General features: G+C 69.8%; 113 protein-coding genes, 1 tRNA gene and 2 pseudogenes. 62 read left to right on the top strand and 54 right to left on the bottom strand.

Annotation, left to right across the window (positions count from 1 at the left end; genetic code table 11):
- Nucleotides 1-255: 255 nt before the first annotated feature.
- From BM314_RS20380 to BM314_RS20370, 3 genes are all read right to left on the bottom strand, one after another.
- Entirely contained in the window at nt 256-1,368 is a 1,113-nt protein-coding gene (locus tag BM314_RS20380) for a 5-(carboxyamino)imidazole ribonucleotide synthase (RefSeq protein ID WP_091979844.1), read from the bottom strand.
- Nucleotides 1,365-1,865: a 5-(carboxyamino)imidazole ribonucleotide mutase gene (purE, locus tag BM314_RS20375; RefSeq protein ID WP_020092404.1), complete on the bottom strand. Its 501-nt coding sequence runs from the start codon at nt 1,863-1,865 to the stop codon at nt 1,365-1,367. Before purE ends, BM314_RS20380 begins: the two co-directional genes overlap by 4 nt.
- Before the next feature lie 78 nt (nt 1,866-1,943).
- Entirely contained in the window at nt 1,944-2,204 is a 261-nt protein-coding gene (locus BM314_RS20370; protein ID WP_081636461.1) for a YdcH family protein, read from the bottom strand.
- A 131-nt stretch (nt 2,205-2,335) separates the two neighbouring features.
- Here BM314_RS20370 and BM314_RS20365 point away from each other — a divergent pair, with 131 nt between their 5' ends.
- Together BM314_RS20365 and BM314_RS20360 are read left to right on the top strand one after the other, a co-directional pair.
- The gene (locus tag BM314_RS20365; RefSeq protein WP_012318068.1) at nt 2,336-2,518 is read left to right on the top strand and encodes a YdcH family protein; all 183 of its coding nucleotides are present in this window, start codon (nt 2,336-2,338) and stop codon (nt 2,516-2,518) included.
- 205 nt (nt 2,519-2,723) lie between these two features.
- Nucleotides 2,724-4,652, top strand: coding sequence for a propionyl-CoA synthetase (locus tag BM314_RS20360; protein ID WP_091979842.1), 1,929 nt, complete (start codon nt 2,724-2,726; stop codon nt 4,650-4,652).
- A 48-nt stretch (nt 4,653-4,700) separates the two neighbouring features.
- Here the strand turns inward: BM314_RS20360 and BM314_RS20355 are convergent, their stop codons facing one another.
- The gene (locus tag BM314_RS20355; RefSeq protein WP_020092407.1) at nt 4,701-5,174 is read right to left on the bottom strand and encodes a phospholipase A2 family protein; all 474 of its coding nucleotides are present in this window, start codon (nt 5,172-5,174) and stop codon (nt 4,701-4,703) included.
- Nucleotides 5,175-5,361: 187 nt separating this feature from the next.
- Between BM314_RS20355 and BM314_RS20350 the strand changes: the two genes are divergently transcribed.
- On the top strand, nt 5,362-6,480 hold the full coding sequence (locus BM314_RS20350) for an NADH:flavin oxidoreductase/NADH oxidase (protein WP_091927251.1): 1,119 nt from the start codon (nt 5,362-5,364) through the stop codon (nt 6,478-6,480).
- 9 nt (nt 6,481-6,489) lie between these two features.
- Here BM314_RS20350 and BM314_RS20345 read toward each other — a convergent pair whose 3' ends face one another.
- Nucleotides 6,490-7,239: a phosphodiester glycosidase family protein gene (locus tag BM314_RS20345; RefSeq protein WP_091927307.1), complete on the bottom strand. Its 750-nt coding sequence runs from the start codon at nt 7,237-7,239 to the stop codon at nt 6,490-6,492.
- A 223-nt stretch (nt 7,240-7,462) separates the two neighbouring features.
- Between BM314_RS20345 and BM314_RS20340 the strand changes: the two genes are divergently transcribed.
- The 3 genes from BM314_RS20340 to BM314_RS20330 all read left to right on the top strand — a co-directional run bounded on the left by BM314_RS20340 (nt 7,463) and on the right by BM314_RS20330 (nt 10,312).
- On the top strand, nt 7,463-7,996 hold the full coding sequence (locus tag BM314_RS20340; RefSeq protein WP_091927252.1) for a hypothetical protein: 534 nt from the start codon (nt 7,463-7,465) through the stop codon (nt 7,994-7,996).
- 139 nt (nt 7,997-8,135) lie between these two features.
- Nucleotides 8,136-9,440 carry an MFS transporter gene (locus tag BM314_RS20335; RefSeq protein ID WP_026604804.1) on the top strand — a complete coding sequence of 435 codons (1,305 nt, stop codon included), beginning with the start codon at nt 8,136-8,138 and terminating at the stop codon, nt 9,438-9,440.
- Nucleotides 9,441-9,442: 2 nt separating this feature from the next.
- The gene (locus tag BM314_RS20330; protein WP_091979840.1) at nt 9,443-10,312 is read left to right on the top strand and encodes an amidohydrolase family protein; all 870 of its coding nucleotides are present in this window, start codon (nt 9,443-9,445) and stop codon (nt 10,310-10,312) included.
- 102 nt (nt 10,313-10,414) lie between these two features.
- Here BM314_RS20330 and BM314_RS20325 read toward each other — a convergent pair whose 3' ends face one another.
- From BM314_RS20325 to BM314_RS20315, 3 genes are all read right to left on the bottom strand, one after another.
- Complete coding sequence (locus tag BM314_RS20325) at nt 10,415-10,612, bottom strand: hypothetical protein (protein ID WP_091682246.1); 198 nt, start codon at nt 10,610-10,612, stop codon at nt 10,415-10,417.
- Nucleotides 10,613-10,680: 68 nt separating this feature from the next.
- Nucleotides 10,681-12,000, bottom strand: coding sequence for an MFS transporter (locus BM314_RS20320; RefSeq protein WP_091682248.1), 1,320 nt, complete (start codon nt 11,998-12,000; stop codon nt 10,681-10,683).
- A gap of 118 nt (nt 12,001-12,118) precedes the next feature.
- Nucleotides 12,119-12,679: a cupin domain-containing protein gene (locus BM314_RS20315; protein WP_020092415.1), complete on the bottom strand. Its 561-nt coding sequence runs from the start codon at nt 12,677-12,679 to the stop codon at nt 12,119-12,121.
- 165 nt (nt 12,680-12,844) lie between these two features.
- On the opposite strand from BM314_RS20315, the gene BM314_RS20310 reads away from it, so the two are divergent.
- Together BM314_RS20310 and BM314_RS20305 are read left to right on the top strand one after the other, a co-directional pair.
- Nucleotides 12,845-14,179: an omega-aminotransferase AptA gene (locus BM314_RS20310; protein WP_091979838.1), complete on the top strand. Its 1,335-nt coding sequence runs from the start codon at nt 12,845-12,847 to the stop codon at nt 14,177-14,179.
- A gap of 238 nt (nt 14,180-14,417) precedes the next feature.
- Nucleotides 14,418-15,479 (top strand): SDR family oxidoreductase, encoded by a 1,062-nt coding sequence (locus BM314_RS20305; RefSeq protein WP_091979836.1) that lies wholly within the window; start codon nt 14,418-14,420, stop codon nt 15,477-15,479.
- Between the two features lie 113 nt (nt 15,480-15,592).
- Here BM314_RS20305 and BM314_RS20300 read toward each other — a convergent pair whose 3' ends face one another.
- Together BM314_RS20300 and BM314_RS20295 are read right to left on the bottom strand one after the other, a co-directional pair.
- Entirely contained in the window at nt 15,593-16,885 is a 1,293-nt protein-coding gene (locus BM314_RS20300; protein WP_091927257.1) for an ArgE/DapE family deacylase, read from the bottom strand.
- 99 nt (nt 16,886-16,984) lie between these two features.
- Nucleotides 16,985-17,875 (bottom strand): LysR family transcriptional regulator, encoded by an 891-nt coding sequence (locus BM314_RS20295; RefSeq protein WP_091979834.1) that lies wholly within the window; start codon nt 17,873-17,875, stop codon nt 16,985-16,987.
- Nucleotides 17,876-17,991: 116 nt separating this feature from the next.
- Here BM314_RS20295 and BM314_RS20290 point away from each other — a divergent pair, with 116 nt between their 5' ends.
- From BM314_RS20290 to BM314_RS20275, 4 genes are all read left to right on the top strand, one after another.
- Nucleotides 17,992-18,978 (top strand): NAD(P)H-dependent flavin oxidoreductase, encoded by a 987-nt coding sequence (locus BM314_RS20290; protein ID WP_091979832.1) that lies wholly within the window; start codon nt 17,992-17,994, stop codon nt 18,976-18,978.
- A 200-nt stretch (nt 18,979-19,178) separates the two neighbouring features.
- Complete coding sequence (locus tag BM314_RS20285; protein WP_091927260.1) at nt 19,179-19,817, top strand: L,D-transpeptidase; 639 nt, start codon at nt 19,179-19,181, stop codon at nt 19,815-19,817.
- 212 nt (nt 19,818-20,029) lie between these two features.
- Nucleotides 20,030-20,515, top strand: a complete 486-nt coding sequence (locus BM314_RS20280) for an SRPBCC family protein (RefSeq protein ID WP_012318087.1) — start codon at nt 20,030-20,032, stop codon at nt 20,513-20,515.
- 199 nt (nt 20,516-20,714) lie between these two features.
- Entirely contained in the window at nt 20,715-21,059 is a 345-nt protein-coding gene (locus tag BM314_RS20275; RefSeq protein WP_020092423.1) for a hypothetical protein, read from the top strand.
- Between the two features lie 211 nt (nt 21,060-21,270).
- Here the strand turns inward: BM314_RS20275 and fdhE are convergent, their stop codons facing one another.
- The 5 genes from fdhE to BM314_RS20245 form a co-directional block, all read right to left on the bottom strand.
- Nucleotides 21,271-22,266 (bottom strand): formate dehydrogenase accessory protein FdhE, encoded by a 996-nt coding sequence (gene fdhE, locus BM314_RS20270; RefSeq protein WP_091927261.1) that lies wholly within the window; start codon nt 22,264-22,266, stop codon nt 21,271-21,273.
- A 4-nt stretch (nt 22,267-22,270) separates the two neighbouring features.
- Entirely contained in the window at nt 22,271-22,993 is a 723-nt protein-coding gene (locus tag BM314_RS20265) for a formate dehydrogenase subunit gamma (protein WP_020092425.1), read from the bottom strand.
- Nucleotides 22,994-23,142: 149 nt separating this feature from the next.
- The gene (gene fdxH, locus BM314_RS20260) at nt 23,143-24,075 is read right to left on the bottom strand and encodes a formate dehydrogenase subunit beta (RefSeq protein WP_020092426.1); all 933 of its coding nucleotides are present in this window, start codon (nt 24,073-24,075) and stop codon (nt 23,143-23,145) included.
- A 15-nt stretch (nt 24,076-24,090) separates the two neighbouring features.
- Nucleotides 24,091-27,171 (bottom strand): formate dehydrogenase-N subunit alpha, encoded by a 3,081-nt coding sequence (gene fdnG / locus BM314_RS20255; RefSeq protein ID WP_091682269.1) that lies wholly within the window; start codon nt 27,169-27,171, stop codon nt 24,091-24,093.
- Nucleotides 27,172-27,324: 153 nt separating this feature from the next.
- Nucleotides 27,325-27,666 (bottom strand): hypothetical protein, encoded by a 342-nt coding sequence (locus BM314_RS20245; protein WP_091682271.1) that lies wholly within the window; start codon nt 27,664-27,666, stop codon nt 27,325-27,327.
- Between the two features lie 223 nt (nt 27,667-27,889).
- Between BM314_RS20245 and BM314_RS20240 the strand changes: the two genes are divergently transcribed.
- From BM314_RS20240 to BM314_RS20210, 7 genes are all read left to right on the top strand, one after another.
- On the top strand, nt 27,890-28,075 hold the full coding sequence (locus tag BM314_RS20240; RefSeq protein ID WP_042672044.1) for a hypothetical protein: 186 nt from the start codon (nt 27,890-27,892) through the stop codon (nt 28,073-28,075).
- A 412-nt stretch (nt 28,076-28,487) separates the two neighbouring features.
- Nucleotides 28,488-29,498: a sulfate ABC transporter substrate-binding protein gene (locus BM314_RS20235; RefSeq protein WP_091979828.1), complete on the top strand. Its 1,011-nt coding sequence runs from the start codon at nt 28,488-28,490 to the stop codon at nt 29,496-29,498.
- A gap of 11 nt (nt 29,499-29,509) precedes the next feature.
- Nucleotides 29,510-30,364, top strand: a complete 855-nt coding sequence (cysT, locus tag BM314_RS20230) for a sulfate ABC transporter permease subunit CysT (RefSeq protein WP_012318099.1) — start codon at nt 29,510-29,512, stop codon at nt 30,362-30,364.
- Nucleotides 30,357-31,238, top strand: a complete 882-nt coding sequence (cysW, locus tag BM314_RS20225; protein ID WP_091682273.1) for a sulfate ABC transporter permease subunit CysW — start codon at nt 30,357-30,359, stop codon at nt 31,236-31,238. The genes cysT and cysW overlap by 8 nt, the downstream gene beginning before the upstream one ends.
- Nucleotides 31,210-32,280 carry a sulfate/molybdate ABC transporter ATP-binding protein gene (locus BM314_RS20220; protein ID WP_234080988.1) on the top strand — a complete coding sequence of 357 codons (1,071 nt, stop codon included), beginning with the start codon at nt 31,210-31,212 and terminating at the stop codon, nt 32,278-32,280. The genes cysW and BM314_RS20220 overlap by 29 nt, the downstream gene beginning before the upstream one ends.
- A 39-nt stretch (nt 32,281-32,319) precedes the next feature.
- Complete coding sequence (locus BM314_RS20215) at nt 32,320-33,369, top strand: cysteine synthase A (RefSeq protein WP_091979824.1); 1,050 nt, start codon at nt 32,320-32,322, stop codon at nt 33,367-33,369.
- A gap of 121 nt (nt 33,370-33,490) precedes the next feature.
- The gene (locus BM314_RS20210) at nt 33,491-33,646 is read left to right on the top strand and encodes a hypothetical protein (RefSeq protein WP_007563230.1); all 156 of its coding nucleotides are present in this window, start codon (nt 33,491-33,493) and stop codon (nt 33,644-33,646) included.
- A 100-nt stretch (nt 33,647-33,746) separates the two neighbouring features.
- Here the strand turns inward: BM314_RS20210 and BM314_RS20205 are convergent, their stop codons facing one another.
- Nucleotides 33,747-35,216: a serine protease family protein gene (locus BM314_RS20205; protein WP_091979822.1), complete on the bottom strand. Its 1,470-nt coding sequence runs from the start codon at nt 35,214-35,216 to the stop codon at nt 33,747-33,749.
- 224 nt (nt 35,217-35,440) lie between these two features.
- Between BM314_RS20205 and BM314_RS30700 the strand changes: the two genes are divergently transcribed.
- Nucleotides 35,441-35,617 carry a hypothetical protein gene (locus tag BM314_RS30700; RefSeq protein WP_012318104.1) on the top strand — a complete coding sequence of 59 codons (177 nt, stop codon included), beginning with the start codon at nt 35,441-35,443 and terminating at the stop codon, nt 35,615-35,617.
- Nucleotides 35,618-35,650: 33 nt separating this feature from the next.
- On the opposite strand, the gene BM314_RS20195 is transcribed toward BM314_RS30700, so the two are convergent.
- Both BM314_RS20195 and ccrA read right to left on the bottom strand, forming a co-directional pair.
- Nucleotides 35,651-35,950: an alkylphosphonate utilization protein gene (locus tag BM314_RS20195; protein ID WP_020092438.1), complete on the bottom strand. Its 300-nt coding sequence runs from the start codon at nt 35,948-35,950 to the stop codon at nt 35,651-35,653.
- 166 nt (nt 35,951-36,116) lie between these two features.
- A complete protein-coding gene (gene ccrA / locus BM314_RS20190) occupies nt 36,117-37,403 on the bottom strand; it encodes a crotonyl-CoA carboxylase/reductase (protein ID WP_042672037.1) in 1,287 nt (428 codons plus the stop codon).
- 612 nt (nt 37,404-38,015) lie between these two features.
- Between ccrA and BM314_RS20185 the strand changes: the two genes are divergently transcribed.
- The 4 genes from BM314_RS20185 to BM314_RS20170 all read left to right on the top strand — a co-directional run bounded on the left by BM314_RS20185 (nt 38,016) and on the right by BM314_RS20170 (nt 43,939).
- Nucleotides 38,016-40,058, top strand: coding sequence for a protein meaA (locus tag BM314_RS20185; RefSeq protein ID WP_091979820.1), 2,043 nt, complete (start codon nt 38,016-38,018; stop codon nt 40,056-40,058).
- A 110-nt stretch (nt 40,059-40,168) separates the two neighbouring features.
- On the top strand, nt 40,169-41,854 hold the full coding sequence (locus tag BM314_RS20180) for a methyl-accepting chemotaxis protein (protein ID WP_091979817.1): 1,686 nt from the start codon (nt 40,169-40,171) through the stop codon (nt 41,852-41,854).
- 122 nt (nt 41,855-41,976) lie between these two features.
- Complete coding sequence (locus tag BM314_RS20175) at nt 41,977-43,002, top strand: MraY family glycosyltransferase (protein WP_244539991.1); 1,026 nt, start codon at nt 41,977-41,979, stop codon at nt 43,000-43,002.
- Between the two features lie 16 nt (nt 43,003-43,018).
- Entirely contained in the window at nt 43,019-43,939 is a 921-nt protein-coding gene (locus tag BM314_RS20170) for an NAD-dependent epimerase/dehydratase family protein (RefSeq protein ID WP_091979815.1), read from the top strand.
- Nucleotides 43,940-43,952: 13 nt separating this feature from the next.
- Here BM314_RS20170 and BM314_RS20165 read toward each other — a convergent pair whose 3' ends face one another.
- Entirely contained in the window at nt 43,953-44,876 is a 924-nt protein-coding gene (locus BM314_RS20165) for a class I fructose-bisphosphate aldolase (RefSeq protein WP_020092444.1), read from the bottom strand.
- A 214-nt stretch (nt 44,877-45,090) separates the two neighbouring features.
- Between BM314_RS20165 and BM314_RS20160 the strand changes: the two genes are divergently transcribed.
- Nucleotides 45,091-45,615 (top strand): SixA phosphatase family protein, encoded by a 525-nt coding sequence (locus tag BM314_RS20160; protein ID WP_091979813.1) that lies wholly within the window; start codon nt 45,091-45,093, stop codon nt 45,613-45,615.
- A 4-nt stretch (nt 45,616-45,619) separates the two neighbouring features.
- Here the strand turns inward: BM314_RS20160 and BM314_RS20155 are convergent, their stop codons facing one another.
- The gene (locus BM314_RS20155) at nt 45,620-46,654 is read right to left on the bottom strand and encodes an alpha/beta fold hydrolase (RefSeq protein ID WP_056523499.1); all 1,035 of its coding nucleotides are present in this window, start codon (nt 46,652-46,654) and stop codon (nt 45,620-45,622) included.
- 216 nt (nt 46,655-46,870) lie between these two features.
- Between BM314_RS20155 and BM314_RS20150 the strand changes: the two genes are divergently transcribed.
- Nucleotides 46,871-47,353 (top strand): Hsp20 family protein, encoded by a 483-nt coding sequence (locus tag BM314_RS20150; protein ID WP_042673074.1) that lies wholly within the window; start codon nt 46,871-46,873, stop codon nt 47,351-47,353.
- A 172-nt stretch (nt 47,354-47,525) separates the two neighbouring features.
- Nucleotides 47,526-48,524, top strand: coding sequence for a l-ornithine N(alpha)-acyltransferase (locus BM314_RS20145; RefSeq protein WP_091682363.1), 999 nt, complete (start codon nt 47,526-47,528; stop codon nt 48,522-48,524).
- A gap of 134 nt (nt 48,525-48,658) precedes the next feature.
- Here the strand turns inward: BM314_RS20145 and BM314_RS20140 are convergent, their stop codons facing one another.
- Nucleotides 48,659-49,108: a DNA-directed RNA polymerase sigma-70 factor gene (locus tag BM314_RS20140; protein WP_026604809.1), complete on the bottom strand. Its 450-nt coding sequence runs from the start codon at nt 49,106-49,108 to the stop codon at nt 48,659-48,661.
- A 206-nt stretch (nt 49,109-49,314) separates the two neighbouring features.
- On the opposite strand from BM314_RS20140, the pseudogene BM314_RS20135 reads away from it, so the two are divergent.
- The 4 genes and pseudogenes from BM314_RS20135 (at nt 49,315) to BM314_RS20120 (ending at nt 56,902) form a co-directional block, all read left to right on the top strand.
- Nucleotides 49,315-49,735 (top strand): annotated as a pseudogene (locus BM314_RS20135) (Kdo hydroxylase family protein).
- A gap of 16 nt (nt 49,736-49,751) precedes the next feature.
- The gene (locus tag BM314_RS20130; RefSeq protein ID WP_010685588.1) at nt 49,752-50,051 is read left to right on the top strand and encodes an antibiotic biosynthesis monooxygenase family protein; all 300 of its coding nucleotides are present in this window, start codon (nt 49,752-49,754) and stop codon (nt 50,049-50,051) included.
- 126 nt (nt 50,052-50,177) lie between these two features.
- The gene (locus BM314_RS20125; RefSeq protein WP_091979811.1) at nt 50,178-55,484 is read left to right on the top strand and encodes an alpha-2-macroglobulin family protein; all 5,307 of its coding nucleotides are present in this window, start codon (nt 50,178-50,180) and stop codon (nt 55,482-55,484) included.
- A 293-nt stretch (nt 55,485-55,777) separates the two neighbouring features.
- The gene (locus BM314_RS20120) at nt 55,778-56,902 is read left to right on the top strand and encodes a mechanosensitive ion channel family protein (RefSeq protein ID WP_091979809.1); all 1,125 of its coding nucleotides are present in this window, start codon (nt 55,778-55,780) and stop codon (nt 56,900-56,902) included.
- Nucleotides 56,903-57,005: 103 nt separating this feature from the next.
- Here the strand turns inward: BM314_RS20120 and rlmN are convergent, their stop codons facing one another.
- Nucleotides 57,006-58,280, bottom strand: coding sequence for a dual-specificity RNA methyltransferase RlmN (gene rlmN / locus BM314_RS20115; RefSeq protein ID WP_056523509.1), 1,275 nt, complete (start codon nt 58,278-58,280; stop codon nt 57,006-57,008).
- 98 nt (nt 58,281-58,378) lie between these two features.
- Between rlmN and BM314_RS20110 the strand changes: the two genes are divergently transcribed.
- A complete protein-coding gene (locus BM314_RS20110; RefSeq protein ID WP_091979807.1) occupies nt 58,379-59,035 on the top strand; it encodes a class I SAM-dependent methyltransferase in 657 nt (218 codons plus the stop codon).
- 157 nt (nt 59,036-59,192) lie between these two features.
- Here the strand turns inward: BM314_RS20110 and grxD are convergent, their stop codons facing one another.
- The 5 genes from grxD to recQ form a co-directional block, all read right to left on the bottom strand.
- Nucleotides 59,193-59,531: a Grx4 family monothiol glutaredoxin gene (gene grxD, locus BM314_RS20105; protein WP_012318124.1), complete on the bottom strand. Its 339-nt coding sequence runs from the start codon at nt 59,529-59,531 to the stop codon at nt 59,193-59,195.
- A 39-nt stretch (nt 59,532-59,570) separates the two neighbouring features.
- Nucleotides 59,571-60,065 (bottom strand): DUF29 domain-containing protein, encoded by a 495-nt coding sequence (locus BM314_RS20100; RefSeq protein ID WP_091979805.1) that lies wholly within the window; start codon nt 60,063-60,065, stop codon nt 59,571-59,573.
- Between the two features lie 23 nt (nt 60,066-60,088).
- Nucleotides 60,089-60,325, bottom strand: coding sequence for a BolA family protein (locus BM314_RS20095; protein ID WP_007568343.1), 237 nt, complete (start codon nt 60,323-60,325; stop codon nt 60,089-60,091).
- A 26-nt stretch (nt 60,326-60,351) separates the two neighbouring features.
- A complete protein-coding gene (gene purL / locus BM314_RS20090) occupies nt 60,352-62,577 on the bottom strand; it encodes a phosphoribosylformylglycinamidine synthase subunit PurL (RefSeq protein WP_091979803.1) in 2,226 nt (741 codons plus the stop codon).
- 154 nt (nt 62,578-62,731) lie between these two features.
- Nucleotides 62,732-64,573, bottom strand: a complete 1,842-nt coding sequence (gene recQ, locus BM314_RS20085) for a DNA helicase RecQ (protein WP_091927279.1) — start codon at nt 64,571-64,573, stop codon at nt 62,732-62,734.
- 83 nt (nt 64,574-64,656) lie between these two features.
- Here recQ and BM314_RS20080 point away from each other — a divergent pair, with 83 nt between their 5' ends.
- Nucleotides 64,657-64,896: a type II toxin-antitoxin system VapB family antitoxin gene (locus BM314_RS20080; protein ID WP_056523518.1), complete on the top strand. Its 240-nt coding sequence runs from the start codon at nt 64,657-64,659 to the stop codon at nt 64,894-64,896.
- Complete coding sequence (locus tag BM314_RS20075) at nt 64,896-65,297, top strand: type II toxin-antitoxin system VapC family toxin (RefSeq protein ID WP_091979800.1); 402 nt, start codon at nt 64,896-64,898, stop codon at nt 65,295-65,297. The genes BM314_RS20080 and BM314_RS20075 overlap by 1 nt, the downstream gene beginning before the upstream one ends.
- Before the next feature lie 4 nt (nt 65,298-65,301).
- Here BM314_RS20075 and denD read toward each other — a convergent pair whose 3' ends face one another.
- The 5 genes from denD to BM314_RS20050 form a co-directional block, all read right to left on the bottom strand.
- Nucleotides 65,302-66,279: a D-erythronate dehydrogenase gene (gene denD / locus BM314_RS20070; RefSeq protein WP_091979798.1), complete on the bottom strand. Its 978-nt coding sequence runs from the start codon at nt 66,277-66,279 to the stop codon at nt 65,302-65,304.
- A 26-nt stretch (nt 66,280-66,305) separates the two neighbouring features.
- Complete coding sequence (gene otnK / locus BM314_RS20065) at nt 66,306-67,580, bottom strand: 3-oxo-tetronate kinase (RefSeq protein ID WP_091979796.1); 1,275 nt, start codon at nt 67,578-67,580, stop codon at nt 66,306-66,308.
- Nucleotides 67,577-68,359 (bottom strand): 2-oxo-tetronate isomerase, encoded by a 783-nt coding sequence (otnI, locus tag BM314_RS20060; RefSeq protein WP_091979794.1) that lies wholly within the window; start codon nt 68,357-68,359, stop codon nt 67,577-67,579. Before otnI ends, otnK begins: the two co-directional genes overlap by 4 nt.
- 12 nt (nt 68,360-68,371) lie before the next feature.
- On the bottom strand, nt 68,372-69,280 hold the full coding sequence (gene ltnD, locus BM314_RS20055) for an L-threonate dehydrogenase (RefSeq protein ID WP_020092463.1): 909 nt from the start codon (nt 69,278-69,280) through the stop codon (nt 68,372-68,374).
- A gap of 106 nt (nt 69,281-69,386) precedes the next feature.
- Nucleotides 69,387-70,709: an MFS transporter gene (locus BM314_RS20050; protein ID WP_091927285.1), complete on the bottom strand. Its 1,323-nt coding sequence runs from the start codon at nt 70,707-70,709 to the stop codon at nt 69,387-69,389.
- A gap of 306 nt (nt 70,710-71,015) precedes the next feature.
- Here BM314_RS20050 and BM314_RS20045 point away from each other — a divergent pair, with 306 nt between their 5' ends.
- Together BM314_RS20045 and BM314_RS20040 are read left to right on the top strand one after the other, a co-directional pair.
- The gene (locus BM314_RS20045; RefSeq protein WP_091979792.1) at nt 71,016-72,023 is read left to right on the top strand and encodes a LacI family DNA-binding transcriptional regulator; all 1,008 of its coding nucleotides are present in this window, start codon (nt 71,016-71,018) and stop codon (nt 72,021-72,023) included.
- Nucleotides 72,020-72,700, top strand: a complete 681-nt coding sequence (locus tag BM314_RS20040; protein WP_091979790.1) for a 3-oxo-tetronate 4-phosphate decarboxylase — start codon at nt 72,020-72,022, stop codon at nt 72,698-72,700. Before BM314_RS20045 ends, BM314_RS20040 begins: the two co-directional genes overlap by 4 nt.
- Nucleotides 72,701-72,879: 179 nt before the next feature.
- On the opposite strand, the gene glyS is transcribed toward BM314_RS20040, so the two are convergent.
- The 3 genes from glyS to BM314_RS20025 all read right to left on the bottom strand — a co-directional run bounded on the left by glyS (nt 72,880) and on the right by BM314_RS20025 (nt 76,638).
- Entirely contained in the window at nt 72,880-74,979 is a 2,100-nt protein-coding gene (gene glyS / locus BM314_RS20035) for a glycine--tRNA ligase subunit beta (RefSeq protein ID WP_091979787.1), read from the bottom strand.
- A 52-nt stretch (nt 74,980-75,031) separates the two neighbouring features.
- Nucleotides 75,032-75,475, bottom strand: a complete 444-nt coding sequence (locus BM314_RS20030; RefSeq protein ID WP_091979785.1) for a YqhG/Tai3 family protein — start codon at nt 75,473-75,475, stop codon at nt 75,032-75,034.
- A gap of 254 nt (nt 75,476-75,729) precedes the next feature.
- A complete protein-coding gene (locus BM314_RS20025) occupies nt 75,730-76,638 on the bottom strand; it encodes a glycine--tRNA ligase subunit alpha (protein WP_091979783.1) in 909 nt (302 codons plus the stop codon).
- A gap of 176 nt (nt 76,639-76,814) precedes the next feature.
- On the opposite strand from BM314_RS20025, the gene BM314_RS20020 reads away from it, so the two are divergent.
- Together BM314_RS20020 and BM314_RS20015 are read left to right on the top strand one after the other, a co-directional pair.
- Nucleotides 76,815-77,264 (top strand): GNAT family N-acetyltransferase, encoded by a 450-nt coding sequence (locus tag BM314_RS20020; protein WP_091979781.1) that lies wholly within the window; start codon nt 76,815-76,817, stop codon nt 77,262-77,264.
- Nucleotides 77,265-77,413: 149 nt separating this feature from the next.
- Nucleotides 77,414-77,692 (top strand): hypothetical protein, encoded by a 279-nt coding sequence (locus BM314_RS20015; protein ID WP_020092471.1) that lies wholly within the window; start codon nt 77,414-77,416, stop codon nt 77,690-77,692.
- Between the two features lie 15 nt (nt 77,693-77,707).
- On the opposite strand, the gene BM314_RS20010 is transcribed toward BM314_RS20015, so the two are convergent.
- The 4 genes from BM314_RS20010 to BM314_RS19995 form a co-directional block, all read right to left on the bottom strand.
- Complete coding sequence (locus tag BM314_RS20010; protein ID WP_091979779.1) at nt 77,708-79,312, bottom strand: Na+/H+ antiporter; 1,605 nt, start codon at nt 79,310-79,312, stop codon at nt 77,708-77,710.
- 118 nt (nt 79,313-79,430) lie between these two features.
- Nucleotides 79,431-79,943, bottom strand: coding sequence for an MmcB family DNA repair protein (locus BM314_RS20005; protein WP_091979777.1), 513 nt, complete (start codon nt 79,941-79,943; stop codon nt 79,431-79,433).
- A gap of 115 nt (nt 79,944-80,058) precedes the next feature.
- Nucleotides 80,059-80,835 (bottom strand): cobalamin-binding protein, encoded by a 777-nt coding sequence (locus tag BM314_RS20000; RefSeq protein WP_091979775.1) that lies wholly within the window; start codon nt 80,833-80,835, stop codon nt 80,059-80,061.
- 16 nt (nt 80,836-80,851) lie between these two features.
- Complete coding sequence (locus BM314_RS19995) at nt 80,852-81,373, bottom strand: DedA family protein (RefSeq protein WP_056523547.1); 522 nt, start codon at nt 81,371-81,373, stop codon at nt 80,852-80,854.
- 136 nt (nt 81,374-81,509) lie between these two features.
- On the opposite strand from BM314_RS19995, the gene pdxY reads away from it, so the two are divergent.
- The 11 genes from pdxY (at nt 81,510) to BM314_RS19940 (ending at nt 90,038) form a co-directional block, all read left to right on the top strand.
- Nucleotides 81,510-82,358 carry a pyridoxal kinase PdxY gene (gene pdxY / locus BM314_RS19990; protein ID WP_091979773.1) on the top strand — a complete coding sequence of 283 codons (849 nt, stop codon included), beginning with the start codon at nt 81,510-81,512 and terminating at the stop codon, nt 82,356-82,358.
- A gap of 57 nt (nt 82,359-82,415) precedes the next feature.
- A complete protein-coding gene (locus BM314_RS19985) occupies nt 82,416-83,300 on the top strand; it encodes a PhzF family phenazine biosynthesis protein (RefSeq protein ID WP_091979771.1) in 885 nt (294 codons plus the stop codon).
- Entirely contained in the window at nt 83,293-84,027 is a 735-nt protein-coding gene (locus BM314_RS19980; RefSeq protein ID WP_091979769.1) for an NUDIX hydrolase, read from the top strand. Before BM314_RS19985 ends, BM314_RS19980 begins: the two co-directional genes overlap by 8 nt.
- A gap of 180 nt (nt 84,028-84,207) precedes the next feature.
- Nucleotides 84,208-85,191, top strand: coding sequence for an ABC transporter substrate-binding protein (locus BM314_RS19975; RefSeq protein ID WP_091979767.1), 984 nt, complete (start codon nt 84,208-84,210; stop codon nt 85,189-85,191).
- Between the two features lie 124 nt (nt 85,192-85,315).
- Nucleotides 85,316-87,586 carry a glycogen debranching protein GlgX gene (gene glgX, locus BM314_RS19970; RefSeq protein WP_091979765.1) on the top strand — a complete coding sequence of 757 codons (2,271 nt, stop codon included), beginning with the start codon at nt 85,316-85,318 and terminating at the stop codon, nt 87,584-87,586.
- 141 nt (nt 87,587-87,727) lie between these two features.
- A tRNA-Ser gene (locus BM314_RS19965) sits at nt 87,728-87,817 on the top strand.
- A gap of 386 nt (nt 87,818-88,203) precedes the next feature.
- Nucleotides 88,204-88,998, top strand: coding sequence for an ABC transporter permease (locus BM314_RS19960; RefSeq protein WP_091979763.1), 795 nt, complete (start codon nt 88,204-88,206; stop codon nt 88,996-88,998).
- A gap of 122 nt (nt 88,999-89,120) precedes the next feature.
- Nucleotides 89,121-89,309, top strand: coding sequence for a hypothetical protein (locus tag BM314_RS19955; RefSeq protein ID WP_091979761.1), 189 nt, complete (start codon nt 89,121-89,123; stop codon nt 89,307-89,309).
- Nucleotides 89,310-89,317: 8 nt separating this feature from the next.
- A complete protein-coding gene (locus BM314_RS19950; RefSeq protein WP_091979759.1) occupies nt 89,318-89,578 on the top strand; it encodes a hypothetical protein in 261 nt (86 codons plus the stop codon).
- Nucleotides 89,575-89,778, top strand: a complete 204-nt coding sequence (locus BM314_RS19945) for a hypothetical protein (RefSeq protein WP_091979757.1) — start codon at nt 89,575-89,577, stop codon at nt 89,776-89,778. Before BM314_RS19950 ends, BM314_RS19945 begins: the two co-directional genes overlap by 4 nt.
- A 77-nt stretch (nt 89,779-89,855) precedes the next feature.
- The gene (locus BM314_RS19940; protein WP_091979880.1) at nt 89,856-90,038 is read left to right on the top strand and encodes a hypothetical protein; all 183 of its coding nucleotides are present in this window, start codon (nt 89,856-89,858) and stop codon (nt 90,036-90,038) included.
- Between the two features lie 202 nt (nt 90,039-90,240).
- On the opposite strand, the gene BM314_RS19935 is transcribed toward BM314_RS19940, so the two are convergent.
- On the bottom strand, nt 90,241-90,639 hold the full coding sequence (locus tag BM314_RS19935) for a hypothetical protein (RefSeq protein ID WP_244539989.1): 399 nt from the start codon (nt 90,637-90,639) through the stop codon (nt 90,241-90,243).
- A 259-nt stretch (nt 90,640-90,898) separates the two neighbouring features.
- Between BM314_RS19935 and BM314_RS30220 the strand changes: the two genes are divergently transcribed.
- Nucleotides 90,899-91,270: a hypothetical protein gene (locus tag BM314_RS30220; RefSeq protein ID WP_139237850.1), complete on the top strand. Its 372-nt coding sequence runs from the start codon at nt 90,899-90,901 to the stop codon at nt 91,268-91,270.
- On the opposite strand, the gene BM314_RS19930 is transcribed toward BM314_RS30220, so the two are convergent.
- Nucleotides 91,198-91,572 (bottom strand): hypothetical protein, encoded by a 375-nt coding sequence (locus BM314_RS19930; RefSeq protein WP_091979754.1) that lies wholly within the window; start codon nt 91,570-91,572, stop codon nt 91,198-91,200. The genes BM314_RS30220 and BM314_RS19930 overlap by 73 nt on opposite strands.
- Nucleotides 91,573-91,668: 96 nt before the next feature.
- Nucleotides 91,669-92,610, bottom strand: coding sequence for a class I SAM-dependent methyltransferase (locus BM314_RS19925; protein ID WP_091979752.1), 942 nt, complete (start codon nt 92,608-92,610; stop codon nt 91,669-91,671).
- 209 nt (nt 92,611-92,819) lie between these two features.
- Between BM314_RS19925 and BM314_RS30215 the strand changes: the two genes are divergently transcribed.
- Both BM314_RS30215 and BM314_RS19920 read left to right on the top strand, forming a co-directional pair.
- Complete coding sequence (locus BM314_RS30215) at nt 92,820-93,878, top strand: hypothetical protein (protein WP_139237849.1); 1,059 nt, start codon at nt 92,820-92,822, stop codon at nt 93,876-93,878.
- 1,138 nt (nt 93,879-95,016) lie between these two features.
- The gene (locus BM314_RS19920) at nt 95,017-95,766 is read left to right on the top strand and encodes an FkbM family methyltransferase (protein ID WP_170868154.1); all 750 of its coding nucleotides are present in this window, start codon (nt 95,017-95,019) and stop codon (nt 95,764-95,766) included.
- 164 nt (nt 95,767-95,930) lie between these two features.
- Here BM314_RS19920 and BM314_RS19915 read toward each other — a convergent pair whose 3' ends face one another.
- The gene (locus BM314_RS19915; RefSeq protein WP_170868153.1) at nt 95,931-96,881 is read right to left on the bottom strand and encodes an FkbM family methyltransferase; all 951 of its coding nucleotides are present in this window, start codon (nt 96,879-96,881) and stop codon (nt 95,931-95,933) included.
- A gap of 347 nt (nt 96,882-97,228) precedes the next feature.
- Between BM314_RS19915 and BM314_RS30210 the strand changes: the two genes are divergently transcribed.
- Nucleotides 97,229-98,065 (top strand): hypothetical protein, encoded by an 837-nt coding sequence (locus BM314_RS30210; RefSeq protein WP_210187351.1) that lies wholly within the window; start codon nt 97,229-97,231, stop codon nt 98,063-98,065.
- A gap of 169 nt (nt 98,066-98,234) precedes the next feature.
- Nucleotides 98,235-98,912, top strand: a complete 678-nt coding sequence (locus tag BM314_RS31375; RefSeq protein WP_348272739.1) for a hypothetical protein — start codon at nt 98,235-98,237, stop codon at nt 98,910-98,912.
- A 270-nt stretch (nt 98,913-99,182) separates the two neighbouring features.
- Here the strand turns inward: BM314_RS31375 and BM314_RS19905 are convergent, their stop codons facing one another.
- From BM314_RS19905 to BM314_RS30695, 7 genes are read right to left on the bottom strand one after another with little or no spacing between them, the layout of a single operon-like run.
- Entirely contained in the window at nt 99,183-99,773 is a 591-nt protein-coding gene (locus BM314_RS19905) for a hypothetical protein (protein WP_091979746.1), read from the bottom strand.
- Complete coding sequence (locus BM314_RS19900; protein WP_091979744.1) at nt 99,763-100,020, bottom strand: hypothetical protein; 258 nt, start codon at nt 100,018-100,020, stop codon at nt 99,763-99,765. Before BM314_RS19900 ends, BM314_RS19905 begins: the two co-directional genes overlap by 11 nt.
- Entirely contained in the window at nt 100,017-100,370 is a 354-nt protein-coding gene (locus BM314_RS19895; RefSeq protein WP_091979742.1) for a hypothetical protein, read from the bottom strand. Before BM314_RS19895 ends, BM314_RS19900 begins: the two co-directional genes overlap by 4 nt.
- A gap of 3 nt (nt 100,371-100,373) precedes the next feature.
- Nucleotides 100,374-100,565: a hypothetical protein gene (locus BM314_RS19890; RefSeq protein WP_091979740.1), complete on the bottom strand. Its 192-nt coding sequence runs from the start codon at nt 100,563-100,565 to the stop codon at nt 100,374-100,376.
- Nucleotides 100,562-100,936, bottom strand: coding sequence for a ubiquitination-like system serine protease family protein (locus BM314_RS19885; protein WP_091979738.1), 375 nt, complete (start codon nt 100,934-100,936; stop codon nt 100,562-100,564). The genes BM314_RS19890 and BM314_RS19885 overlap by 4 nt, the downstream gene beginning before the upstream one ends.
- Complete coding sequence (locus BM314_RS19880) at nt 100,936-101,181, bottom strand: peptidoglycan-binding protein (protein WP_091979736.1); 246 nt, start codon at nt 101,179-101,181, stop codon at nt 100,936-100,938. Before BM314_RS19880 ends, BM314_RS19885 begins: the two co-directional genes overlap by 1 nt.
- Nucleotides 101,181-101,330 (bottom strand): hypothetical protein, encoded by a 150-nt coding sequence (locus BM314_RS30695; protein ID WP_170868152.1) that lies wholly within the window; start codon nt 101,328-101,330, stop codon nt 101,181-101,183. The genes BM314_RS19880 and BM314_RS30695 overlap by 1 nt, the downstream gene beginning before the upstream one ends.
- A gap of 90 nt (nt 101,331-101,420) precedes the next feature.
- Between BM314_RS30695 and BM314_RS19875 the strand changes: the two are divergent.
- Nucleotides 101,421-102,562: pseudogene (locus BM314_RS19875) on the top strand (IS3 family transposase).
- Between the two features lie 137 nt (nt 102,563-102,699).
- Nucleotides 102,700-103,080 carry an SLOG family protein gene (locus tag BM314_RS30690; RefSeq protein ID WP_091979734.1) on the top strand — a complete coding sequence of 127 codons (381 nt, stop codon included), beginning with the start codon at nt 102,700-102,702 and terminating at the stop codon, nt 103,078-103,080.
- Nucleotides 103,081-103,423: 343 nt separating this feature from the next.
- Here BM314_RS30690 and BM314_RS19860 read toward each other — a convergent pair whose 3' ends face one another.
- Both BM314_RS19860 and BM314_RS30685 read right to left on the bottom strand, forming a co-directional pair.
- Entirely contained in the window at nt 103,424-103,720 is a 297-nt protein-coding gene (locus BM314_RS19860; RefSeq protein ID WP_091979730.1) for a hypothetical protein, read from the bottom strand.
- Between the two features lie 76 nt (nt 103,721-103,796).
- On the bottom strand, nt 103,797-103,973 hold the full coding sequence (locus BM314_RS30685; RefSeq protein ID WP_170868149.1) for a hypothetical protein: 177 nt from the start codon (nt 103,971-103,973) through the stop codon (nt 103,797-103,799).
- Here BM314_RS30685 and BM314_RS30200 point away from each other — a divergent pair.
- The 3 genes from BM314_RS30200 (at nt 103,972) to BM314_RS19840 (ending at nt 106,633) form a co-directional block, all read left to right on the top strand.
- Nucleotides 103,972-104,670: a hypothetical protein gene (locus tag BM314_RS30200; protein WP_139237845.1), complete on the top strand. Its 699-nt coding sequence runs from the start codon at nt 103,972-103,974 to the stop codon at nt 104,668-104,670. The genes BM314_RS30685 and BM314_RS30200 overlap by 2 nt on opposite strands.
- Nucleotides 104,667-105,347, top strand: a complete 681-nt coding sequence (locus tag BM314_RS19850; protein ID WP_091979726.1) for a hypothetical protein — start codon at nt 104,667-104,669, stop codon at nt 105,345-105,347. Before BM314_RS30200 ends, BM314_RS19850 begins: the two co-directional genes overlap by 4 nt.
- Nucleotides 105,348-105,862: 515 nt before the next feature.
- Complete coding sequence (locus BM314_RS19840) at nt 105,863-106,633, top strand: hypothetical protein (protein WP_244539988.1); 771 nt, start codon at nt 105,863-105,865, stop codon at nt 106,631-106,633.
- 62 nt (nt 106,634-106,695) lie between these two features.
- Here BM314_RS19840 and BM314_RS19835 read toward each other — a convergent pair whose 3' ends face one another.
- A complete protein-coding gene (locus BM314_RS19835; RefSeq protein WP_091979720.1) occupies nt 106,696-106,962 on the bottom strand; it encodes a hypothetical protein in 267 nt (88 codons plus the stop codon).
- 240 nt (nt 106,963-107,202) lie between these two features.
- On the opposite strand from BM314_RS19835, the gene BM314_RS19830 reads away from it, so the two are divergent.
- Nucleotides 107,203-107,463 carry a helix-turn-helix domain-containing protein gene (locus tag BM314_RS19830; RefSeq protein WP_348272738.1) on the top strand — a complete coding sequence of 87 codons (261 nt, stop codon included), beginning with the start codon at nt 107,203-107,205 and terminating at the stop codon, nt 107,461-107,463.
- On the opposite strand, the gene BM314_RS19825 is transcribed toward BM314_RS19830, so the two are convergent.
- Complete coding sequence (locus BM314_RS19825; RefSeq protein ID WP_091979716.1) at nt 107,385-108,611, bottom strand: tyrosine-type recombinase/integrase; 1,227 nt, start codon at nt 108,609-108,611, stop codon at nt 107,385-107,387. The two genes, BM314_RS19830 and BM314_RS19825, sit on opposite strands and share 79 nt — an antisense overlap.
- Before the next feature lie 417 nt (nt 108,612-109,028).
- Here BM314_RS19825 and BM314_RS19820 point away from each other — a divergent pair, with 417 nt between their 5' ends.
- Nucleotides 109,029-109,211, top strand: coding sequence for a hypothetical protein (locus BM314_RS19820; RefSeq protein WP_091979714.1), 183 nt, complete (start codon nt 109,029-109,031; stop codon nt 109,209-109,211).
- A gap of 52 nt (nt 109,212-109,263) precedes the next feature.
- Nucleotides 109,264-109,597 (top strand): IS5 family transposase (locus tag BM314_RS19815; protein ID WP_107353641.1); only part of this gene is annotated, 334 nt, incomplete at its 3' end.

Below are 109,597 nucleotides of genomic sequence, written 5' to 3'. Positions count from 1 at the left end.
CGCCGGGCACGCCCGAGTTCGGGGCACCGTCGCGCATCACGGTGAAGGCCGGCTTAAGAAGCGCCGCGTCGTGATCCGGCCCCGCCGGTCCCGGCGGGACCGGAGCGGTGCGGGCGGGCTCGAGCGGCAGCATTCGGAACCGACCACGGTGTCGTGGAAGCGGCGGGATGTGGCGAAGGTATGGCTCGACCGTTCCGCGGGACCGCGAACGGCCTTCCGGCGGTCATGCGGCGACGCGGGTGTGCCCTCGAAGCCTCAGGATCCGGTCGGGCCAGGCCCGAGACGCGTGACGTGGCCCATCTTCCTGCCGGGGCGCGCCTCGCCCTTGCCGTACAGGTGCAGGTGGGCGCCGGGCTCGGCCAGCAGGGCGTGCCAGTCGTCGGCCTGGGCGCCGATCAGGTTGCGCATCTCGACGGGCAGGCCGCCGACCCGGCCCGCATCGCCCAGCGGCCAGCCGCAGACGGCGCGCACGTGCTGGGCGAACTGCGAAGTCAGCGCGCCCTCGCTGGTCCAGTGGCCGGAATTGTGCACCCGGGGCGCGATCTCGTTGACCACGAGCCGCTCCGCCCCGTCCTCGCGGACGAGGAACATCTCGACGGCGAGCACGCCGACATAGTCGAGGGCGTCGGCGATCCGCCGGGCGATCTCGACGGCGGCGCGGCCCGTTTCGGCGGACACGCCGGGCGCCGGCACCCGGGTCAGGGCGAGGATGTGGTCGCGGTGCTCGTTCTCGCAGAGGTCGTAGGCCGCGAAGCTGCCGTCGCGCCCGCGCGCGCCCACCACCGAGACCTCGCGCTCGAACGGCACGAAGCCCTCCAGGATCAGCGGCGCGCCGCCGAACTCGGCGAACAGGGCATTGCGGTCGCCCTCGGCCCGCTCGCGGAGCATGCGCTGCCCCTTGCCGTCGTAGCCGAAGCGGCGGGTCTTGAGCACGGCCGGCAGGCCGATCACCTCGATCGCCCGGTCGAGGTCGTCGGGCGTGTCCACCGCCCGGAACGGCGCCGTCGGAATGCCCAGGCCGTTGATGAACTCCTTCTCGGAGAGCCGGTCCTGCGTGGTCGAGAGCGCGCGCGCGTTCGGGTGCAGGACGGCGTGCCGGGCGAGGACGTCGGCGGTTGCGTGCGGGATGTTCTCGAACTCGTAGGTCACGACGTCGACGCCGCGGGCGAAATCCGCCAGCGCCGCGGCGTCGTCGTAGGCCGCGCAGGTGGTCCGGGCGGCCACGTCGAAGGCGGGGCTGTCCGCGTCGGGCGCGTAGACATGCGCCTTGAGGCCGTAATCGGCCGCCGCGAGCGCGATCATGCGCCCGAGCTGGCCCCCACCGACGATGCCGAGGATGGAGCCGGGGCCGAGGATCTTGTCCGTCACGCGTTCTCTTCCGTCACCGGCCGTTCGGCCACCGAGGCGCTCTGGGCCGCGCGCCACGCCTCCAGGCGCTCCGCCAAGTCCGGGTCGGTCAGCGCCAGGACGGCGGCGGCGAGCAGGGCCGCGTTCACCGCCCCGGCCCGGCCGATCGCCAGGGTCCCCACCGGGATGCCGGCCGGCATCTGGACGATGGAGAGCAGGCTGTCCTGGCCGGAGAGGGCCTTCGACTCCACCGGCACGCCGAAGACCGGCAGGCGGGTCATCGCGGCCGCCATGCCGGGCAGGTGCGCGGCGCCGCCCGCACCGGCGATCACCACCTTGAGGCCGGCTGCGACCGCGCCCTTGGCGAAGGCGACGAGCCGGTCCGGCGTGCGGTGGGCCGACACGATGCGCGCGTCGTAGGGTACGCCGAGCGCGTCGAGCGTCTCGGCGGCATGACGCATGGTCGCCCAGTCGGACTGGCTGCCCATGATGATCGCGACCGGAGGAGGCGACGCCATCGTTGATCCCGGCAAAAGAGGGCGCTTACAGGCGGCGCGGGCCTGCGGCAAGGCGGGGCCGGAGGGCGTCCACCGGCATCAGGCGATGATGTCCGGCGTGAGCGCGTCCTCGATGTGATAGATGCGGTCGCGCAGCGTGAGCTTGCGCTTCTTCAGGCGCTGGATCTGGAGCTGGTCCCCGGCAACGCTGCGCTCCAGCGCCTCGATGGCGCTGTCGAGATCCCGGTGCTCCTCGCGCAGCCGCGCCAGTTCGCCCAGGAGGTCCGACTGCGCACCCTCACCCGCCTCGTCCGCCATCGTCACCTGAGAACCCGAAGACCGTTCGTCGCCCGAGAGCATGCGTCACGCTCCGGCGCCGGACAAGGCGGCGCGGTAAGCAATCATCAGACTTAGCAGCAGAAAACGCTTCGACAGGTCCGGCATCCTGTGCCAATCTCGTTGTGTCGAAACGATGACAGGAGATTCGACTCATGTCGCTGCAGACGCATCTGAACCAACTCGCCCGGAAGCACGAAGCCCTCGAGCGCGAGATTCAGGAAGCGATCCACAGACCTTCGGCGAACGACCTCCACATCGCCGAGCTGAAGCGACGGAAACTCCTCCTCAAGGACGAGATCAACAAGCTTCAGGCGGGCAACGACACGTTGCACTGACGCCTGAGACGTCCAATCCGATAGCGAATTCACGCTGACGACCGCCGCATCGGGAGCCCCGGTGCGGCGGTTTTCTCATGGGGGGCACCGAGCCGCGGCCGTCACGCCCGTGGCCACTCCCTCCCGTGGCCACTCCCGTGCGCGCGAGAATGGGCTACTCTGCGACCCGCCGCCGGAGAGCGGTCCGCGAGGAAACGCCCAACCGATGACGAGAGCCAGCCTGCCGGGCCGCTACCCGGAGATCTACGAATCGGCCTGCCGCGACCCCGAGGCGTTCTGGCTCGGTGCGACGCGGGCCCTCGACTGGGCGCGGGCGCCGGAGCGGGCCTTCGCGCCGGATTCCGGCCCCTACGGACGCTGGTTCCCGGACGGCACCCTGAACGCCTGCCACAACGCGGTGGACCGCCACGCGGACGGGGCCCGGGCGGATCAGGTGGCGATCCGCTACGACTCGCCCGTGACCGGGACCAAGCGCAGCATCACCTACCGGGCGCTGCGCGACGAGGTGGCGGTGCTGGCCGCCGTGCTGGCCGACCTCGGCGTCGGCAAGGGCGACCGGGTGATCCTGTACATGCCGATGGTGCCCGAGGCGCTGTTCGGCATGCTGGCCTGCGCCCGGCTCGGCGCGGTTCACTCGGTGGTGTTCGGCGGCTTCGCGGCCAACGAGCTGGCGGTGCGGATCGAGGACGCGGCGCCGAAGGTGGTGCTCGCCGCCTCCTGCGGGATCGAGCCGAACCGCGTGGTCGCCTACAAGCCGCTCCTCGACGCGGCGATCGCGGCCTCGCGGCACAAGCCGGAGGCCTGCCTGATCCTCCAGCGCCCGCAAGGGCCCGCGACCCTCGTCGCGGACCGGGATCGCGACTGGGGTGAGACCGTGGCGGCCGCCCGGACGGCGGGGCGGAGCGCGGCGTGCGTGCCGGTCGCCGCCACCGACCCGCTCTACGTCCTCTACACCTCCGGCACGACCGGGAAGCCGAAGGGCGTGGTCCGCGATACCGGTGGCTACCTCGTCGCCATGGCCTGGTCGATGCCGAACCTCTACGGCGTCCAGCCCGGCGAGACCTACTTCTGCGCCTCCGACATCGGCTGGGTCGTCGGTCATTCCTACATCGTCTACGCGCCGCTCCTGCACGGCTGCACCACGGTCCTCTACGAGGGAAAACCTGTCGGCACGCCCGATGCCGGTGCCTTCTGGCGGGTGGTCGCCGAGTACGGGGTGGTCTGCCTGTTCACCGCGCCCACGGCCCTGCGGGCGATCAAGAAGGAGGATTCGAAGGGCGCCCGGATCGCCGATCACGACCTCTCGGCCTTCCGCAGCCTGTTCCTGGCGGGCGAGCGCGCTGACCCCGACTCGGTCGCCTGGGCCGAGCGCGTATTGGGCCGACCGGTCGTCGACCACTGGTGGCAGACCGAGACCGGCTGGCCGATCGCCGGCAACCCGATGGGCCTCGGCCTCCTGCCGGTGAAGCACGGCAGCACCTGCGTGCCGATGCCGGGTTACCGGGTCGAAGTCCTGGACGAGGGCGGGAAGCCGGTTCCGGCGGGGACCATGGGCACCATCGCGATCCGCCTGCCCCTGCCGCCCGGCTGCCTGCCGACCCTCTGGGGCTCGGACGACCGTATGCGGTCGAGTTACCTCGCCACCTTCCCGGGCTACTACGACACGTCGGATGCCGGGGTGATCGACGCCGACGGCTACATCACGGTCCTGGGACGGACCGACGACATCATCAACGTCGCGGGCCACCGTCTGTCCACCGGCGGCATGGAGGCGGTGCTGGCGAGCCACCCGGACGTGGCGGAATGCGCGGTCATCGGCATCCGCGACGCGCTGAAGGGAGAGGTGCCCTGCGGGTTCGTGGTGCTGAAGGCCGGCGTCGCCCGGCCGACCGAGACGATCGAGCGGGAACTCGTCGCCAAGGTGCGGGACGAGATCGGCCCGGTGGCGGCCTTCAAGCTGGCGCTGACCGTGCCGCGGCTGCCCAAGACCCGGTCGGGGAAGATCCTGCGGGCCACGATGAAGCGCATCGCCGATCACGAGCCGTGGACGATGCCGGCGACGATCGACGACGCGGCGGCCCTCGACGAGATCGGCGACAGCCTGAAGGACCGGGAGATCGGCGCGGACCGGTAGGGTGCCGGACCGCGCCGCTTGCGCGTTGACGGGCGATCGCGGCCCGCCTCAATCCGCGTCGGCGCCGTCGTCGTCGGTGTCGATATCGACCGTCGGCGCCGGCTGCGTCAGGGCGGGCGCGTAGGTCCCCGCGGTCGGACCCGTGGTGACCGAGGCCGGGACGCGCCGGGCGTTCGGCTCGGACGGGATCAGCGTCGCGGTGGCGGCCACGAGGCCGGCGAGGGACCGGACATCCTGCGGCTGCCGCGGATCGCGCGAGATCAGCGTCGCCTCCTGTTGCAGGCGGAGATTGCAGGCCTCCGAAGGCAGGCCGCCGTTCGGCGTGCAGGCGTCGTGGCGGGCGCAGGCGGCATCGAGGGCGTCGATCGGCGGGAGGGGCGCGTTGTTGCCCGGTCCGCAGTAATTCCCGTGGATCAGCATCTTGGGGCCGCCGAAGGCGGCGGGCTGGGCCTGGGCGGTGCCCGCGAGGGCGGCGCAGCCGGCGGCCAGGGCGAGCGGGACGGCGAGTCTGGTGAGCATCATCTGGACCTCGGGCGATCTCGCCCCCTCAGGCGGTTCGCGTCGATTGCCGCGATGCGGCGACAGGCCAGGAAACGGGCGGCCACATCCGCAAGTTCCCGCAACGCCCGCTCGCAGAGGTGCTCTGCCGCACCGCACTGGCCGGCGCGCCCGTCCTGGGCCAGAGTGAACCCTCCACCAGGAGTTGCCGATGACCGCTCGCCTGTTCGAACCGCTGACGCTCGACGCGCTGACGCTCGAGAACCGCATCCTCGTCGCGCCGATGTGCCAGTACTCGGCGCGGGACGGCGAGGCGACCGACTGGCACATGATGCATCTCGGCCAGCTCGCCATGTCGGGGGCTGGCCTGCTGACCCTGGAGGCCACCGCGGTCTCCCCGGAGGCGCGGATCACCGCCTGGGATCTCGGCCTCTACAACGACGGCTGCGAGCGGGCGCTGGGTCGGGTGCTCGACGCCGTGCGCGAGTACGCGCCGATCCCGGTCTGCATCCAGATCGCCCATGCCGGGCGCAAGGCGTCCAGCGAGGCCCCCTGGGCCGGCGGCCAGCAGATCGCGCCGGAGCACGCCTACGGCTGGCGCACCGAGGCGCCCTCGGCGGTCGCGCACGGGGAGGGCGAGGTCCCGCCCCACGCCCTCGACGCCGCCGACCTGAAGCGCGTCCGCGACCAGTTCGTGGCCACCGCCAAGCGGGCCGTGCGCCTCGGCATCGAGGCCGTCGAGCTGCACGGCGCCCACGGCTACCTGCTGCACCAGTTCCTGTCGCCGATCGCCAACAAGCGGACAGATGAATACGGCGGCAGCCTCGCCAACCGCATGCGCTTCCCCCTGGAGGTCTACGACGCGGTGCGGGATGTCGTCCCCGCCGGCAGCCCGGTCTGGCTGCGGGTCTCGGCCACCGACTGGGTCGAGGACGGCTGGGATCTCGACGAGACGGTGGAGCTGGCCCAGGCCCTCAAGCGGGCCGGATCGCCGGCGCTCCACGTCTCCACGGGCGGCGTCTCGCCCAAGCAGGCGATCAGGCTCGGGCCGGGCTATCAGGTGCCCTACGCCGAGCGGATCAAGGCGGAGACCGGGCTCACCACCATCGCGGTCGGGCTGATCACCGAGGCCCGGCAGGCGGAGACGATCCTGCAGGAGGGCCGGGCGGACGCGATCTCGCTCGCCCGCGCCATGCTGTACGATCCGCGCTGGCCCTGGCACGCCGCCGCCGAGCTCGGCGCCCGGGTGCGCGCGCCCAAGCAGTACTGGCGCTCGCAGCCGCGGGAGTACAAGGACCTGTTCAAGGACACGGCCTTCGGCCAGCGCTGAGGGCGGCCCTCACCGCGGCAGCGCGCCGACCAGCGGCCCGAGAGGGCGGCTGATGTCGGTGCGGCCGAGGTTCGGCGCGTAGAGGCTGGAGACCGAGCCGTCGAGGAACAGGGCGTTCCGGCAGCCGAGATCGTCGCGGAACAGCCGCGCGAAGGCGCCGAAGGTCACCGGGCGCTCGGAGATCGCGAAGATCGCCACGTGCCCGTCGCCGGGCACGCCGACGCCGTTGCGGATCTTCTGGCTCGGCCCGTCGGCGGCGATCTTCGGGTGGATCTGGCCGTCGATCACCAGCATCGGCCCGGACTGCGTGGCGAAATCCGGCCGGATCTTCGCCCGCAGGTAGCGGGACGTGTCGACCACCCCGGCGCGCTCACCCTTCAGCCAGAAGATCCCGTTGGGCTTCAGGTGGAAATTGCCCGGCCCGTCCGCCGTGGAGACGCGCTTCAGCTCGTGCCCGTTCTCGACGTAGAGGCCGACCGGCGCCTGGTCCTTGTCGTACATGCCGGCGTTCATCGCGAAGGCGAGGCGGCCGCCCTGCTTCTCGGCGAGGGTGCCGAGGGCGCCGTAGGGCTTGCCGTCGTCCTGGAGCCAGAACAGCCGCAGCCGCTGCTTCCGGAGGTCGATGGTGCAGACCGTGAAGGTCTCACCCTGCGCCTCGACCGCCCGGCAGGGCTCCGTCGCGGCCGGGGCGGCCGCCCGGGCCGGGGCCGCGAGGGCGAGCAGCGTGATCAAGAGGGCGTGAGCCGGGCGCAGCATCATCATTCGTTCCAGGCAGCTCGGGGACGGCGAGTCGGGGACGGCGAAGCTCGTTCGGCCCGCCCTTCGCCCTGGAAAGCGGCGAATTTCGTGTCCGAGCCGCGCCCGGATGGGTCCGGACGCGGCCGGGTGCGTCTCGCGACCGCGCGCCGCGGCCGGGGCTGGACCGTTTTACCGGTTCGAGCGTTCTTAGCCGCAGAGGGCGTGTTTCCACGGAGATGACGTGATGAAGGGTGCAGTGCTCGGCTCGGCCCTGCTGGCGGCGGGTGCTCTGGCCTTGGCGCCGGCCAGCGCGGACGCGCGCGGCTTCGGCGGCGGCGGCTTCCATGGCGGCGGTTTCGGCGGCGGCTTCCACGGTGGCGGGTTCGGCGGCGGCTTCCGCGGCGGCGGGTTCGGCGGCTTCCGCAACGGCGGCTTCGGCGGCGGCTTCCGCGGCGTCGGCTTCCGTCCGGGCGGCTTCGGCTACGGCCGCGGCTTCTACGGCCGGGGCTACGGCTGGCGCGGCGGTTACGGCTACCGCGGCGGCTACGGCTACGGGCTCGGCGGCCTGGGCCTCGGCGTCGGGCTCGGCCTCGCGGCCGGTGGTCTCTACGGCGGCTACGGCTACCCGGGTTACGGCTACGGTTACGGCGGCGGCTACGCCCCCGTCGGCTACGGGTACGGCGGCGATTACGGCTACGGCGGCGGCTGTTACACGGTCCCGCGGGTGCGCTGGACGCCCTACGGCTACCGGCGGGTTCTGGTCGAGCGCTGCTACTGAGCCTCGATCGAGCGTGAAAAGAACGGGACAGGCCGCCTCCGGGCGGCCTTTTCCTTTCCGTTTGCTTGCGTGATCCGCCGCATCGTTGGACAGCTCTGCCCGGGACGCTGATACTGGTATCGGGCGGCGGGAGGCGGTGATGAGTTCAGCAACCGGGCAGGGGCCCACGGGCGTGGACGCGGTCGAGATCCGCGACGCCAGCCTCACCGCCTTCTACCGATCGATGACGCCGCCGGAGCGGCACACCTTCTGGGCGTGCGCCGCCGGCTGGTGCCTCGACGGCATGGACTTCATGATCTACCCGCTGGTGATCGGCACGATCATGGCGCTGTGGCACGTCGATGCCGGCACGGCCGGGCTCGCCGCCACGGTGACGCTGCTGGCCTCGGCGCTCGGCGGCTGGCTCGCGGGCTTCGTCGCCGACCGCATCGGCCGGGTGCTGACGCTGCAGATCACGATCCTCTGGTTCTCGCTGTTCTCCCTCCTCTGCGCCTTCGTGCAGAACTTCGAGCAGCTGCTCATCGCGCGGGCGCTGCTCGGCCTCGGCTTCGGCGGCGAGTGGGCGGCCGGCGCCGTGCTGATCGGCGAGACGATCCGGGCCGAGTATCGCGGCCGGGCGGTGGGCTCGGTCCAGTCCGGCTGGGCGATCGGCTGGGGCCTCGCGGTCCTGTCGCAGGCGGTGCTGTTCTCGCTTCTGCCGCCCGAGACCGCGTGGCGCTGGATGTTCGCGGTGGGCGCGCTGCCGGCGCTGCTGGTGTTCTACCTGCGCCGCTACGTGAAGGAGCCGGAGGTCGCCGCCGAATCCCGCGCCCGGGCCGCCGCCACGGGCGACCGGCCGCAGATCTGGGAGATCTTCTCCGGCCCGATCCTCAAGACGACGCTGCTCGCCTCCCTGGCGGCGGCGGGCTGCCAGGGCGGCTACTACGCGATCACCACCTGGGTGCCGCGCTTCCTGACCACCGAGCGCCACCTGTCGATCGTGTCCTCCACCGGCTACCTCGCGGCCCTGATCATCGGCTCGTTCACCGGCTACCTCGTGGGCGCGTGGCTCGCCGACCGGCTCGGCCGGCGGCCGCTCTTCCTGATCTTCTCGCTGGGCGCCATCGCGGTGATCGTGGCCTACACGCAGATCCCGCTCTCGAACGGCGTGCTCTGGGTGCTGGGCTTCCCGCTGGGCTTCTTCGCCTCCGGCTACTTCTCCGGCATGGGCGCCTTCCTGACCGAACTGTACCCGACCCGCCTGCGCGGCTCGGGGCAGGGGTTCTGCTACAATTTCGGCCGCGGCATCGGCGCCCTGTTCCCGGCGCTGGTCGGCTACCTCGCAGAGCGCGCCGGCCTCGCCTCGGCCATCGCGATCTTCGCGGCCGTCGCCTACGGGATCTTCTTCCTGGCGGCCTTCGCGCTGCCCGAGACGCGCGGCAAGGTCCTGCACGCGGATTCCTGATCATGCCCGAGATCCGAGACTGCCCCGCCCCGGACCCGCATCCGGAAGGCCCGACCCGCTACGCCGTGCCGGAGGGTGCGGTCGACACGCACGCCCACGTCATCGGCCTGCCGCCGGACTATCCCCTGGTGGCGGACCGCAGCTACACGCCCCCGGCGGCGCCGGCCGAGCGGTATCTGGCGATGCTCGACGGGACCGGCATGGCCAACGGCGTGCTGATCCAGGTCAGCGTGCACGGCACCGACAACCGGCTGATGGTCGAGACGCTGCGCGCCCACCGGCAGCGCCTGCGCGGCGTCGCGGTGATCCCGCTCGGCCTGCCCGACGCGGAGCTCGCCGCGCTGAAGGAGGCCGGAATCGTCGGCCTGCGCCTCAACGTCCTGTTCGGCGGCGGGGTCGGGCTCGACGCGGTCGAGTCCTACGGGGCGCTCGCCCGCGAGATGGGCTGGCACCTCCAGTTCCTGCTCGATGCTCGCGAGCTGCCGCCGATCGCCGGCCGCCTGTCGCGGCTGCCCGTGCCGCTGGTCTTCGACCATATGGGGCACATGCCGACCTCGGCCGGTCTGGACCACCCGGGCTTCGTGGCGCTGCTCGGCCTCGTCGCCGACGGCAACTGGGTGAAGCTCTCGGGTGCCTTCCGGGATTCCGTGACCGGGCCCCCCTACGCCGACACGATCCCCTTCGCCCGGGCGCTCAACGACGCCGCGCCGGACCGCTGCCTCTGGGGCTCGGACTGGCCGCACGTGGCCGCCTGGGACGGGCCGCCGCGGACGCGGGACCTCCTCGACCTGATGGCCGACTGGGTGCCGGACGCGGCCAGGCGCCGGATGGTGTTCGTGGACAACCCACGGCGGCTCTACGGCTTCGGGTAGGGGCGGCCGTTCAACGGCCGCCGGAGAGCCCGCCGACATCGCGCGCGCAGCGAAGCACCCCAGGTTCGCGCGAGGCCCGGAAAGCGGAGCGCGGCGTCTCCGTCAGACCCGCAGGTCGACGCTCTGGCCCTGTCCGGGAGGGGCCGGCGGGCCGGCGCTCGCCGCCTGGGCGGCGCTGTCCGCCACCAGCCCGGCGACCGCCTTGTCGGCGGAGAGCTGCTGCTTGGCGACGGCGATGCCGATCTGCTGGTTCTGGGACGAACCCAGCATCTGGACGGCGGCTGCGGCGATCGAATCCATGCCGCCGATCCTGGACCACCGGTCTGAATCCCGCGTTACCCGGATCCGGCGCCTTTGACCGGTCGCGCTCACCCGTCGAGGAAACCCCGCTGCCGCGCCCGGTAGCCGCCGATCGCCGTGACGCACAGGAACGACACGCCGGCCAGCGCCGTGCCGAACACCGCGATCGGCCACCAGTGGCCCTGGAAGCGCTCGGCCAGCACGGTGCCGACGATCGGCGTCAGGCCGCCGGCGAGCGCCCCGCAGAACTGGTACGCGATGGAGATCGCCGTGTAGCGCACCCGCGTCGGGAACGCGCCCGCGAGGTAGCCGGCGATCACCGCGTAGAAGGTCGCGCTGCCGACCACGTTGAGGGCGAGACCCAGCACGATCAGCGGCACAGACTTGGTCTCGACCAGCCAGAACAGCGGGTAGGGGGCCAGCATCGCCCAGACCAGCGTCCCCTGGAGGAACAGCCGCTCGTTGCGGATCAGCTCGGCGATCCGGGCGCCCACCGGGGTCATCACCAGCTGGACCACGGCGGCGATCAGCAGGGCGTCGAGGATCGTCGCCCGCGCGATGCCGAGATACTGCGTGGTGAACGCGATCATGAAGGTGTTGAACAGGTAGACCGAGGCGATCGCGAAGGTGTTGGCCCCCGCCGCCAGCAGCACCGGCTTCAGGCAGGTCGTCAGCACCTCGCGCACCGGCGCCGGCGGCGGCCCGCCGGCGGCCCGGGCCTTCTCGAAGGCCGGGGATTCCGCGACGCCGAGGCGGATCGCGAGCCCGACGCCGAGCAGCAGGATGCTGACGAGGAACGGCACCCGCCAGCCCCAGGTCAGGAAGCTCTCCTTGTCGAGGAGGCCCGCGAGCCGGAAGGCCAGCAGCGACAGGATCTGCCCGGCCGGGCTGCCGAGCTGCGCGAAGGAGGCGAAGAAGGTGTTGCGCCCGGCCGGCGCGTGCTCGGCGGCCATCAGCACCGCCCCACCCCACTCGCCGCCGACCGCGAGACCCTGGATCAGCCGCAGGACGACCAGCATCACCGGCGCCCAGAGGCCGACCGACGCGTAGGTCGGCAGCAGGCCGATACACGAGGTGGCGATGCCCATCATCACGAGCGTCGCCACCAGGGCGCGCTTGCGCCCGAACCGGTCGCCGAGATGGCCGAAAATCAGGCCGCCGAGTGGCCGTGCGAGGAAGCCGACCGCGAAGGTGCCGAAGGCCGAGAGCGTCGCGATGTAGGGCGATTCCGCCGTGAAGAAGAGCGGCCCGAACACCAGGGCCGCCGCCGTGCCGTAGATGAAGAAGTCGTACCACTCGATCGTGGTGCCCACGAAGGCCGCGAGCGCCGCGCGCGCCGACTGGTTCTGTCCGGGCCCGGCGGCCGGGCTTGCGGTCGTGACGGCCATCGATCCTCGCGCGGCATTATGAATTCAAACGCCGCCCTGCATGCGCCAGTCTGCCGGCCGACCGCAACGCCTGCACGCGACAGGGCGGGCGTTTCATCCGCCGCAGCCGGGCTCCGTCTCAGAAACTCGGCGGCGTGCAGGCGCTCACCACCTCGCAGGGGTTGGGCCCGACACAGCGGAATCGGTGCGGGCGGCGGCTGTCGAAGCTGTAGGCGTCGCCGGGGCCGAGGATCCGGCGCTCGGCATCGACCGTCACCTCCAGGCGCCCGGAGAGCACGATGCCACCCTCCTCGCCCTCGTGGGAGAGCGGCACCCGGCCAGTATCGGCGCCCGGCTCGTAGCGCTCCTTGAGGATCTGGAGCTTGCGCCCGAACAGGCTGTCGCCGACCTGACGGTACGAAATCGCCCCCTTGGCGGCCCGGCGGCCGATCTCGGTGAGGTCCTCGGCGGCGAAGAACGCCTTGCGCTCCGGCTCCGGCTCCAGGGCGAAGAACTCGGCCATGCCGATCGGCACCCCGTCGAGGATCCGCTTCAGGGCGCCCACCGACGGGTTCACCCGGTTGGCCTCGATCAGCGAGATCGCGGAGTTGGTCACGCCGGCGCGCTTGGCGAGGGTCCGCTGCGACAGGCCGTGGCGGGCCCGAACGAAGCGCAGGCGCGCGCCGACATCGATGCTCATCCGGCCAGGGCCCGTTTCAGGTGTTGCGGATCCCGCAACGGTGCCACCCGCGGCCCCGATCCTGCAAGGGGTTGGCGGCGACCAGAAAAGGACTTGTTGCCCGATCGGCGAAGGTGTCCCCTGGTCCCGCCGCCGATCCGCGTCGCCCGTCCCGGAGAACCGCCCATGACCGACCATCCGCTCCGCAACACGCCCGCGATGGACGCCTTCTGGATGCCGTTCACGGCCAACCGCCAGTTCAAGGCGGCGCCGCGCCTGCTCGTCTCGGCCGAGGGCATGCACTACACCGCCGACGACGGCCGCAAGGTCCTCGACGGCTCCGCGGGCCTCTGGTGCGTCAACGCCGGCCACGGGCGGCGGGGCATCGCGGCGGCCGTGGAGCGCCAGCTCGCGACCCTCGACTTCGCCCCGACCTTCCAGATGGGCCACCCCGTCGCCTTCGAGTTCGCCGAGCGCCTCGCCGAGATCGCCCCGGGCGGTCCGGACAAGCGCCTCGACCGGGTGTTCTTCACCAATTCCGGCTCGGAATCGGTCGACACCGCCCTCAAGATCGCGCTCGCCTACCAGCGGGCGATCGGGCAGGGAACGCGGACCCGGCTCGTCGGCCGCGAGCGCGGCTATCATGGCGTCGGCTTCGGCGGCCTGTCGGTCGGCGGCATCGTGTCGAACCGGCGGGTCTTCCCGCAGCTCAACGGCACCGACCACCTGCGCCACACCCACGACCCGGCCCGCAACGCCTTCGTGAAGGGCCAGCCCGAGCACGGGGCGGAGCTCGCCGAGGATCTGGAGCGGCTGGTGGCGCTGCACGGCGCCGAGACCATCGCGGCCTGCATCGTCGAGCCGGTAGCGGGCTCCACGGGCGTGCTGATCCCGCCGAAGGGCTACCTCGAGCGCCTGCGCGAGATCTGCACCAAGCACGGCATCCTGCTGATCTTCGACGAGGTCATCTCCGGCTTCGGCCGCCTGGGTGCGCCCTTCGCGACCGACTTCTTCGGCGTCGTCCCCGACCTCGTGACCAGCGCCAAGGGCCTGACCAACGGCACGGTGCCGATGGGCGCGGTCTTCGCGAGCCGCGCGGTCCACGACGCGCTGATGCAGGGTCCGGATGGGATCGAGCTGTTCCACGGCTACACCTATTCCGGGCACCCGATCGCCTGCGCGGCCGGCATCGCGACGCTCGACATCTACCGGGAGGAGGGTCTGCTCACCCGCGTCGCCGACATCGCCGACGACTGGGCGGCGGCGATCCACGATCTGCGCGGGCGCAAGGGCGTCATCGACATCCGGACCATCGGGCTCGTCGCCGGCGTCGAGCTGGCGCCGCGCCCGGACGCGCCGGGCAAGCGCGCCTACGACGTGTTCGTGGACTGCTTCGAGCGCGGCCTGCTCACCCGGGTGACCGGCGACATCATCGCCCTGTCGCCGCCGCTGATCATCGAGCGCGGCCAGATCGGCGAGATCGTCGACATCCTCGGCGCCGCGATCGACCGGGTCGCCTGAGAGCTTTCTCGGCTGCCCCACCGTCTTTGCGAGCGGAGCGAAGCAATCCAGGATAGCGCCATGCTTCGAAACCGCGCGCTGCCCTGGGTCGCTTCGCTACGCTCGCGATGACGTGGGGCTTGCGATCACACAACCCTTGCGCGCCGCACAGGCGTCCCCGCCGCGCGGCGGGGTTGTCGCGACACCACCCGCGCCCATCTGCCCCGGACCCGGATTTAAGCCGGGCACGAGGGTTTCCATGTCGAACACCGCCCTGATCGTCGGCGCCAGCGGGATCGTCGGCAGCGCCACCGCGGCGCTGCTGACCCAGGAAGGCTGGATGGTCGCGGGCCTCGCCCGTCACCCGGTGCAGCAGGACGGCGTCGCGCCGGTGGCGGGCGACCTGCAGGATCCGGCCTCCCTGGAGGAGGCGCTCTCCGACCTCGCCCCGAGCCACGTGTTCCTGGCGACCTGGCAGCGGCGTCCGACCGAGGCGGAGATGATCCGCGTCAACCGGGCGATGGTGGAGAACCTGCTCGACGCGCTCCGCCCCAAGAAGAGCGTCCGCCACGTCGCCCTGGTGACCGGGCTGAAGCACTATCTCGGCCCGTTCGAGGCCTACGGCAAAGGCACCCTGCCGCAGACGCCGTTCCGCGAGGACCAGGGCCGCCTCGACATCGAGAATTTCTACTACGCCCAGGAGGACGCCGTGTTCGCGGCCGCCGCGCGCGACGGCTTCACCTGGAGCGTGCACCGCCCGCACACGATCATCGGCAAGGCGGTGGGCAACGCCATGAACATGGGCACGACGCTCGCCTGCTACGCCACCCTGTGCCGGGAGCTGGGACGCCCGTTCATCTTCCCGGGCTCCGCCGCGCAGTGGAACGGCCTCACCGACATGACCGACGCGCGGCTTCTCGCCCGCCAGCTTCTCTGGGCCTCGACCGAGCCGAGGGCCGCCAACGAGGCGTTCAACGTCGTCGACGGCGACGTCTTCCGCTGGAGCTGGATGTGGGGCCGGATCGCCGCGTGGTTTGGGATCGAGGCGGTGCCGTTCGACGGCACGCACCGGCCGCTGGAGCCCCGGATGGCGCAGGACGGCCCGGCCTGGGCCGAGATCGCGGCGCGCCACGGCCTCGCCGAGCCGAACCTCGAGAAGCTGGCCTCGCCCTGGCACACGGATGCCGATCTCGGCCGGCCGATCGAGGTCGTCACCGACATGAGCAAGAGCCGCCGCCTCGGCTTCACGACCTACCAGCCGACCGACGACGCGTTCTACGACCTGTTCGCCCAGCTCCGCGCGGACCGGCTGATCCCCTGACGGAGGACACCACCGTCATCGCGAGCGCAGCGAAGCGACCCAGGGATGCACGACGCCCGTGAGCGCAGCGCTGCCCTGGATTGCTTCGCTGCGCTCGCAAAGACGGCGGCGGATCAGGAGACCTTCCGCTCCGTCCCGCACCACTCGGCCACGAACAGCGCCATGGTGGTCGTGATCCGCTTCACCGAGGCGAGGCTCACGCGCTCGTCGAAGCCGTGGATGTTCTGGGAGGTCGGGCCGTAGCAGAGGGCCGGCACCCGGTCGTAGAGAGCGTGGACGCGGGTATCGAGGTAGCCCGCCGTCATGAAGCTCTGGAGCGGCGACCCGATCGCCCGCTCGTGGGCGCGGCCGAGCACCGCCTCGGCCTCCGAGCCTTCCTCCAGCACGTAACCCTCAGCGAAGAAGCCGTTGAACACCACCCGCGGCGGGCTGTTGGCCAGGAACGGGTCGGTGCGGGAGAAGGACGCCACCGCGGCCTCGATCTCGGCGGCGGCCTGCGCGGCGCTCACGCCGGGGTAGAGCGCCACCCGGCAGTGGATCCGGCACCAAGCCGGGACCGAGGAGGCCCAGTCGCCGCCCTCGATCTTGCCGATGTTGAGGTTGATCGGGTGGTCCTCGGTCTCGAAATGCGGGTGCGCGGCCTTCTCGGCGTTCCAGCGGGCCTCGACATCGCGCAGCGCGCCGATCACCCGGTACGTGGCGTCGATGGCGTTGGCGCCGGCGCCCATCTCGCGGACATGGACCGGGACGCCCCGCACCTCGACGGTGAACCAGAGCACGCCGGTATTGGCGCGCACGAGCTTCTCGTCCTCCGGCTCGGGGATCAGCACGGCGTCGGCGCGGTAGCCGCGCAGATGGGTCATCAGGGCGCCGTTGCCGGTGGATTCCTCCTCGACCACCGACTGCACCGTCACGGAGGCCGCCGGCTGCAGGCCGAGGCGCGCCAGGGCGTCGAGGGCGAACAGGTTGGCGGCGTGCCCGGCCTTCATGTCGCCGGCGCCGCGGCCGTACATCCAGTCGCCCTGGATCACCGGATCGAAGGGCCGGTGGGTCCAGAGGTCGAGGGGCCCCGGCGGCACGACGTCGACATGGGCCTGCAGGATCAGCGAGCGCCCGGTCTCGGTGCCCGGCCTGTGGTGGCAGACGACGATCGGCGCGTCAGAATGGTGCGCGGCGTCGATCTTCGAGCCGCCCGGATGGGCCGCGATGGCGTCCCGGTCCATGGCGAAGCGCTCGGTGGCGTAGCCGCGGGCACGGAACTGGTCGAAGACGTAGTCCTGGCAGGCATGCTCCTCCCCGCGCAGGGACGCGAACCGGACGAGCGCCTGCGTGTGGGCGACCTGATCGGCGAAGCCCTCCGCCACGGAGGCTTCGATCTCGGCGGCGAGGGTGGGGTCGAGGGCCATGGAAACTCCGAACCGTCTGCGGCCGGGAGGAAGCGCCCGGGCCCGGGCCGCTGTCAACCGGCGGTTGCCGAGAGCATGGCGCGTGCCGGAACCGGGATCCTAGGTCACATCCGGGAGCGCCGTCCGCACCTGCTCGGCGAACCGCGCGAAGGCCGCGCTCGGCCGGTCGTCGGCGCGGTGGACCAGCAGCGTCGGGACGTGCCCGTCCCCGTCGGGCACCGGGTGAACCGAGACCCGGCCCGCGCGGTGCGCCGGCTCTGCCACGGCCCGCGGAACCAGGGTCACGCCCAGGCCGGCCGCCACGCAGCCGAGGATGCCGTCGAGGGTCCCGAATTCCATGCGTCGCACATGCACGAGGCCCTGGCGGGCCAGGAACGCCTCCAGGCGCCTCCGGTACGAGCAGCCGGCCCGGAACACGAGCACCTTCGCGTCGCGCGCCCGGGCCAGCCGGTCGAGCAGCGCCGCGAGGTCGCCGACGGCCGGGTGCGCCACCAGCACCAGCTCCTCCGTGAAGACCGGGAGCCCGACGAGGTCGGCCTGCGCGACCGGGCCGGCCACGAAGGCCCCCTCCAGGCTCCGGTCGAGGACCCGGGCGATCAGGTGCTCGGTCGGGCCGGTCTCCAGCTCGATGTCCACCTCCGGGTGGCGCGCGGCGAAATCCGCGAGCGGGCCGGGCAGGCGCAGGGCCGCGGTCGTCTCCATGGCGCCGATCCGCAGGGGTCCGCGCGGCTCGCCCTCGGCCAGCAGGGCGTGGCGCGCCTCCGCGAGCAGCTGCCCGACCTGGAGCGCGTAGGGCAGGAGCCGCTCCCCCGCCCGGGTCAGCGTCACCCCGCGGCTGCCGCGGTGGAACAGCGGCACGCGCAGGGCCTGCTCCAGGGCGCGGATCCGGCCTGTGACGTTGGACTGGACGGTGTTGAGCCGCGCCGCCGCCCGCCCGATGCCGCCGGTCTCGGCCACCGCCGCGAAGAACATCAGGTCGGTGCTGTTCATGCCATCTGCTTTTCCGATGCCTTCCTTCAGAAGGAATCATTTTTTCCGCCATCGCGCGAGCGCTAATCCCTGGCGGGCGGCGCGCGCAACCGAGACGCTACCCGGGGAGGGGATCCATGGCCTTGAGGACCAGACTCACCGACGCCTTCGGGCTGCGACACCCGATCGTGCTGGCCCCCATGGACCCGGCCTCGGGGGGTGCCCTCGCGGCGGCGGTGAGCGCCGCCGGCGGCCTCGGCCTGATCGGCGGCGGCTACGGCGACCACGCGACGCTCGACCGGGAATTTGCCCGCGCGGGCAATCAGCGGGTCGGCTGCGGCTTCATCACGTGGTCGATGGCCCGGGACCCATCGCTCCTCGACGCGGCGCTCGCCCGGTCGCCCGCGGCCCTGATGCTCTCCTTCGCGGATCCCGCGCCCTTCGCGGACCGGATCCGCGCCGCCGGCGTGCCGCTGATCTGCCAGGTGCACACCCTGGCGCATGCGAGGCGTGCCCTGGAGGTCGGCGCGGCCGCGGTGGTGGCGCAGGGGACGGAGGCCGGCGGCCACGGCCTCACCGCCCGCGGCACCGCGGCGTTCGTGCCGGCGGTCGCCGACCTGATCGCCCGCGAGCGCCCCGAGACGCTGCTCCTCGCGGCGGGCGGCATCGCGGACGGGCGCGGCCTCGCCGCCGCCCTGGCGCTGGGGGCCGACGGTGTCCTGATGGGGACCCGGTTCTGGGCCAGCCGGGAGGCGCTGATCCACCCGGCCGCGAAGCAGCGGGTTCTCGCCGCCACCGGCGACGACACGATCCGCACGCAGGTCTACGACATCGTCCGCCAGCGGGCCTGGCCGGCGCCCTATACCGGGCGACTCCTGCGCAACACCTTCATCGAGACGTGGCACGGCCGCGAGGACGCGCTGCGCGCGGCCTCGGCCGAGCGGCGCCGGGACGTGGAGGATGCCGACGCGGCGGGCGACTACGACGTCGCCAACGTCACGGTCGGCGAGGCCGTCGGGCTCATCGCCGACCTGCCGGGCGCCGGCGACCTCGTCCTACGCATCGCCGAGGAGGCCGAGGCCGCGATCCGCCGGATCTCCGGCATGGCCGCCGCGGCGCCGTGAGGGCGCCGCCAGGGTGCTGTGAGGGTGCTGTGAGGGTGCTGTGAGGGTGCTGTGAGGGTGCTGTGAGGGTGCTGTGAGGGTGCTCAGCAAAGCGTGACTACGCAGGGTTGCCGCGGACCGGAACCTCGGTGTTGCCGACGGTTTAGCGTGACGGCAAACCGTCGCGGTTTCTCGAGGCGCGTCTCGAGTCGGAGTCGCTCATGCGTATCGGTCTGATCTCCGTCCTGTCCGGGCTGCTCCTGTGCGCGGGGATTCCCGCGACGGCCAGCGCGGACGTGCTCGTCAACGTCGACAAGACCACCCAGCGCATGGAGGTCTCCGTCGACGGCCAGCCGCGCTATTCCTGGCCGGTCTCGACCGGCGTCGCGAGCTACGACACCCCGTCCGGCGCCTACCGCCCGTTCCGGATGGAGCGCACGCACTTCTCGAAGGAGTGGGACGACGCGCCCATGCCGTTCGCGATGTTCTTCACGACCCAGGGCCACGCCATCCACGGCACCAACCACGTCCGGAGCCTCGGGCGCGCGGCCTCGCACGGCTGCGTGCGCCTGTCGGTGCGCAACGCCGCGACCCTGTTCAACCTCGTGAAGAGCCAGGGCATGGGCCGGACGCGGGTGGTGATCGAGGGGGCGGATGTCCCGATGGCGGACCGCGGGCGGCGCGGCACCCGGCTCGCCCGGAACCGCAGCCCCTACGAGCCGGACGACCTGCTGGCGAACAGCGATCAGATGGGGCGCCGGTCGGTGCCGGCCTATTACCGCCCGGCGGCCCGGCCCGCCTACGCGCCCGCGACGGTCTACGGCTACCCGGCCGAGGCCGACGAGACGGACGGCTGGTAGGCCGGATCGCGGCCCAGGCCCCGAGTATCGGCCGATCGGCGGCACGACAGCCCCTGCGCGCAGACGATCACCGACCGCGTCGTCTGAGCGCGAAAGTCATGCGCCGCCGCTCCCGCCCATTGCCGAGCGCGCCCTCCCGGCCTAGCTCCTGCGCGGCCATCAGAGCCTGCGCGGCCCCTGCCGCGACCTGAGACGGACGGAGACACCCCGAGATGCCCTTCGCTTTCTGCCGGTCCCTTCCCCTCGCCGCCCTGGCGCTCGCCGCGGCCACCGTGCCGGGCTACGCCCTCGAGGTGACGCGCTCGGCCGACATCGCCGCGCCGCCGGCCAAGGTCTGGCAGACCATCGGCGAGTTCTGCGGCATCGGCGACTGGCACCCCGCCATCGAGAAGTGCGTCCTGTCGGACAAGGACGGCATGAAGGTCCGCACCCTCAGCCTCAAGGGTGGCGGCACCATCAAGGAGGAGCAGGTCTCCCGCGACGACAAGGTGATGAGCTACACCTACACGATCCTGGAGAGCCCGCTGCCGGTCTCGGACTACAAGTCGACCCTCTCGGTCGCCCCCGCCGGCTCCGGCTCGAAGGTGACCTGGACCGGGACCTTCAACGCCAAGGGCGCGCCGGACACGGTCGCCACCGACGCGATCCAGGGCATCTACGATTCCGGCCTGAAGGCGCTCGCCGACAAGGCGAAGTAAGCCCGTCACGATTCGGAGCGCGCCGCCGACGCCGGATGCCGGCGGCGCGCACCAAGTCCCTCCGGCAACAGCGGAATCGCGCGTTCGCGGCGAACCGCGTCCCGCGCTTCGCGCCCCTTCGGCATGTCGCCGGGGCGATTGACCCCTTGCCAAGCTCGGCTCAGAACCTCGGCGGCGCGGCCCCTCGCGCCCCAACAGGATGATCGCCGTGCCCGCGTCCCGCCTCCCGATGCGCCTCAGCCTCGTCGCCCTCGCCGTCGCGGCGCTGGGCGCCTGCCAGCAGCGCGCCACGCCCGCGGTCACCGAGCCCTCGCCGATCGTGCCGGCGCCCCTGGCCCTGCCCACGGGCAGCGGCTGCGGCCCGGAGATCGCCCGCACGAAGGCGATCGTCGACAGCGACGTGGCCACCGGCAACCTCAACAAGCCGGTGGGCGACCGCTTCAGCGCCGACCTCGCCCACGCCGCCGCGGAGTGCTCGGCCGGCAAGTCGGGCGAAGCCCTGCACCTGCTCGCCGCCGCCAAGAGCCGCTACGGCTACCGCTGAGCGCGGGGCTTTCCTTTCCCGCCGCGTTGCAGGATCGCGCCGTCGATCCTGCAGGCGCGTCCGACCCGGCCCCTCATCCCGCGGTGCGGAGCGCGGCGGAGGTCTCGAAGGCGGCCTCCAGGCGCCGCGCGCTCCCTGGAACTCGCCCTCGAGGCCCGCCGACACGGCCACCTCGGGACGAGGCCGTCGGTTCGGACAGGCGCATCCCGCGCTAGATCACGAACAGCAGGTTCAATCCGGCGCGCCGGAACCCGTCCTCGGCGATCTTCAGATCGAGCCCGTAGGACGCGATGTCGTCCGCCACCGGGTCGAGGGCCGGCGCCCGGTGCTGGTGGAGGTGCTTGATGTAGCTGTGGCAGGTCGTGCAGGTCTCGACCTGAACGTCCTTCGAGACCTCATCGAGCCCGTAATAGCTCACGTTCTCGCCGTCACCGCAGGCGGTGCAGCGGATCCGGACGTGGTTCCAGTACGTGCCGCAGAGCGAGCAGCTGAGATATCGGGCCTTGTCGGCCGGGGTCCAGGAGACGATGACGCTCGCCACCGGCGCGCCGCCGCAGCACGGGCAGACGCCGTCCGCGACGGGCTTCAGCGTCCGCGTGTCGAGGCGCGCGGCCCGCTCGGCGAAGCGCACCTGCAATGCGGCTGAGACGAACAGGCATTCGGCGATCCGGTCGACCGGCAGCGCGCCCTCGAAAACCTGCACGGCGAGATCGCGGCGCTCCTCCGGCGCGGCGGCCCGCAGGGCATCCCGCGCCGCGGCCGAGGCCTCGGGCGCGGTCGCGAGATCCAGCGCGTCGAGCAGCGCCAGGAGGCACGCGTCGAAATCCTGGTCGGCCTCGAGGCTGTGCCGCGACAGCGGCGGCATGCCGTGCTCGCTCCGCAGCGCCTGATCGGCGGGATCCGGCGCCGGCGGGGCCGGAAACCGTGCCTGGATCGCCGCCTGGGCGCGGGCGACCTCACCGACGAACCGGAGATAGGCCTCCAGCGGGTGCCCGGGCGCGGCCTCCGCCAGGCGCGCGGCCCGGTCGGCGAACAGAGTCGCGGGATCGGGCAGGCGCACGAGCGGGACCGAGCCCGAGATCCCGATCTTGTCGGGATCGGGCTTGAGCTCGCTGAAATCCCGGCGGCGGGGCTTCGGGGCCTCGGCGGGTTTCGGGGTGTTGTCCGCGGCCGGAGCCGCGGGTTTCCGCCTGAAGAAGTTGGCCACGCGATCAGGATCCGCGCTTGTCCACCGAGCCGCGGCGCGCCGGGCCGCCGGCCATCTGACGGAACCACTTGCGGTGGTGCCGGTAGGCCCAGCCGCCCGTGACCGTGCCGCGGACCATCGCCCGGCCGGTGCCGCGCACCCAGATGCCGGCGTAGACGTGCACCACGATGATCGCGATGGCGATGACGGCGGCCAGCGAGTGCGCGAGCAGCGCCCAGCGCTGGGTCTCGATCGAGGTGAGGCCGCCGAAATAGGTGTTCCAGATCACGAGGCCGGTCACGAACATCACGCCGATCAGCGCGGTCTGGCCCCAGAACACGCCCTTCTGGCCGGCATTGTACTTGCCGAGCTCCGGCAGCCGGTCCTCGCGGTTGGTGACCACGTCGCCGATCTTCTTCGACCACTCGACATCGTCCTTGTTGGGGATGTTGAGCCGCCAGAAGCGCACGAACAGGAAGAGGAAGCTGATCGCCAGCGCCACGCCGAACCACGGGTGGACCGCCCGGGTCGCCTGTCCGCCGCCGAACAGGCCGGTCAGCGAGAACAGGTAGGGCGTGAACATCGCCAGCCCCGAGAGGGTCAGCAGCGTGAACAGGATCGCGGTGATCCAGTGGTTCACGCGCTGCACGCCGGTGTAGCGCGGGACGTACATCACCTCCGGCGCCTCGGACTTGGCGTGGTGGAGGGGGCGGGAATCGCCGTCCCGGACATCGTTCTGGATCGTCATCGGCCTTCACTCGCCTGACGGGGCCGCCCGTCGCGGCGGGCGGGCCGTGAAACTCGAAATCGGGTCGGGCGCCCGAGCCGTCTCCGCCCTGCCGAAACCGTTCGGCGCGGCGCTCCCTCCCCCCCGCGGGGGAGGGAGACAGTCGCGTCTCAGTGCGGCCGGGCCTCGCCGCCATTCTCCCGGCGCTTGGCCTCGTCGTACTCGACCGCCTCTTCCTCCTCCTCGGGCACGACCTCGTTCGGGCCGGCCGTGACGTAGTGGAAGAAGCCCGCCACCGCCGCGAAGCCCATCGCGGCGAGACCGAACACCTTGGCACCGCCCTTCCAGAAGGCGACCAGCGGCGAGATCTTCGGGTCGTTCGGCAGGCCCGCGTAGAGGTTCGGCTGGTCGGCGTGGTGCAGCACGTACATGACGTGCGTGCCGCCGACCCCGGCCGGGTCGTAGAGGCCGGCATGGGCGAAGCCGCGCGACTTCAGGTCCTCGACGCGGTCGTGGGCCTGATCGATCATGGCTTGCTTGGTGCCGAACATGATCGAGCCGGTCGGGCAGGCCTTGGCGCAGGCCGGGGCCTGACCCACCGCCACCCGGTCCGAGCACAGGGTGCACTTGTACGCCTTGTGGTCGGTCTGGCTGATGCGCGGGATGTTGAAGGGGCAGCCCTTCACGCAGTAGCCGCAGCCGATGCAGTTCTCCTCGATGAAGTCGACGATGCCGTTGGAGTACTGCACGATCGCGCCGGGAGACGGGCAGGCCTTCAGGCAGCCCGGCTCGGTGCAGTGCATGCAGCCGTCCTTGCGGATCAGCCATTCGAGGTTGTTGGTCTCCGGGTTCTCGTACTCGGTGAACCGCATCAGGGTCCACGACTTCGGCGTGAGGTCGTGGGGGTTCTGGTAGGTGCCCGTGTTGACACCGATGTCGTCGCGCAGGTCGTTCCACTCCTCGCACGCCGACTGGCAGGCCTTGCAGCCGATGCACTTCGACACGTCGATGAGTTTGGCGACCTCCACCTGACGGCGGATCTCCGGCGGCGTCTCCGTGGAGGCGGAGCGCTGGCGGATGTCGAGGGAGCTGTAGTCAGCCATGTCTGCCGCTCCCCCTTACGCGACCGCGTCCGACGGAGGCGTGGTCGGCTCGATGTTCACGAGCCAAGCCTTGAACTCCGGCGTCTCGGTGTTCGCGTCGCCGACGACGGGCGTCAGCGAGTTCGGGTGCCATCCTTTCTTGGTGTGGCCCATGAAGCCCCAGTGCTGCGGGATGCCGACGACGTGGACGGGCTTGCCGTCGCAGATCAGCGGCTTGATCCGCTTGGTCACCACCGCCTTGGCCTTCAGGGAGCCGCGCTTCGACCAGACGCGGACCCAGCCGCCCTTGGCGATGCCCTTCTCCTTGGCGAGCTCCTCCGAGATCTCCACGAAGGCCTCCGGCTGGAGGATCGCGTTGATCCGGGCGTGCTTGGTCCAGCCGTGGAAGTGCTCGGTCAGGCGGTAGCTCGTCGCCGCGTAGGGGAACTCCTTCGCGTCGCCGAGGTCGGCGAGGTCGTCCTTGAAGATGCGGGACGCGGGCGCGCCCTTGATCTTCGGGAAGGCGAGGTTGGCCACCGGGGACTCGAAGGGCTCGTAGTGCGTCGGGAACGGCCCGTCGCGCATGAGGCCGCGGGTCCACAGGCGGGCGACGCCCTCCTGGTTCAGGATGAACGGGCCGACGCCCTTATCGGGGGCGACGGTGACGCCGTAATCCGGCACGTCGAAGCCGATCCACTGCTTGCCGTTCCACTCGATGAGCTTCTTCTTCTCCGACCACGGGCGACCCTCGGGGTCGCACGAGGCGCGGTTGTAGAGCACGCGCCGGTTGGCCGGCCACGCGAAGGCCCAGTTCGGCGCGATGCCGCGGTCGCCGGGGTCGGTGTTGTCCCGGCGGGCCATCATGTTGCCCTTCTCGGTGTAGCAGCCCGAGTAGATCCAGCAGCCGCAGGCGGTCGTCCCGTCGTCCTTGAGCTGGGCGAAGCCGTCGACCTGCTTGCCCGCCGGGATGATCGTCCCGTTGAGGTCCGGCGTCGGCGCCAGCGTGTAGCCGTTCAGCTCGCGGGCGAGCTCGGTCGGCGTCGGCGCCTCGGCGATCGCGTAATCCCACTTCAGATTGACGATCGGGTCCGGGAAGGCCCCGCCATCCTTCTTGTAGGCCGCCTTCATGCGGAGGAAGATCTCCGACATGATCTCGATGTCGGAGCGGCACTCGCCCGGCGCCTCCTGCGCCTGCCAGTGCCACTGCAGCCACCGGCTGGAGTTCGACAGCGAGCCTTCCTCCTCCACGAACAGGGTGGTCGGAAGCTCGAACACCTCAGTCTGGATCTTGGTCGGATCGACGTCGTTGTACTCGCCGTGATTCTCCCAGAACCGGGCCGTCTCGGTCTTGAGCGGATCCATCACCACGATGAACTTCATCTTGGAGAAGGCTTCCGTCATCTTGGCGCGATTGGGGAACGACAGCAGGGGGTTGAAGCCCTGGATGACGTAGCCGGTCATCTTGCCCTGCTTGGCGAGCTCGAACCCGCGCAGCACGTCGTAGGTCGGCACGTCGAGCTTGGGCAGGTAGTCGTACGCCCAGTCGTTCTCCTTGGTGGCCTTGTCGCCCCACATCGCCTTCTGGAACGAGACGAAGAACTTGTTGTAGTTCTGCCAGTAGCTCGTCTGCCCGGGACGCAGCGGCTTGAACTGCCGCTTGGCGATGTAGCTCGCGTAGTCGGGCTCCTTCTCCACCGGGATGTTCAGGTATCCGGGGATGAGGTTCGACATCAGCCCGATATCGGTCAGCCCCTGGATGTTGGAGTGACCGCGCAGGGCCTGCATGCCGCCGCCGAGCACGCCGATGTTCCCGAGCAGCGTCTGCACGATGCACATCGAGCGGATGTTCTGCGAGCCCTTGGAGTGATGGGTCCAGCCGAGCGCGTAGAGCGAGGCCATCGACTTCTCGGGGGAAGCCGTCGTCGCCATCAGCTCGCAGACCTTCAGGAAGGTCTCCCTGGGCGAGCCGCAGATCTTCTCGACCATCTCGGGCGTGTAGATCGCGAGATGCTTCTTCAGGAGCTGCATCACGCAGCGCGGATGCTGCATCGTCTCGTCGACCACGGCGTAGCCGTCGGGGCCGATCTCGTAGTCCCAGGTGGTCTTGTCGTAGTCGCGCTTGTCGGCGTCGTAGCCCGTGAACAGCCCCTCGCTGAAGTCGTAGCCCTCGCGGACCACGTACCCGGCGTTGGTGTAGGCGGAGACGTAGCGGTGCTGCAGCTTGTCGTTGTCGAGCAGGTACTTGGCCACCCCCGACAGGAACGCGATGTCGGTCCCCTGCCGGATCGGGCAGTAGAGATCGGCCACCGACGCCGTACGGGTGAAGCGCGGATCGACGACGATCAGCTTGGCATTGTTATGGGCTTTCGCCTCCACGACCCACTTGAAGCCGCAGGGGTGAGCCTCGGCGGCATTGCCGCCCATCACGGTGATCACGTCCGCGTGCTTGATGTCCATCCAGAGGTTGGTCATCGCACCGCGTCCGAAGGAGGGCGCCAAACTGGCGACCGACGGACCGTGTCAAACTCTGGCCTGATTATCGAAGACCAGGGCCCCCATGCTTCGGACTGTCTTGTAGGTCAGCCAGGCCGTCTCGTTGGTGGTGGCCGAGGCCCCGAGGAAGCCCATCGTGGTCCACCGGTTGACCGTGAGGTCGCCGTTCTTGGCCACGAAGTTCTTGTCCCGGTCCTCCTTCATGAGCTGCGCGATGCGGTCGAGGGCGAAATCCCAGGACACGCGCTTGAACTCGGAGGAACCCGGGGCGCGGTGGAGCGGGTACTTGGTGCGGGTCTCGGCGTGCACGAAGTCGAGCAGCGCCGAGCCCTTCGGGCAGAGCGTGCCGCGGTTGACCGGATGATCCGGGTCGCCCTCGATGTGCATGACCGAGGAGCGCGCGTTCTTCGAACGGTCCCCCAGGCTGTAGAGGATCACGCCGCACGCGACCGAGCAGTACGGACAGGTGTTGCGGGTCTCGCGCATCTGCGCGAGCTTGAACGGCCGCACCGCGGCGGCCATGGCGGGCTCGAGTCCGCCGAATCCGAGCGCGCCCAGCGAGCCGCCAGCGAGGCCGGCGCCGGCCCCCTTGAGCAGGCCACGCCTTGAGACCTGGACCGTCATCTCCGCTCCGTAAAAGCGATCTGGTATAATTCCAAGCTGTCCCAAAAAAGCGTGCGCGAGGCAAGTGCGGTTGCGTGACACAGCAAGTTGCCGTGTCTCAGCCGAAGCAACACGTTTGTCGCACCGGCATCATCCTGCATGAGAACGGTTTTTTTACTTGCTGGGATTGGCCGGATTGGCGCCTGACGGGCCGGCCGTGCGGTGCTCCAGGGGCGCCTGCGGCTCGGTGGCGGAGGTGCCGCCGGGCTGGGCCGGCGGCACGGGACGGTCGGCATTCTCCTTGATCGAGTTGCCGCCCGGGTCCGGCGCGTCCTTGGCGGCCGACTGCTCCCGCGGCACCGGGGCCTGGCTCCAGCCGTCCTGCGCGCTGCGGGACTTGTCGCCCATCGCGTCGACGCCCTTGATCTCGCCCGGTTTCGTCTGCGCGAGACAGGGCGACGCCACCGTCGCGAGACCGAGGAGCAGCGACATCATCAGGGGAATCGAGCGGGACACGGGGCGCCTCCTGGCAGCAGGGGGAATGCGGGAGAATGGCAGCAGGGGATGAACAGCGGGGAATGCCCGGGCAACGTAGCCTTCGCGGCGGCAGTTCCGGCCTGCGACACCGACCCGGCACGGGGCACCGGGGTCGCGTGGCGGAAGCGCGGCCGCGGCGGTGACGGCTCCTTAACCAAACCTTGCAACCGTACGTGTCCACAGGTGCGAGGATTTCCCGGTCATGTCGAAGCCGCATCCCGAACGCCCCTGCGAGACCGAGCGGTCGGTCGACGCGCCGCCGCTGAGCTCCGACATCCGGCGCCATCTCGGCCAGAACCTGCGCGCGCTCTTCACCGACACGCTGGCGGCCCCGGTCGACAAGCGGCTGGAGGCCCTGATCGCCCGGCTCGACAAGCCGAAGCGCTGACCCGGACCGCCGCCGACAGGGGAGCGGAGGATCGCCGTCTTGCGGGCAACCGCGTGCGGCGCGAACCGCCGACGGCTATCGCCGGCCCGCAGAATGCCGCCCGATGTGCGCTAGAGCACTTAAGATCGTTCGTTCTGAGAAACCCGATTCCGCGCACGAAATCTTCTCCATCGGCGGCGTCGCAGAGAAGATCCATGCGTTCTGATCGTCTACCACCCTGAGTTATCTTGAATTTCCGGCACGATCGTCGATCCTGATCACGTTACGGCATCACGCGGGTCCACACCCGAGGCTTGACTTCGTTCGGTAAAAAGAACGATTTCGCGCCTCCCGGGGACGCCTGTCCCCTGCGTCGCAACCGCGGATGGCTGGGGGATCGGACGTGATGACGAACGCTTCAGGTCTGGGCCGGATGGCTCGGGCGATCGGGCTGACCCTTCTGGCCGGAGCCGGCCTGCTGACCTGCGCGCTGCCGGCCGCGGCCGAGACCGCGCTCCTCAACGTCTCGTACGACCCGACCCGCGAGCTCTACCGCGAGATCAACGCCGCCTTCGCGGAGGATTGGAAGGCGAAGACCGGCGAGGCCATCACGGTGCGGGCCTCGCACGGCGGCTCGGGCGCGCAGGCGCGCACGGTGATCGACGGGGTGGACGCCGACGTGGTCACCCTCGGCATCCCGTCCGACATCGACGCGATCGCCAAGCTCACCCACAAGATCCCCGAGGATTGGCGCAGCAAGCTGCCGAACCAGGGGACGCCCTACACCTCGACGGTGGTGTTCCTGGTCCGGAAGGGCAACCCGAAGGGCGTCAAGGACTGGGACGACCTGGTCAAGCCCGACGTGAAGGTGATCACCCCGAATCCGAAGACCTCGGCCGGCGGGCGCTGGAACTTCCTCGCCGCCTGGGGCTACGCCTACGGGAAGGACAAGGACGCCGCGAAGGCCGACGCCTTCGTCGGGCAGGTCTACAAGAACGTGCCGGTGCTCGACACCGGCGCCCGGGGCTCGACCGTGACCTTTGCGCAGCGCGGCCTCGGCGACGTCCTGCCGACCTGGGAGAACGAGGCCTACCTCGTGCTCCAGGAGTTCGGCGCCGACAAGTTCGACATCGTCTCGCCGCCGACCTCGATCTACGCCGAGCCGCCTGTGGCCCTGGTGGCGGTCAATGCCGAGCGGAAGGGCACCACGAAGGCGGCCCAGGCCTATCTCGACTTCCTCTACAGCGACCGCGCCCAGGCGATCTTCGCCAAGCACCATTACCGGCCGATCCGCCGGGAGGCGGCCGCCCCGGCGGACCTCGCCCAGCTGCCCGAGATCAAGCTGTTCAAGATCGAGGACCTCCAGGGATCCTGGGACGAGATCCAGAAGCGGAACTTCGACGCCGGCGGCCTGTTCGACCGTCTGAGCCGGGCCGGCCGCTGAGGCATCAGATCATGGTCCAGACGCCCCGTCCCCGTCGGACATTCCGACGGCCGAGCGTGATCCCGGGCTTCGGGATCAGCTTCGGCTACACGCTGACCTGCCTCGGCCTGATCGTCCTGCTGCCGCTGGCCGGACTGGTGGTGAAGGCCTCGGGGCTCGGCCTGTCGGGCATCTGGGAGGTCGCCACCGATCCGCGGGTCGCCAGCGCCCTGCGGATCAGCTTCGGCGTCTCGGCCATCGCGGCGCTCGTCGCATCGGCCTTCGGCTTCCTGGTGGCCTGGGTGCTGACCCGCTACCGCTTCCCGGGCCGCAAGCTGGTCGACGCCGCCGTCGACCTGCCCTTCGCCTTGCCCACCGCGGTCGCCGGCATCGCGCTCGCCTCGCTCTACGCGCCGGACGGTCTGCTCGGCGCGCCGCTCGCGCGCCTCGGCATCCAGGCGGCCTACACGCCGGTCGGCATCTTCATCGCCATGGTGTTCATCGGCCTGCCCTTCGCGGTGCGGACCGTGCAGCCGCTGATCGCCGAGATCGACAAGGAGATCGAGGAGGCCTCGGCCACCCTCGGGGCGACGCGCCTCGTCACCCTCACCCGGGTGGTGCTGCCGCCCCTGATCCCGGCGGTGCTCACCGGCTTCGCGCTCGCCTTCGCCCGGGGTGTCGGCGAGTACGGCTCGATCATCTTCATCGCCGGCAACCTGCCCTACGTGTCGGAGATCGCGCCGCTGCTCATCGTCATCAAGCTCTCCGAGTTCGACTACGGCGGCGCGGCGGCCATCGCGACGATCATGCTCGGGATCTCGTTCCTGACGCTGCTCGCCATCAACCTCATCCAGGCCTGGTCACGGCGGCGGTTCGGCTATGTCTGAGATCTTCTCCCCCGCCTTCGTGCCGGCCGCCAAGCCGGCCCCGGTCGCCTCGGAAGGGGTCGGCGTCCGCGCGGTCCTGATCGGGATCGCCGTGGCGTTCCTGGCGCTGTTCCTGGTGCTGCCGCTGTTCGCGGTCTTCCTCCAGGCCTTCTCCAAGGGGCTCGGGGCCTTCCTGGACGCGTTCCGGGAGCCCGACGCCTGGAGCGCGATCCGCCTGACGCTGACCGTGGCGGCGATCGCGGTGCCGTTCAACGTCGTGTTCGGGCTGGCCGCCTCCTGGGCGATCGCCAAGTTCGAGTTTCCCGGCAAGGCGCTGCTGATCACCCTGATCGACCTGCCGTTCTCGGTCTCTCCGGTGGTCTCCGGCCTGATCTACGTGCTGCTGTTCGGGTCCCAGGGCCTGTTCGGCTCCTGGCTCCTCAACCACGGCGTCCAGATCCTGTTCGCCCTGCCGGGGATCGTCCTGGCGACGGTGTTCGTGACCTTCCCGTTCGTCGCCCGCGAGCTGATCCCGCTGATGCAGGAGCAGGGCACCGCCGAGGAGGAGGCGGCGCTGACGCTCGGCGCCTCGGGCCTGCACGCGTTCCGGACGGTGACGCTGCCCAATATCCGCTGGGGCCTGCTCTACAGCGTGCTCCTCTGCAATGCCCGGGCGATGGGCGAATTCGGAGCGGTGTCGGTGGTGTCGGGCCACATCCGCGGCCTGACCAACACCATCCCACTCCACGTGGAGATCCTCTACAATGAGTACAACTTCGTCGCCGCATTCGCCGTCGCTTCGCTCCTCGCCGTCCTTGCCCTCATCACCCTCGTCCTCAAATCCGTCCTCGAATGGCGCTTCGCGGGTGAGCTCGCGCACGGCCGGGCACACTGATCGCCCCTCCACGGCGATCCGGGTCGAGAACGTCTCGAAGACGTTCGACACGGCGGCGGTGCTGCACGACCTGTCGCTGGACGTGCGGGCGGGCGAGCTGATCGGGCTCCTCGGCCCGTCGGGCTCGGGCAAGACGACGCTGCTGCGGATCATCGCCGGGCTCGACGCGCCGGACCGGGGCCGGATCCTGTTCGGCGGCGACGACGCCACCGGCCTGCCGGTGCAGGAGCGGGCCGTGGGCTTCGTGTTCCAGCACTACGCCCTGTTCAAGCACATGAGCGTGGCCGACAACATCGCCTACGGGCTGAACGCGCGGCGCCGCGCCGACCGGCCGGCCAAGGCCGAGATCAAGCGCCGGGTCGGCGACCTGCTCGACCTGATCCGCCTCTCCGGCTTCGGCGACCGCTACCCGTCGCAGCTCTCCGGCGGCCAGCGGCAGCGGGTGGCGCTCGCCCGGGCCCTCGCGGTCGAGCCGCGGGTTCTCCTGCTGGACGAGCCCTTCGGCGCGCTCGACGCCCAGGTCCGCAAGGACCTGCGCCGCTGGCTGCGCGAGATCCACGACCGCACCGGCCAGACCACGATCTTCGTCACCCACGACCAGGACGAGGCGCTGGAGCTGTCCGACCGCGTGGCCGTGCTCGATCGCGGCCGCCTGGAGCAGGTCGGCACCCCGGACGAGGTGCAGGAGAACCCGGCCTCCGCCACCGTGATGAAGTTCCTGGGCGATTCCGTCGAGGTGGAGGCGATCGCCGAGGGCGGCCGGGTGCTGGTCCGGGGCCGGGAGACGCCGGTCGCCGCGCCCGCCAGCCTGTTCGGCCCGGTCAAGCTCTACGTCCGGCCCTGGCAGCTGCAGCTCGCCGAGCCCGAGGCCGCGCACCTGTCGGGCACCGTGCGCAGCTCGTACCGGACGCAGGGGCGCCAGCGGATCGAGGTGGCCGACGCTGAGGGGCGCGTCCTCGCCGTGGAGGATTTCGACGGCGTGCGCTACCCGGCCGGCCACCCGGTCGGCCTGCGGATCAACGGCGGGCACGTGTTCGGGTGAGGCTCGCCAGCGGCCGCGCGGCACCCTAGGCTCCCGACCATGACCGTACCGAGTCGCGAACCCGCCTCCGACGTCCTGGCCGCCATCGGCCAGACGCCGCTGATCCGCCTGCGCCGCGCCTCCGAGGAGACCGGCTGCACCATCTACGGCAAGGCGGAGTTCCTAAATCCCGGCCTGTCGGTGAAGGACCGGGCGGCGCTCTCGATCGTGCGGGACGCGGAGGCGCGGGGCCTGATCCGCCCGGGCGGCACGATCGTCGAGGGCACCGCCGGCAACACCGGCATCGGTCTCGCCCTGGTGGCCTCGGTGCGCGGCTACCGGACGCTGATCGTCATCCCGGTCACCCAGTCCGAGGAGAAGAAGCAGACCCTGCGGCTCGCGGGCGCCCGGCTGGTGGAAGTGCCGGCGGTGCCCTTCGCCAACCCGAACAACTACGTCCACGTGGCCCGGCGGCTCGCGGAGAAGCTCGCCGCCACCGAGCCGGCGGGCGCCTTCTTCGCCGACCAGTTCGACAACGTCGCCAATCGGCAGGCACATGTCGACGGCACCGGCCCGGAGATCTGGGCGCAGACCGGTGGCCGGGTCGACGGCTTCGTCTGCGCGGCCGGCACCGGCGGCACGCTGGCCGGCACCGCCGAGGCCCTGCGCGCCCGCAACCCGCAGGTGCGGATCGCGCTGTCGGATCCGGAGGGCTCGGCCCTCTACGCCCACTACACGACCGGCACCCTGAAGGCCGAGGGCTCCTCGATCACCGAGGGGATCGGCCAGGGGCGGATCACCCGGAACCTCGAGGGCTTCACCCCCGACCGCGCCTTCCGGATCCCGGACCGCGAGGCTCTCGACATCGTCTTCGGGCTGATGCAGGAGGAGGGGCTGTCGCTGGGCGGCTCGTCGGGCATCAACGTCGCCGGGGCGATCCGGCTGGCCCGGGACCTCGGGCCCGGTCACACGATCGTGACGATCCTCTGCGACGGGGCGGCCCGCTACGCCTCGAAGCTGTTCAACCCGGCCTTCCTCACCGAGCGCGACCTGCCGGTTCCCGGCTGGCTCGACGCGCCCGCGGACGCTCTGCCGGACTGGCACGCCTGAGGCCGGGGTCTCATCCGGAATTTTCCTCACAAAAGCGTGGCTTGGCGTTGAACGGAACGGAATGTCGCAGCGTTTGAACGGTCACGCTCGCACCAGCGCGACCGTCCGGAGAACGCGACCGATGTCCCTCGTCACCATCCTGCTCATCATCCTGATCATTCTGGCCTTCGGCGGCGGCGGCTTCCTCGGCGGCGGCGCGTATCGCGGCCCCGGCTTCGGCCTGGGCGGCATCCTGCTCATCGTGCTGATCGTGCTCCTGGTCACCGGGCGGCTCTGAGCGGCGGCCCGTCGCCTGGGCGGACGGCTCGTCCGCCCAGGCTCGTGAACGCTGGCGGATCCCGCGCGAGCGACAGGGGATCCGCCGCGCGATCCGCATCTCAGCGGCAGGTGATCCCCACCACGGCAGGCGCGACCGCGCTGGGCCCGCCACCCGAATGCGGCGCCGCCGCGGCGATGCCCTGGGCGGCGAGGAAGGCGGAGATCGCCCGCGCCGAAACGACCGGCAGGCGTGCCGGCGGCACCACCCCGGCGACCCGGCGCGGCGCCGCGGGATAGCGGGCGACGAGACCGACGAGGGCCCCCGACCGGTCCAGCACCGGCGCGCCGCCGGAACCCGGCTGGAGCGCCGCGATCACGTCGCCGCCCCGCGCCTCACCGGGAGCGGCCTGGACCCCGTCCGCACCCGGCGCCAGGGCGATCACGCTCTCCTCGGCACCGACGGGCTCGGTCCGGAGCGCGGGCCGGAGCGGGGCGGGGGCGCCGGGCACATCGAGGAGGGCGAGGCCGGCGGGATCGGTGGCGAGCACCCGCGCCGATGCCGCGCCGATCCTGGGCTGGGCGCAGCCCTCCAGCACGGCGGCGGCGGTCAGCACGCGTCCTGGCGCCACCGCGAGACCCGCGCCCGAGGCCGGCGCGGGGGAGAGGCTCGCCGGCCTCAGCGGCGCGGCCTGCGGCTGGGGCGCCGGGTGGGCGGCGGCGCGGGCCGCCGGCGCCAGACCCGGGGGTAGCTGCGCGGCCGGCGCCGCGGCAGGATCGGGAAACGGCACGAAGGCGTTCGCCACGGCGATCACGAGCCGGTCGACCTCCGGCGCCAGGGCGCGATCGTAGCCGAGCAGGAACCCACGCACGCCCTCCGGTCCGGACGCGTAGCGGATGTAGGACAGTCCCGGCCCGGTCTCGGCGGTGACCACCACGGTGTCCGGCCGCCGCAGCTTGTAGGTCACCTTGCGGCCGGGGAGCGGCGCGGTCGCCTTCTCGAACAGCGCGTCGAGGCTCTCGGCCCCCGGCGGGAAGGCGCGGGATTCCAGGGTGACGCGGCCGTCCTGGCTCTGCCAGCGGGTTCCGGAGGGCAGGGCGGTCCGTCTCGCCAGGAGCCTCTCGGGCACGCCCATCACGGCGCCGGTCCCGGGATCGACCGCGACGCGGAAGCGCGCCGCGTTCCGCGCCGCCGCGCCGGCGGCCAGGAGCGCCGCCCGGCCGCGCGGATCGAGGGGGTCGGCCCCGCCGGTCCGGGCGCCGTAGGCGGTGAGCGCCTCGAAGGTCCGGCGCCCGAAGGCCCCCGACACGACGGCGTTGAAATCGCCGGTCCAGACCAGGGCGTCCTGGACGGCCTTGCGGTCGGCCTCCGGCAGGGCCTCGAAGCCCGCCCGCATCGCCTCGAAGACGGGGTCGGCCGGCGCGCCGGCCGCCGGCGCGGGTCTGGGGGTGGCCCGGGCGGGCGCCGGCCGGTCCTGGGCCCCGACAGGCCCGGTGCCGAGAACGATCAGGATCGCGAGGGCCGTCGCGCGCCGGGCGCGGCCGCGCAGGGTATCCGGGTTCCGACACCGCGACGCGTCACCCGAATCCATGCCCGCCCCCGACCCGCTTTGCACCGCGTCGTCCCGATCCTGGCAGAGGCCGCCGCGACAGGCCAGATCAATCCGGTGCCGGGCCGGTGTCGGCCCGGTCCCGGCAGCCGTGCGTCCGGCGCCGCGATGCGCTACAGGGCGGATGTCCGGCCCTGGGCGGCGGCCGGATCCCGGGTCGGTCGTCCGGCCACGCGATGCCGCCACGGTTCGACGCGGAGCCCGGCATGAGCGACACGAACAACACCTTCAAGAAGGCGCCCAAGCGCAAGGCCGCCAAGGGCAAGAGCATCAGCGTCTCGCCGGAGATGCGGCAGGCCTACGCCGACCTGATCCAGGAGCGCGCCGAGAAGCAGGAGGCCTACGGCCGCCACCTGCCGCAGGACGAGACGCGGCGGCGGTAGCGCGGCCGGGAGAAGCGCCGCCCCGCATCGGCCTCAGCGCTTGCGCACGAACTCGGTGCGCAGCACGAGGCCCTTGATGGTGTCGTGGCGGCAGTCGATCTCCTCCGGATCGTCCGTGAGCCGGATCGACCGGATGACCGTACCCTGCTTCAGGGTCTGGTTCGCGCCCTTGACCTTGAGGTCCTTGATCAGCGTGACCGAATCGCCGTCGGCCAGGACGTTGCCGGCCGCGTCGCGGACGGCTCTCGCCTCGGCGGGCGCGGCCGCGGACCCGGGCGGGAGCCACTCGCCCGTCGCCTCGTCGTAGACGTAAGCCTCGTCGTCGCCGCTCAAAACCGTGCCCCCTGTCCGGATCGGGGCCGGGTCCTGTGAGGATCGCGTGGGCCCGTCATCAGCGCCCCGGCACACCGAATCGGTCGCCGAGTCGGCGCGGGACGCCGCGAGCCTAGCCGATCGGGCCGGCCCCGCGCGAGAGCGGGAACCGGCCCGACGGAGCGCCTTACCGCTTCAGCGGACCGGCCTCGATCACGTCCTCGACCGTGCGCAGGCCGGCGCGCGGGGAGTTGACGAGGCAGGCCATGTTGCCCGGCGGGTGCTGGTTCTTCCACATCTTGGTGTGGGCCTGGGGGATCTTGTCCCAGGGGAAGACCTCGCTCATGCACGGGTCGATCCGCCGGTCGAGCACGAACTGGTTCGCCGACGAGGCCTGCTTGAGGTGGGCGAAGTGCGAGCCCTGGATGCGCTTCTGCCGCATCCAGACGTAGCGGGCGTCGAAGGTGATGTTGAAGCCGGTCGTGCCGGCGCAGAACACCACCATGCCGCCGCGCTTCACCACCAGCGCCGAGACCGGGAAGGTCGCCTCGCCCGGATGCTCGAACACGATGTCGACGTCCTGCTTGCCGGTGATGTCCCAGATCGCCTTGCCGAACTTCCGCGCCTCCTTGGTCCAGGCGTGGAACTCGGGGCTGTTGACCTTGGGCAGCTGGCCCCAGCAGTCGAAGTCCTTGCGGTTGATGACGCCCTTGGCGCCGAGGCTCATCACGTAGTCGCGCTTCGACTCGTCCGAGATCACCGCGATGGCGTTGGCGCCCGAGGCCGCGCAGAGCTGCACGCCGAACACGCCGAGGCCGCCGGAGGCACCCCAGATCAGCACGTTCTGGCCCGGCTTCACCGTGTGCGGGGCGTGGCCGAACAGCATGCGGTAGGCGGTGGCGAGCGTCAGCGTGTAGCAGGCGGCCTCCTCCCAGGTGAGGTGCTTCGGCCGGACCATGAGCTGGCGGGACTGCACCCGGCAGAACTGCGCGAACGAGCCGTCGCCGGTCTCGTAGCCCCAGATCCGCTGCGAGGGCGAGAACATCGGGTCGCCGCCGTTGCACTCCTCGTCGTCGCCGTCGTCGCGGTTGCAGTGGACGATGACCTCGTCGCCGACCTTCCAGCGCTTCACCTTGGAGCCGACCTTCCAGACGATGCCGGAGGCGTCGGAGCCCGCGATGTGGTACTCGCCCTTGTGGACGTCGAAGGGCGAGATCGGCTCGCCGAGGCCGGCCCAGACGCCGTTGTAGTTGACGCCCGCCGCCATGACGTAGACCAGCACCTCGTCGTCGCCGATCTCCCAGACCGGCAGCACCTCGAGCTGGTGGGACTGTTCCGGGGGACCGTGCCGCTCGCGCCGGATCGCCCAGGCATACATCTTGGCCGGCACATGACCCAGCGGCGGGATCTCACCCATCTCGTAGAGGTCCTTGACCTCCCCGCCCGTCGGACTGATCGCAGCGCTCGCCGCCATCTCGCTCTCCTCTCGTCCCGCGTGTTTCTCACGGCCGCGGTTCTCCATCGCGCTATACCGGCGATGCCGGAGGCGTCCAAGTGGGCCGAAAGTCGAAAGCCGACGGTTTCCGACATGAAAAAAGCGCGAGCACAGGGCGCGCGACCACGTATTCAAAATCGGCTTTCCGGCAGACCAAGTATTATTCGGCGCCGGCCTCGGTCGCCCCGACCCCGAGACCTTGCCCGACTCCACCGCCGCGCGCCCGAGCTGCTCCGGGCCGTCCGGCGAGCACATGCACCTCTAAGTCATTGGTTCGACTTGCCCTCTCGCGCCTGAACAGCGGCAAGTCCCGCGAAGAACAGTTCAGGTGGACATTATACCAGCACTGATAAAGCGGATCGGGACCGTCGCGCGGCGCCGTCCGGACCGCGGGTGCGGGCGGCGCGCGAGCGGCGGCGCGCCGCGGCGCCTTCAAATCCCGCTGTTCCGGCGGGCAAGTTTTTTCATGAGCCGCGGATGCCCGCGCGGGCGTCTTGCACTTCCGTCCCGGATGACGCGTGCTCAAGCCTTCGCTACGGTGACCGCAAGGCCGCGCCCCGCGCGGATACAAAGATCACACGGAGGCGAGGAATGGGCGCGAGCGTCGCCGAGACCAGGAGCGACAAGTCGAGCCGCGACAAGCCCTGGATCATCCGCACCTACGCGGGGCACTCGACCGCGGCGGAGTCCAACAAGCTCTATCGGGGCAACCTCGCCAAGGGCCAGACCGGCCTGTCGGTTGCCTTCGACCTGCCGACCCAGACCGGCTACGACCCCGACCACGAGCTGTCCCGCGGCGAGGTCGGCAAGGTCGGCGTCTCGATCGCGCATCTCGGCGACATGCGGACCCTGTTCCAGGACATCCCGCTCGCCCAGATGAACACCTCGATGACGATCAACGCCACGGCCCCGTGGCTGCTGGCGCTCTACCTCGCGGTGGCCGAGGAGCAGGGCGCGCCGATCGCCGCCCTCCAGGGCACGACCCAGAACGACATCATCAAGGAGTACCTGTCGCGCGGCACCTACGTGTTCCCGCCCGCGCCGTCCCTCCGGCTCACCAAGGACGTGATCCTGTTCACGACCAAGAACGTGCCGAAGTGGAACCCGATGAACGTCTGCTCCTACCACCTGCAGGAGGCGGGGGCGACGCCGGTCCAGGAGCTCTCCTACGCGCTGGCCATCGCCATCGCGGTGCTCGACACCGTGCGCGAGGACCCCGAGTTCGACGCCGAGAGCTTCTCCGACGTCTTCGGCCGGATCTCGTTCTTCGTGAACGCGGGCCTGCGGTTCGTCACCGAGATCTGCAAGATGCGGGCGTTCTCGGAGCTCTGGGACGAGATCGCCCGGGAGCGCTACGGCATCGACGACCCGAAGAAGCGCATCTTCCGGTACGGCGTGCAGGTGAACTCCCTGGGGCTCACCGAGCAGCAGCCCGAGAACAACGTCCACCGCATCCTGATTGAGATGCTGGCGGTGACGCTGTCCAAGCGCGCCCGCGCCCGCGCGGTGCAGCTCCCGGCCTGGAACGAGGCGCTCGGCCTGCCGCGGCCCTGGGACCAGCAATGGTCCATGCGCATGCAGCAGATCCTGGCCTTCGAGACCGACCTCCTCGAATACGACGACATCTTCGACGGCAGCCACGTGATCGAGGCCAAGGTCGAGGAGCTGAAGGCGCAGACCCGCGCCGAGCTGGAGCGGATCGGCGGCATCGGCGGCGCGGTCGCGGCGGTGGAAACCGGGGCGCTCAAGCGCGCGCTGGTGGAGTCGAACGCGCGCCGGATCTCGGCCATCGAGGCCGGCGATCAGATCGTGGTCGGCGTCAACAAGTGGCAGCAGGGCGAGCCGTCGCCGCTCACGGCCGGGGAGGGGGCGATCTTCTCCGTCTCCGAGACCGTCGAGATGGAGGCGCAGAGCCGGATCCGCGAGTGGCGCGGCCGCCGCGACGAGAACGCCGTGGGCCAAGCCCTCGACGCCCTGGAGCAGGCGGCGCGCTCCGGCGCCAACATCATGCCGCCCTCGATCGAGGCCGCCAGGGCCGGCGTCACGACGGGCGAGTGGGGCGCGCGCCTGCGCGCGGTCTTCGGCGAGTACCGGGCGCCCACCGGCGTCACCGTGGAGACCGTCTCCAGCGGCGCGGCCGAGGAGGCCAAGCTCCTGATCGCCGATCTCGGCGAGCGGCTCGGCGAGACGCCGAAGCTCGTGGTCGGCAAGCCGGGCCTCGACGGCCACTCCAACGGCGCCGAGCAGATCGCGCTCCGCGCCCGGGACGTCGGCTTCGACGTCACCTACGACGGCATCCGCCAGACGCCGGCCGAGATCGTCGCGAAGGCCAAGGAGACCGGCGCCCACGTGGTCGGCCTGTCGATCCTGTCCGGCTCCCACGTGCCGCTGGTGCGGGAGGTCCGCGCCAAGATGCGCGAGGCCGGGCTCGACCACATCCCGGTGGTGGTCGGCGGCATCATCTCGCCGGAGGACGAGCTGGTCCTCAAGAACATGGGCGTGCGCGCCGTCTACACGCCGAAGGACTACGCCATCGACCAGATCATGGTCGGGCTCGCCAAGGTCGTGGAGAAGGGTCTGGATCGACGGGACGGCCCGGCGGATCCGCCGCGCGCCGAGGCCCAGGTCTACTAGCGGACCGAGCCTGCCCGGACCGCGCGCGGTCCGGGCAGGACCAAACAACCTTAATATTTCTCAGACAAGCATAGGCCCCGGTCCCAAGTGCGGGACCGGGGACGAATCCTATGCGCGCCGGTATCTCCATCGCGGCCAAGCTCGGCCTGTGTCTCGCGGCCCTGGTGCTGCTGATCGCCGCGACGAGCGGCCTCTCGCTGGCCGAGCTCGGCCGCATCGAGTCCGCCGCCGCGCAGCTGCGCGACACGCGCATCCCGGCCACCGACGCCCTCGGCCGGATCGGCATTAACTTCATGCGGCAGCGGGTCAACGCCGTCCGCCTGATCACCGCCGACACGCCCGCGCTGCGCGCAGAGGTCGCCGACCAGATCGCCAAGCGTGACGCGCTGCTCGCGGCCCAGTACGCCCGGTACGAGGCCCTGCCGCTGACCCAGCCCGAGCGCGAGGCCTACGCGGCCTTCCGCCAGCACGTGGCCACCTACGCCGAGCAGCAGCGGGAGGCGGTGGCCAAGGCCGAGGCGGGCGACGTTGCCGGCGGCCAGCGGATCTACAACACGGTGATGTCGGACAGCATCCGCGCCATCATGGCCGACTGGGAGAAGCTCGTCGCCCTGAACGGCGAAGGCTCGCAGGCGAGCGGCACGCTGATCGGGCAGACCTACGACGCCGCCAAGCGGAACGTGCTGGCGCTCGCCGGCCTCGCCCTGCTGGTGGCGCTCGGGGCCTTCGTGCTGGTGACCCGCGGCGTCAGCGGGCCGCTCCGCAAGATCGCCGCCGTCACGCAGCGCCTCGCGGCGGGCGACGCCGAGGTGGCGATCTCCGGGCAGGAGCGCCGCGACGAGATCGGGGCGCTCGCGGGCTCCGTGGTGGTGTTCCGCGACAACCTCGTCAGCGCGCGCGCCCTGGAGGCCGAGACGGCGCTGGCCCGCGCCGATGCCGAGACGCAGCGCCGGGCCGCGACCCGGGCCATGGCCGACGCCTTCGAGCAGGCGGTGGGCGGCATCGTCGGCGGCGTGTCGGCGGCCGCGACCGAGCTGGAGGCCACCGCCCGGACCCTGACCGGCAGCGCGACCGAGGCCGCCGGGCAGTCCGGCACCGTCGCGGGCGCCGCGAGCGACGCCGCCGCCAACGTCAACACCGTCGCGGCCGCCGCCGAGGAGCTCGGCTCCTCGGTGCAGGAGATCGGCCGGCAGGTCAGCAGCTCGGCGGAGCTCGCGCGGGTCGCGGTCGCCGAGGCGACCAACACGGTGGCGCTGGTCCAGGACCTGAGCGGCGCGGCCGCGAAGGTCGGCGACGTGGTGGCGCTGATCTCCGGAATCGCCGCCCAGACCAACCTCCTGGCGCTCAACGCCACGATCGAGGCGGCGCGCGCCGGCGCCGCGGGCCGCGGCTTCGCGGTGGTGGCCTCGGAGGTCAAGGCGCTCGCCGAGCAGACCGCCCGGGCCACCGAGGAGATCACCGGCCAGATCGGCCGGATCCAGTCCTCCACCGGGCAGGCGGCGTCGGCGATCGACGGGATCGGCCGGCGCATCCGCGAGATCGACGGCGTGGCCTCCAGCATCGCGGCCGCCGTGGAGCAGCAGGGCGCGGCCACGCAGGAGATCGTCCGCAACGTCGCCGAGGCGGCCGCCGGCACCGGCGCGGTCACCGGCACCATCGCGAGCCTCGCCCAGTCCGCCGAGGAGACCGGCGCCGCCGCCGCCCAGGTGCTCGGGGCCGCGAGCGAGATGTCGCGTCAGTCCGAGCATCTCGGGGCCGAGGTCGCGCGCTTCCTCGACACGGTGCGGGCGGCGTAGCCCCCCTCACGGTCGGGCGGCGGATCGCGTAGGACGGCGCCATGCCGCCCAACTTGCCGCCCAACTTGCCGCCCGACGCGCCGCCCGCCCTGTCCGTCCTCCCGTCCGCCTTGCCGTCCGCCCTGACCGCGATCCTGCTCCTGGCGGTGCCCCTCGCCGCCGCGCTCTCGGCGGGCCTGATCCTGCGCCTGCGCCCGCTGCTGCAGCGCTACGCTCTGGCCCGGCCGAACGCCCGCTCCAGCCACACCGTGCCGACCCCCCAGGGGGGCGGGATCGCCGTGGTGACGGCGCTGGTCACGATCTCGGGCCTGCTGATCGCGGCGCCGGAGATCGGCGGCCGGCCGGACTGGATCTGGCTCGCCGGCGGAGCCCTGGCCCTGGCGGTCCTCGGCGCCGTGGACGACGTCCGGCCGCTGCCAGCCGCCCTGCGGCTCGCCGTGCAGGCCGTCGTGGTCGGCCTGCTGGTCTGGCACCTGGACGGGCGCCTGCTGCCCGGCCTGCCGCTCTGGCTGGAGCGCGGCCTCGCGCTGCTGGCGGGCCTGTGGTTCGTCAACCTGACGAACTTCATGGACGGGCTCGACTGGATGACGGTCGCGGAGATCGTCCCAGTGGCGGGCGCGCTCCTGCTCATCGGCCTCGCCGGGCACCTGCCGCCGCTGCCGACCCTGGTGGCGGCGAGCCTGCTGGGCGCGGTGCTGGGCTTCGCGCCGTTCAACCGGCCGGTCGCGCGGCTCTTCCTCGGGGATGTCGGCTCGCTGCCGGTCGGGCTCGTCACCGCGTGGCTGCTGTGCCAGCTCGCCCTGGCGGGCGGGCTCGCCGCCGCCCTGCTGCTGCCGCTCGTCTACCTCGCCGATGCCAGCCTGACCCTCGCCGCGCGGGCGGCGCGGGGCGAGCGGGTCTGGGAGGCCCATCGCGGGCACTATTACCAGCGGGCCACCGTCAACGGGCTGTCCGTGCCCGGCGTGGTCGGACGGGTGTTCGCGGTCAATCTCGCCCTGGCGGCGCTCGCCGCCGCGACCTTGTTTTGGCCGTCCTGGCCGGTCACGCTCGCCGCATCGGTCGCCGGGCTCGCCCTGGTTTCCGTCCTGCTCCGCCGCTTCGCCCGCGCCCCGGCGCCGGCCCCAGCCGAAGGTGCCGCCCAGCCGTGACAGAGGCCGCCCAGCCGTGACCGGACTCATCGCGCTCACCGGGGCGACCGGGTTCATCGGCCGCCACCTGCTCGCCGACCTCACCGCGCGCGGCTACCGGGTCCGCGTGCTGCTGCGCCGGCCCACGACCGTGCCGGAGGGCGCGGCGAGCGCGGTCGTCGGCGACCTGACCCGCCCGATCAACATGGCGGCGGCCCTCAGCGGCGTCGACGCGGTGGTGCACTCGGCCGGCCTCGCCCATGCTATGTCGGGGGCACCGGAGGACGACTACCGCACGCTCAATACCGAGGCGACGCGCCGGCTGGCGGAGGCCGCGGCGCGCGCGAAGGTGCGCCGCTTCGTGTTCCTGTCGTCGATCCGCGCGCAGGTCGGGGCGAGCGCGCCGGGCGTGGTCGGGGAGGGCGATCCGCCCCGGCCCACCGACGCCTACGGCCGCTCAAAGCTCGAGGCCGAGGCGGCGCTCGCCGAGACGGGCCTGGACTGGGTCGCGCTGCGCCCGGTCCTCGTCTACGGCGCCGGCGTGAAGGGCAACATGGCCGCGCTCCTGCGACTGGCGCGCAGTCCCTACCCGCTGCCGCTGGGCGGCCTCGCGGCGCGGCGCTCGCTGATCTCGCTGGAGAGCCTGTCGGGTGCCGTGGACGCGGTGCTGGCGGCGCCCGCCCCCCTGAACCGCGCCCTCGTCGCGGCCGATCCGGACCCGCCCAGCCTGCCCGAGATGATCGCGGCCCTCCGACAGGGCCTCGGCCGCGGCCCGGGCCTCGTCCCGGTCCCGGCCGGCCTCCTCCGGCTGGCCTGCCGGCTGACCGGCCGGGACGCGCAGTTCGCCCGCGTCGCCGAGGGTCTCGTCGCCCGCGCCGACGGGCTCGCGTCCCTCGGCTGGCGGCCGGCCGGGCCGACCCGCGACGGGCTCGCCCGGCTGGCCCGCGACGGCGGCTGAACGCGGGGCTGCCTCAGCGGCCCGCGTAGATGTCGGTGATCTTGCCGAGCAGCGACAGGGCGTCCGCCTTCGAGCGCTGGAACGCGTTGCGGCCCACGATCGAGCCGAAGCCGCCGCCCGCCTGGATGGCGCGGATCTCGTCGAGGAAGCTGGCCTCCTCGGCCTGGGCGCCGCCGGAGAAGATCACGATCCGCCGGCCGTTGAACGCGCACTGCACCACGTGGCGGACGCGCTCGGCCGCCGTGCCGATCGGAATGCCGGTCGATTCGTAGACCTTCTTCGCCGCCGGCTGCTCGATATGGGCCGAGGGCAGCTTCACCTTGATGATGTGGGCGCCGAGCTGCGCGGCGATCTGGGCCGCGTAGCCGATCACGTCGATGGCGGTCTCGCCCTCCTTCGACAGGGCCGAGCCGCGGGCGTAGGACCAGATCACCACGGCGAGGCCGACGCTCTTGGCCTCCTCTGCGATCGCGCGGATCTGCCCGTACATGGCGTTGCGGTGGGCGGAGCCCGGGTAGATCGTGAAGCCGATGGCGCAGGCGCCGAGCCGCAGGGCGTCGGCCACCGAGCCGGTGATCGCCTGCTCGGGATCCTCCTCGTCGGCCAGGAGGTCGTGATCGTTGAGCTTCAGGATGAGCGGGATGCGCCCGGCATAGTCGCGCGCGCCCGCCTCGAGGAAGCCGAGCGGCGCCGCGTAGGCGTTGCAGCCCGCCGCCAGGGCCAGCTCGAAATGGTAGTGCGGGTCGTAGGCCGGCGGGTTCGGGCCGAAGCTGCGGGCGGGCCCGTGCTCGAAGCCCTGGTCGACGGGCAGGATCAGCATCTTGCCGGTGCCGCCGAGCTTGCCGTGCTCCAGCATCCGGGCGAGGTTGGTGAGGGTCCCGGGGCTGTCGGCCCCGTACCACGACAGGATCTCGGTGACGCGGGCGGATCGGTCCATCGGGCAGCCTCCTGGCCAGAGACCGTCGCGCCGCGGATCGGGCCGCGGGCCGTGCTGCGGACGGCTCCCGGTCGGAACGGTGCGGGCAAAGCCGCGGTTCCCGCACGCGGCGCTTTCGGCTAACCGGGCGGGAGCGGGCGCCGCCCGGTCCGGTCGCGCGCGCCCGGACCGGCAGCCCCGAGACCGGCCCACGAGACGCGTCAGAGGTTCGCTCATGCGCAGGCTGATCCTGCTGCGGCACGCCAAGTCCGACCGTCCGCCGGGCGTGGCGGACCACGAGCGCCCGCTCAACGCGCGCGGGGACCGGGCCGCCCCTGCGGTGGGCGCCCACCTCGCGCGGGAGGGCCTGTGCCCGGACCTCGCCCTGGTCTCCACCGCCACGCGGACCCGCGAGACCTGGGCCGCGATGGAGGCGGCCCTCGGCAGCCCCGAGACGCGCTGGCATTCCGAGATCTACGAGGCGCCGGCGGACCGGATCCTCGGGGTGATCCGGCAGGCGCCCGACGCGGCCGCCACGCTGATCGTCGTCGGCCACAATCCGGGCCTCGGCGACCTCGCCGCAATCCTCGCGGGCTCGGGACCGCGGGCGGCCCGGGACCGGCTGGCCCTGGAATTCCCGACCGCGGCCTTCGTGGTGATCGACTTCGACGGCGACCGCTGGGCGGAGATCGCGCCGGACCGCGGGCACCTCGACCGGTACGTGCGCCCGCGGGACATCGACCCGGATCTCGGCGGCTGACGCCTCAGGCGACCGGCACCGCCACGGCGTGCGCCTCGACCTCCGCGTGGGTCGGCAGGGGCGAGCCCGGCACGAAGGCCTCGAAGGCCGCCCAGAAATCCTGCCGGATCGCGTCGCGCTCGGTCAGGATCTCGTGCCGGGAATCCGGCAGGACCAGGATATGGCCGGCCTTCAGCCGGGCGGCGAAGCGTTCGGTCTCCGCCGTGCCGCAGACGGGGTCGGCGCCCGCCGCGACGATCAGGGTCGGCAGCCCGATCCGCGGCGCCGCCCGCGGGTCGCGCAGCCGCGCCATCGCGCGGAACGCCTCGGCGAGCCACGCGATCGTCGGGTCGCCGACCGCGCCGGCGCCGACCTGCCGCGCCGCCGCGGCGTTGCGGGCGTAGCGGATGGGATCGCGCGACAGGCGGTTGCCGGCGTACGGGTTGGTGGCGATCGAGACCGGCTTGCCGAACGGGATGTAGCGGCTCCCGAGGCCGAGCCTCTGCAGGCCCCGCGACAGGATCGCGGCGCCGGCCGGCCAGCGGACCATCCGGATCGACAGCATCGGCGCCAGGGTCACCAACCGCCGGAACGGCAGCGCCCCGTCGAGGGCCGCGAGGAGGGCGACGCATCCGCCCATGGAATGCGCGAGGCCGACATGGGGCTCGGGCATCAGCGGCACCAGGATCGTCTCGGCCACCGCCCGCAGGTCGAGCCGGTAATCGTCGAACCGGGCGACGTGGCCCTTGTGGGGGTCGTCGACCCGGCGGTCCGATTCGCCCTGGCCGCGCCAGTCGAACGCCACGACCGCGAAGCCCCGGGCGCGCAGCTCGTGGATCGTCTCGTAGTACTTCTCGATGAACTCGGCCCGGCCCTGGAGCAGGCAGACCGTGCCCCGGCAGGTGCGCGCCGTGGTCTGCCAGTAGGCCGCCCGCAGGGTGCAGTCGTCGCGCGTGCCGACGGCGATCAGCGTGCCGCCCGGCGGGACCGGGTTGTCGGGCGTGCTGCGCAGGGTCAGGAGCGGCGGCTCGCGCCCGGTGTCACCGTCGAAGCGTCTCACTGGCCTCACCTCAGCGCCTCCGCGCATCGTCCGATACACGCCCGGATGCACTCTGCGACCGTAGCGAAAAATCTCGTTTCCGACCCTCACCGGGGGTCTTGAAGCGCGATTTTCCCCCTCCGATATCTCGTCTGTGCCGGCCGTCAGGCGGCACGAGAGACGGGTCCGGCCCATCGGGCGGACCGGAATTGCATGTTGCTCAGACGAGGATATGTCATGCGTCAGTTCGATCTCGCTCCCCTGTACCGCTCCACCGTCGGCTTCGACCGCCTGTTCTCCGCCCTCGATCAGTTCGCGAGCGCCGAGGCGGCCCCGACCTACCCGCCCTACAACATCGAGCGGACCGGCGAGAACGCCTACCGCATCACCGTCGCGGTCGCCGGCTTCACCGAGTCAGACCTGTCGATCGAGGTGCGGGAGAACGCCCTCACGCTGAAGGGCGAGCGCAAGGCCGAGGGCAGGGCGGAGTTCCTGCACCAGGGCATCGCGGCCCGCGCCTTCGAGCGGCGGTTCCAGCTCGCCGACCACGTCCAGGTGACGGGTGCGGCGCTCGAGAACGGCCTCCTCCACATCGACCTCGTCCGCGAGGTTCCGGAGGCGAAGAAGCCCCGTCGCATCGAGATCGCCTCGGCGGCGCGCCCCAGCGCCCCGGTGATCGAGGGCGACGTCCGCAAGGACGCGGTCCAGCAGGCCGCCTGACCCCGCCCCGCGGGGGAACCGTCAGGTCCATATCAGGTACCGATGAGGTTCTTGGAGCGCCCCGGCCCCGGCCGGGGCGCTTTCTCGTGGCGGCTGTCATAATGGCGTGTGGCCGTCGTGCTCTCTGTCGGATTCGACGGTGCACGGACGCGCACCCGGAGTGAACCCGACGATGGTCGCCAATCTCGCCCGCGGAGCCTACAGCGCGCTCGGAGCCGGCTGGCACAGGGGCGTGCAATGGGGCGTCGGCGCGCCGATCGCCAAGCTGCGCCGCCGGTCGGTCCCGCTGCCGGGCGTCGCGGGCGTGGGCGGAATCGACGACGTGCTCTCGGCCGAGCGGGCGATCCGCCTGCCCGAGCCGTTCGAGGGCCGCAGCCTCGGCCGCATCGGCAGCCTCGAGGTCCGGCTGGCGACGCGGAAATCGGAGATCCGGCGGGCCCAGCGGCTGCGCTACAAGGTCTTCTACGAGGAGATGTCGGCGGTGCCCTCCGGGCTCGCCGCCCTGTCCCGCCGCGACGTCGACGGTTACGACGCGGTCTGCGACCACCTCCTCGTCCTCGACCACGCGGCGCCGCGGCGGAAGAAGCCCTTCGTCGAGCCGCGCCCGAAGGTCGTCGGCACCTACCGGCTGTTGCGCGGCGAGGTGGCCGAGCGGCATACCGGCTTCTACTCGGAGAGCGAGTACGACCTCGCGCCGCTTCTCGCCGCGCAGGGGCACCGGCGGCTCCTAGAGCTCGGCCGCTCCTGCGTGCTCAAGCCCTACCGGAGCAAGCGGACCGTCGAGCTGCTGTGGCAGGGGATCTACGCCTACGTCCTGCACCACCGGATCGACGCGCTGATCGGCTGCGCGAGCCTGGAGGGCACCGACCCGGACCGGCTGGCCCTGCCGCTCGCCTTCCTGCACCACCACGCCCGCGCGCCGGAGGGCTGGCGGGCCCGGGCGCTGCCGGAGCGGGCGGTGGCGATGGACCGGATGCCGCGCGAGGCGGTGGACGCCAAGGCGGCCCTGCAGGCGCTGCCGCCACTGATCAAGGGCTACCTGCGCCTCGGCGCCACCTTCGGCGACGGCGCGGTGATCGACCGCCAGTTCGGAACGACGGACGTGTTCGTCGCGCTGCCGGTCGAGGTGATCGGGGCGCGCTACCGGGGCCATTTCGCGCCGGCCGGGTGAGAGCGCGGGGCATCGGAGGCGGGAGCCCGTACCGTCCTCGCGAGCAGAGCGGAGCGATCCAGCGTCGCCGCGCTTCGCAGGGTCGCGCTGCCCTGGGTTGCTCCGATCCGCGCGAGGACGACGGCGGCCGCCCCTCAGAGATCCCCCAGCGCCAGCTGACCCTGGTTGCGCGCCTTCGGCGGCGCGGCCTTGCGCTCCTTGGCCCGCCCGGAGGCGGGGCGCGCGGCGGCCGCCTTCCTGGGCTTCGGGTCGCCGCGCATCCGGGCCACCGCCTTGTCGCGGGCCACGGCCTCCGGGGCGTTCGGGTCGTCGCTCAGCCACTTGCCGCGCTTGATCACCTCGTTCACGCGGCCCTGGTTGACCCCGACCTTGAAGGCGATCTCCTGCTGGGTCATGCCCGTCGTGGCGTGCAGGTCCAGGATCGCCCGCGCGAGTTCCGGGGTCATCTTCTGTCCGGTCAGCCGCCGGGCGGGCTTCACCGTCCGGGTGGCGCGGTCGCGCTCGCGCAGGCGCTCCAGCAGCGCCAGCGCCATGTTCATGCCGTGCTCGCGCAGGGCCTCCTCGAATTCCTTCAGGGTCGCCATCGGCGCCATCCTCCGCCGGGCTCTCGGGCCGGGTGCTGGCCGGGGAACGTGCCGGGAACGAAGCGGTTGCGCAAGCCGATCCGGCGGGTGCCCACCGCCGCGCCGGTGGATGACACCCGCCGTCCACCGGAAATGCGCGGCCCTGGCCTCCCCCCGGCGGCTCCGCTAGAGGGGGCCGGACCGTGACGGCCGCGGGCGCGCAGACGATGATCACCCCGATCCGCAGAATTGTCCCCGGCGAGGCGTCCGGCTCCCGGGCGCGGGGGCTGGAGGCCGCGGCGGTGCTGCTGTTCCCCGATCTGCCCTTCCCGTTCAGCGCGTTCGAGCGCCGGTTCACCGAGCGACCCTTCGCGGACGGCAGGGCCGAGAACGTCAGCATCCGCGGCGCGGCCGCCGAGCTGCGCGGCGCGGCCGGCACGCCGGAGGTGCAGGAGTTCCTGCGCCGGCTGCTGATCCGCGTCCCCGCCTTCACCCGGGACCCTCTCGGACCTCGTGATGCACGGTGCCATGGGCGGCCGCTACATGCTGGAGCAGACCGCCTACCTGCCGGTCGCCGCCCAGGCCGACCCCACCTTAAGCCCGCAGCGCATCCTCGCGGCCAAGCTCGGCCGCGCCCGTCGCACCTGAGACAGGAACCGCACCGATGATCCTCGAAATCGCGCAGATCGAGATCAAGCCCGGCCTCGAGGCCGAGTTCGAGAAGGGCATCACCGAGGCCTCGGCGATCTTCAAGCAGGCCAAGGGCTGCCGGCACTTCGAGGTTCGGCGCTCGATCGAGCATCCGCAGCGCTACCGCCTGCTGATCCACTGGGACACGCTGGAGGCCCACACCAAGGACTTCACCGGCTCGCAGCCCTGGCAGGATTACCGCGCCCTGGTCTCCCACTGCTTCGCCGGCCCGGTCGCCGTCGAGCACGCCGAGCAGGTGCTGAAGGCGTTCTGAGCCTCGGCGCGAGGCCGGGCGGGGCCTACAGCGATCCGAAGCGTTGCGAGCCCGACCGCCGGTGCTAGGCTCCCGCGCGACGGGACCCGGAACGAATCATCGGGATTGCGGGTGGGGAACAGGCTGATGGCGCGGCTCGGACGGCTCGCGGGTGCCCTGGCGCTCCTCGGAGGAATCGCCGGCAATCCGGCCCTCGCCCAGACCTCGCCAGCCCTGTCCCCACCTGCGGCCCGCACCGCGCCCCGCCCGGCGACGGCTGTCGCCGCGCCGTTCGCCAGGACCTTCGTCCGGGCCGACCTCGCCAGCGCGGCGGTCCGCCTGGAGACCGCGCTGAAGGCGGAGGCCGGGGGCCCGCTGCGGCCCGCCGGCCAGTCCCGCGCGGCCGGGCTGGCCCTGCTCGCCGCCGACAAGCCCGACGAGGCGCTGGCGCCTTTGACCGCCGCGGTGGCGGCCGATCCCGCCGACGCGCGCAACTGGCAGGCCTATGCCCGGGGGGCCGCGGCGGCCCTGGGTACCCTCGAGGACAACGACTACCAGGGCCGGTCGCGTCTGCGCGGGCGGGTGACGGCCGCCGCCTACCGCGCCTACGAGCGCGCCGGCACGGCGGCCGACGCCGCAGCCGCGCTGGCGGCGCTCGGCGCCGCCGAGGCCGAGCAGGAATCGTGGCGCCCGGCGCTCGACGCCTACGCGGCGAGCCTCGCCCTGGCCGAGACCGGTTCGGTCCGGGAGACCTACGAGACCGTGCGGGCGCAGCACGGCTTCCGCATCCTCGACTACAAGGTCGATTCCGACGCGGCCGCTCCCCGGGCCTGCTTCACCTTCTCGGAGGCGATCCGCCCCAAGACCGACTACGCCCCCTTCGTGGCCGTCTCCGGCAGCAGCGCGGCCGCCGTGACCGGGGAGGGCTCTCAGGTCTGCGTCGACGGACTCAAGCACGGCGGCCGCTACGCCATCGTGGTCCGCCAGGGCCTGCCCTCCGCGGTCGGCGAGAGCCTGCTCAAGGCCGCCGATTACGAGATCTACGTCCGCGACCGCGCCCCGCAGGTGCGCTTCACCGGGCGCAACTACGTCCTGCCCCGGACGGGCCAAGCGGGCGTGCCCCTGGTCTCGGTGAACGCGCCGAAGCTCGACGTCGAGGTTCTGCGGATCGGCGATCGCGGCCTGCTGCCGACCCTGCGGTCGGAGGACTTCCTGGGCCAGCTCAGCGGGTCCACCGCCCGGACGATCGCGTCTGAGAAGGGTCAGCGCGTCTGGAAGGGCACCCTCGACACCGCCAAGGCCGAGCTGAACCAGGAGGCCGTCACCGCCTTCCCGGTCCTTCAGGCCGTGGGCAAGCTCGAGCCCGGCCTCTACGTGATGCTGGCCCGCCCCTCCGGCACGGCCGCCTCCGACGAGGAGTACGACACCCAGGCGACCCAGTGGTTCGTGGTCTCCGACCTGGGGCTCACCGCCACCAAGGGCCGGGACGGGGTCACCGTGGTCCTGCGCTCGCTCGCCTCCGCGCAGGTGATGCCGGGCGCCGAGATCCGGCTTGTCGCCCGCAACAACGAGGTGCTGGGCACCCGGACCACGGACGCGCAGGGCCACGTCGCCTTCGATCCCGGGCTCGCCCGCGGGGAGGGCGGTCTGGCGCCGAGCCTCGTGGTCGCCCAGGCGGGCGGCGATTACGGCTTCCTCGACCTCAACCTCGGCGCCTTCGACCTCACCGACCGCGGCGTGAAGGGACGGCCCGAGACCGGCGGCCTCGACGCCTACCTGTTCCCGGAGCGCGGGGTCTACCGCACGGGCGAGACCGTCCAGCTCACCGCCCTGCTGCGCGACCCCCGCGGCGCCGCCGTGCCGGACCTGCCGCTGACCCTGGTGGTGAAGCGGCCGGACGGCGTCGAGTACCGGCGCGTCTCGGTGCCCGACCAGGGGCTCGGCGGCCGGGCCCTGCCGCTGCCGCTCCTGTCGGGGGCGATGCACGGCACGTGGCGGGTCTCCGCCTACACGGACCCGAAGGCGCCCGCGATCGGCGAGACCAGCTTCCTCGTGGAGGATTACGTCCCCGAGCGGCTGGAGGTGACCCTCAAGGCCCGGCAGGCGGCCCTGAACCGGGGCGAGGCCGCGCAGGTCGACGTCGCCGCCCGCTACCTCTACGGCGCCCCGGGCTCCGATCTCGACGTGTCGGGCAGCGTGACCGTGCAGGCGGCGGCCACCAGCGGCATCAAGGGACTGGAGACTTATTCCATCGGTCTCGACGACGAGGCCGTGGAGCCGACGACCCAGGAGTTGCAGGACCACGCCACCACGAACGCGCAGGGCGCCGCCACCGTCACGGTGCCGGTGCCCCAGGTCGCGGCGCCGCGGGCGCTGGAGGCGAAGATCACGCTGGCGGTCGGCGAGCCCGGAGGCCGGGCGCTGTCGCGCAGCCTGACCCTGCCGATCCTCCCGGCGAGCCCGGTCCTCGCCCTGCGCAAGGGCTTCACCGACCTCAAGGAGGGCGGGATCGCCGGCTTCGACGTGGTGTTCGCGCGCCCCGACGGGGCGCTCGTTGCCCGGCCGGGCGTGAGCTGGACCCTGTCGCGGATCGACTCCTCCTACCAGTGGTACCGGGCGGACGGGCGCTGGTCGTTCGAGGCGGTGAAGTCCGCCCGGCGCGTCGCCAGCGGCACCGTCGACCTCACGGCCGCCGGCCCGAGCCGGATCGAGGCGCCGGTCGGCCTCGGCCGCTACCGGCTGGAGGTCTCGACCGCGGGCGCTCCGGAGGCGGGTGCGAGCCTCGGCTTCGAGGTGGGCTGGGGCGGCTCCGAGACCGCGGAGGCGCCCGACCTGCTCGACCTGACCCTCGACAAGGCCGCCTACGCCGCCGGCGACACGCTGCGGGCCAAGCTCAGCCCGAAGTTCAAGGGTCAGGCCAGCTTGATGGTCGTCAGCGACCGCGTGCACCAGACCCTGGAGGTCAGCGTGCCGGAGGGCGGCACCACGGTCAGCATCCCGGTGAAGGCCGAGTGGGGCGCCGGCGCCTACTTGGTGGCCACCGCCTACCGGCCCCTCGACCAAGCGGCCAAGCGCCTGCCCGGCCGGGCGCTGGGTCTGGCGTGGTTCTCGGTGAACCGGGAGCGCCGCAGCCTCGGGGTCGCCCTGAAGGCGCCGGAGCGGGCGCGCCCGCGCCAGGACCTGACCCTGCCGGTCCAGCTCACCGGGCTGAAGGCCGGCGAGCCGGCGCGGATCACCGTGGCCCTCGTCGATGTCGGCATCCTCAACCTGACCCGCTACGCGGCGCCGGACCCGACCCAGTACTTCCTCGGCCAGCGGGCACTCGGGCCGGAGGTCCGCGACCTCTACGGCTACCTGATCGACGGCATGCAGGGCTCGGCCGGGGCGATCCGCTCCGGCGGCGACGCGGGCGGCGGCGAGCTCGCCGATTCCCCGCCGACCCAGGCGCCGCTGGCGCTCTATTCCGGCGTCGTGACCGTGGGGCCGGACAGCGCGGCCAGCGTCACCTTCCCGATCCCGGCCTTCAACGGCACCGGCCGCGTCATGGTCACCGCCTGGAGCGGCGACCGGGTCGGGCAGGCCCAGGCCGACGTGATCATCCGCGACCCGGTCGTGCTCAGCGCCACGCTGCCGCGCTTCCTCGACACCGGCGACCGCTCGCGCCTGTTCGTGGCCCTCGACAACGTCGAGGGGCAGGCGGGCGAGTACACGGTCGACCTGAGCCCGACCGGCCCGGTCGTGGTCGGCGCCAGCGCGCTGCGCCAGACGCTGCGGCTGGAGGCCGGCGCGAAGGGCCAGTTCGCGATCCCCCTCACCGCCGCCGGACCCGGCACGGCCCGGCTCGACCTCGCCCTGTCGGGGCCCGGCCTCCCGGCCGCCCTCAACCAGAGCTTCGCCCTCGGGATCTCGCCGGGGACGGGCGCCCTGCTGCGCCGCTCGGTGCGCAGCCTCGCCCCGGGGGCGAACCTGACGCTGACCTCGGACCTCCTCGCCGACCTGCAGCCGGGCACCGGCAGCGTCTCGCTCTCGGCCACGGCCCTGCCGGGGGTCGACGTGGCGGCCCTGCTCCGGGCGCTCGACCGCTACCCCTACGGCTGCTCCGAGCAGGTGGTGAGCCGGGCGATGCCGCTGCTCTACGTCAACAAGCTCGCGGCGCTGGAGAAGCTCGCCCTCGACAACGGCGCCGACGAAAGGGTGCGCGAGTCGATCGAGCGCCTGCTCGCCCGCCAGGATTCGAGCGGGGATTTCGGCCTGTGGTCGGCGCAGGGATCGAGCGACCTCTGGCTCGACGCCTACGTGACCGACTTCCTGACCCGCGCCCGCGAGCGCAACTTCGCGGTGCCGCAGAAGGCCTTCGCCCAGGCCCTCGACTACCTGCGCAACGCGGTGGCCAACGCCACCGAGGTGCGCAACGGCGGCGCCGACCTCGCCTACGCGGCGTACGTGCTCGCCCGGAACGGGCGGCCGGTGATGGGCGACCTGCGCTACCTCGCCGACACCAAGATCGGCGACTTCTCCTCCGCCCTCGGGCGCGCGCAGCTCGCCGCCGCCCTGGCGCTGCTCGGCGACCGCGGCCGCGCCGCCAAGACCATGGAATCGGCGCTCACGGTCCTGCGCGCCGAGCGCGACAAGGGTGTCTACCGCGCCGATTACGGCTCCCGCCTGCGCGACGGAGCCGGGCTGATCACGCTCGCCGCCGAGAGCGGGCTGGCGCAGGGGGCGCTGGGCCCCGCGGCTTCCGTGCTCGGCGAGGAGCAGCAATCCGAGCGCTCGACGAGCACGCAGGAGAATGCTTGGCTGGTGCTCGCCGCCGAGAGCCTGTCGAACGAGGCGGGCACCCTCTCGTTCACCCTGGACGGCGCCTCGCAGACCGGCCTGCTGGCCCGGGTCTATCGGGAGGCGGCCCTGGCCGACCGAGGCGTTCAGCTCACCAATACCGGCCGCGCGCCTGTGCAGGTGGCCGTGACCGTCAACGGCAGCCCCCTGGTGCCGGAGCCGGCGGCGCAGCAGGGCTACACGATCGAGCGCAGCTTCCGCCGCCTCGACGGCAGCGTCGTCGATCCGGCGAGCGGCCTGCGCCAGAACGACAGGCTGGTGGTGGTGCTCAAGGTCACCGAGGCCAAGGCGGAGGCGGCGCGGCTCCTGCTGGTCGATCCGCTGCCGGCGGGGCTGGAGATCGACAATCCGAAGCTCCTCGACGCCGACGCACTCCAGGGGCTCGCCTTCGCCAAGTCCGACGTGCAGCCGGTCCACACCGAGTTCCGGGACGACCGGTTCGTGGCCGCCTACGACCGCGACCCGAGCCAGTCGGCCTTCTTCACGGTGGCCTACACGGTGCGTGCGGTCTCGCCGGGGACCTACGTCCATCCGGGCGCCACCGTGGAAGACATGTACCGGCCGGCGCGGTTCGGCCGGACCGCCTCGGGCAGCGTGACGGTGGGGGCGGCCAAGTAGGGCGGCCGGCGTTCGCGCGCTCCGCTCGACTTCAACCTCCCGTCATCGCCAGCGCAGCGAAGCGACCCAGGGCCAGCGCGCCGTCGGTGAGCGTGGCGCTTCCCTGGATTGCTTCGCTCCGCTCGCAAGGACGGTGGTGCTGAGGGCATCGTCCGGCCTCGGCCTCGAGCACGGAGGCGCAACCCGCCGGGCCGGGCTGCTGCGTTGCGGCAGGCACATGGTGCGCTGCGGAACCGCCGCGAGCGCCCACCCATTCCCACAGGTCCCGTTCGGAACCCGTGGAGCGATGCCCGATGCCGGACCTCGACGCGCTCGCCGGCTCCGCAGCTCGCGCGCTGGCCTACCTGCCGTGGTGGGCCGAGAGCCTGATCCTCATCGTCGCCTGCTGCGCCGTGGTGATGCCCCTGCACGGGATCGTCTACCGGGCGATGAAGCGGGCGGTCGCGACCAAGAGCCTGTTCTGGCGCTCGCTGGTGTCGCGTACCCGCGGGCCGAGCCGCCTCGGTCTGATCGTGGTGGCGATCAGCCTCGCTTCGACCACCGTGCACCTGTCCTGGGAGGTGCGGATCGCCCTCAACCAGATCCTGCTGGTGGCCTTCGTGACGCTGACCGGCTGGTGCTGCGCCACCGCGCTCCACATCGCCACGGTGATCTACCTGCGGCGGTTCAAGCTCGACGCCGAGGACAACCTCCTGGCGCGCAAGCACTTCACGCAGATGCGCATCCTGGAGCGGGCCGGCGTGACGCTGGTTGCGCTCGTCACCCTGTCGGTGGCGCTGATGACCTTCGAGCCGGTGCGCCAGTACGGCGTCAGCCTGCTCGCCTCGGCGGGCGCGGCGGGCCTCGTCCTCGGTCTCGCCATGCAGCCGGTCCTGTCGAATCTCGTGGCCGGTATCCAGATCGCCATCACGCAGCCGATCCGGATCGAGGACGCGATCATCGTCGAGAACGAGTGGGGCTGGGTCGAGGAGATCACCGCGACCTACGTGGTGGTCCGCCTCTGGGACTGGCGCCGGCTGGTCCTGCCGCTGACCTACTTCATCCAGAAGCCGTTCCAGAACTGGACCCGCGACGGCGCCTCGCTGATCGGCAGCGTGTTCGTCTACGTCGACCACCGGGCGCCGGTGGCAGCGATGCGCGAGAAGCTCGCCGAGATCGCCGGGGCCACGCCCCTGTGGGACGGCAAGGTGGTGAACCTCCAGGTCTCGGACGCGAAGGAATCGACGATCGAGATCCGAATGCTGGTGAGCGCCCGCAACGCGCCCCAGGCCTGGGACCTGCGCTGCGTGGTCCGCGAGGCGATGATCACGTGGCTCCAGGCCGAGCACCCGGAGGCCCTGCCGCGGCACCGCACGGAATGGGTCGGGGCCGCGGAGATGCCGCTTCGCCGTGCGGAGGAGCGGCGGTTTGCGGCGTGAGCCACCTCGTCATCGCGAGCGCAGCGAAGCGACCCAGGGCCGCGCGCCATCTGTGCGCGTGGCGCTACTCTGGATTGCTTCGCTGCGCTCGCAAAGACGGGTGTCAGTCGTCGGCGCCAGCGTAGAAACTCTCCACGCCGATGCCCTCCTCCTGCATCAGCCGGGCGCGGGCGCGCAGCTTCTCGGTCTCGCTCTTGAGCTGGCCGCAGGCCGCCAGGATATCCCGGCCGCGGGGCGTACGCACCGGCGAGGCGTAGCCGGCGTTGAACACGATCTCGGAGAAGCGCTCGATCCGGTCCCAGTCCGAGCACTCGTAGCGGCTGCCCGGCCAGGGGTTGAACGGGATCAGGTTGATCTTGGCCGGTATGCCCTTGAGCAGGCGCACCAGCTCCCGCGCGTCCGCGTCCGAATCGTTGACGCCCTTCAGCATCACGTACTCGAAGGTGATCCGGCGGGCGTTGCTCAGGCCCGGATAGGCCCGGCAGGCCGCGAGCAGCTCGGCGATCGGGTATTTCCGGTTGAGCGGCACCAGCTCGTCGCGCAGGTCGTCGCGCACGGCGTGGAGCGAGATCGCCAGCATGGCGTTGGCCTGCTCGCCGAGCCGCGGGATCTGCGGCACGACCCCCGACGTCGAGACCGTGATCCGGCGGCGGGACAGGGCGAGCCCCTCCTGGTCCGACATCACCCCGACAGCGTCGACCACGGCGTCGAGGTTGTAGAGGGGCTCGCCCATGCCCATGAACACGATGTTGGTCACGAGCCGGCCGACCTCGCCGGAGCCGCCGGCGTCGCGGCTCGGCATCTGGCCGGGCCAGTCGCCGAGCTCATCCCGGGCGGTGACGAGCTGCTGCACGATCTCGGCCGCCGAGAGGTTGCGCACGAGGCGCTGCGTGCCGGTGTGGCAGAACGAGCAGGTCAGCGTGCAGCCGACCTGGGAGGACACGCACAGCGTGCCGCGGTCGGGCCCCGGAATGTAGACGCACTCGATCTCGGCGCCGCGGTTGTGCTCCTGCCGGTTGGTCGGCGCCATGCGCAGGAGCCACTTGCGGGTGCCGTCGCGCGAGACCTGCCGGCTCGCCACCTCCGGCCGCTCCAGGGTGAAGTGCTCGGCGAGCTGCGCCTTCAGCGCCTTGCCGACATTGGTCATCTCGGCGAAGTCGGACGCCCCGCGGAAATTGACCCAGTGCCAGACCTGGCCGGCGCGCATCCGGCTCTCGCGCTCGGGCACGCCCATGCCGATGAGCTGCGCCTTGAGGGCGTCGCGGGTCAGGCCGACCAGCGAGGGGCGGCGGCCGGGCAGCGCCTCGGGGAGGAGATCCGGCGCCTTCTCGATCGCGGCATCGGCCGCGCGGGCGCTGTCGAGCGACGGCGTCGCCATGGCGTTCAAACGATCCATACGTTGGAAAGGGTCTGATATACGCGATCGCGGCAGCGAAGGCGAATGCGTGCCGCCCACAGGGGCCCTGACGGAGAGCCATGGCGACCGACACCCGAGCCGGGCAGGCGATCTACAATCCGCGGACGCTGCAGATCTACGACCTCGTCGTGCTGCGCCTGTCGAACCCGCTGATCTGGCGCTGCCCCACGGCGCGGATCCTGGATCTCTACGACCGGCACGCGGGCCTCGCGCATCTCGACGTCGGGGTCGGGACCGGCTGGTACCTCGACCGATGCCGGTTCCCGGCGCCCGCGCCGCGGGTCGGCCTGATGGACCTCAACGCCGACAGCCTCGCCTTCGCGGCCGACCGGATCGCGCGCTACCGGCCCGAGACCTACCGGGTCGACGTGCTCGGCGCCCCGGCCACCGGCATCGCGCCGTTCGACTCGATCGGGATGACCTACCTGCTGCACTGCCTGCCGGGCGACATCGCCGCGAAGACCAAGGCCTTCGACACGGTGCGGCCCTGCCTAGCCGACGACGGCGTGGTGTTCGGCGCCACGATCCTCGCGGGCGGCGTCCCGACCACGGGCGCGGCGCGGGCGCTGATGCGGGTCTACAACCGCAAGGGGGTGTTCTCGAACGCCGCCGACACCCTGCCGGACCTGCGCGCGGCGCTGGACCGGCGCTTCAGGTCGGTCGAGATCACGGTCGTCGGCTGCGTGGCGCTGTTCGTCGCGCGGGAGCCGCGCTGATCCATTCGCCGTCTTTGCGAGCGCAGCGAAGCAATCCAGCGGCGCCACGCCCGCCGAGATCGCGCTGCCCTGGATTGCTTCGCTCCGCTCGCAAAGACGGGCACGAAAAAGGGCGCCCGCGGGCGCCCTCATCCGACGTGCCGAGTCCCTGAAAAAATCAGGCGGCGGCGGTCTTCACCGGCACGCCCTTCTCGGACAGGAAGGTCTGCAGCTCGCCCGACTGGAACATCTCGCGAGTGATGTCGCAGCCGCCGACGAACTCGCCCTTCACGTAGATCTGCGGGATGGTCGGCCAGTTCGAGAAGGCCTTGATGCCCTCGCGGATCTCCTGGTCGGCCAGGACGTTCACGCCCTTGAACGGCACGCCGAGGTAGTTGAGGATCTGCACCACCTGCCCCGAGAAGCCGCATTGCGGCATCTGCGGCGTGCCCTTCATGAACACCACCACGTCCTGGGAGGCGATCTCGTTCTGGATGGTCGTGTTGACGTCGGTCATCGCTCTGTCCTTGCTTATCGCTTGTATGTGAGGCCTGAATCAGCGGCGCGCAACCGACGCGGCGATCGTACGAAGTGCGCGCTCTATGTCGAAAGTCTCGGTCAGCAGATCCTCAGGACGGAACGGGCAGGCCTCCGGCAGCCCCGGGAGCAGTGCGTTCCCATAGGCGCTAAGACCAGCCTCGGCCGCCGTGACGGCCGATTTCCAAATCCTGTTCCAGTTCAGCCTTTGCCGCATCGACGCTTCGTAGGTGTTCCGGGCGGTGATCTGGAAGGTCGCGATCTCCTCCCGCCAGTGCAGGCTGGCCGGTGCGAGCGGGGCGGATGCGCGCTTGAGGAGGTGGGCGAGCGTCTGGATCAGCAGACCTTCGACGGCCCGCAGATGCGAACGCCCAACGCTTTCGATCTCCTCGGCAACGTTCTCCCAATCGACCGCGTTCGACAGCTCAGGTCGTTCGGCCAGCGCGCGCAGGGCCGCCGCCTGCTCCTCGGCCCAGGTCACGATGTCGTCGTCGTAGAGACCCGGTCGATCCATCGGGAGCGCTCCCGCCAGAAGGCTCAATCCTGCGGGACGCCCGTGGTCAGCGCAAGGGCGTGGAGCACGCCGCCCATCCGGCCCTGGAGGGCGCCGTAGACCATCTGGTGCTGCGCGACCCGGGTCTTGCCCTTGAAGGCCGCCGACAGGACGGTGGCGGCGTAGTGGTCGCCGTCGCCCGCGAGGTCGCGGATCTCCACCTGCGCGTCCGGCAGGGCCTCGCGGATCATGCGCTCGATCTCGCCCGCATCCATCGGCATCGGGAAACTCCTCGTCAGAACGGGGCTCAGGCGGCCGGCGCGGCCGGCTGGCTCGCCATGTAGTCGGGCAGCCAGCCCTCGTGCGCCGCATCCAGGTCGGCGAGCGATATGGTCTCGCCGCCCGGCAGGGTCAAACGGTCGGAGCCCGCGACGCCGACCGAGGCCGCGGCCACGCCCTGTGCCGCGGCGGCCGCGAGGAGGTCGGTCGCCGCCTCCGGCCGCACCGCCAGCAGGTAGCGGCCTTGATCCTCGCCGAAGAGGTAGGCGTGGGCCGGCAGGTCCACCGGCACGTCGGAGAGCGCCGCGCCGATCCGGCCCGCCATGGCCATCTCGGCGAGCGCGACGGCGAGGCCGCCATCCGCGAGGTCGTGGACCGTGTCGACGGTGCCGGCCTGGATCAGGCCGCGGACGAAGTCGCCGTTGCGGCGCTCCAGGGCGAGGTCGACTGGGGGCGGCGCCCCCTCCTCGCGGCCCTCGATCACCGACAGGTAGGCCGACTGACCGAGCCAGCCCTCGCTGTCCCCGATCAGCACCAGCACGTCGCCTTCGCGCTTCAGGGCGATGGTCGCGTGGCGCGCCACGTCGTCCAGCACGCCGACGCCGCCGATGGTCGGGGTCGGCAGGATGCCGACGCCGTTGGTCTCGTTGTAGAGCGAGACGTTGCCCGACACGACCGGGAAGTCGAGCGCCCGGCAGGCCTCGCCGATGCCCTGGAGGCAGCCGACGAGCTGGCCCATCACCTCGGGCTTCTCGGGGTTGCCGAAGTTCAGGTTGTCGGTGATGGCGAGCGGCTTGGCGCCGACCGCCGTGATATTGCGCCACGCCTCGGCCACGGCCTGCCGGCCGCCCTCGACCGGGTCGGCCTCGCAGTAGCGCGGGGTCACGTCGCAGGTGAGCGCCAGCCCCTTCGGCCCGTCCTCGACCCGCACGATGGCGGCGTCGCCGCCGGGCTTCTGGACGGTGTTGCCGAGGATGAAGTGGTCGTACTGCTCGAACACCCAGCGCTTCGAGGCGAGGTCGGGTGAGCCGACGAGGCGCTTCAGCGCGTCGGTGAGCGAGGCCGGGGCCGCCACATCGGCGGCCGCGATCACCGGCTGGTGCGTGTTGGCGAGGTGCGGCCGGTCGTAGAGCGGGGCCTCGTCGCCCAGTTCCTTGATCGGCAGGTTGGCCACGGTCTCACCGTGCCATTTGATCACGAAGCGCAGCGTGTCGGTGGTCCGGCCGATGACCGCGAAGTCGAGCCCCCACTTCACGAAGATGGCTTCGGCCTCGGCCTCCATGCCGGGCTTGAGCACCATGAGCATGCGCTCCTGGCTCTCCGAGAGCATCATCTCGTAAGGCGTCATGCCCTCCTCGCGGGCCGGCACCTTGTCGATGTCGAGCTCGACGCCGAGGTCGCCCTTGGCGCCCATCTCGACCGCCGAGCAGGTGAGGCCGGCCGCGCCCATGTCCTGGATGGCGATGACCGCGCCCGAGGCCATCAGCTCCAGGCAGGCCTCCAGCAGCAGCTTCTCGGCGAAGGGGTCGCCGACCTGCACGGTCGGGCGCTTCGACTCGGATTCCTCGTCGAACTCGGCCGACGCCATGGTGGCGCCGTGGATGCCGTCGCGGCCGGTCTTGGAGCCGAGATAGACGATCGGGTTCCCGACGCCGGCGGCGGCCGCGTAGAAGATGCCGTCGGTGCGGGCGAGCCCCACCGCCATGGCGTTGACCAGGATGTTGCCGTCGTAGCGCTTGTGGAAGCCGGTCAGGCCGCCGACCGTCGGCACGCCGAAGGAGTTGCCGTAGCCGCCGACGCCCGCGACCACGCCCGAGACGAGGCTGCGGGTGCGCGGGTGGTCGGGGGAGCCGAAGCGCAGGGCGTTGAGCGCCGCGATCGGCCGCGCGCCCATGGTGAAGACGTCGCGCAGGATGCCGCCCACGCCGGTCGCCGCGCCCTGGTAGGGCTCGATGTAGCTCGGGTGGTTGTGGCTCTCCATCTTGAAGACGCAGGCGTGGCCGTCGCCGATGTCGATGACGCCCGCGTTCTCGCCCGGCCCCTGGATCACCCACGGCGCCGAGGTCGGCAGCCCGCGCAGGTGCTTGCGGGAGGACTTGTAGGAACAGTGCTCGTTCCACATGGCCGAGACGATGCCGAGCTCGGTCAGCGTCGGGTCGCGCCCGATCAGGCCGCGGAAGCGCTCGTACTCGTCCGGCGTCAGGCCGTGCTGGGCCACGAGCTCGGGGGTGATCGGAACGTCGTTGCGGAACATGGGCGGTCTCGACGAGGGCGGTCCGGGAGCCCCGGCAGGGCCCTCGACCCGATGCGCGACCCGAACCGGGCCGCGCGCGGCGACGGTGACGGATTAGTGCGTTCCGCCACCGCGTTGCAATACGCCGGCCCTGCTGGCCGTGTATGGGTGCCGGTCACGCCGCTGGCGGATGGGCCAGAAAATCGGCGATCGCGGCCACGAACCTGTCGCCGTAGGCCTCGCGCTTGCGCTCGCCGACCCCGTGGACGGTGCGCAGCGCCCAGAGATCGACGGGCTTCTGACGGGCCATCTCGATGAGGGTCCGGTCCGGGAAGACCATGAAGGCCGCGATGCCCTCGGCCCGGGCGAGCGTGGCACGCAGGCCGCGCAGGTGCTGGAACAGCGCCTCGTCGGTCTCCGAGAGGGCGATCTCGCCGTCCTCGCGGGCGGCGGCCCGGCGGCGCTCGCGGGACTCGGTCTTCGGCTCCGGATCGGGGCGGAGCTGGACCGGCTCCCGGCCGAACAGGATCGCCTCGCCCTTCTCGGTCATGGACAGGCCGCCGTAGCCGTCGGCGTTCTCGGCGATCGCCCCGGCGGCGAAGAGCTGGCGCAGGATCGCCCGCCACGCCGCCACCGGCTTGTCCGCCCCGACCCCGAAGGTCTTGAGGCTCGCGTGGCCGTTGCGGCGGATCTGGTCGCTCTCCTTCCCGTGGACCACGTCGCAGATATAGGCCGCGCCGAAGCGCTGGCCGGTGCGCACGATCGCCGACAGGATCTTCTGGGCCGGGACCGTCCCGTCCACGAGGGTGACGCCGCCGCGGCACAGGTCGCAGCGGCCGCAAGCACCGCTCGACTCGCCGAAATAGGCGAGCAGCGACTGGCGGCGGCAGGTGGCGCCCTCGCACAGGGTGATCATCGCCTCGAGCTTGCGCCGCTCGACCCGGCGGCGGTCGTCCGAGATCTCCTTCTCGTCGATCTGGCGGCGGCGGAGCGCCATGTCGTCGAGGCCGTAGAGGGTCAGGGTGTCGGCGGGCAGCCCGTCGCGGCCGGCGCGGCCGATCTCCTGATAGTAGCCCTCGACGTTGTTGGGCATGTCGGCGTGGCAGACGAAGCGCACGTCCGGCTTGTTGATGCCCATGCCGAAGGCGACGGTGGCGGTCATCACCACCCCGTCCTCCTGCAGGAACCGGTCCTGGTTCGCCATCCGCGTCGCTTGGTCGAGGCCGGCATGGTAGGGCAGGGCGTCGAACCCGTCCTTCCGGAGGGTTTCGGCCAGCTGCTCGGTGCGCTTGCGCGACGAGCAGTAGATGATCCCGCTCTCCGCGCGCCGGTGCTTCAGGAACCGCTCGATCTGCCGGGCCGGGTTGTCCTTGGGCTGGAAGGTCAGCCGGATGTTCGGCCGGTCGAAGGAGTGGACGAAGATCTTCGGGGGCCGGTCCTGCGGGAACAGGCGCTCGGCGATCTCGGCGCGGGTCGCGGCGTCGGCGGTGGCGGTGAGCGCCAGGGTCTGGACGTTGCCCAGCGCCGTCCGGGCGCGGGCGATCTCGCGGTACTCCGGCCGGAAATCGTGGCCCCACTGCGAGACACAGTGGGCCTCGTCGACGGCGAGCCGCCGGACGCCGGCGCCGCGCAGGGCGTCCATGCAGCCGTCCATCAGCAGGCGCTCGGGGGAGACGAACAGCAGCCGCAGGTCGCCGGAGCGCAGGGCGCGCCACGTCTCGCGGGACTCGGATTCCCCGACCGTGGAGTTCAGGGTCGCGGCGCGGATGCCGACGCTGCGCATCTGCTGCACCTGATCGTGCATCAGCGCGATCAGCGGCGAGACCACCACGGTGAGCCCCGGATCGACCAGGGCCGGGAGCTGGTAGGTCATCGACTTGCCCGAGCCCGTGGGCATCACGGCGAACACGTCGGTCCCGTCGAGCACCGCGCCGATCACCTCGTCCTGGCCGGGGCGGAAATCCTCGTAGCCGAACGTCTTCTTCAGCGCGGCGCGGGCCTCGTCGAGGCGGGTCATCGGTATCCTTGATCGGGTGTCTGCACCGGGCTTGCGGCGCGGATGTGTAGACACTAGCCTCAGCTGTCTACACGGAGGCGATCGTGCCGCTCAACATCCGCAGCGAAGTGGTGAATCAGCTGGCCGAGAAGCTGGCATCGCGGGCCGGCGTGAGCAAGACCGAGGCGGTGCGGATCGCGCTTCAGAACGAGCTGGATCGGCGGGAAGAGTCGCTGACCGAATTTCTGGAGAAGATCCGCCCGATACAGGAGGCCCTTGCCGCCTACCCGAAGACCGGCCTCAAGGCCGACAAGACCTTCTACGACAGCCTCTATGAGGACTGATGTTCATCGATGCGTCGGCGCTGGTGGCGATCCTGTGCCAGGAGCAGGGATATGAACGGGTGGCAGATTGTCTCCGCCAAGCTCCGCATCGTCTGACCAGCGCCCTCGCCCAGTTCGAGGCTGTCGTGGCGGTGGCTCGCATTCGGTCGCTGCCGCCTGAGACCGCCGAGAGACTCGTGAACAGCTTCCGCGAGACGATCGGTATCGGGATGGTCTCCCTCGGCCTTGCAGAAATCCGCATCGCCGTTGCGGCCCATGCCCGCTACGGCAAGGGCCGCCACCCGGCGCGCCTGAACCTCGGCGACTGCTTCGCCTATGCCTGCGCACAGGTGCACGGCGTGCCGCTGCTCTACGTCGGCGACGATTTCCCGCAGACCGACATCCGCTCCGCCCTCGCCTGAGGCTTCAGCCCCCGTGGAACTCGGCCACGTGCTGGGCCACGATCGCGTCGAAGGATTCATCCGCCCGGAAGCCCAGGGCCAGGGCGGCCTCCGGCTCGAACGCCTCCGGCCAGGAGCCGACGATCCGCGCGATGGTGGCGTCGGGTTCGCGCCGGATCAGCGCCACGGCCTTGTCGCCCGCCGCGCGGCGCAGAGCCTCGATCTCCTCCGCCACCGTCGCCGAGACGCCCGGCATGGTCAGGCTGATCCGCGGGCCGATCGCCGCGAGGTCGAGCCCGGCCGCGTGCGTGAGGAAGCCCACCGCCGCCGCGGGGCTGGCGAACCAGTGCCGGACCGTGTCGGGCACCGGCAGGATCGCCTCCTGGCCGGCGAGCGGCTCGCGGATGATGCCCGAGAAGAAGCCCGAGGCCGCCTTGTTGGGCTTGCCCGGCCGCACGCAGATCGTCGGCAGCCGCAGGCCGATCCCGTCGAGGAAGCCGCGGCGCGCGTAGTCGGCGAGCATGAGCTCGCCCATGGCCTTCTGGACCCCGTAGGAGGAGGCGGGGCGCAGGATGTGGTCGTCCGGGATGACCTTGGGGAAGGGCGGCCCGAACACCGCGAGCGAGGAGGTGAAGACCAGCTTCGGCCGGTAGCCGTCCGCCGCGCTGGCCGCCCGGATCGCGTCGAGGAGCAGGCGGGTGCCGTCGAGGTTGACCCGGTAGCCCAGCTCGAGGTTCGCCTCGGCCTCGCCGGAGACCACGGCGGCGAGGTGGAAGATGACCCCCGGCCGCTCGGCGATGGCGGCCTCGGCGGCGCCGGGCGCCGTGAGGTCGGCGGCCTCGGCCCGCACCGGGCCGGAGAAGCCCTCGGGCGCTGAAGGCGGGACCACGTCGAGGAGCGTGAGGGCGGTGAGCGGCACACCGCCGACCCGGCCGTCCTTCACCAGGGCGTCCACGAGGCGGCGGCCGATCATGCCGGCGGCGCCGAGTATCAGGGCGTGCATGGAAAACCTCCCGTCGGGTTGTGGCGTCAGGCCATCATGTCGAGGGCGCGGCCGAAGAAGTCGGCGCCGCCGAAATTGCCGGATTTGAGGGCGAGCAGCATCGGCTCGGGCCGGCCCGCCGTGCGCAGCACCGGCACGCCCGCGGCGATCTCGGGCCCGAGCAGGAAGGCGGTGAGGCCCAGCCGGTCGACCACCGCGCCGGAGGTCTCGCCGCCGGCGACGACGAGCCGGCGCACCCCGCGGGCGACGAGGCCCTCGGCGATCGCCGCCAGCGCCGCCTCGATGGCGTGGCCGGCTGCGTCGACGCCGTGGGCGGCCTGGAGCGCGCGCACCGCCTCGGGCGGGGCCGAGGTGGCGATCAGTACCGGGCCCGAGGCCAAGTGCTTGTCCGCGAACGCCAGGGCCTCGGCCACCACGTCGTCGCCCGCGAGCAGCCGCGCCGGATCGAGGCGCAGCACCGGCATGATCGTTTCCGCGGCGGCGACCTGCTGGAGGGTCGCCTGCGAGCAGCTGCCGGCGAGGCAGGCGGAGGCGCCACCCACCGGTTCGCCCACGGCCGCGCCGGCGGCGTCCTTGGTTCCCCGCCCGTCGGCCGCGAGCGCCCGGGCGAGGCCGAGGCCGAGGCCGGACGCGCCCACCGAGAACTTGCGGCCGACGATCGCCCGGCCGAGCACCTCGAGGTCGCTGTCGAAGATCGCGTCCGCGATGGCGGCGCCCTTGCCCTCCTGCGCGAGGGCGTCGAGGCGGGCGGCCACGGCCTCCGCGCCCTTCGCCACCGTGGCGGTGTCGATCAGGCCGACGGGACTGCCGCTCTGGCGCCCGAGCACGCGCACGAGGTTGGCGTCGCGCATCGGGTTCAGCGGGTGGTCCTTGAGCGGGCTCTCGTTCAGCGGCACTGAGCCGACGAACAGGTTGCCCTGGTAGACGCTCCGCCCGGTCTCGGGGAAGGCCGGGGTGACGAGGGCGACGGTCTCGCCCGCCTCCGCCCGCAAGGCGTCCATCACGGGACCGATATTGCCCGCATCGGTGGAGTCGAAGGTCGAGCAGACCTTGAACATCACGTGGGCCGCGCCCCGGGCCCGCAGCCAAGCTTCCGCCTCGCGGGAGCGCGCCACGGCCTGGTCGGCGGGGATCGAGCGGCTCTTGAGGGCCACCACCACCGCGTCGGCCTCCGGCAGCGACCGGCCGTCCTCAGGCACGCCGATGGTCTGGATCGTGCGCAGGCCCGCCTTGGTCAGCGTGTTGGCGAGGTCAGAGGCGCCCGTGTAGTCGTCGGCGACGCATCCCAACGCGAGGCTCATCGGGCGCTCCCCTTGTAGGCGGCGAGCCAGCCGAGGCCCGCGACGGTGTCGGCGGCCGGAATGTACTCGCAGCCGACGAAGCCGCGGTAGCCGAGCCGGTCCAGCTCGTCGAACAGGAAGAAGTCGGCCATCTCGCCGGTCCCGGGCTCGTGCCGCTCGGGCACGCTCGCGGTCTGGACGTGGCCGATGAGCGGCATCAGGGCGCGCAGCCGCACGGTCACGTCGCCGTGCAGGATCTGGCAGTGGTAGAGGTCGAACTGGAGCTTCAGGTTCGGCAGGGCGAGCTCGCGGATCAGGTCGGCCGCGCGGCCGAAATCGTTGAGGAAGTAGCCCGGCATGTTGCGGCCGTTGATCGGCTCCAGGACGAGGTCGAGGCCGACCGGCGCCAGCCGCTCCGCCGTCCAGGTCACGGCCCGGCGGTAGGATTCGACCGCCCTGGGATCGTCCCACGGGGCGAGGCCCGCCATGAGGTGGAGCCGGCCGACGCCGGTCGCCTCGGCGTAGCGGAGCGCCGTGTCGACCCCCGCCTTCAGCTCGTCGAACCGCTCGGGGAAGGCCGCGATCCCGCGCTCGCCCTGGGCGAAGTCCCCCGGCGGCAGGTTGAACAGGGCCTGGGTCAGGCCGTTCGCCCGGAGCCGCGCGCCGATGTCGTCCGGCGCATGCTCGTAGGGGAACAGGAACTCGACGGCGTCGAACCCGGCCTTGGCGGCGGCCTCGAACCGGTCGAGGAACGGCACCTCGTTGAACATGAGGCTCAGGTTGGCGGCGAAGCGCGGCATGGTTCTGTCCCCTCAAGCTTTCTCGGGCAGCTTCGCCCCCGAGACCTGGGCATAGAGCCGCGCCACCGAGGCGTCGTCGTCCCGGCCCATGCCGGCGCCCGACGCCATCAGGAACATCTGCAGGGCCGCCGCCGCCACCGGGACCGGGTACTTCTCGGCGCGGGCCATGTCCTGCACGATGCCGAGATCCTTGACGAAGATGTCGACCGCGCTCTTCGGGCTGTAGTCGGCGTCGAGGATGTGCGGCACCCGGTTCTCGAACATCCAGGAATTGCCGGCCGACTTGGTGATCACCTCGTAGACGCGCCGGAGGTCGAGCCCCTGCTTGGCCGCGAAGGCCATCGCCTCCGAGGCGGCGGCGATGTGCACGCCCGCGAGCAGCTGGTTGATCATCTTGAAGGCCGCGCCCTGGCCGGCCGCGTCGCCGAGCTCGTAGAGCGTGCCCGCCATGGCATCGAGAGCGGGCCGCGCCTTCGCGAAGGCCGCCGCCGAGCCCGAGGCCAGGAAGGTCAGGCCGCCCTCGGCCGCGCGGGCGGCGCCGCCGCTCATCGGGGCGTCGAGGTAGTGGCGGCCGGTGGCCTCCAACCGCGCCGCCAGCGCCCGGGCGACGGCCGGATCCATGGTGGCGGAGGAGACGAACACCGCGCCCTCCGGCATCGCGGCGGCGGCGCCGTCCTCGCCGAACAGGACCGCCTCGGTCTGGGCGGCGTTGACCACCACGCTCACCACCACGTCGGCGTCCCGCGCCGCTTCGGCGGGGTTCGCGGCGCCCCGGCCGCCGGCGGTCGCGAAGCGCGCCACCGCCTCCGGGTTCACGTCGCAGGCGGAGACCGCGAAGCCCGCCCGCAGGAGCGAGCCGGCCATCCCGGAGCCCATGGAGCCCAGGCCGATCACCGCGGCGCGGGGTGTTGCGTTGGTCATCGGGGACGGCTCCTGAAGCTGGGAAAGGGCGCCTCGGCGTCGCCGCTCGAAGCGCGGGTCCCCTCTCCCGTGAGGGAGAGGGGCTAAGTCGCGCCTGGATCAGAGGTCAGCGGTTGACCATCCGGGCGGGCGTCACGAACACGCAGACCGCGCCGACCACCAGCATGGCGGCGAGCGCGTAGAGGCCCGTGGCGGTGCTGCCGGTGGCATCCCGCAGGGCGCCGATCACGTAGGGGCTGACGAAGCCCGCGAGGTTCCCAACCGAGTTGATCAGCGCGATGCCGGCCGCCGCGCCCGCGCCGCTGAGGAACGCCGTGGGCAGCGACCAGAACAGGGGCGAGCAGGTCAGCACGCCGGCCGCCGCCACCGACAGCGCCGCGATGGCGAGCGTCGTCGAGCCGGCATTGGCCGAGACCACGAAGGCGACCGCGCCGATCAGCGCCGGGATGATCAGGTGCCAGCGCCGCTCGCGCATTCGGTCGGCGGAGCGGCCGAGCAGGATCATCACGATCGCCGCGCACACGAACGGGATCGCGCTGATCAGGCCGATGTTGAAGTTGCCCTGCACGCCCGACGCCTTGACGATCGTCGGCATCCAGAAGGTCAGCCCGTACTGGCCGGTGACGAAGGCGAAGTAGATCAGGCTCATGAACCACACGCGGCCGTTGCGGAACACGGTGGCGATGGAGTGCGGGCTCGATTCCTTGCCCTGGTTGTCGGCCGCGATGTCGCGCTCGAGGAGCTGCTTCTCGGAATCCGTCAGCCACTTGGCCTCGGCGGGGCGGTTGTCGAGGTAGAAGAACACCGCGAGGCCGATCAGCACCGCCGGCACCGCCTCGATCAGGAACATCCACTGCCAGCCGGACAGGCCGTGGGCGCCGTTGAACGCGTCCATGATCCAGCCGGAGAGCGGGTTGCCGAAGATGCCGGAGATCGGGATCGCCGCCATGAACACGGCGATGACCCGGGCCCGGCGATGGGCCGGGAACCACGAGGTCGTGTAGAGGATGACGCCCGGGTAGAACCCGGCCTCGGCGAGACCGAGGAGGAAGCGCATCCCGTAGAAGCTCCACTCGGAGTTCACGAACAGGAACGCCCCGGAGATCACCCCCCAGGTGATCATGATCCGGGCGATCCACACCCGGGCGCCGACCCGGTGCAGGATCACGTTCGAGGGCACCTCGAACAGGAAGTAGCCGAGGAAGAAGATGCCGGCGCCGAGGCCGTAGACCGTCTCGGAGAATTTCAGCTCCTGGGACATCTGGAGCTTGGCGAAGCCGACATTCACCCGGTCGAGATATGCCACGACGTAGCAGAGCATCAGGAACGGCACGAGGCGCCAGAACACCTTCGCGTAGGTGCGGTCGGCGAAGGACTTCTCGTCCGCAGGTGCGGTGGCGCCCCCCAGCGGGGCGGCTTGAACCGACATGGCGTACTCCCTGGTCCGGGCCGCACGGCTGCCGGACATTGCTCTTCACCGCTCGTCGGGCGGCGCTGGGGCGGTGCCATATCTCCTTTTGGCAGCGCTGCCAATCCGGTTGTGCGAGATAATGCAGGCCGCTATGTCAGTCGTGGATCGACGCGGACGGTCTTCCCATTCCTGCCTTATGCCGAGGCGCTGCAGCGTGGCGGAGGCCTTCTTCGGGGCCCGCTTCGCGGTCGTCTCAGGATGAGGGAAGGACGCCGGGAGGTTCGACGGGCGTCGTGAAAAAAACCGCGCCGGGAGAGCGGGGCCATGGACGACATCCAGCCGCCGGGGCGGCTCGTCACCCTCACCGACGTCGCCCGCGAGGCCGGGGTCGGCGAGAGCACGGTCTCGCGGGTCCTGCGCAACCACGGTTCCTACTCCAAGCGCGCCGGCGAGCGGGTGGCGGAGGCGGTGGCCCGGCTCGGCTACGTGCCGAATCGCCTTGCCGGCAGCCTCGCCGGCCAGGGGGCGAGCGCGCGGCTCGTGGGCGTCGTCATCCCGTCGCTCGCCAACGTGGTCTTCCCCGACCTGCTGCGCGGCCTCACCGCCGCCCTCGACGCTGACGGCATCCCCTGCGTGATCGGAGTGAGCGACTACGACCCGGACCGGGAGGAGGCGCTGGCCGCCGCGCTCCTGTCCTGGCGGCCGGCGGCGCTGCTGCTCACCGGGCTGGAGCACAATCCCGGCACCGTCGCACTGGCGAAGGCCGGGGGCGTGCGCGTGGTCGAGATGATCGACACGGACGGGGAGGGGATCGACGCCGTGGTCGGCTTCTCCAACCGCGCCGTCGGGGCGGCGAGCGCCCGCCACCTCGTGGCGCGCGGGTACCGGCGGATCGGCTATCTCGGCCACGACCTCGCGGTCGACCTGCGCGCGGGCAAGCGGCTCGCCGGGTTCGAGGCCGCGCTCGGGCAGGCGGGTTTGGCGCTCCACGGCAAGGAGATCCGGACGGGACCGTCCTCGCCGGCCTCGGGCCGGGCCGGGCTGGAGGCGCTGCTGGCGCGCGTGCCCGATCTCGACGCGGTCTACTTCTCCAACGACGACATGGCGCTCGGCGGCTACTTCGCCTGCCTGTCGACGGGGCTGGCGGTGCCGGGACGGATCGCGCTGTTCGGCTTCAACGGGCTCGACTTCGCGGCGGCGATGCCGCAGCCCCTGTCGACGGTGCGCACGCCGCGCCTGGAGATCGGCCGGCAGGCCGCCGCCTGCCTGACCGGCGCAGGCCCGAGAAGAATCGATCTCGGATTCGAGCTGATCGAGGGAGCGACCGCATGAGCGACGAGAGCCGGCTGCGCGAGGAGATCTGCCGCTACGGCCGCTCGCTGTTCGAGCGCGGCCTGACGCCGGGCTCGTCCGGCAACATCTCGCTGCGCCTGCCCGACGGCGGCTGGCTGGTGACGCCGACCAACGCGTCGCTCGGGTTCCTCGACCCGGCGCGGATCTCGCGGCTGGACGATGCGGGGCGGCTAGTCTCCGGCGACAAGCCCACCAAGGAGATCCCGCTGCACAGCGCACTCTACGAGAGCCGGAACGAGGCGAAGGCCATCGTCCACCTGCACTCGACCCACGCGGTGGCGGTCTCGATGCTGCCGGAGGTCGACCCCAGGCAGGTGCTGCCGCCGCTGACGCCCTACTACCTGATGCGGACCGGCGGCACGGCGCTCGTGCCATACTATCGCCCGGGCGACCCGGCCGTGGCGGACGCGATCCGGGGCCTCGCGGGTAAGTACAGTTCGGTGCTGCTCGCCAATCACGGCCCGGTGGTGGCCGGCGACAGCTTGGAGGGCGCGGTCTTCGCCACCGAGGAGTTGGAGGAGACCGCCAAGCTCTACCTGCTGCTGCGCAACCTCAACCCGCGGCAGCTGAGCCCCGGGCAGGTGGGCGATCTGGTGAGCCATTTCGGCCTGACCCTGCCGGAGCCGGACGACCATGCCGGCCACGATCACGGGTGAGGGCGGTGGGTCCGCTCTCCCATCAGACCACCTCATCCTGAGGTGCGAGCGCAGCGAGCTTCGAAGGAGTCCTCCAGACGCCGCCGCGATCCCTGAGCCCTCCTTCGAGGCCTCCGCGACGCTCCGGCACCTCAGGATGAGGGGGAGGATGGTAGGATGGGGCTGCGGTGGTCTGCGCCTCACCCCTCGATCTTCGCGAACTCAGCCACTTCCCGCGTCGCGGCGCGCAGCGCGTTGAGCAGAGCCAAGCGGTTCTCGCGGAGCTTCGCGTCGGGCGCGTTGACGGTCACGTCCTGGAAGAACGCGTCCACCGGCGCGCGCAGCGTCGAGAGCGCCTGCATCGCCCCGGCGAAATCCTCGCGGGCGATGGACGCCGAGGCGGTCTCCCGCGCCTTCGCCAGGGCCTCGGCCAGGGCGCGCTCGGCCGGCTCACCCGCGGCGGCGAGAGCGGCGTCCGGCGCGGAATCGTAGGCGCGGCCGTCCTTCTTCTCCTCGATCCGCAGGATGTTGGCCGCACGCTTGTAGCCCGCGAGCAGGTTCTTGCCGTCCTCGGTGTCGAGGAACTGGCCGAGCGCCTCGACGCGGCGCACGACCATCAGCAGGTCGTCCTGGCCGGAGAGGGCGAAGACGGCGTCGATCAGGTCGTGGCGGGCGCCCTGATCGCGGAGATAGACCTTCAGGCGGTCAGCGAGGAAGCCGAGGAGATCCCGCGCGTCGGCACCAGCCCGCCCGGCGAGGCCGCGATCCGCAGCGCCGACCTGCTCCAGCAGCCGCAGGCGCAGGCCGCGGTCGAGGATCAGCCGGATCACGCCCAGCGCCGCCCGGCGCAGGGCGAACGGGTCCTTGCTGCCCGTGGGCTTCTCGTCGATCGCCCAGAAGCCCGCGAGCGTGTCGAGCTTGTCGGCGAGCGCCACCGCGATGGAGACCGGATCGGTCGGCACCCGGTCGGAGGGGCCGAGCGGCTTGTAGTGCTCCTCGATGGCCGCGCAGACGCTGTCGTGCTCGCCCTGGAGCGCCGCGTATTTGCGGCCCATTAACCCCTGAAGCTCGGGGAACTCGCCGACCATCTCTGTGACGAGGTCGGCCTTGGCGAGGCGCGCGGCGCGCTCGGCGAGCGCCGGGTCGGCCCCCACCAGCGGCGCGAGGTCCTTCGCCAAGGCGGCGATGCGGGCGATGCGCTCGCCCTGCGTCCCGAGCTTCTCATGGAAGACGATGCTGTCGAGCTTGGGCAGCCGGTCCTCCAGGCGGGTCGCCTTGTCGGTCTCCCAGAAGAACTTCGCGTCGGACAGGCGCGCCCGGACCACCCGCTCGTTGCCGGCGGTGATCGCTTGGCCACCGTCGGTGGCGACGAGGTTCGAGACCAAGATGAAGGCCGGCGCCAGGTCCTCCGAGCCGCCCTTGCGCAGCACGAAGCACTTCTGGTTCGCCCGGATGGTCGCGCGGATCGCCTCGGCTGGGATGTCGAGGAACGACGCGTCGAACGAGCCCATCAGCACCACCGGCCATTCCACGAGGCCCGACACCTCCTCCAGCAGGCCCTCATCCTCCACGAGGTCGAGGCCGCGGGCGAAGGCGAGGTCGCGGGCGTCGTGCAGGACCACGTCCTTGCGCCGGTCGGCGTCGAGGATGACCTTCGCGCGCTCCAGCGCCTGGATGTAGTCGTCGAACCGGCGCACCTCGATCGCCTCTGGGGCGAGGAAGCGGTGGCCGTAGGTCACGGTGCCGGCCGCGATCCCGGCGACTGAGACGGGGACCACCTCCGGCGTCTCCGTCTCGGGCCCGAAGGTCGCGACGATCGACTGCAGGGGGCGCACCCAGCGCAGCGAGCCCGGCTCGGCCGAGGCCGCGCCCCAGCGCATGGATTTCGGCCAGGGGAAGCTCTTGACGATCTCGGGCAGGAGTTCGGCGAGCACGTCGAGCGTCTCGCGGCCGGGCCGCTCGATCACCGCGAGGTAGAACTCGCCCTTCTTCGGGTCGGTGACGGTCGTGGCCTGGTCGAGGCTCGTCAGGCCCGCGCCCTTCAGGAAGCCCTGGACGGCCGCTTCGGGCGCGCCGACCCGCGGGCCGCGGCGCTCCTCGCGCACGGCCTCGCCCCGGGCGGGGAGGCCGGCAATGTGGAGCGCCAAGCGGCGCGGCGTCGAGAACGCCCGGGCGCCCTCGTACAGGAAGCCGCGCGCCACGAGGGCGTCGGTGACGAGCTTCTTCAGATCCTCCGCCGCGCGCCGCTGCATGCGGGCGGGGATCTCTTCCGAGCGGAGTTCGAGCAGGAGGTCGGGCATGGGGCGGCCATATCGCCGCGCCGCACCCCTGTCGAGGGTCGGAGCGCGGGGCTCAGCGCGACTCGCCCTTGAGGATGGTCGAGAGCTGCCACTTGCGGTCGCCGATCGCGTGGGCGTCGGAGACCTTCCAGCCGCCGTCCTCGCGCACGAGGTCGTACACGATGACGTTGGCACCGTTGCCGCCCTTACGCTCGACCGTGACCTTCGCCTGGTCCTTGCCCTCGGTGGCCTCCTTGAAGGTCAGGTTCTTCACCGTGTCGAGCTTCAGGGGCTCGCCGTTCAGGCGGTAGTCGAAATCGAGGTTGCCGGCGGCGCCGTTGGCCTGCTTCGCGTCGGCGTCGAACAGGCCCTGCAGGCGCTTCGAGTACACGGAGGAGTGATTCGGGTGCGGCTCGGCGTAGAGCTTCTTCACCGTGGCCTCAGGCCCGGGATCGGCCGCCAGCGCGGGGGCGAGGCCGAATCCGAGGAGGCTGAGGGCGAGGATCGTCTTCTTCATTGGGCATGTCCCGCGTCTGCGGACGCGCCGAGGCGCGCCGGTTGGCGGGGGTTGCAACGCGCGAGGGCTCAAGGGGCTCCGCGATAGGGCTCCGCTCCGTCATCGCGAGCGCAGCGAAGCGACCCAGGGCGTCGGGACGTCTGGCAGCGAGGCGCGACCCTGGATTGCTTCGCTGCGCTCGCAAAGACGGCGGCGCATCTGGGCACTCCGGACTGCGTCGTCCGCAGCCCTCTGGTCGAGCGCCAGCGACGACCTCACGCCCCGCCGGCGGCGGTCCTCAACCACGCCGCGCCGCAGGCCTTGGCCAGTTCGCGCACGCGGAGGATGTAGCTCTGGCGCTCCGTCACCGAGATCACGCCGCGCGCGTCGAGCAGGTTGAACACGTGGCTTGCCTTGATGCACTGGTCGTAGGCCGGCTGCGCCATGCGGTGGCGTTCACCCTCCGCGTCCGGCGCGCCGGCCGCGAGGTAGGATCGGCAGGCGGCCTCCGCGTCGGTGAACTGGCGGAACAGCATCGCGGTGTCAGCCGCCTCGAAGTTGTGGCGGGAGTACTCCTGCTCGGCCTGCAGGAACACGTCCCCGTAGGTGATCCGGTCGGCGCCCTCGGCGCCGTTGAAATCCAGGTCGTAGACGTTCTCGACGCCCTGGACGTACATGGCGAGCCGCTCCAGCCCGTAGGTCAGCTCGCCCGCCACCGGCGCGCACTCGAAGCCCGCCACCTGCTGGAAATAGGTGAACTGGCTGACCTCCATCCCGTCGCACCAGCACTCCCAGCCGAGGCCCCAGGCGCCCAGGGTCGGGCTCTCCCAGTCGTCCTCGACGAAGCGGATGTCGTGGAGCTTGAGGTCGACGCCGATGGCGGCGAGCGAGGCGAGGTAGAGCTCCTGCAAGTTCGGCGGGTTCGGCTTCAGGATCACTTGGAACTGGTAATAGTGCTGGAGCCGGTTCGGGTTCTTGCCGTAGCGGCCGTCCTTGGGCCGGCGCGAGGGCTGGACATAGGCCGCCTTCCAGGGCTTCGGGCCGAGTGCCCGCAGGGTCGTGGCCGGATGGAACGTACCGGCACCGACCTCCATGTCGTAGGGCTGGAGGATCACGCAGCCCTGCGCCGCCCAGAATTCCTGAAGCGTCAGGATCAGACCCTGGAAGGATTTTTTCTCGGACATCGGTCTCGGCGGCTCGGGATCGCGCGGCGGCTGGGGCCGCGAGCGGGCCGGTTTAGGTGCGGGCGGCCGGGGGTGCAAGGCGAAGGGTGTCGACCGAGGGGGCGCGGCGCCGGCAGCCCGGGTTGCCTCTGCGGTCCCGATGATGGTCCGCTGGCTGCGCACCCACGGAGAGAATCATGGATCCTGACCTCGCGATCCGCCCGATCGGCCCCGGCGACCGGGACGCTTGGCTGCCGCTCTGGCGGGGCTACCAGTCCTTCTACAAGGTCGACCTGTCGGACACGGTCACCGACACGACCTGGCAGCGCCTCAACGATCCGGCCGAACCGGTGGACGGTGCCCTGGCGTGGCGCGGTGCCGAGGCGGTCGGCCTCGTCCACCACATCCGCCACCGCTCGGCCTGGACGATCGGCGACTACTGCTACCTCCAGGACCTGTTCGTGGCGGACGGCACGCGCGGGCTCGGGATCGGCCGTCGGCTGATCGAGCACGTCTACGCGGCCGCGCAGGCCGCCGGCTGCTCCCGCGTCCACTGGCTGACGCACGAGACCAACGCGGACGCGATGCAGCTCTACGACCGGATCGCCGAGAAGTCGGGCTTCGTTCAGTACCGCAGGATCTTCTGAGCGCCGGCGCCCGACGTGCGCCGGGACACCCAAGCGTGGCGGTTTTTGGGCAATAAACCGGAACCGCCGAGCTGACGGCCAAGTTATCAGCGCAACAGGGGATCTCGGCACCTCAGCGCTGCCGAATACAGAACGTCGGACGACCCGTCATGTACAATGCTCGCATCCGCACCAGCTTCGGCCGCAAGAACATCGCCGTCTTCGCCGCGCTCGCCATCTCGTCGCTGGCCGCCACGCCCTTCGTGATGAGCGCCAGCCGTGCGCTCGCCACTTCCGAAGACCAGCCGGTGGCCGCCACCCTGCGGGTCGAGCCGGTAGAGGTCGCCCCCGTGGCGGCCGCGCCGAAGGCTGAGGGAAGCTGCCTGCGCAAGGTCCGGGTGGTCTACAGCGGCTACGGCCAGTCGGCGGACGGGTGCGCGGCCCACTGACGCCAGCGCCCCGACTCAGCCGTGGGCCGGTGCGTTCCCGGCCAGACGCTTGAGATGGAGTTCCTCCAAGTCGATCTCCGTCTCGAGCTGCCGCAGCACCGAGCTGTGGATCCGGTTCTGCCGGTGCAGGTCGATCAGGGCCGACCGGCCTGAGCGCACGGCGAGCAGGGCGGCGGCGAAGTGCTCGGTCTTCTCGGCCTCCAGCGCCGCCCGCTCGTCGCGGTCCCGCGAGGCCGCCCGCACCCGGCGGCGGTACTCCTCCACGAGGCGCGGGTGCTTCAGCGCCCCGGTCTCGGCGAACACCAAGCCCAGTAGGGCGGCGAGCCCGGCCTCGTTCACGACGACGCGGGCCATCGGCGCGTCGAGGTGGCCCTCGGGGAGGTGCGCCGCGGGGTCGAGGCGGAGGCTGCGGATCAGCGGCCCCAGGGTCGTGCCCTGCACGAGCACGGTGAACAGGATCACCGCGAAGGCCGCGACCAGGATCGCGTCGCGGCCAGGGAAATCCACCGGCAGCGCCAGGGCGGCCGCCAGTGTGACGACCCCGCGCATGCCGGCCCACCCGACGATCAGCGGCACGGCCGGGTTCGGGGCGGGCTCCTGCGCGCGGACCCGCGGCGACAGGAGCCGCCGCAGGTAGAAGGCCGGGAACACCCAGAGCAGACGGGCGACGACGCAGGTCGCCGTGACGGCGAGCGCCAGCGGCAACTCCGCCGCGAGCGCGCCCATCTGGCCGCCGGTCCGGGCGAGCACGCCGCGGAGCGCCAAGCCGATCAGCACGAAGACCAGGGCCTCCAGCACGAAGACCACGAACTCCCACACAGCCACGGAATGGCGGCGGGCATGCGCGTCGAAGGTCTCGTGCTCCCGGCCGCCCATCATCAGGCCGCAAGCGACCACGGCCAGGACGCCGGAGGCGTGGATCTCCTCGGCCGCGAGGTAGGCGACGTAGGCGGCGAGGAAGCTCAGCACCGTGATGGCGTTCGCGTCGTGCATCCGGCGCATCACCAGGGTCACCGCCACCCCGCACGCGATCCCGACCGCGACACCCGCCACCGCGAGCCACGCGAAGCTGCCGGCCGCCGCCCAGGCGCTGAAGGTGCCGGTGAGCGCCGCCGCCACCGCGAAGCGGTAGAGCACGAGGCCCGAGGCGTCGTTCACGAGGCTCTCGCCCTCCAGGACCGTGATCATCCGGCGGGGCAGGGCGACGCGGGCCAGCACCGCCTTGGCGGCCACCGCGTCCGGCGGCGAGACGATGGCGCCCAGGGCGAAGCAGGCGGCCCAGGGCAGGGACGGCACCACCGCGTGGGCGACGAGCCCGACCACGAGGGTCGTGAACAGGACCGCACCGAGGGACAGGGACAGGATCGGGCCGAGGCTCGCCCGGAAGTCGCGCCAGACGGTGAAGTAGGCGGATTCGAGCAGGAGCGGCGGCAGGAACAGGACCATGATCAGGTCCGGATCGAGATCGAAGGCCGGCAGGCCCGGCACCACCGCCAGCGTCATGCCGCCGACGACGAGGGCGGCGGCCGGCGGGAAACCGAGGCGCCCGGCCGCCAGCGACAGCAGCAGGGCCGCGCCGAGGAGACCGAGGATCAGCTCGAACAGGGCGACGGATGTCATCGGTGGATCGGGCCCGGCGCCGGAGGCCCGGCAAGCGCGGCCGTTCTAGGACGTTTCCTTGTCGGATGAATACCGCGTCGGCCGAAGGTTCGCCGAGGGTCGCGGTGCGGGCCGCGCCCTAGAGAGCCCCTTCCCGCACGGCGCCCGGGTCGGCCAGCGCGTGCAGGATGCGCGCGGCGCTGTGGGCGAAGCGCAGCGTCACGGCCTTGCGGCGGGCGCCGCTCAGCGGGTGCTCGGGCGGCTCGCGCAGGATCCCGGCCCCGTAGGCGTCGGCGACGATCAGGCCGCACTCTCCCGGGATCAGCGACTCGGGCACGTCCTCGGGGATGGCGAAGAAGAACCGGTCGCAGAAGTCGCGGTAATCCGGCCATTTCCGGTCGGCGCGGAAATCGGCCACGCTCGACTTGATCTCCACGATGGTGAGCTTGCCGGCGCCGCAGAGCGCGATCACGTCGGCGCGGCGGCCGTTGACGAGGGAGAATTCCGGCAGCGTGACGCAGCCCATCTCGGAGAACAGCCGGCGCACGCCGCGCTGGATGCGCAGGGCCGTGGGCGATTGCCGCCGGTCGGGCGGCAGCAGCGCCTCGACGGCCGGGGGCGCGGAATCGGGAAGGCCGAGGGAGGCGGACATCGAGCTCGGGGGATGCGTCTGCGGGTGCGTCTGTACCGAATCGGGACATCCTGCCAAGTCGCGCCCGGTCCGTCACCTGCGGCGCGGCATCGCCCCACGCATCACCCCGGGGCGATCACCCAAGGCAGGCCCGGATCGCGTCGAACCCGTCGGTGAGGGCGGCCGGGCCGGGCTGCAGGATCAGCGGCGACTTGATCTCGTGGATGCGCCCGTCGCGCACCGCCGGGATCGCCGCCCAGCCGGGCCGGGACCGGATGCGCTCGGCGTTGACCCGCTTGCCGCACCACGAGGCGAGGATCACGTCGGGCGCGGCCGCGATCACCTGCTCGGCGGTGACGATCCGGTCCTTCGCGGCCGGCTGGCGGCTCAGCTCCGGGAAGACGTCCCGGCCGCCCGCGAGGCCGATCAGGTCCGAGACCCAGCCGATGCCGGAGATCATCGGCGCGTCCCACTCCTCGAAGTAGACGCGCGGGGGCGGCCGCTCCCGCACCTCCGCGGCGGCCGTGGCCAGCCGCGCCTCGAGGCCCGCCGCCAGGGTCTCGGCCCGCTCCGGCAGGCCCACGAGGGCGCCGAGCGTGCGCACCATCGCGAGGCAGCCCGCCACGTCGCGCTGGTTGAACAGGTGGACCGCCACGCCCGCGCGGGCGAGGTCGGCGACGATGCCGGCCTGGAGGTCCGAGAAGGCCAGGACGAGGTCCGGCGCCAGCGCCAGGATCTTCGGAATGTCCGCACTGGTGAAGGCGGAGACGCGCGGCTTCTCCCGGCGGACCCGGGGCGGGCGCACCGCGTAGCCCGAGACGCCGACGATCCTGTCCTCCGCGCCCAGGAGGTACAGGGTCTCGACCGTCTCCTCGGTGAGGCAGACGATCCGCTCGGGCGGGAAGCGGCGCATCAGCGGTCGGGCCGCATCACCGGTCGAGCCACGTGAGCAGCCCGGCCCCGGGGGCCAGAAGGACGAAGGCCCAGACCAGCGCGGAGGCGACGTTGGCCAGCTGGAACGGCAGCCGCGCCAGGCCGAGGATCCCGGCGAAGAGCGGGACCAGAGCGCGGGCCGGCCCGAAGAAGCGCCCCAGGGCCACCGCGGCGATGCCCCACCGGCCGATGAAGGCCTCGGCCTTGGCCATCAGTTCGGGATAGCGCCGCAGCGGCCACTTGGTCTTCGCCCCCGGCCCGAGCCAGCGCCCGGCCTCGTACGAGATCCAGTCGCCGAGGGCGGCCCCGAGCGCCGCGGCGATCACCACCGGCCAGAACGGGATGTCGGCGCCGCCGACGAGGGCCCCGATGCCGACCAGGATCACGGTCGCCGGGACGAACAGCGACAGGATCGCGATCGATTCGCAGAAGGCGAGGCCACCCGCGATGACCGGCGTCCAGGCCTTGTGCGCCTCCACGAAGGCGAGGGTCGAGGTGCGCAGGGCTTCGATGTCCATGGGGCTCCGAACGGGGCTGTAGGGATAGGGGGAGGGTCGGTCCCATCTGAGGCGCGCGGGGGAGGGCGGCAAGGGACAGGGGTGCGGCCGGCGCGGGAACCGGCTAACCGTAGCGGGACAACGAGCGAGTCCCGCGTTGAACGTCCTGTCGATCCAGTCCCACGTCGCCTACGGCCATGTCGGCAACGCCTCCGCGGTGTTCCCGATGCAGCGGCTAGGGGTCGAGGTCTGGCCGGTCCACACGGTGCAGTTCTCCAACCACACCGGCTACGGGGCGTGGCGCGGCCCCGTCTTCGACGCGGCGATGATCCGCGACGTGGTGCGCGGCATCGGCGAGCGCGGGGTCCTGGGCGGCTGCGACGCGGTCCTGTCGGGCTACATGGGCTCGGCCGAGATCGGCGCCGCGATCTTGGAGGCGGTGGACGCCGTGCGCGCGGCGAACCCGCGGGCGCTCTACTGCTGCGACCCGGTGATCGGCGACGTCGAGGAGGGCGTCTACGTTCGGCCCGGCATCGAGGCGTTCCTGCGCGAGCGCGCGGTCCCGGCCGCCGACATCCTCACCCCCAACCAGTTCGAGCTCGGCCTGCTCACCGGCCTGCCGAGCGGCACCCTGGCGGAGGCCGGGGCCGCGATCGCGGCGCTCCGGGCGCGCGGGCCGCGGGTGGTCCTGGTCACCTCGGCGCTCTGCGCCGACACGCCCGCCGACAGCATCGACCTGCTCGCGGGCGCGGAGGGGCGGGTGTTCCGGGTCCGGACGCCGCGGCTCGCCATCGCGGTGAACGGGGCCGGCGACTGCATCGCGGCGCTGTTCCTGGTGCATTACGCCCGGACCGGCTCGGCCGAGGCGGCGCTCGGCGCCGCGGCGGCCTCGATCTACGGGCTGCTCAAGCGCACCGCCGAGGCGGGGTCGCGGGAGATCCTGACGGTCGCCGCGCAGGAGGAGTACGTGAACCCGAGCGCGCGGTTTCCGGTCGAGGCGGTCTGAGGCGCCCCCGGCAAACCGCTCCGTCCAAGTCCGCAGAGAGCAGCAAGGATCGACCCGATGGCGCGCCGCTTCGTCACCCTCGACGTGTTCACCGAGCGGAGGCTCGCCGGCAACCCCCTCGCCGTGGTGCTCGACGCGGAGGGGCTCGACACCGCGGCCATGCAGGCCATCGCGCGGGAGTTCAACCTGTCGGAGACGGTCTTCGTCCTCCCACCCGCGGAGGCCCGGCACCGGGCGGCGCTGCGCATCTTCACCCCCGCCCGGGAGCTGCCCTTCGCCGGCCACCCGACGGTGGGCACCGCCGTGCTGCTGGCGCTGCAGGACCCGACCCGGGGCGATGCCCGGGCCTTCGGCCTGGAGGAGGGGATCGGCATCGTCCCCTGCGTGGTCGAGACCCTGGCGGATGGGACCGGCGGCCGGGCCCGGTTCCGGCTCCCGGTCCTGCCGGACTACCTCGGCCCCGGGCCGGAGCCCGCGGTGCTGGCACCGCTGCTGGGCCTCGAGCCCGGGGACATCGGCACCGGCCGGCACGCGCCGAGCCGCCACGGCGTGGGGCCGACCTTCACCTGCGTGCCGGTCGCGTCGGTCGCCGCCCTCGACGCCGCCCGGACGGCCCAGGCGCCCGATCCGGCCGACGGGCTCTACCTCTACGCCCCGGATCCCGAGGGCACCGGTCAGCGCTGGCGCGTCCGCATGTTCGCGCCGAATGTCGGCGTGCCGGAGGATCCCGCCACCGGCTCGGCGGCCTCCGCCTTCGCGGGGGTGCTGATGCAGTTCGAGGCGCTGGGCGACGGCACCCACGACGTGGCGATCCGCCAGGGCGAGGCGATGGGTCGGCCGAGCGACATCGCGCTCCAGCTCACGATCGCGGCCGGCGCCCTGCAGGGCGTCGAGATCGGTGGCGCCGCCGTGATCCTGTCGGATGGCACCCTGCATGTCTGACGACCACTCTGACGGCGTCTCCGACGGTTTCCGGATCACCCGCGTCGCGGACGTGGCGGCGCGGTTCGTGGAGCACGACTGGGCCTTTCCTCAGGCCCACGCGGCCGCCATCGCGGCCCACTGGCAGGCCCGGCTGCAGCGCAGCCCCGGCATGTTCGACGGGACCGTCCTGCTGTGCTGCGACCACGCGGTCGCCGACGGGGTCGCCCGGCTCGACCTGTTCGCGACGCGCTACGCGACCTTCACCTACTATCGGGACAGGCCCCACCCCGAGGCGCGCATCGCCAACGCCTTCGCGGCGATCGTGCCCTGGACGGCGGACGGCGCCGTCCTGCTCGGCGAGATGGGCGCCCACACGGCCAATGCCGGCCAGCTCTACTTCCCCTGCGGCACCCCGGATCCGGACGACGTGCGCGGCGTGCGGGTCGATCTCACCGGCAGCGCCGCCCGGGAACTCGCCGAGGAGACCGGCCTCGCGCTGCCGGCCGGGGCCGAAACGGAATGGGTTCTGCTGGAGGGGGAGGGCCAGCTCGCCTTCCTGCGGCCGGTGCGCTTCCCCGAACCTGCCGCCCGGCTCGTGGCGCGCATCGCCGACCATCTCGGCGCCGAGGCGGAGCCGGAGCTCGCCGGGATGCACGTGGTGCGCGGCCGCGAGGACATCGATCCCGCGCGGATGCCGGGCTTCGTGCGGGCCTACCTCGCGGACGCGTTCCCGCCCGCCCTCTGACCGGCGCGGCGCGCGGGGAAAGACATTCGTCTCCCCGCGGAGGTCGGCCGGATGTTGTCTCGTTTCCCGACCGCGGGCAATACAGATTTCCGTTTCATTGACCGCCCTCGCGGCAAGCATAAACTCGGCCTTCCACCGAACAGCCCGGCACGAAGCGGGCAGCGTATCCCGGCAGGCCCCATGTTCCTCCGATCTCACTTGCGGCCCGGTGGCCGCCAGCTCGCTGGGGCGCGGCTCGCGACCGCACTGACGCTGGCCACCGTCACGCTGGCCGCGGTGGCCGCCCGCGCGGAAGAGGTCGTTCTGCGGGTCGGCGACCAGAAGGGTGGGAACCGGTCGCTCCTCGAGATCGCCGGCTACGCGAAGGATCTGCCCTACCGGATCGCGTGGTCAGAATTCCCCGCCGCCGCGCCGATCCTTGAGGCGCTCAACGCCGGCGCCCTCGATGTCGGCTACACCGGCGACCTCTCCTTCCTCACCGTCGTCGCGGCCGGGGCACCGATCAAGGCGATCGGCGGCACCAAGTCCGATCCCCGGACGCAGGCGATCCTGGTCCGCGCGGATTCTCCGATCCGCTCGGCCGCGGATCTGAGGGGGAAGCGGCTCGCCGGCACCCGCGGCGGCTGGGGCCAGTTCCTGATCAGCGCGACGCTGGAGAAGGCCGGGATCGCGCCGTCCGAGGTCACCTTCGCGCCACTCAACCCGGTCGACGCGAAGGTCGCGCTGATGGCCGGCTCGGTGGATGCCTGGGCGGTCTGGGAGCCCTACGTCGCGTTCGCGACGCTCAAGGACAAGGCCCGGCCGATCGCGGACGGCGCGGGCCTCACGCCGACCATCACCTTCATCGTCGCCTCGGACAGCGCCATCGCCACCAAGCGGGCGGCGCTGCAGGACTTCCTGAGCCGCCTGAACCGGGCGCGACTCTGGTCGCTGGACCACCTCGACGCCTACGCCCGGAACACGGCCGCGCTGACCAAGATGCCGGAGGACGTCCTGCGCGCGGCCTACACGGCGCAGCGGACCAGCCCGATCGCGCTCGACGACGGCGTCGTGGCGGAGGTCCAGGAGGCCTCGGACCGGGCGACGCGGTACGGCATCCTGTCGAAGACCCTCGACGTCGGCCGGGCCGTGGACCGGAGCTTCGCGGCCGCGGCCTCGAACTGAGGGGCGACAGCCGTCACGCGCCCGCGATTTTTGCGGCACTGCGGGAGCTTCGCTGTTTCCGGCACGTTCACCAGGGGCTCCCCGCAGCGGCACGTGGCCGGGCGGGTCGCGTTCCGGAGTGTCCATGTCCGATTCCCGTCGTCCCGCATCGCAGGCCCGCGCGACCCGCTCGCGCATCCAGGAAGGCCAACCCTATCCCCTCGGCGCCACCTGGGACGGGCTCGGGGTCAACTTCGCGCTGTTCTCGGCCCACGCCACCAAGGTCGAGCTCTGCCTGTTCGACGACCAGGGCGAGCAGGAGATCGAGCGCATCGAACTGCCCGAGTACACGGACGAGATCTGGCACGGCTACCTGCCCGACGCGCGCCCCGGCACGATCTACGGCTACCGGGTCCACGGCCCCTACGAGCCGAAGGCCGGACACCGGTTCAACCCCAACAAGCTGCTGATCGACCCCTACGCCAAGGGGCTCGTCGGCTCGATCACCTGGAACCCGGCCCTGTTCGGCTACCAGATGGAGACCGGCGACGACCTGACCTTCGACGAGCGCGACAGCGCCCCCTACACGCGCCGCTCCCGCGTCATCGACCCGGCCTTCACCTGGGGACGGCACCGCAAGCCGCTGATCCCCTGGGAGAAGACCATCGTCTACGAGGCCCACGTCAAGGGCATGACCAAGCTCGACCCGCGGGTGCCGGAGAAGCTGCGCGGCACCTATGCCGGCCTCGGCACCCGGGACGTGCTCGACTACATCAAGAGCCTCGGGGTCACCTCGGTGGAGCTGCTGCCGGTCCACGCCTTCGTGCAGGACGACTACCTGCAGCAGAAGGACTTGGTGAATTACTGGGGCTACAACACGATCTCGTTCTTCACCCCCGCACGGCGCTACGCCGCGGTGCCGGATTTCGCCTTCTCCGAGTTCAAGGAGATGGTCTCGCGCTTCCACGGCGCCGGCCTCGAGGTGATCCTCGACGTGGTCTACAACCACACCGCCGAGGGCAACGAGAAGGGCCCGACCCTGTCGTTCAAGGGCGTCGACAACGCCTCCTACTACCGGCTGCTGCCGAACGAGCCGCGCTACTACATCAACGACACCGGCACCGGGAACACCTTCAACCTGTCGCACCCGCGGGTGCTGCAGCTCGTGACCGATTCCCTGCGCTACTGGGCGCAGGAGATGCAGGTCGACGGGTTCCGCTTCGACCTCGCGACGATCCTCGGCCGCGAGCCCTACGGCTTCGACGAGGGCGGCGGCTTCCTCGACACCTGCCGGCAGGACCCGGTGCTCAACAACGTCAAGCTGATCGCCGAGCCGTGGGATTGCGGCCCGGGCGGCTACCAGGTCGGCGGCTTCCCGCCCGGCTGGGCCGAGTGGAACGACCGGTTCCGCGACGACGTCCGCGCCTACTGGAAGGGCGACGGCGGCCTGCTGCCGGACCTGGCGGCGCGGGTCTCGGGCTCGGCCGACAAGTTCAACAAGCGCGGGCGCAAGCCCTGGGCCTCGGTGAACTTCCTCACCGCCCACGACGGCTTCACCCTGCACGACACGGTCTCGTACAACGACAAGCACAACGAGGCGAACGGCGAGGGCAACCGCGACGGCCACTCGCACAACCTCTCGTACAATTACGGGGTAGAGGGCCCGACGGACGACCCCGAGATCAGGGCGGTGCGCCTGCGCCAGATGCGCAACATGCTGGCGACCCTGTTCCTGTCCCGCGGCACGCCGATGCTGCTCGCCGGCGACGAGTTCGCTCGGACCCAGAAGGGCAACAACAACGCCTACTGCCAGGACAACGAGGTCTCGTGGCTCGACTGGGGGGCGATCGGCGACGAGGAGCGGGATCTCGCCGAGTTCACCCAGCGCCTGATCATCCTGCGCAACGCCCTGCCGATCCTGAGCCGCGGGCGGTTCCTCACCGGCCAGTACGACGAGGAGTTCGGCGTCAAGGATGTGACGTGGCTGCGGCCGGACGGCAGCGAGATGGCCGGCGAAAACTGGTCGGACGGCGAGGCCCGGGCCTTCGCGGTCCAGCTCGACGGGCGCGCCCAGGCCACCGGCCTGCACCGCCGCGGCGGCGACGCGACGCTGCTGATCATGTTCAACGCCTACCACGACCTCGTGACGTTCACGCTGCCGGAATCGGTCGGCGGCGTGGCCTGGACGCGGCTCCTCGACACCAACCTGCCCGACAGCCAGGACGTGGAGAGCTTCAAGTTCGGCTCCGGCTACGACGTGACCGGGCGCTCGCTCCTGATGTTCTTGCTGAAGCCCGAGGACAGCCCCGGCGTCGAGGACAACGCCATGGAGCGCTCTTACCAGCACGTGATGCAGGCCTTCGAGCGGGCGAACGTGGAGCATGTCCGCTTCCACCTCGACGATGCCGAGGGGTGAGAGACGCGGCCGGGCGGTTTTCGCACCGCCCGGCCGTCTGCGCCTTGCGCCGGACGGCGCACCCGGCTAACAGCACGGCACCGCGCGGCCCAGGCCGCGCCCGGCACGCCGCGTGCGCGCCCGGGTGCCCGGTTCGCGGACGGAGGGGTGGCCGAGTGGTTGAAGGCGCACGCCTGGAAAGTGTGTATACCGGAAACGGTATCGCGGGTTCGAATCCCGCTCCCTCCGCCAATTAGCATTGATTTATTTGAATAATTTTACGACTTGGGCGGCCTACCCCACCATCCGCCCCACCAAAGGGCAGGACCTGTATCGGCCTCCCATTCAACCTGCACCGCGAAGCCACACCGCACATGATGCGGATTACGACGCGATTCGCATGTTGGCTCGGCTGGGAAGCCCCGGCAGCCCGATCAAAAAAACGGACGACGAACTCCTGAGCTGACTTGTAAAAGGCGACCACCGGCGGCGGTGAAGCGGGCCGCCAGCTGATCCGCAGCCGGACCCTCTTGGCGAGCTCGAGGCTTGGACCAGCCACGCCACCGTCGACCCTCCGTCAACGCACTTTCGCCCGCTTTTTTGCCGAGACCGGCATCGAGCGATCGAGGCTAGGTATCATGGAACTTCCAATCGCGGCTCGGCACGAGAAATCCGCAGGCGAGTCGTATCTGCACGTCCTGCACGCGCTGATGCTTCGAGACATGCGAACGCGCTTCGGAGCTTCTCTGTGGGGATACGCGGTGATCGTGCTCTGGCCCTGCGTTCACGTCTTTATGCTGATCGCAATCTATACGTTTCAGAAACTTGCTGCACCACTTGGCGATAATAGAGCCCTTTTCTTTGCGACAGGTGCAGTCCCGGTCCTAGTTTTCCAGTATATATCACGCGAAGTTATGAAGTCCGTGATTATGAATCGGCCATTGACCTACTATCCGCAAGTAAAATTATTTGATGTTGTTCTGTCTCGCATTCTTGTTGAGATAGTGACAGGGTTTCTTGCGCTATTGGTTGTTGTATCTGTATTAGTCATAATAGGCACCAACCCCATCCCAGCAGATCCGTTCGTTGCCATGTGCGGATATCTAGCCGCGATCCTGCTTGGCATTGGCATTGGGACTATCAACGTTGCAATAATTGGGTTTTTTCCAGGCTGGATGATTGGCTACGCGCTCTTCAGCATTATTCTCTACATCTCCAGTGGCGTGATGTTCCTACCAAGTTTCATGCCAGACAAAATTTATTATTGGATGAAATACAATCCTGCGCTCCAATGCGCTGAATGGGTCAGGTCAGCTTATTATCCCTACGCCGGCATTCAGGTTGACGGTCTCTACGTGGTAATGTTTGCATTAACATCGGCAACTATCGGACTGCTACTCATTAAGACTGTCGTCAGTAAGCTGAATGGTTAGAGGCGAAAAATCGAATCAGATGACACGCCGACTGTCTTTGGTTTCAGTCGCGTCGGCAGCCGGCGTGTCAGCGATGCCGGTGCAGGATCGACACTGGTGTCCTTCCTACAGAGCATGGCCTCATGAGCGAATTTGAAGGCCCGATTCCCGAAGCTATTGCAGCGCTTCGGGCCCGCGGCCACACAGTCGAGCTTTGGACCGGCGGCTTGCCATATTGGCTCGTCGATGGCGAGACACTGACGGACGGCGATCTGCTCGCCCTCGCTGTGCGGGTCGGCCTCATGGACTCGACTACGACCACGCTGCAATAGGCCGGCCCATGGCCAAAGAACCTCCGACCGTCTCCGAGTTGCGCAAGGCCGCCGAGGTAACCGACCAAGAGATTGATGCCTCCGTCGACGCGGTGCTGGCGGATCTGGCGACCGAGGCCTACCCACTCGCAAAGGGCTGGACCCTCGACCTCGTCGAGACGCTCCGCACCAACACCCGCACGGCCGAGGCGCTCATCACCGACAAGCCGGCGTGGAAGCGCAACATGGTCCGGACCGCGATCCTGCTGGCCCATCCGGTGAAGAGATGAGCGAGACCGATCCGAACGCCGACCGCGCGGCGACCATCGAACGTCTCTCCGAGCGGTTGAGCGGCTTCGCGCAGGGAATCGGGATGAGCGGCAACGAGGCGCGCGAGATCATCAAGCGCGTGATTGAGGCCGACCCGGCGGCCGGTGACGGCGACCTGCTGGCCAAGGCCCGCACCTGGATGCTGATCGCGCTGGCGTAGCGGCATGAACGACGAGGCCGATCCGAGTCCATCAAATGAGTGATGGGCTCGTCCCCCGCTCGCGCTACTCGGCTATCATGACCGACGAAACCGAACCGGTTCTTGAAGCCGTCGCCGCGTTGCGGTCTGCCGGCGTCGCAGTGAACCCAATCGGCGACGAGCTCGAACGCTGGCAGATCGGCGATCTGATCTTCTCGGATGCTGAGCTGTGGCGCCTGGCCGCGAGTCGACGACTCGTCGAAGATGGCGCCTCGCAATAGGCCGGCGCCATGCCGAAGGTTTTATCGCCGCGAGGCGCCCGGCCACGCCATGACATCCGGCCGCGCGTGCTGGCGGCTCTGACATCCGAGCCAGCCACCGCCACCGAAATCGCCGAGCGAGCCGGACTGCCCGGCCGGGAGCGCGCCGTTCAGGCGACCCGCGCGCTGGAGCACCTAGTGGCCGAGGGACTGGCGTACAGCGTCATCCGCCGGACACGGATCCGGTGGCGCTCCGCGGCGGCCGCTCCCGCCTCTCAATAATCCGCGCCCGATCTCGCAGGGTGACCTCGTGCGTCGGCCATTCCAGGCACGCTGCATCGAACGCCGCCTTGGCCATCGACAGCGGGTAGATCGTCGCGAGGTGCAGTTCGACGTTGCCGCCGGTCTCTCGCCAGATCTCGACCGTGTAGGGGTCACCCGGCGGCACCGGCGGGATCTTCTTGGCGGCCGGCGGCAGCGTGATCGCGGCAAGGCAGAGGTGCTCGTACTTGCGTGCGGGCGGCGCCCCGGGGGCGCGCTGGTAGCGGCAAGAGGCCGTCAGGTGCCGGAGCAGGTCCAGCGTGGAGATGTCGGCACCGTAGCGAGCGATCAGGCTGGCCACGGTGTAGCGACCCGAGCGCTTGCAGGTCGCGCAGTCGACGTACACCCGACCGGGCCCCGCATCTCCCAGGCACCCCATTCTAGTGGCCCTCCGCTCGCGAACGAATGCGGAACAAGCCTGAGGCCTGAGCGTGCTTCAACCGGCGCCGGCCGAGGCGAGCGAGATCGTAGTGGAGCGGTGTGGATGGCGTTCAAGAACGCGAGCAGCTACCAACACTTCCGCCGCCCGCTACTGGGTGGTCAGCGCTGGATGAAGGTCGGTGCCCACTCACTTCTCGCGTGCCGCCCGATCGCCGCTGCAGGTCCATTTGCGCAATCCGCGCCGCGCCTACGACGTCGACGGCTTCGAGATCACGCCGATGACGTTCCAGCAGGCGATGGATAAAGGGGTGCACGCCGTCCGGGTGATCTGCGACTGCGGGCACGTCGAAGAGACGCCGATCTACGTCGGGGCTTGGTCGTCGACGAGCTTCGTGCCTGATGCCGGCATGTCGCTCCGATGCCGCGCCTGCTCGAAGCCGGATCCGCAGACGGTGCCTGCGTGGCCTGCGGCACCGGATCAGGCGGCCTTGGACCTGGCGGCGAACTCCCAGACCGGCGGCCCCCAGGTCTGCCCGGGCTTCGTCCGGTAGCCGGAGAAGCGGTCGAACACGAGCCGGTCGGGTTCGACGCCGACGACCTTGCTGTCGTTGGCCATCAGCGCGCCGGCATGCTCGACGCGCAGGAATCCGTACTTGGGATGGACGCCGAAGAGCCGAGGCGCAGTCCAGCCGAGCCGGTGCGCCTCCGCGCCGTGCTCGTCAATGAAGGTCAGCGCGTTCGCCCGCATCGCCGCCCATCGCGCCGGGGTGAGATACCGGCACGGCGAGGCGTGCTCGGACAGGCGCTCGATCTGGCTGCGCCAGGAGGCGACGGCGGGTGGAAGGTCGGACATGGCTGCGAGGTAAGGCCGAATGATTGCCGAAATGAAGTCGCCCGTCGCGGCGCCTGGCCGGACGGGCTTAAATAGGTGTGCCTCGAAATGCCGACGTTATGTCGTCTCAATCCATACAGATGTGCCGGGCAGATCATGAATTTCGTAGGTACAGAAGGGGATCGTGTAATCACCTTCTGTACGTGGAGCGAAAATATTTTTCACAATTCTCGATAGATCGTCGTCGCGGCTGATAAAGAAGTTGGCAGCCAAAAGCCGGAACGGAAGTGGTTTGGCAATCAGCATCATGCCCAGCATGTATTGTTCTGCGGCGACGCCCCATCTCTGTGTATAATCGTGTGGCCAGAAAATATCATGTATCTGCACGAGCACTCCCGGACGAAGACGGGGGAGCACTTCGAGAAAGAATACCGTTGCGTCGTTGTCGGGCTCAACCATATGCGAGCCATCAAAGAACAGGACATCACCTGCTTCTAGATCATTGAATACAGATAGATCGCAGTCCTGTACTTTTGACCGAATAACACGGTCGCATATCGTATCAATATCCCTTCGCGGCTCGGGATCAATCGAAGTGATGAGAGTCGGCAACTTCGCGTTGCGAATGGTGTACCGAGTAAATGCTGTAGAGTTTCCAGAGCCGACTTCGATGTACCGGCGCGGCCGATGCTTGAGAAGAAACGTCACCAAAACAGACGCATCTAGAGATGTAAAAAATCCATTGTTCCAGTACGGATCGAATGGCTGATCCGGATTTTCTTGATAGCGAATACCGTGCAAGAAATCTCTATTAGAATCAATATCTGCGAGCAACTCAATGAATTGTTTCTTATGATTTTGAAATAGCGTTTGAATTTCTGGATGCGCCGCCTGCTTATAACCCCACCTCCTCGGCGGCTCGGCTGAAAGCGTTCTGAACCGCTCGAAGCCGGATTGCCAGCTGGAGGCCGCGACCGTGCCGCTTTCGAAGGGGTTGTCGGTTACGTCACGCCCCGCCTTGGCCGCGTATATTCCCTCGTCAAACGGCACCATACCCATATCCGTCTCCTTGTTGCGCGGCTCCTCTATCAGAGGTCAGCATGCGAACATAGAGGCAGCCGCCTTCTGCCCGGCAGCATGAATGGCACCTTGACGCGTCGTGCCGGCTCTTGCACGGGGCGGTAGAACCGGGCGATAGCTCTGGTCGAAGGACGGCTCAGCACGTCACGTTCACCCCGCACGCAGATCATCATGGTGAGGCCCGCGCCATGCGAATCAATGTCTTCAACCCTTACGCCGATCAAATAATCGAGCGTGGCTTAATTGAAACGCTTCGCAATACTCAATTGTATTTTTCTCCTTTTTTACAGCTTTTAGGGGCACGCTGGCTATCTGCTGTTCAAGCAGACCCAATGCGGAACTCGCGCTCAATCAACAGCCTCTCAGATGCCGACTGCGAAACGGTGGTAATGCATGATTGGTATGTGACGGAAATATCGGAGCATCCTAATAGGCTGGATATTGCCAGGGATTTCAAAGGAAACATCTTCGTCATGAGCGATGTTCCGGTTACTGAAAATAGGCTCCCCGGTAATATCTACAATATTGCAAAAAACTTTCATCAGCTCGATCTGGGTGCAAATTGGGACGGCACCGAACCAAATATTCAGTATCAATATTACACAGATCCACCGGGAAAACGGACGTTTAGAGCGCCAATGGGATGCGCCGAGTCATGGCTCCCCAAGCCTCAGCACTACAGGCCAACGATATTTTTTGACGAGCCTCACATCTCAGTCATCAAGAGCTTAAGCGCTGGCAATAGCGTCATCGCCGCCCACTACATGCATGGACTTGCAGTGGCTAGGATACTTATAGATCGCGGCTTTACGCTCCAAACATTTTGTCGAGAGGGCTGGCCAGACGTAGCAGATCTGCAAAAAAAATACGAAGGTTTTGAGATTATCGACGCCAGTGGATGGGTTCCGTTTACTTCGATAGTGCAGAATTACGCATCATCGAGTCTTTTCTTCTCTTTTACCGGCGAAACATTTGGGTATTCGACATTCGAAAACTTGCAACTTGGGAATGGTCTGATTGCATACTCGGAGCATCGCAACGCCTACGAACTTAGGCAAATGCAGAACGCAGTTCTTATATCGATTTACTTGAGCCCAGAAGTATGCGCCGACATGATATGTCAGTTCTTCGACAGATTTTGCAATAAAAAACTGCGCCCCATAATTTCCAATGACGCAAACTTGATGTACTCGACGGAAACGCTTATACCGAGGCTGCGCACGGCAATCAAGAGCACTCTCTCCTAGAAGAGTCGCTCACATTAGTGTACCCGATGTGTTATGGGCCGTTCTTTACGGTCTGCTCATGATGCGAACACAAGTATAGCTCCGAAACAAATAGGTCTGGCGTAGCGGATATGCCCGTCGCCAGCCTCCGGCCTGAGCCGCCCACTCGGCCCCGCCCCGATCTGCTCAAGGGGCGGGGGAGTGCCTGATCTCACGAGCGAGTGAGCCGAGCCGGTACGCAACTTGGCTCGGCGATAGGATAGCCGGCGCCGGTTACCGGGCCGTGCTAGGGCAGCTGCGCGGGTGTCCCGCGCTTGGATTTCGGGCACGAGAAGCCCTCATCGGCAGACCAGGCGGGCGGAGGCTCATCGTGAGCGCCTATGGCCGGAGGGCAACAGCCTCGCAACCATCAGTCGCCTATACAACCCGCTTGGCAACGTGGGAGCGCAGGCGATGAGCACGGCGACTGGGCACGGCGACCGGCAGGCTGTGAAGCCTGCCCCGAGCGAGACGCGGGGCGACCTCTACGATCCGCACTTTCCGGTCAGGCGGCGCGCGAAAGAGTCGTCCGACCACGTTCGCTGCGAGGTCTTTGACCCTCATTTCCCGAGTCGGGTACGCCAGTAGCCTACGTTCAAGCGCCCCCGCCTTGAAGCTGGGCACACGAAAAAGCCCCTCGCGGCGGTGCCGGCGGGGCTGGAGGTGATTGCATCAGGGATGCTGGGTAGACCCGCGAGTGACCCGGTAGTTCCGCTCAGCGCCTGCCTCGAGGCTGCTGCCGGCCGTGGTCGTCCTCCCACCGATCCATGACCTCGGTGAACCGGGTGAGCGCGGCCGTCATTTGGCTGGTGTGCTGCGCCTCCTCGGAGGCTGTTTCCGCGACGATGGCCGCGGTCAGGCCGTTGATGGCCTTGGCAAGGTCCGCGAGCGAATGGTTGCCGCGGCACTAACCGGCCGCTCGGTTGCGACACGATAGGCACGCAGCCACGTGCCGTCAGTAGAGGTGTCGCGTAGGGCTCATTCCTTTCTGAGGCATACGGCGCTCGACGAGAGCGCAAAAATCAAGCTATATGAGTGAGCCATAATCAAACAGTTGGGCGAAATGGTTGCTATAATAGAAACTCGTGGTGTCACGTTCAAAGCTGATGACACAGAGGACATGCCTAAGTGGTTTTGGTCCATTTTCAATAGTGGGGCTTGGGAGCCTCACACGCTGGCGTTAATTAGCCACTTTATTAATCCAGAGTGGCGCTTTGTAGATATTGGTGCCTGGATGGGGCCAACAGCTCTGTTCGCTGCGGCCAAAGGCGGCCGGGTAGATGCTTATGAGTGCGACCCTGAAGCGCTACGGCGCATACGCACAAATATCAGTATCAATCCGGAACTCGCATCTCGGATCAGACTAATTGAACACGCATTGAGCGACAAAGACGGTTCTATCCGGCTGTTTTCCCGGTCGTGGGGTGGATCGGAGAGTTCGATCCTTGCCCGCCACGAGCGAGAGGGTCAGGTGCAAGAGTTAGGAGAATCCGTCCTTGTTGGCACACGCGACATCCGCCGCGTATTTCTCGAAAACGGGTATGCGGCCGACGCCAAATCTTTCATCAAGATGGATATCGAAGGCGCAGAGTTTCTCGTGATACCTGCGCTTTCGGATATCATTGAGGAAAGCAGGTGCGTGTGGCATATCTCCTTCCATGACGTCAACCTAAATCCAAAACATGTTCCTGCAAAATATGTTCGCGCCGCAGAAGTTATTCGTTGCCTTGAGGCCTTCAGCCCGCTGATATGGTACAGCGAAACGCTAGAGAAAATAGATAAATCGCAATATCTCGATAAGATTTTGTCTGGATCTGGGATGCAAGAACTTTCGCTTGTGTTCAGTAAGGCTGAACTTATGCCTCTTTAGCCCAGCAAAAGCTAGAGCGCGGCTCCAGTTGCAAAAATAGTGAAAGGCGCCCCGAGTTTTATCGGGGCGCCTAATTTTTGTTTGAGCAAGCGGTTTGCGTAAGGCTCGCGCTCAGCGCCTTAACGATTGGGGGGGAGTTGAACTGGATTTTCAGCAGGTAAGTTCTATTCGAACAGCCTCGCATTCCGCCAGAGCTGCCCGCCATCCACGTAGGTTGAGCTGGTCAAATCCTGGCCGTGGGCCATGCTGTAGAATTGACACGGCTTTTCACGGGTGAGAACCCAACCATGGCCGCGAAAAAACTCGATGAAATCGCCTTCGATTTTGCGACTGTGGGTGCCAACAAACATTGACCGGACTTTAGAATTTAAAAGATCGATGGCCGCCGGCAGAATAGTCCCTTCCGAGCCTTGGATATCGACGTGTAGAAGATCGACGCGCGATAGATCGGCGAGTATGGTGTTCAGCGAAAACGCTTTAACTTCTTCGAATGCGACATCTTCCCCGGTGAAATGATGAGGTTTATCCAAGTCGCTCACAGTCGATCGACCGGCAGCGGTCACGTCATCGCTCTTCGGCCAATAGAGAACGCCATCATTTAGGCCAACGGCACCCTGCATCAGCCGCCAGACGATGCCGGCGCTCGAACCGGTGTTGGCACTCTCGCGGGGGACGAGCCCATTGAGGGCGAGATGCTGCCGAAGGATCTCGAAACGCGGCTGATCGGCTTCCAGGGCCAGGATCTCGGTTTGCTGAAAGCCTTTTCGCCTCGCGCACAGTGCGGCTGCTGAAACCCATGGCCCCCACCCGGCCCCCAACTCGGCAACGACAAAGGAATCCTGGCCGTGAGCCCATTCCAGAGCGAGGGCAAGGGCGACGTATTCCATTCCGTCGCCGATGTAGCCATCGCTCGGAAGCGGGAGTCCGCTGCCAACCTGATTAGTCTTGTCCCACACCCACGGGCAGTAGCTGGGATCAACCCGCACACCGACCTGGTCCGTATAAACGCCTGGATGAGGCTCAAGGTTCGCGGCTACGAGGCGCGAAACAAGCGCATCATCGCCTTCGAGGTATCCACGGAAGATGTCGTGCTCACCGTAGGGAAGTGGGGGCATGCCGGCGTTCCTCAGCGATCGTCGCGGTCGTATGAGGGAAGCCATGAACGGCGGCAACCCCGAGAAGCGGGGCACCTACACCGAGCATCCTTCCCTCCCTAAATCGATTCCGACGATCTAGGGAATCGTCCGGCGGTGGGCGCCCGCCGGCATCTGCCGGCGGGCTTTGGGGGTAACCTTTGCTTCACTCAACAATAAAGGCTATCCCGGCGCTCTGCTGATCCAGGAATTTTACTGCAGACAAAACGTCTTCCTCGGAGCGCACTTGAGCCTCTGACATGCCAATGGTAGTGCTTACTTGTCGTCCTTATGGAGGCAATGTGGTGCGCACTATAACAATAACGGCTATGAATAGACCGAAGTTATTTCTGGATTTACTACAAAGCCTGAAGATCAATGATCTTTCGGGATGGAGCGTTGTCGTTGCAGTTGAGCCAAGCGATTGCAGCTCGGAGATCATATCGATCTGCGAATCAACTCTGACTGAAATTGAATATCGTCTGATTGTGAACGATCATGTTCTTGGAGTTCGCGGGAATCCATACGCTCTTCTGAATTCTGTATTTGATTCTGGATCTGCGCTCAATATTTACCTTGAGGAAGATTTGGTTGTCTCGCCCGACGTGGTGGAAATGAGCCTGTGGTATGAGAAAAATTATCAGCCACAATGGCTCGCTATGAATTTAATCTCTGGTCCCTGCGGATCTGCAGGCTTCGTGTCAAATCCTGCGTTCCCTTCCATTTTATTCGAATCAAAAGTTTTCAATTCTCTTGGGTTCGTTGTTCGGGCGCAGGAATGGGCCTCGCATATAAAGAAAATATGGATGGGGGACGGGGAGCCAAACAATCCCAACGCCGCGTACTGGGGCTCAAGATGGGGGTGGGACTGGTCTATTTATGCGCATGTGGCTGCCTCTCCCGAGTTGAAGATACTTCAGCCTGCTTTTGCTAGAGCTAATCATCTTGGTGAGAATGGTGTCCATGTATGGCCAGATCTCAATAGAAAACTCTTCGGAGCGTTGCGCATTAACGATCGTGTGCACGGCCAATTTGATCTGTTCGATGTCGACAGTATGCCCCATGAGCTCCGCTCTCATGTATATTTACTAGAAGAGCTGACGAATAAGCATATTCAAGTTGAAAATCTGCAAAAAATGATATTGGATTTGTCTACGAACAAATAGGAGCCGCCTCGAAACGCACAGCGGCTTTGTTGCGGGATGGATGGAAGCGCTGACCGAGCCGTTCTGGTGCCCGCAAGAAGGCAATCTTGTACCGGCAAAGGAGGGCAGGGACTTGCGGCCAGGCTCAACATGAGGGATCGATCGAACGTCTCGTGACCACGGATTTTCCATGAAGCTGCACCTGCCCAACCCGTTCGACTCGCGCCCTGCGCTCGTTCGCAATCCACTCCCCGGCTTCGATCCGATCTACTACCTTTATTGGTATCCGGACGTGCGCACTGCTCGGCTTGACCCGCTGCGCCACTACCTCCTGGCTGGCTGGAAAGAAGGCCGAGATCCGAGCGCAGGCTTCAGCACCTCTGGCTATCTCGCCGCGAATCTCGACGTCGCCGCCGCCGGTCTCAATCCGCTCCTGCATTTTGTGAACACGGGCTTCGCCGAGGGCCGCGGCGGCTACCTCAAGGATCCTCGAACGTCAGCCCCACGGCCCAATCACGCCACGGAGCCGATGAGACTGCTCACAGCCCCCAGCCCATCGGCCACGACCTCCCTGCAAGGCTTTGTCGATGAGCTCAGCCATACCTCCGTCCGAGGATGGGCACTCCCGGACGGCTCGGCGAGCTTGCGTGCAGACATACAAATCCTTGTCGACGACGTATTGGCGGGATGCGCTGTTGCAAGCCTTTATCGACCCGATCTTGAAGATGAAAAAATCGGGGATGCCCATCATGGATTTGAGTTCAGGTTCGATCCGCCCCTCGACAAAGTAGCTAAGCGGATAGTGATCGTGCGGCGAACAGCTGACGGTCTTGAGATTGGACGCGCTATCGTCTGCACAGATCAATAGCCTGAGAACGAAAGAAGCTCAAAACGGCGGACCGGGCGGGCGAATCCAGATCCTAAGCATGTGGGGCAACCGCTCGAATCCAGCGGAATCCAACAGCGGCTCAGATTGAGAAATGCCCCGCGCTCCGGGAGCCGCGCGAGGCTGGTAGATCACGGAGGAGATGAGGTTACGGCGGTCGCTGTCTCTCCGCGACCCAGCCGCCGACGAACAGCCCGATGATGAGGCAGACGCCCACCCACATCATGGTCTCGGTGGGGTGTGTCCAGAGCATCAGCGGCGATCCACCTCATCGGCCTGGAAGGTCGACTCGCCGCTCTTGAACACGTCGGAGATGTAGGGACGCGCGCGCTCCAGCGCCTCGGTCAGGTCTGGCTTGATCAGCATCACGCTGCACGCCAGGAACACGCCCATGAAGGTGCCGATCCCGAGCCCGATGCGGTTCCGCCGCGGCACCTCGTTCCGCACCAGTCCAGGCGCGATCACGTGCATCACCGACGACAGGATGCTCATCGCGATCCAGAGCAGGTTCAGGTCGCTGTTCGCGAACCACCACGGGTTGCCCGAGAGCCGGAACACGATCACGAACATGGCCTGGCAGAACGTGGCCATCCAACCGATCGTCACGCCGAAGATCAGGAAGTCGCCGAGCTCCGGCTTGTTGGTCCTGAGCGCCTCGACGAAGTCTGGCCAGTAGACGACCACGACGGTGGCCGAGCCTGCGGCCTGGAGGGTGCGCGCGAGAAGGATCACGTCGGCGTTGGGCAGGAACACGTCGAGGATCCCGACGACGGCAAAGATGATGATCGCCGCGAAGATCGCCTTGTCCTTGAGTCCTTCTTCGCCCTTGAAATCATACCTCACTGCCGTCGGTCTCCTCGATCTGGCGCTTGTCGTGCACTAGGCGCTTGACGGCTGCGTTGGCGGCAACGCGCATGTCGCTCACACGGCGGACTTGTTTCTCAGCCTCCCGCGAGACAGCGAGGCTGGAGATGGCGTGAAGCTGCTCGGCGCGGTCCAGACGCTTCGCCTCCGGAGGCTCCTGTCCGCAATGCTCGCACTGCGGGCAGACCCACTTGCGGATCCGATCCCTGATTGCCTCCCGGATCATCGAGCAGCTCCTGCAGGCTGCTGGGTCTGACCCTGCTTCAGATCGGCCAGCTTCTGATTGGTCTCCCGAAGCCCGGCCGCGGCCGTGAGGGCAGCCTCGGTGGTGACCTTCAGGATCTCGCCCTGACCGTCACGGACGTCCTTCATGTTCTCTGCGATGTCGGCGTTGGTCGCGCCCTGCCGCTCAAGCGCCGTGGCGACGCGCTCGGCCATCGCCTTGTTGTCCTCCAGGCGCTTCTCCATGCTGTCTCGCCACCAGCCCGTGACGGTCCTGAGGGCCAGCAGCAGGAGCACGACCGCTCCGAGAAGTCCGTAATCCTTGAGGAGGCCCGCGATTTCGATCCCGGTCACGGCTCAGCGCCCCGCGCAGGCCGAGCGCCAAGCAGCGTTCAGCGCCCGCAGCCGCAGCCGGGTCCGCGGGTCGTCCGTGCGCGCGTACTGCACGGGCAAGGTCATCACTTGGCAGAGCCGGGCGGCCTGGACCGCGGGTTGGGCGAGATCGCAGTGCAGGATCGCGAGCCCGAGGGCGAAGCCGATGCAGGTCACGTGTCGTCTCTGGCGGTGAGAGGAACGGTCTGCCCGGCGAGCGCATGGGTGCAGTCGCCGAGGAATTGGATCTGACCGGCGCGCACAAAGGAGTGGCAGACGCCGCAGCAGGCGGGATTGCCATCCTCGGGATCGTCGCAGCCGTACTGGCAATGCGGACCCGCGCCGCGTCCGCCGGCACCGGGCACATGATGACCCCAGGTCACCAGCACGGACGGCGTGAACGTCGGCCGCTCGTGATCGCCGTTGAACCCCCAGCACGGCTTGCTGCCATCAGGAACGACGCGCACGGCGTGCGGCTGATCGCAGCCCGGGCAGTGGAACAGCACCGACCCGTTGTCGGCCGTGCGTAGGACGCCGATGTGGGCCATCACTTCGCCTCCGGGAGGATGTCGCGGTCGTCGTCCGGCCCGTCTGCCGCAGCGTCGGCGGCGGCGCGCGCCCGGGCCTCCTGCGCCTCTGCGACCAGCGTGGAGGCGTTCGCCTGCTGCGCCGCGCCGAGGTCGCGCTGATCCTGATCGTGCCGCAGCCTGTCGACCTCCTTCACGATGGCGTCCGAGAACGTCCGCGCGAGGAGGCCGAGCAGCGTGCTCAGCAGGGCTGAGAGGCTGAACATCAGCCGTTGGCCGCAATCGGGTCCGTGGCCGTCGGCGTGGCGTTGGCCAGCGAGGCGTCGGGGGCCACCGGCAGCAGGGCGATGATGTGGTCGCGGATCGCTGCCTCACCGCCGGTCCACTTCACGAACCACGCGGGGGCGTGCTCCAAGACGTAGTTCAGCGCGTTGGCCAGTGACCTGACCGGCTGGCTTTGGACCGGGCTGATTGAGAGGATCAGCTAGGACCGAAGGAGTCGGAGATGCGGCGAGGTCAGAAGACGAGCGCGGAGCAGGTCGTGCTCAAGCTGCGCCAGATCGAGGTGCAGACGGCACAAGGCAAGAGCTTGGCGCTGGCGTGCAAGGAAGCGGAGATCTCCGAGCAGAGCTATTACCGCTGGCGCAAGGAGTACGGCGGCCTTCAAGTCGACCAGGCCAGGAAGATGAAGGACCTGGAGCGCGAGAACGCGCGGCTGCGGCGGCTGGTAGCTGACCTTTCTTTGGAAAAGCAGGTGCTGGCGGACGTCGCCTCGGGAAACTTGTAGCCCCCGAGCGACGCCGACAGGCAGTGGACGGGATCCGGGAGAAGTACGGCCTCTCGGAACGTCACGCCTGCCGGATCGTCGGTCAGCACCGCGGCACGCAACGCTACGTGCCGACCGTGCCGGCCGACGAGGATGGACTGACCCGAGCCATCGTTGCCTTGGCCTCCGAGTACGGACGCTAAGGCTATCGCCGCGTCACCGCGCTGCTGCAGGCAGCGGGGTGGCAGATGGGCAAGGATCGGGTTCAGCGCATCTGGCGTCGCGAGGGGCTGAAGGTCCCGCAGAAGCACCGGCCGCGCAGCCGGCTTTGGCTGAATGACGGCTCGTGCGTGCGGCTGCGCCCGCTCCACCGTAACCACGTCTGGAGCTTCGATTTCGTGCAGGCCCAGACGCACGACGGCCGAACCTTGCGTATCCTGACGCTGATCGACGAGCATAGCCGGGCCTGCCTGGCGCTGAAGGTGGCCCGACGCATCAACAGCGTCGGCGTGATCGAGGCGCTGGCCGACGCGATGTGCCTACACGGCATCCCGGAGCACATCCGGTGTGATAACGGCCCCGAGATGATCTCGAAGGCGCTGCGCAAGTGGGTCGCCAAAACTGGTTCACAGATCCAGTACATCGCACCCGGCTCGCCGTGGGAGAACGGGTACTGTGAGAGCTTCAATGGTAAGCTGCGCGACGAGTGCCTGAGGCAGGAGATCTTCTACTCCCTGAAAGAGGCGCAGATCGTGATCGGTCTATGGCAAACCACCTACAACCGCGTTCGACCGCATTCGTCGCTGGGCTATCGGCCGCCCGCGCCTGTCAGCTACCCGGATCTGGCCTTCCGGCTACCCATGGCAGCGGTCATGCAGTAGCCTCTCAATCAGCTCGGTCCAAAATACCGGTCAGGTCACCTGCACCTGTGGCGCCCGCTGAGCGGCGAGATCCCTCGCCCGCCGGGCTGGATGGTCGGGCCGAGCAGCACCGGGGCAGCCGGGAAGGTGGTCGCGTGATGCGCGTGCTCGTCTGCGGTAGCCGCAACCTCGAGAACCTCGACCTCGCTTGGAACTGGCTGGAGGACCATGCGCGGGACCTTTGCGCCGAGGCTCTCGGCCGGGACTCGAACGCCCGGATCACCCACGTCATCGAGGGCGGCGCGCGGGGCGCCGATGAGGCCGCGCGCTGCTGGGCGCGAGCGAGCGGCATCCCGATGCGCACCTTCGCGCCCGACTGGGATCGCTACAGCCGGCAGGCCGGACCGCTCCGGAACACGCAGATGCTCGCCGAGGGCCGGCCGGATGCCGTGATCGCGTTCCCGGGCGGCGCGGGGACGGCCGACATGGTGCGCAAGGCGCGCGCCGCCGGGCTGCCGGTGGTGGAGGCGCGGATATGAAGCCGCTCACCCCGCGCCAGGCCGAGGTACTGGCGACGATCCGCGAGGCGGGCGTGTGCCGGATCGCGGTGCGCTAGACACAGCGCCGGCCCGGCTCGCATGGCCGGTGGCGGATGACGCGGCCGCAGCTCAGCGACGAGCCGACCTCCTACCGAGCGGAGTGCGGCGGCGGCCGCCTTCCGATCCGGACCGTCGTGGCGCTGCTGTGCTGCGGCGAGCTCGTACCGCTGCGCCACGGCTGGAGCCTGTGCGTCCGGCTCCGAGTTCGGGATCGCAATCCGGCGACCGGGCGGGCGTTCGGGAAGCGGCTGGGCGTGGGGGGCGGCCGGTGATCGGCCTCACCCTACGGGTTCAATCCCGTGTCGAGCTTCCGCACCGCGCGGACTGGGCTTCCGGGCTCGACCTGCGATCGCGCTTCGATCCGGTGCGACATCCGGCCGACACCCATCAGAGACCGCAGTTTCGAGGTCACACCGATCAGCACCAGCAGACCTGCCACCAGCGCGAAGACGGTCAGCGTGTGCCAAATCGCGTCATCGTACTGGCGCCCGGCGTGGACGATGAGCCAACCCACGCCGACGAACGCGGCAGCCGAGATCAGCGGGATCATCGGATCGGACATCGCGCGGTCAACGATCATGCCGTCGGCCGAGTTCAGCGGATCCTTGCCGCGCCAATACCTTCGGGCGGTGAGAGAGCGCGGTGATGACAAACCCTCACCCCGCGCTCAATCCGAGAATGAGCTGCTGCGCGATAAGCATCAGACCGGCCAGCGCCCCACCGACCACGAGCACATCGGCGAAGCCGCGTTCCGGCGCAGGCCAGGTCCGAGCGACAGCACGGCGCGGTGCGCTTGGGGAACGAAGCTGCACGACGTTGTCCGACCGATCCATGACCGCCTCCAGCATCATTGCTGACTCGTATCTGGATCGGGTGGTGATCGCTCGGCATGCGCCAGCGCACATCCTCGACTACCTCTACGACGAAGACGACTCCGGCGTGCTGGCGCTGGCCGCGTGCAGGTGCGCGGTGGTGGGGCGGTTCGTGCCCGAGGCGGAGAACCGCCCACCCATTCTGAAGCGGGGCTCAGGCCTCTTGCGCTTCGCGAAGCACGCTTTGAACGCGACCAGCAGCCAAGGCGAGCGCACCCTCCTGCGTGGAACCGGCTGGGCAATCCTGCCCAACAGAAGAGCCGAGCCGGTACACAATCCGGTGCTCTACAGCCCGCAGCAATTCGTTGGCGGGCTCCTTTTCGATACTGCGCAACGTCCGCGCGAGATCGAGATAGGCACTGCGCATAAGGCCAAAGGCCAGGCGTGTCGCGGCTTCATCCGCGATCGGTGTCATATCAGTCATGGCGTGTTCCCTACAAAACACGCTCCCCAGAACGCGGAGTCTATATGTCAGCCGATTAGGATTGTAAATACAGCATTCGACAAGTCTCCGCGGATCGCTTCTCAGCCGCTGTGCGGCTGGAGATTTAACATAGGACAATCATCAAGAGGCTTGGTGGCCAAGCCTATCTTGGGCGGCAAGAACGAGGCAGCGCTGCACTGCACTCAGGCAGGCGGTGAAGAGGTGGCGGCATGAACGCGCCTGACCTCTTCAGCTTCGAGCCGATCGTCCGGACCTTCCCCGTGGTCGAGGTCGATGGCATCCGCGCGATCGTCGAGCGCGACCGCTGGTGCTGTTTCTACGCTGTCGACGCCGGCATGCCGTTCCTGAGCGAGACCGGCTTCCGGTCGGCCGGGAACGACCGGCCTGGGCCGGCCGAGGACATCCTCGCCGCTGTCATTGCGGAGCAGCGGAAGGACAAGAAGGAGCCGTTCCCGATACCGGCCACCGTATACCGCCAGCCCTTTGCGGGCGAGGACTGGCCGCAGCCGGCGCAGAGGGCGATGATCGCCCTTCGGCAGCTCGCCGAGTCCCCGCTCAACATCGACCTGATCCTGGCCGTCTATGCGCACAACCAGGTCGGCACGGCCTGGGGGACCGGCGATCCGGCGAAGCTCGTCGACATCACGCAGCAAATCCTGGGCGATGGCTTCCAGGCCGAGAGCAGCCCGGACGGCGAGGACTTCGCGATGATCGCGCCCAGCGGCCTGCGTCTGCCGGGGAGGGGCTTCTTCCCGGCCGTCCACAACCTGCGTTGCCACGTGGCGCGCATCACCAGGGAGGCGACCCGGGCGACCATGCCCGCGCTCTTCCCCGCCCGGAAGCGGTCGAACCGCCCGGCTCCGGCTCCCCTTCTCACGCCCACGGAGTAGCAGCATGGCCGAGTCCAGCACCATCACGCGCGAACGTGGACCTCTAGGCCACCAGTTCGATCTTCGTGCCTTGAACGGTGACGTACTTCAAGGAGCTTTGCCTCAAGCAGCGGAGCTTTACGCCCCCATTCGGCTCCTGATGACTGCTCAGCACTATCAGAGCTTCGCTGTCGCCAGTCAGGCGCACGCGGCTGCCGATCTGCACGCGCCACAGATCCCTTGCGTTGATCATCGCGCCGTCGCTCCATCCCCTTCCGCACAGTGTCGTTGCACTGTGCAGACAAGTTTTATCAGTTTTGGCAGAATGGCAATAATCCATTCTGGTGACTTATGGCCCCATGGTTTACGCGAAAATTGGGCAACTCAGAGTAGAATATCGGGCGATATCAGTAGCGGCGCCCAGACATATGCATCTACTTTAAAGTTGATTCTGGAACCGCCAGCGCCTCTTCGCATTCGCGAGATTGGATTGGCGGTGGCTCATGGCTGATTGTCCCATCCTGTTTAGCGCGCCAATGGTGCAGGCCCTGCTCCGAGAGGCGCGCCAGCCCGGCACCGGCAAGACGCAGACGCGCCGGATTCTGAAGCCGGAGCCGGCCACGTCGAGACCGCGCGAGGGCTCGACCCTCATCCACGAGGGCGTGGACGGCAGCGACTTCCATCGGAAAGTCGTGGCGCACTTCCGACCGCGCTTCGCCGTCGGCGACCGGCTGTGGGTGAGGGAGACGTGGCAGACCGGCTCGGGCGGCCTCGGCCCGCAGATCGCCTACCGGGCGACCGGCGACTGCCACGACATCGAAGCATGGGACGGCGAGGACGAAGGCGCCGGGCCGTCGTTCAATTATGAGCGCTGCCCGGGCGCGAAGTGGCACACGTGGCTCCCGGATCTCCTGAGCGGCGCCGAGGGCATCTGGCGGCCATCGCTCTTCATGCCGCGCTGGGCGAGTCGCCTCACTCTTCTCCTGTCGGAGGTGCGGGTCGAGCGCCTCCACGACATTAGTGAGGCGGACGCGGAAGCCGAGGGCTGCGAATTTGAGCTCTGGGACCAGACCCTCGCGGTGCGGGACTACAGCAAGCCGGATGGCTGGTTTCAGGCGTGGTCGGAGGACGCCGGCGGGACCTACGTCGAGGCAGATCGGATCTGGCGCGCCTCGTTCCGCTCGCTCTGGGAGAGCATCAACGGGCCCGAGTCCTGGCAAGCCAATCCATGGGTGGTCGTAGTCGGGTTCTCCGTCCACGCCCGCAACATCGACCAACTCGCGCCGATCGCCGAGGCAGCAGAATGACCGTGGCGTATCACCAAGCCTGCTGCCCAGCCGTTCGAAGCAGTCTCGGGTCCCGGCCTCAATCAGGCCGCGCGCGCATCCTGCGACACCTGCAGATCGAGCCAAAGATCGAGACCGAGCGGACCCTGCTTGCGCAGCGCAACCCGGCCGCGCCGAACCTGGCCGTCACGAACGAAGGTCAGGTTCTCCAGAATACCACCGGCGGTGATGACGCGGACGTGGGCAGTGGCCTCGGTGGACGAGAGCACCGTGCACGGCACGTCAAAGCTGCCGAGGCGGATGGTAGCCGTCGGATGCGTGGACGCGTGGACGAAGTGCTTGTTGGCCATGCTGCGTATGTCCTCCGTGCGAGAGGTATCAGCGTAGGGCCTCGATGCTTACCCGTCTGTTGCAGCGCAGCAACAACGGCAGCGGGTGCGGTGGCGAGATCATGATCGCCCGCATCCACTCAACCTGTCGAACCGCGGGACGCCTCAGCGCGTGCGGTGCGGGAGACCGCGAGCGCAGCCGGCAGCGCCGGGCGCCCAAGATGATGGTCGATTTGAATCCGGCGTGAGACGCCTGGCTGAATGACAAGGGAGTGGACAATGGCAAGTGAGGTGAAGCGGCGCCGTGGCATGGTTCTCATGCCGTTGGCCTACCGTGTTGAAGATGCTGCGGCGGCGATCGGCATCAGTCGCTCGACCCTCTTCGAGTACATCAAGCACGGACGGATTCCGTCGCGGAAGATCGGCAACAGCACCGTCATCCGTCACTGCGATCTAGAAGCCTTCCTCGACGGGACGCCGTTCTCGGCCGCAACGAAGGAAGCCCAGAGTTCCATAAGCTGACGGCGCTTCTCAAGAGCGTCACCGCGTCGGTAAGCGAGCTCGACCTCGTTACCGACCATGTGGGCGAGGGCGGCCTCCATCACCTCGCGCGGGAAATCCGTCTCATCACCGGCCCAGTCACGGAAGCTGGACCGGAATCCGTGGGTCGTGATGCCCTCGACGCCAACTCGAAGGTTTAGCCTCTTGAACGCCATGTCGGAGAGCATGTCGCCTCGACTGTTTGCGAAAACGAAATCGTTGCGGTCGATCACGGCTAGGCGGGGGGCGAGTAGGTCGAGCGCCGCGCGCGACAACGGAACCCGGTGCTGCCGGCCAGCCTTCATGCGCTCCGCCGGCACCGACCATAAACCCGAATCCAGATCGACCTCGCTCGCCCGCATGCCGCGGACCTCGCCGGAGCGAGCGGCCGTCAGGATGATGAACTCCAGGGCCCGAGCGGAAGCGGCCACGCGGGTGCGCAGGGCTGCAACAAACGCAGGAACCTCAGCGTAGGGCAGGGCAGGGTGGTGGCGGCGGGACAGCTTGCCGGGCTTCGGTAGCGTGTGCTCCAGGTGCCCGCGCCAGCGCGCCGGATTCTCGCCCTGCCGGTGACCCTCGACCTTCGCTGCATCGAGGATGCGCTCTATCCTGCCACGAAGCCGGCTCGCTGTCTCAGGCTTCTCGCGCCAGATCGGACGCAGCACAGCCAGAACGTCAGAAGTGCTGACCTCGGAGACCGGCTTCTCCCGGAGCGCTGCGGCATAGTTCATCAAACTGGTGCGCCATTGCTGGCGGTGTTTGGCGTTGCGCCAACCGCCGTCACGCTCGCCCATGAAGGCTTCGGCCACTTCGGCGAAGGTCGGCACACTAGGTATGGGTGCCGGATCGGGGGAGGGCGCTTCAGCCTGTCGAGCCTCAACAGGGTCCTCCCCTTCGGCCACCATCGTCCGGGCGCGATTTGCCAATTCGCGGGCTTTCGCCAGAGAGATGGTGCGTAGCGACCCAAGTCCCATTTCGCGGCGTCGCCCGGCCAGGCGATAGAGAAAGACCCAGCGCTTTCCGCCGTTTTGGTCGATGACGAGGTAAAGCCCATCTCCGTCGGCGTGGCGGCCCGGCTCCGCGAGCGTCTGAACCGTCCGCGCCGACATTCGGTTGATCGCTCGCGCCATCTACCCCACCATTTACCCCACCAACCCCACCAAGATCGGAACAGATCACGCCGAACCGGCTTGGACCTTTGTTCCTATACCATCCGCCAAGGCCCTGACAAAGAAAGGTTTTTTCCAGACGCTATTGGACCTATGTGGACCGGCCAGGATGGGGGTTCAGTTGACGCTCCCTCCGCCAGCGCGATTGCCACCAGCGCGTTTTGCGCAGAAACCTTGAGCACATCGCCGAAGCAGATCGTTCGTCCGACCAGCGCAGAGACCTCGTGTGGACCTCGGCCATTTCGACGCATGAATTGGCCTCGCCGAGTTCAGATATTGCGGGCGCCAGTCGGCAGCACAACTACGCGCGCTGACACAGCGGAGATACGGCGGTAACCATTCGGGCGCATGGCTCTCGCAGGAAGCCGCGGAGCCGTCATGATCAGCCACCGACCGACGATGCCCCGCCCGCCGACAGCGTCGCCCCGCATCGTGGAGACGACGATCCTCGCCGCGCGGATCGCCGCACTCGTGGCCTGGGATGCCGGCGCGGCGATGACCCGGGCCGCCGCGGCGCCGGAGTCCCATCCGCCGGTGATCCGGATGCCGCTCGCCGCCTAGGGCGTCTCTGCAAAGGGTTCACAGGCCGCGGGATCGGCGCCATGTGAGCCTAATGCGACGCTTTGAACTGACTGACGCGAAGTGGGAGCAGATCGCCCCGCTGCTGCCTCCGCAGAAGCCGCGCACGGGCCGGCCCGCCGAGGATCACCGCCAAGTGCTCAACGGCATGCTCTGGATCCTTCGTACCGGTGCTCCCTGGGAGGACCTGCCGGCCCGTTACGGGGTGGTCGGAACCGTGTCGAGCCGGTTCTACCGCTGGCGCAAGGCCGGCGTGTTCGACCGGGTGCTGCAGCGCCTGCAGGCGCAGGCGGACGCCCGCGGCGCCCTGGACTGGGATCTGCACTTCGTGGACGCCACGGTGGTGCGCGCCCACCAGCACGCCGCCG

The sequence above is a fragment of the Methylobacterium sp. 13MFTsu3.1M2 genome, assembly GCF_900112625.1.
Classification (GTDB): Bacteria; Pseudomonadota; Alphaproteobacteria; order Rhizobiales; family Beijerinckiaceae; genus Methylobacterium.
This window is presented reverse-complemented; position numbering and strand designations above follow the sequence as displayed.

Excerpts from the sequence above, each read along its gene's own strand:
- purE (WP_020092404.1), bottom strand. The coding sequence starts at position 1,865 with ATGGCGTCGCCTCCTCCGGTCGCGATCATCATGGGCAGCCAGTCCGAC.
- BM314_RS20370 (WP_081636461.1), bottom strand. The coding sequence starts at position 2,204 with ATGCTCTCGGGCGACGAACGGTCTTCGGGTTCTCAGGTGACGATGGCG.
- BM314_RS20365 (WP_012318068.1), top strand. The coding sequence starts at position 2,336 with ATGTCGCTGCAGACGCATCTGAACCAACTCGCCCGGAAGCACGAAGCC.
- BM314_RS20360 (WP_091979842.1), top strand. The coding sequence starts at position 2,724 with ATGACGAGAGCCAGCCTGCCGGGCCGCTACCCGGAGATCTACGAATCG.
- BM314_RS20355 (WP_020092407.1), bottom strand. The coding sequence starts at position 5,174 with ATGATGCTCACCAGACTCGCCGTCCCGCTCGCCCTGGCCGCCGGCTGC.
- BM314_RS20350 (WP_091927251.1), top strand. The coding sequence starts at position 5,362 with ATGACCGCTCGCCTGTTCGAACCGCTGACGCTCGACGCGCTGACGCTC.
- BM314_RS20345 (WP_091927307.1), bottom strand. The coding sequence starts at position 7,239 with ATGATGCTGCGCCCGGCTCACGCCCTCTTGATCACGCTGCTCGCCCTC.
- BM314_RS20340 (WP_091927252.1), top strand. The coding sequence starts at position 7,463 with ATGAAGGGTGCAGTGCTCGGCTCGGCCCTGCTGGCGGCGGGTGCTCTG.
- BM314_RS20335 (WP_026604804.1), top strand. The coding sequence starts at position 8,136 with ATGAGTTCAGCAACCGGGCAGGGGCCCACGGGCGTGGACGCGGTCGAG.
- BM314_RS20330 (WP_091979840.1), top strand. The coding sequence starts at position 9,443 with ATGCCCGAGATCCGAGACTGCCCCGCCCCGGACCCGCATCCGGAAGGC.
- BM314_RS20325 (WP_091682246.1), bottom strand. The coding sequence starts at position 10,612 with ATGGATTCGATCGCCGCAGCCGCCGTCCAGATGCTGGGTTCGTCCCAG.
- BM314_RS20320 (WP_091682248.1), bottom strand. The coding sequence starts at position 12,000 with ATGGCCGTCACGACCGCAAGCCCGGCCGCCGGGCCCGGACAGAACCAG.
- BM314_RS20315 (WP_020092415.1), bottom strand. The coding sequence starts at position 12,679 with ATGAGCATCGATGTCGGCGCGCGCCTGCGCTTCGTTCGGGCCCGCCAC.
- BM314_RS20310 (WP_091979838.1), top strand. The coding sequence starts at position 12,845 with ATGACCGACCATCCGCTCCGCAACACGCCCGCGATGGACGCCTTCTGG.
- BM314_RS20305 (WP_091979836.1), top strand. The coding sequence starts at position 14,418 with ATGTCGAACACCGCCCTGATCGTCGGCGCCAGCGGGATCGTCGGCAGC.
- BM314_RS20300 (WP_091927257.1), bottom strand. The coding sequence starts at position 16,885 with ATGGCCCTCGACCCCACCCTCGCCGCCGAGATCGAAGCCTCCGTGGCG.
- BM314_RS20295 (WP_091979834.1), bottom strand. The coding sequence starts at position 17,875 with ATGAACAGCACCGACCTGATGTTCTTCGCGGCGGTGGCCGAGACCGGC.
- BM314_RS20290 (WP_091979832.1), top strand. The coding sequence starts at position 17,992 with ATGGCCTTGAGGACCAGACTCACCGACGCCTTCGGGCTGCGACACCCG.
- BM314_RS20285 (WP_091927260.1), top strand. The coding sequence starts at position 19,179 with ATGCGTATCGGTCTGATCTCCGTCCTGTCCGGGCTGCTCCTGTGCGCG.
- BM314_RS20280 (WP_012318087.1), top strand. The coding sequence starts at position 20,030 with ATGCCCTTCGCTTTCTGCCGGTCCCTTCCCCTCGCCGCCCTGGCGCTC.
- BM314_RS20275 (WP_020092423.1), top strand. The coding sequence starts at position 20,715 with ATGATCGCCGTGCCCGCGTCCCGCCTCCCGATGCGCCTCAGCCTCGTC.
- BM314_RS20265 (WP_020092425.1), bottom strand. The coding sequence starts at position 22,993 with ATGACGATCCAGAACGATGTCCGGGACGGCGATTCCCGCCCCCTCCAC.
- fdxH (WP_020092426.1), bottom strand. The coding sequence starts at position 24,075 with ATGGCTGACTACAGCTCCCTCGACATCCGCCAGCGCTCCGCCTCCACG.
- BM314_RS20240 (WP_042672044.1), top strand. The coding sequence starts at position 27,890 with ATGTCGAAGCCGCATCCCGAACGCCCCTGCGAGACCGAGCGGTCGGTC.
- BM314_RS20235 (WP_091979828.1), top strand. The coding sequence starts at position 28,488 with ATGGCTCGGGCGATCGGGCTGACCCTTCTGGCCGGAGCCGGCCTGCTG.
- cysT (WP_012318099.1), top strand. The coding sequence starts at position 29,510 with ATGGTCCAGACGCCCCGTCCCCGTCGGACATTCCGACGGCCGAGCGTG.
- cysW (WP_091682273.1), top strand. The coding sequence starts at position 30,357 with ATGTCTGAGATCTTCTCCCCCGCCTTCGTGCCGGCCGCCAAGCCGGCC.
- BM314_RS20215 (WP_091979824.1), top strand. The coding sequence starts at position 32,320 with ATGACCGTACCGAGTCGCGAACCCGCCTCCGACGTCCTGGCCGCCATC.
- BM314_RS20210 (WP_007563230.1), top strand. The coding sequence starts at position 33,491 with ATGTCCCTCGTCACCATCCTGCTCATCATCCTGATCATTCTGGCCTTC.
- BM314_RS20205 (WP_091979822.1), bottom strand. The coding sequence starts at position 35,216 with ATGGATTCGGGTGACGCGTCGCGGTGTCGGAACCCGGATACCCTGCGC.
- BM314_RS30700 (WP_012318104.1), top strand. The coding sequence starts at position 35,441 with ATGAGCGACACGAACAACACCTTCAAGAAGGCGCCCAAGCGCAAGGCC.
- ccrA (WP_042672037.1), bottom strand. The coding sequence starts at position 37,403 with ATGGCGGCGAGCGCTGCGATCAGTCCGACGGGCGGGGAGGTCAAGGAC.
- BM314_RS20185 (WP_091979820.1), top strand. The coding sequence starts at position 38,016 with ATGGGCGCGAGCGTCGCCGAGACCAGGAGCGACAAGTCGAGCCGCGAC.
- BM314_RS20180 (WP_091979817.1), top strand. The coding sequence starts at position 40,169 with ATGCGCGCCGGTATCTCCATCGCGGCCAAGCTCGGCCTGTGTCTCGCG.
- BM314_RS20165 (WP_020092444.1), bottom strand. The coding sequence starts at position 44,876 with ATGGACCGATCCGCCCGCGTCACCGAGATCCTGTCGTGGTACGGGGCC.
- BM314_RS20160 (WP_091979813.1), top strand. The coding sequence starts at position 45,091 with ATGCGCAGGCTGATCCTGCTGCGGCACGCCAAGTCCGACCGTCCGCCG.
- BM314_RS20150 (WP_042673074.1), top strand. The coding sequence starts at position 46,871 with ATGCGTCAGTTCGATCTCGCTCCCCTGTACCGCTCCACCGTCGGCTTC.
- BM314_RS20145 (WP_091682363.1), top strand. The coding sequence starts at position 47,526 with ATGGTCGCCAATCTCGCCCGCGGAGCCTACAGCGCGCTCGGAGCCGGC.
- BM314_RS20140 (WP_026604809.1), bottom strand. The coding sequence starts at position 49,108 with ATGGCGACCCTGAAGGAATTCGAGGAGGCCCTGCGCGAGCACGGCATG.
- BM314_RS20130 (WP_010685588.1), top strand. The coding sequence starts at position 49,752 with ATGATCCTCGAAATCGCGCAGATCGAGATCAAGCCCGGCCTCGAGGCC.
- BM314_RS20125 (WP_091979811.1), top strand. The coding sequence starts at position 50,178 with ATGGCGCGGCTCGGACGGCTCGCGGGTGCCCTGGCGCTCCTCGGAGGA.
- BM314_RS20120 (WP_091979809.1), top strand. The coding sequence starts at position 55,778 with ATGCCGGACCTCGACGCGCTCGCCGGCTCCGCAGCTCGCGCGCTGGCC.
- rlmN (WP_056523509.1), bottom strand. The coding sequence starts at position 58,280 with ATGGCGACGCCGTCGCTCGACAGCGCCCGCGCGGCCGATGCCGCGATC.
- BM314_RS20110 (WP_091979807.1), top strand. The coding sequence starts at position 58,379 with ATGGCGACCGACACCCGAGCCGGGCAGGCGATCTACAATCCGCGGACG.
- grxD (WP_012318124.1), bottom strand. The coding sequence starts at position 59,531 with ATGACCGACGTCAACACGACCATCCAGAACGAGATCGCCTCCCAGGAC.
- BM314_RS20100 (WP_091979805.1), bottom strand. The coding sequence starts at position 60,065 with ATGGATCGACCGGGTCTCTACGACGACGACATCGTGACCTGGGCCGAG.
- BM314_RS20095 (WP_007568343.1), bottom strand. The coding sequence starts at position 60,325 with ATGCCGATGGATGCGGGCGAGATCGAGCGCATGATCCGCGAGGCCCTG.
- purL (WP_091979803.1), bottom strand. The coding sequence starts at position 62,577 with ATGTTCCGCAACGACGTTCCGATCACCCCCGAGCTCGTGGCCCAGCAC.
- recQ (WP_091927279.1), bottom strand. The coding sequence starts at position 64,573 with ATGACCCGCCTCGACGAGGCCCGCGCCGCGCTGAAGAAGACGTTCGGC.
- BM314_RS20075 (WP_091979800.1), top strand. The coding sequence starts at position 64,896 with ATGTTCATCGATGCGTCGGCGCTGGTGGCGATCCTGTGCCAGGAGCAG.
- denD (WP_091979798.1), bottom strand. The coding sequence starts at position 66,279 with ATGCACGCCCTGATACTCGGCGCCGCCGGCATGATCGGCCGCCGCCTC.
- otnK (WP_091979796.1), bottom strand. The coding sequence starts at position 67,580 with ATGAGCCTCGCGTTGGGATGCGTCGCCGACGACTACACGGGCGCCTCT.
- otnI (WP_091979794.1), bottom strand. The coding sequence starts at position 68,359 with ATGCCGCGCTTCGCCGCCAACCTGAGCCTCATGTTCAACGAGGTGCCG.
- ltnD (WP_020092463.1), bottom strand. The coding sequence starts at position 69,280 with ATGACCAACGCAACACCCCGCGCCGCGGTGATCGGCCTGGGCTCCATG.
- BM314_RS20050 (WP_091927285.1), bottom strand. The coding sequence starts at position 70,709 with ATGTCGGTTCAAGCCGCCCCGCTGGGGGGCGCCACCGCACCTGCGGAC.
- BM314_RS20045 (WP_091979792.1), top strand. The coding sequence starts at position 71,016 with ATGGACGACATCCAGCCGCCGGGGCGGCTCGTCACCCTCACCGACGTC.
- BM314_RS20040 (WP_091979790.1), top strand. The coding sequence starts at position 72,020 with ATGAGCGACGAGAGCCGGCTGCGCGAGGAGATCTGCCGCTACGGCCGC.
- glyS (WP_091979787.1), bottom strand. The coding sequence starts at position 74,979 with ATGCCCGACCTCCTGCTCGAACTCCGCTCGGAAGAGATCCCCGCCCGC.
- BM314_RS20030 (WP_091979785.1), bottom strand. The coding sequence starts at position 75,475 with ATGAAGAAGACGATCCTCGCCCTCAGCCTCCTCGGATTCGGCCTCGCC.
- BM314_RS20025 (WP_091979783.1), bottom strand. The coding sequence starts at position 76,638 with ATGTCCGAGAAAAAATCCTTCCAGGGTCTGATCCTGACGCTTCAGGAA.
- BM314_RS20020 (WP_091979781.1), top strand. The coding sequence starts at position 76,815 with ATGGATCCTGACCTCGCGATCCGCCCGATCGGCCCCGGCGACCGGGAC.
- BM314_RS20015 (WP_020092471.1), top strand. The coding sequence starts at position 77,414 with ATGTACAATGCTCGCATCCGCACCAGCTTCGGCCGCAAGAACATCGCC.
- BM314_RS20010 (WP_091979779.1), bottom strand. The coding sequence starts at position 79,312 with ATGACATCCGTCGCCCTGTTCGAGCTGATCCTCGGTCTCCTCGGCGCG.
- BM314_RS20005 (WP_091979777.1), bottom strand. The coding sequence starts at position 79,943 with ATGTCCGCCTCCCTCGGCCTTCCCGATTCCGCGCCCCCGGCCGTCGAG.
- BM314_RS20000 (WP_091979775.1), bottom strand. The coding sequence starts at position 80,835 with ATGCGCCGCTTCCCGCCCGAGCGGATCGTCTGCCTCACCGAGGAGACG.
- BM314_RS19995 (WP_056523547.1), bottom strand. The coding sequence starts at position 81,373 with ATGGACATCGAAGCCCTGCGCACCTCGACCCTCGCCTTCGTGGAGGCG.
- BM314_RS19985 (WP_091979771.1), top strand. The coding sequence starts at position 82,416 with ATGGCGCGCCGCTTCGTCACCCTCGACGTGTTCACCGAGCGGAGGCTC.
- BM314_RS19980 (WP_091979769.1), top strand. The coding sequence starts at position 83,293 with ATGTCTGACGACCACTCTGACGGCGTCTCCGACGGTTTCCGGATCACC.
- BM314_RS19975 (WP_091979767.1), top strand. The coding sequence starts at position 84,208 with ATGTTCCTCCGATCTCACTTGCGGCCCGGTGGCCGCCAGCTCGCTGGG.
- glgX (WP_091979765.1), top strand. The coding sequence starts at position 85,316 with ATGTCCGATTCCCGTCGTCCCGCATCGCAGGCCCGCGCGACCCGCTCG.
- BM314_RS19960 (WP_091979763.1), top strand. The coding sequence starts at position 88,204 with ATGGAACTTCCAATCGCGGCTCGGCACGAGAAATCCGCAGGCGAGTCG.
- BM314_RS19955 (WP_091979761.1), top strand. The coding sequence starts at position 89,121 with ATGAGCGAATTTGAAGGCCCGATTCCCGAAGCTATTGCAGCGCTTCGG.
- BM314_RS19950 (WP_091979759.1), top strand. The coding sequence starts at position 89,318 with ATGGCCAAAGAACCTCCGACCGTCTCCGAGTTGCGCAAGGCCGCCGAG.
- BM314_RS19945 (WP_091979757.1), top strand. The coding sequence starts at position 89,575 with ATGAGCGAGACCGATCCGAACGCCGACCGCGCGGCGACCATCGAACGT.
- BM314_RS19940 (WP_091979880.1), top strand. The coding sequence starts at position 89,856 with ATGACCGACGAAACCGAACCGGTTCTTGAAGCCGTCGCCGCGTTGCGG.
- BM314_RS19930 (WP_091979754.1), bottom strand. The coding sequence starts at position 91,572 with ATGTCCGACCTTCCACCCGCCGTCGCCTCCTGGCGCAGCCAGATCGAG.
- BM314_RS19925 (WP_091979752.1), bottom strand. The coding sequence starts at position 92,610 with ATGGGTATGGTGCCGTTTGACGAGGGAATATACGCGGCCAAGGCGGGG.
- BM314_RS30215 (WP_139237849.1), top strand. The coding sequence starts at position 92,820 with ATGCGAATCAATGTCTTCAACCCTTACGCCGATCAAATAATCGAGCGT.
- BM314_RS19920 (WP_170868154.1), top strand. The coding sequence starts at position 95,017 with ATGCCTAAGTGGTTTTGGTCCATTTTCAATAGTGGGGCTTGGGAGCCT.
- BM314_RS19915 (WP_170868153.1), bottom strand. The coding sequence starts at position 96,881 with ATGCCCCCACTTCCCTACGGTGAGCACGACATCTTCCGTGGATACCTC.
- BM314_RS30210 (WP_210187351.1), top strand. The coding sequence starts at position 97,229 with ATGAATAGACCGAAGTTATTTCTGGATTTACTACAAAGCCTGAAGATC.
- BM314_RS31375 (WP_348272739.1), top strand. The coding sequence starts at position 98,235 with ATGAAGCTGCACCTGCCCAACCCGTTCGACTCGCGCCCTGCGCTCGTT.
- BM314_RS19900 (WP_091979744.1), bottom strand. The coding sequence starts at position 100,020 with ATGATCCGGGAGGCAATCAGGGATCGGATCCGCAAGTGGGTCTGCCCG.
- BM314_RS19885 (WP_091979738.1), bottom strand. The coding sequence starts at position 100,936 with ATGGCCCACATCGGCGTCCTACGCACGGCCGACAACGGGTCGGTGCTG.
- BM314_RS19880 (WP_091979736.1), bottom strand. The coding sequence starts at position 101,181 with ATGTTCAGCCTCTCAGCCCTGCTGAGCACGCTGCTCGGCCTCCTCGCG.
- BM314_RS30690 (WP_091979734.1), top strand. The coding sequence starts at position 102,700 with ATGCGCGTGCTCGTCTGCGGTAGCCGCAACCTCGAGAACCTCGACCTC.
- BM314_RS19860 (WP_091979730.1), bottom strand. The coding sequence starts at position 103,720 with ATGATCGTTGACCGCGCGATGTCCGATCCGATGATCCCGCTGATCTCG.
- BM314_RS30200 (WP_139237845.1), top strand. The coding sequence starts at position 103,972 with ATGACCGCCTCCAGCATCATTGCTGACTCGTATCTGGATCGGGTGGTG.
- BM314_RS30685 (WP_170868149.1), bottom strand. The coding sequence starts at position 103,973 with ATGGATCGGTCGGACAACGTCGTGCAGCTTCGTTCCCCAAGCGCACCG.
- BM314_RS19850 (WP_091979726.1), top strand. The coding sequence starts at position 104,667 with ATGAACGCGCCTGACCTCTTCAGCTTCGAGCCGATCGTCCGGACCTTC.
- BM314_RS19840 (WP_244539988.1), top strand. The coding sequence starts at position 105,863 with ATGGTGCAGGCCCTGCTCCGAGAGGCGCGCCAGCCCGGCACCGGCAAG.
- BM314_RS19835 (WP_091979720.1), bottom strand. The coding sequence starts at position 106,962 with ATGGCCAACAAGCACTTCGTCCACGCGTCCACGCATCCGACGGCTACC.
- BM314_RS19830 (WP_348272738.1), top strand. The coding sequence starts at position 107,203 with ATGACAAGGGAGTGGACAATGGCAAGTGAGGTGAAGCGGCGCCGTGGC.
- BM314_RS19825 (WP_091979716.1), bottom strand. The coding sequence starts at position 108,611 with ATGGCGCGAGCGATCAACCGAATGTCGGCGCGGACGGTTCAGACGCTC.
- BM314_RS19820 (WP_091979714.1), top strand. The coding sequence starts at position 109,029 with ATGATCAGCCACCGACCGACGATGCCCCGCCCGCCGACAGCGTCGCCC.